Origin of the sequence: Vibrio sp. LaRot3, assembly GCF_027587025.1 — a bacterium.
GTDB lineage: Bacteria > Pseudomonadota > Gammaproteobacteria > Enterobacterales > Vibrionaceae > Vibrio.
Map to the genome: position 1 here is coordinate 1 of NZ_JAPPTI010000011.1, position 97,741 is coordinate 97,741.

82 protein-coding genes, 7 tRNA genes, 2 pseudogenes and 1 riboswitch are annotated in these 97,741 nt (G+C 45.1%); of the genes and pseudogenes, 31 read left to right on the top strand and 60 right to left on the bottom strand.

Annotation, left to right across the window (positions count from 1 at the left end; translation table 11 throughout):
• Window positions 1-447: 447 nt before the first annotated feature.
• The 7 genes and pseudogenes from fre to trxA all read right to left on the bottom strand — a co-directional run bounded on the left by fre (window position 448) and on the right by trxA (window position 6,283).
• Window positions 448-1,161: an NAD(P)H-flavin reductase gene (gene fre / locus OH461_RS16635; RefSeq protein ID WP_270021685.1), complete on the bottom strand. Its 714-nt coding sequence runs from the start codon at window positions 1,159-1,161 to the stop codon at window positions 448-450.
• Window positions 1,162-1,175: 14 nt separating this feature from the next.
• Window positions 1,176-1,442: a 2Fe-2S iron-sulfur cluster-binding protein gene (locus OH461_RS16640; RefSeq protein ID WP_270021686.1), complete on the bottom strand. Its 267-nt coding sequence runs from the start codon at window positions 1,440-1,442 to the stop codon at window positions 1,176-1,178.
• A complete protein-coding gene (locus OH461_RS20130) occupies window positions 1,442-1,885 on the bottom strand; it encodes a hypothetical protein (protein WP_443088473.1) in 444 nt (147 codons plus the stop codon). The genes OH461_RS16640 and OH461_RS20130 overlap by 1 nt, the downstream gene beginning before the upstream one ends.
• Before the next feature lie 29 nt (window positions 1,886-1,914).
• Window positions 1,915-3,298, bottom strand: a pseudogene (gene ubiD / locus OH461_RS16645) (4-hydroxy-3-polyprenylbenzoate decarboxylase); the annotation flags it as partial.
• Window positions 3,299-3,397: 99 nt separating this feature from the next.
• On the bottom strand, window positions 3,398-4,393 hold the full coding sequence (locus tag OH461_RS16650) for a hypothetical protein (protein WP_270021688.1): 996 nt from the start codon (window positions 4,391-4,393) through the stop codon (window positions 3,398-3,400).
• 100 nt (window positions 4,394-4,493) lie between these two features.
• Window positions 4,494-5,753 (bottom strand): transcription termination factor Rho, encoded by a 1,260-nt coding sequence (gene rho / locus OH461_RS16655; protein ID WP_005475035.1) that lies wholly within the window; start codon window positions 5,751-5,753, stop codon window positions 4,494-4,496.
• A 203-nt stretch (window positions 5,754-5,956) separates the two neighbouring features.
• Entirely contained in the window at window positions 5,957-6,283 is a 327-nt protein-coding gene (gene trxA, locus OH461_RS16660; RefSeq protein ID WP_260261392.1) for a thioredoxin TrxA, read from the bottom strand.
• Window positions 6,284-6,394: 111 nt separating this feature from the next.
• Between trxA and rhlB the strand changes: the two genes are divergently transcribed.
• Complete coding sequence (gene rhlB / locus OH461_RS16665; protein WP_270021689.1) at window positions 6,395-7,696, top strand: ATP-dependent RNA helicase RhlB; 1,302 nt, start codon at window positions 6,395-6,397, stop codon at window positions 7,694-7,696.
• A gap of 7 nt (window positions 7,697-7,703) precedes the next feature.
• Window positions 7,704-9,194, top strand: a complete 1,491-nt coding sequence (gppA, locus tag OH461_RS16670) for a guanosine-5'-triphosphate,3'-diphosphate diphosphatase (RefSeq protein WP_270021690.1) — start codon at window positions 7,704-7,706, stop codon at window positions 9,192-9,194.
• Window positions 9,195-9,284: 90 nt separating this feature from the next.
• Here gppA and OH461_RS16675 read toward each other — a convergent pair whose 3' ends face one another.
• The 3 genes from OH461_RS16675 to recQ form a co-directional block, all read right to left on the bottom strand.
• The gene (locus OH461_RS16675) at window positions 9,285-9,956 is read right to left on the bottom strand and encodes a 7-cyano-7-deazaguanine/7-aminomethyl-7-deazaguanine transporter (RefSeq protein ID WP_270021691.1); all 672 of its coding nucleotides are present in this window, start codon (window positions 9,954-9,956) and stop codon (window positions 9,285-9,287) included.
• A gap of 204 nt (window positions 9,957-10,160) precedes the next feature.
• The gene (locus OH461_RS16680) at window positions 10,161-10,469 is read right to left on the bottom strand and encodes a DUF3630 family protein (protein ID WP_270021692.1); all 309 of its coding nucleotides are present in this window, start codon (window positions 10,467-10,469) and stop codon (window positions 10,161-10,163) included.
• A 29-nt stretch (window positions 10,470-10,498) separates the two neighbouring features.
• Entirely contained in the window at window positions 10,499-12,337 is a 1,839-nt protein-coding gene (gene recQ, locus OH461_RS16685) for an ATP-dependent DNA helicase RecQ (RefSeq protein WP_270021693.1), read from the bottom strand.
• 156 nt (window positions 12,338-12,493) lie between these two features.
• On the opposite strand from recQ, the gene rarD reads away from it, so the two are divergent.
• Together rarD and OH461_RS16695 are read left to right on the top strand one after the other, a co-directional pair.
• Entirely contained in the window at window positions 12,494-13,405 is a 912-nt protein-coding gene (gene rarD, locus OH461_RS16690) for an EamA family transporter RarD (RefSeq protein ID WP_270021694.1), read from the top strand.
• 3 nt (window positions 13,406-13,408) lie between these two features.
• On the top strand, window positions 13,409-14,077 hold the full coding sequence (locus tag OH461_RS16695; protein WP_270021695.1) for a LysE family translocator: 669 nt from the start codon (window positions 13,409-13,411) through the stop codon (window positions 14,075-14,077).
• Window positions 14,078-14,701: 624 nt separating this feature from the next.
• Here OH461_RS16695 and OH461_RS16700 read toward each other — a convergent pair.
• Together OH461_RS16700 and uvrD are read right to left on the bottom strand one after the other, a co-directional pair.
• Window positions 14,702-15,157, bottom strand: coding sequence for a GAF domain-containing protein (locus OH461_RS16700; RefSeq protein ID WP_270021696.1), 456 nt, complete (start codon window positions 15,155-15,157; stop codon window positions 14,702-14,704).
• 108 nt (window positions 15,158-15,265) lie between these two features.
• Entirely contained in the window at window positions 15,266-17,440 is a 2,175-nt protein-coding gene (uvrD, locus tag OH461_RS16705) for a DNA helicase II (protein WP_270021697.1), read from the bottom strand.
• Window positions 17,441-17,697: 257 nt separating this feature from the next.
• Between uvrD and OH461_RS16710 the strand changes: the two genes are divergently transcribed.
• The 4 genes from OH461_RS16710 (at window position 17,698) to OH461_RS16725 (ending at window position 20,169) form a co-directional block, all read left to right on the top strand.
• Complete coding sequence (locus OH461_RS16710) at window positions 17,698-17,958, top strand: BufA1 family periplasmic bufferin-type metallophore (protein WP_260261382.1); 261 nt, start codon at window positions 17,698-17,700, stop codon at window positions 17,956-17,958.
• 87 nt (window positions 17,959-18,045) lie between these two features.
• Window positions 18,046-18,912: an MNIO family bufferin maturase gene (gene bufB, locus OH461_RS16715; protein WP_443088472.1), complete on the top strand. Its 867-nt coding sequence runs from the start codon at window positions 18,046-18,048 to the stop codon at window positions 18,910-18,912.
• The gene (locus OH461_RS16720; RefSeq protein ID WP_270021698.1) at window positions 18,909-19,700 is read left to right on the top strand and encodes an HvfC/BufC N-terminal domain-containing protein; all 792 of its coding nucleotides are present in this window, start codon (window positions 18,909-18,911) and stop codon (window positions 19,698-19,700) included. Before bufB ends, OH461_RS16720 begins: the two co-directional genes overlap by 4 nt.
• A gap of 10 nt (window positions 19,701-19,710) precedes the next feature.
• The gene (locus tag OH461_RS16725) at window positions 19,711-20,169 is read left to right on the top strand and encodes a DoxX family protein (RefSeq protein WP_270021699.1); all 459 of its coding nucleotides are present in this window, start codon (window positions 19,711-19,713) and stop codon (window positions 20,167-20,169) included.
• Window positions 20,170-20,269: 100 nt separating this feature from the next.
• Here the strand turns inward: OH461_RS16725 and prlC are convergent, their stop codons facing one another.
• Complete coding sequence (prlC, locus tag OH461_RS16730; protein ID WP_270021700.1) at window positions 20,270-22,312, bottom strand: oligopeptidase A; 2,043 nt, start codon at window positions 22,310-22,312, stop codon at window positions 20,270-20,272.
• Between the two features lie 228 nt (window positions 22,313-22,540).
• Here prlC and OH461_RS16735 point away from each other — a divergent pair, with 228 nt between their 5' ends.
• The 9 genes from OH461_RS16735 (at window position 22,541) to OH461_RS16775 (ending at window position 35,895) form a co-directional block, all read left to right on the top strand.
• Window positions 22,541-23,380 carry a 23S rRNA (adenine(2030)-N(6))-methyltransferase RlmJ gene (locus tag OH461_RS16735; protein ID WP_270021701.1) on the top strand — a complete coding sequence of 280 codons (840 nt, stop codon included), beginning with the start codon at window positions 22,541-22,543 and terminating at the stop codon, window positions 23,378-23,380.
• 204 nt (window positions 23,381-23,584) lie between these two features.
• Window positions 23,585-24,940 carry a glutathione-disulfide reductase gene (gorA, locus tag OH461_RS16740; RefSeq protein ID WP_270021702.1) on the top strand — a complete coding sequence of 452 codons (1,356 nt, stop codon included), beginning with the start codon at window positions 23,585-23,587 and terminating at the stop codon, window positions 24,938-24,940.
• 370 nt (window positions 24,941-25,310) lie between these two features.
• Window positions 25,311-27,257, top strand: coding sequence for a methyl-accepting chemotaxis protein (locus OH461_RS16745; RefSeq protein ID WP_270021703.1), 1,947 nt, complete (start codon window positions 25,311-25,313; stop codon window positions 27,255-27,257).
• Between the two features lie 301 nt (window positions 27,258-27,558).
• On the top strand, window positions 27,559-28,209 hold the full coding sequence (locus tag OH461_RS16750; RefSeq protein WP_270021704.1) for a hypothetical protein: 651 nt from the start codon (window positions 27,559-27,561) through the stop codon (window positions 28,207-28,209).
• Window positions 28,210-28,456: 247 nt separating this feature from the next.
• On the top strand, window positions 28,457-29,779 hold the full coding sequence (locus OH461_RS16755; protein ID WP_270021705.1) for a serine/threonine protein kinase: 1,323 nt from the start codon (window positions 28,457-28,459) through the stop codon (window positions 29,777-29,779).
• The gene (locus OH461_RS16760) at window positions 29,757-31,223 is read left to right on the top strand and encodes a chromosome partitioning protein ParA (protein WP_270021706.1); all 1,467 of its coding nucleotides are present in this window, start codon (window positions 29,757-29,759) and stop codon (window positions 31,221-31,223) included. Before OH461_RS16755 ends, OH461_RS16760 begins: the two co-directional genes overlap by 23 nt.
• On the top strand, window positions 31,224-31,790 hold the full coding sequence (locus OH461_RS16765; RefSeq protein WP_270021707.1) for an ECF-type sigma factor: 567 nt from the start codon (window positions 31,224-31,226) through the stop codon (window positions 31,788-31,790).
• Window positions 31,791-31,796: 6 nt separating this feature from the next.
• Window positions 31,797-33,377 carry a hypothetical protein gene (locus OH461_RS16770; protein ID WP_270021708.1) on the top strand — a complete coding sequence of 527 codons (1,581 nt, stop codon included), beginning with the start codon at window positions 31,797-31,799 and terminating at the stop codon, window positions 33,375-33,377.
• A 133-nt stretch (window positions 33,378-33,510) separates the two neighbouring features.
• Window positions 33,511-35,895, top strand: a complete 2,385-nt coding sequence (locus OH461_RS16775) for an acid phosphatase (RefSeq protein WP_270021709.1) — start codon at window positions 33,511-33,513, stop codon at window positions 35,893-35,895.
• A 59-nt stretch (window positions 35,896-35,954) separates the two neighbouring features.
• Here the strand turns inward: OH461_RS16775 and OH461_RS16780 are convergent, their stop codons facing one another.
• From OH461_RS16780 to OH461_RS16825, 10 genes and pseudogenes are all read right to left on the bottom strand, one after another.
• Entirely contained in the window at window positions 35,955-36,878 is a 924-nt protein-coding gene (locus tag OH461_RS16780) for an SPOR domain-containing protein (RefSeq protein ID WP_270021710.1), read from the bottom strand.
• 239 nt (window positions 36,879-37,117) lie between these two features.
• Window positions 37,118-38,068, bottom strand: a complete 951-nt coding sequence (locus tag OH461_RS16785; protein WP_270021711.1) for an ABC transporter permease — start codon at window positions 38,066-38,068, stop codon at window positions 37,118-37,120.
• Window positions 38,069-38,070: 2 nt separating this feature from the next.
• Complete coding sequence (locus OH461_RS16790) at window positions 38,071-39,048, bottom strand: ABC transporter permease (RefSeq protein WP_270021712.1); 978 nt, start codon at window positions 39,046-39,048, stop codon at window positions 38,071-38,073.
• A gap of 209 nt (window positions 39,049-39,257) precedes the next feature.
• Window positions 39,258-40,733: pseudogene (locus tag OH461_RS16795) on the bottom strand (ABC transporter substrate-binding protein); the annotation flags it as partial.
• Between the two features lie 233 nt (window positions 40,734-40,966).
• Window positions 40,967-42,682 (bottom strand): dipeptide ABC transporter ATP-binding protein, encoded by a 1,716-nt coding sequence (locus tag OH461_RS16800; RefSeq protein WP_270021714.1) that lies wholly within the window; start codon window positions 42,680-42,682, stop codon window positions 40,967-40,969.
• A gap of 971 nt (window positions 42,683-43,653) precedes the next feature.
• A tRNA-Pro gene (locus OH461_RS16805) sits at window positions 43,654-43,730 on the bottom strand.
• Between the two features lie 10 nt (window positions 43,731-43,740).
• Window positions 43,741-43,816, bottom strand: a tRNA-His gene (locus tag OH461_RS16810).
• Between the two features lie 44 nt (window positions 43,817-43,860).
• Window positions 43,861-43,937, bottom strand: a tRNA-Pro gene (locus tag OH461_RS16815).
• A gap of 72 nt (window positions 43,938-44,009) precedes the next feature.
• Window positions 44,010-44,085: transfer RNA gene (locus tag OH461_RS16820), tRNA-His, on the bottom strand.
• Window positions 44,086-44,119: 34 nt separating this feature from the next.
• A tRNA-Arg gene (locus tag OH461_RS16825) sits at window positions 44,120-44,196 on the bottom strand.
• Between the two features lie 339 nt (window positions 44,197-44,535).
• Between OH461_RS16825 and OH461_RS16830 the strand changes: the two genes are divergently transcribed.
• Entirely contained in the window at window positions 44,536-44,949 is a 414-nt protein-coding gene (locus tag OH461_RS16830) for a c-type cytochrome (RefSeq protein WP_270021715.1), read from the top strand.
• Window positions 44,950-45,091: 142 nt separating this feature from the next.
• Window positions 45,092-45,430 (top strand): hypothetical protein, encoded by a 339-nt coding sequence (locus OH461_RS16835; protein WP_270021716.1) that lies wholly within the window; start codon window positions 45,092-45,094, stop codon window positions 45,428-45,430.
• On the opposite strand, the gene rep is transcribed toward OH461_RS16835, so the two are convergent.
• Window positions 45,427-47,445 (bottom strand): DNA helicase Rep, encoded by a 2,019-nt coding sequence (rep, locus tag OH461_RS16840; protein ID WP_270021717.1) that lies wholly within the window; start codon window positions 47,443-47,445, stop codon window positions 45,427-45,429. The two genes, OH461_RS16835 and rep, sit on opposite strands and share 4 nt — an antisense overlap.
• 214 nt (window positions 47,446-47,659) lie before the next feature.
• Between rep and OH461_RS16845 the strand changes: the two genes are divergently transcribed.
• From OH461_RS16845 to ubiK, 4 genes are all read left to right on the top strand, one after another.
• Window positions 47,660-48,241 (top strand): TetR/AcrR family transcriptional regulator, encoded by a 582-nt coding sequence (locus OH461_RS16845; RefSeq protein WP_270021718.1) that lies wholly within the window; start codon window positions 47,660-47,662, stop codon window positions 48,239-48,241.
• A gap of 18 nt (window positions 48,242-48,259) precedes the next feature.
• A complete protein-coding gene (locus tag OH461_RS16850; RefSeq protein ID WP_270021719.1) occupies window positions 48,260-49,366 on the top strand; it encodes an efflux RND transporter periplasmic adaptor subunit in 1,107 nt (368 codons plus the stop codon).
• A gap of 11 nt (window positions 49,367-49,377) precedes the next feature.
• Window positions 49,378-52,503, top strand: coding sequence for a multidrug efflux RND transporter permease subunit (locus OH461_RS16855; protein WP_270021720.1), 3,126 nt, complete (start codon window positions 49,378-49,380; stop codon window positions 52,501-52,503).
• 137 nt (window positions 52,504-52,640) lie between these two features.
• Window positions 52,641-52,892, top strand: coding sequence for a ubiquinone biosynthesis accessory factor UbiK (ubiK, locus tag OH461_RS16860; protein WP_260261359.1), 252 nt, complete (start codon window positions 52,641-52,643; stop codon window positions 52,890-52,892).
• A 231-nt stretch (window positions 52,893-53,123) separates the two neighbouring features.
• Here the strand turns inward: ubiK and ilvC are convergent, their stop codons facing one another.
• Window positions 53,124-54,608, bottom strand: coding sequence for a ketol-acid reductoisomerase (gene ilvC / locus OH461_RS16865; protein WP_270021721.1), 1,485 nt, complete (start codon window positions 54,606-54,608; stop codon window positions 53,124-53,126).
• A gap of 169 nt (window positions 54,609-54,777) precedes the next feature.
• On the opposite strand from ilvC, the gene ilvY reads away from it, so the two are divergent.
• Window positions 54,778-55,668, top strand: coding sequence for an HTH-type transcriptional activator IlvY (gene ilvY, locus OH461_RS16870; protein ID WP_270021722.1), 891 nt, complete (start codon window positions 54,778-54,780; stop codon window positions 55,666-55,668).
• Window positions 55,669-55,730: 62 nt separating this feature from the next.
• Here ilvY and hemN read toward each other — a convergent pair whose 3' ends face one another.
• From hemN to OH461_RS16895, 5 genes are all read right to left on the bottom strand, one after another.
• The gene (gene hemN / locus OH461_RS16875) at window positions 55,731-57,119 is read right to left on the bottom strand and encodes an oxygen-independent coproporphyrinogen III oxidase (protein WP_270021723.1); all 1,389 of its coding nucleotides are present in this window, start codon (window positions 57,117-57,119) and stop codon (window positions 55,731-55,733) included.
• 175 nt (window positions 57,120-57,294) lie between these two features.
• Entirely contained in the window at window positions 57,295-57,783 is a 489-nt protein-coding gene (locus OH461_RS16880) for a DUF2489 domain-containing protein (protein WP_270021724.1), read from the bottom strand.
• Window positions 57,784-57,792: 9 nt separating this feature from the next.
• On the bottom strand, window positions 57,793-58,353 hold the full coding sequence (yihI, locus tag OH461_RS16885; protein ID WP_270021725.1) for a Der GTPase-activating protein YihI: 561 nt from the start codon (window positions 58,351-58,353) through the stop codon (window positions 57,793-57,795).
• Window positions 58,353-58,991 carry a class I SAM-dependent methyltransferase gene (locus OH461_RS16890; RefSeq protein WP_270021726.1) on the bottom strand — a complete coding sequence of 213 codons (639 nt, stop codon included), beginning with the start codon at window positions 58,989-58,991 and terminating at the stop codon, window positions 58,353-58,355. The genes yihI and OH461_RS16890 overlap by 1 nt, the downstream gene beginning before the upstream one ends.
• A gap of 740 nt (window positions 58,992-59,731) precedes the next feature.
• Window positions 59,732-60,349 carry a c-type cytochrome gene (locus tag OH461_RS16895; RefSeq protein ID WP_270021727.1) on the bottom strand — a complete coding sequence of 206 codons (618 nt, stop codon included), beginning with the start codon at window positions 60,347-60,349 and terminating at the stop codon, window positions 59,732-59,734.
• 148 nt (window positions 60,350-60,497) lie between these two features.
• Between OH461_RS16895 and yihA the strand changes: the two genes are divergently transcribed.
• A complete protein-coding gene (gene yihA / locus OH461_RS16900; protein ID WP_270021728.1) occupies window positions 60,498-61,175 on the top strand; it encodes a ribosome biogenesis GTP-binding protein YihA/YsxC in 678 nt (225 codons plus the stop codon).
• A gap of 515 nt (window positions 61,176-61,690) precedes the next feature.
• Here the strand turns inward: yihA and OH461_RS20135 are convergent.
• From OH461_RS20135 to hemB, 4 genes are all read right to left on the bottom strand, one after another.
• A complete protein-coding gene (locus OH461_RS20135) occupies window positions 61,691-61,738 on the bottom strand; it encodes a hypothetical protein (RefSeq protein ID WP_438356636.1) in 48 nt (15 codons plus the stop codon).
• A 193-nt stretch (window positions 61,739-61,931) separates the two neighbouring features.
• Window positions 61,932-64,721, bottom strand: a complete 2,790-nt coding sequence (gene polA / locus OH461_RS16905; protein ID WP_270021729.1) for a DNA polymerase I — start codon at window positions 64,719-64,721, stop codon at window positions 61,932-61,934.
• Between the two features lie 629 nt (window positions 64,722-65,350).
• Window positions 65,351-65,785: a GNAT family N-acetyltransferase gene (locus OH461_RS16910; RefSeq protein ID WP_270021730.1), complete on the bottom strand. Its 435-nt coding sequence runs from the start codon at window positions 65,783-65,785 to the stop codon at window positions 65,351-65,353.
• Window positions 65,786-65,865: 80 nt separating this feature from the next.
• Window positions 65,866-66,912, bottom strand: a complete 1,047-nt coding sequence (gene hemB / locus OH461_RS16915; protein WP_270021731.1) for a porphobilinogen synthase — start codon at window positions 66,910-66,912, stop codon at window positions 65,866-65,868.
• Window positions 66,913-67,060: 148 nt separating this feature from the next.
• On the opposite strand from hemB, the gene OH461_RS16920 reads away from it, so the two are divergent.
• Window positions 67,061-67,822 carry a TatD family hydrolase gene (locus OH461_RS16920; protein WP_270021732.1) on the top strand — a complete coding sequence of 254 codons (762 nt, stop codon included), beginning with the start codon at window positions 67,061-67,063 and terminating at the stop codon, window positions 67,820-67,822.
• A 75-nt stretch (window positions 67,823-67,897) separates the two neighbouring features.
• Here OH461_RS16920 and tatC read toward each other — a convergent pair whose 3' ends face one another.
• From tatC to rmuC, 7 genes are all read right to left on the bottom strand, one after another.
• Complete coding sequence (tatC, locus tag OH461_RS16925) at window positions 67,898-68,650, bottom strand: twin-arginine translocase subunit TatC (protein WP_270021733.1); 753 nt, start codon at window positions 68,648-68,650, stop codon at window positions 67,898-67,900.
• A gap of 130 nt (window positions 68,651-68,780) precedes the next feature.
• Window positions 68,781-69,167 carry a Sec-independent protein translocase protein TatB gene (gene tatB, locus OH461_RS16930; RefSeq protein ID WP_270021734.1) on the bottom strand — a complete coding sequence of 129 codons (387 nt, stop codon included), beginning with the start codon at window positions 69,165-69,167 and terminating at the stop codon, window positions 68,781-68,783.
• Window positions 69,168-69,170: 3 nt separating this feature from the next.
• The gene (tatA, locus tag OH461_RS16935; RefSeq protein WP_260261398.1) at window positions 69,171-69,419 is read right to left on the bottom strand and encodes a Sec-independent protein translocase subunit TatA; all 249 of its coding nucleotides are present in this window, start codon (window positions 69,417-69,419) and stop codon (window positions 69,171-69,173) included.
• 47 nt (window positions 69,420-69,466) lie between these two features.
• Window positions 69,467-71,101 carry a ubiquinone biosynthesis regulatory protein kinase UbiB gene (gene ubiB / locus OH461_RS16940; protein WP_270021735.1) on the bottom strand — a complete coding sequence of 545 codons (1,635 nt, stop codon included), beginning with the start codon at window positions 71,099-71,101 and terminating at the stop codon, window positions 69,467-69,469.
• Window positions 71,098-71,703, bottom strand: a complete 606-nt coding sequence (locus tag OH461_RS16945; RefSeq protein ID WP_270021736.1) for a ubiquinone biosynthesis accessory factor UbiJ — start codon at window positions 71,701-71,703, stop codon at window positions 71,098-71,100. The genes ubiB and OH461_RS16945 overlap by 4 nt, the downstream gene beginning before the upstream one ends.
• A 9-nt stretch (window positions 71,704-71,712) precedes the next feature.
• Window positions 71,713-72,495, bottom strand: coding sequence for a bifunctional demethylmenaquinone methyltransferase/2-methoxy-6-polyprenyl-1,4-benzoquinol methylase UbiE (gene ubiE / locus OH461_RS16950; RefSeq protein WP_270021737.1), 783 nt, complete (start codon window positions 72,493-72,495; stop codon window positions 71,713-71,715).
• 64 nt (window positions 72,496-72,559) lie between these two features.
• Window positions 72,560-74,110 carry a DNA recombination protein RmuC gene (gene rmuC, locus OH461_RS16955; protein ID WP_270021738.1) on the bottom strand — a complete coding sequence of 517 codons (1,551 nt, stop codon included), beginning with the start codon at window positions 74,108-74,110 and terminating at the stop codon, window positions 72,560-72,562.
• A 192-nt stretch (window positions 74,111-74,302) separates the two neighbouring features.
• Between rmuC and OH461_RS16960 the strand changes: the two genes are divergently transcribed.
• A complete protein-coding gene (locus OH461_RS16960) occupies window positions 74,303-75,190 on the top strand; it encodes a DMT family transporter (protein ID WP_270021739.1) in 888 nt (295 codons plus the stop codon).
• A 78-nt stretch (window positions 75,191-75,268) separates the two neighbouring features.
• Here OH461_RS16960 and OH461_RS16965 read toward each other — a convergent pair whose 3' ends face one another.
• From OH461_RS16965 to ftnA, 3 genes are all read right to left on the bottom strand, one after another.
• Window positions 75,269-76,462 (bottom strand): NAD(P)/FAD-dependent oxidoreductase, encoded by a 1,194-nt coding sequence (locus tag OH461_RS16965; protein ID WP_270021740.1) that lies wholly within the window; start codon window positions 76,460-76,462, stop codon window positions 75,269-75,271.
• A gap of 120 nt (window positions 76,463-76,582) precedes the next feature.
• Window positions 76,583-76,906: a universal stress protein UspB gene (gene uspB / locus OH461_RS16970; RefSeq protein ID WP_270021741.1), complete on the bottom strand. Its 324-nt coding sequence runs from the start codon at window positions 76,904-76,906 to the stop codon at window positions 76,583-76,585.
• A gap of 72 nt (window positions 76,907-76,978) precedes the next feature.
• The gene (gene ftnA, locus OH461_RS16975) at window positions 76,979-77,506 is read right to left on the bottom strand and encodes a non-heme ferritin (RefSeq protein ID WP_270021742.1); all 528 of its coding nucleotides are present in this window, start codon (window positions 77,504-77,506) and stop codon (window positions 76,979-76,981) included.
• A gap of 143 nt (window positions 77,507-77,649) precedes the next feature.
• Between ftnA and OH461_RS16980 the strand changes: the two genes are divergently transcribed.
• Window positions 77,650-78,075 carry a universal stress protein gene (locus OH461_RS16980; protein WP_260261337.1) on the top strand — a complete coding sequence of 142 codons (426 nt, stop codon included), beginning with the start codon at window positions 77,650-77,652 and terminating at the stop codon, window positions 78,073-78,075.
• An 88-nt stretch (window positions 78,076-78,163) separates the two neighbouring features.
• On the opposite strand, the gene OH461_RS16985 is transcribed toward OH461_RS16980, so the two are convergent.
• The 3 genes from OH461_RS16985 to OH461_RS16995 form a co-directional block, all read right to left on the bottom strand.
• Window positions 78,164-78,637, bottom strand: a complete 474-nt coding sequence (locus tag OH461_RS16985; RefSeq protein WP_270021743.1) for a hypothetical protein — start codon at window positions 78,635-78,637, stop codon at window positions 78,164-78,166.
• Window positions 78,638-78,733: 96 nt separating this feature from the next.
• Complete coding sequence (locus tag OH461_RS16990; protein ID WP_270021744.1) at window positions 78,734-79,513, bottom strand: class I SAM-dependent methyltransferase; 780 nt, start codon at window positions 79,511-79,513, stop codon at window positions 78,734-78,736.
• A gap of 47 nt (window positions 79,514-79,560) precedes the next feature.
• On the bottom strand, window positions 79,561-82,713 hold the full coding sequence (locus OH461_RS16995) for an EAL domain-containing protein (protein ID WP_270021745.1): 3,153 nt from the start codon (window positions 82,711-82,713) through the stop codon (window positions 79,561-79,563).
• Between the two features lie 103 nt (window positions 82,714-82,816).
• Between OH461_RS16995 and asnC the strand changes: the two genes are divergently transcribed.
• Complete coding sequence (asnC, locus tag OH461_RS17000; protein ID WP_260261333.1) at window positions 82,817-83,281, top strand: transcriptional regulator AsnC; 465 nt, start codon at window positions 82,817-82,819, stop codon at window positions 83,279-83,281.
• Between the two features lies 1 nt (window position 83,282).
• Here the strand turns inward: asnC and OH461_RS17005 are convergent, their stop codons facing one another.
• The 3 genes from OH461_RS17005 to OH461_RS17015 all read right to left on the bottom strand — a co-directional run bounded on the left by OH461_RS17005 (window position 83,283) and on the right by OH461_RS17015 (window position 85,554).
• Window positions 83,283-83,891 carry a hypothetical protein gene (locus OH461_RS17005; protein ID WP_270021746.1) on the bottom strand — a complete coding sequence of 203 codons (609 nt, stop codon included), beginning with the start codon at window positions 83,889-83,891 and terminating at the stop codon, window positions 83,283-83,285.
• Between the two features lie 152 nt (window positions 83,892-84,043).
• Window positions 84,044-84,325, bottom strand: a complete 282-nt coding sequence (tsrA, locus tag OH461_RS17010; RefSeq protein WP_270021747.1) for an H-NS-like global regulator TsrA — start codon at window positions 84,323-84,325, stop codon at window positions 84,044-84,046.
• A 74-nt stretch (window positions 84,326-84,399) separates the two neighbouring features.
• Window positions 84,400-85,554, bottom strand: a complete 1,155-nt coding sequence (locus tag OH461_RS17015; RefSeq protein WP_270021758.1) for a multidrug effflux MFS transporter — start codon at window positions 85,552-85,554, stop codon at window positions 84,400-84,402.
• A gap of 141 nt (window positions 85,555-85,695) precedes the next feature.
• On the opposite strand from OH461_RS17015, the gene OH461_RS17020 reads away from it, so the two are divergent.
• Together OH461_RS17020 and OH461_RS17025 are read left to right on the top strand one after the other, a co-directional pair.
• Window positions 85,696-86,637 (top strand): LysR family transcriptional regulator, encoded by a 942-nt coding sequence (locus tag OH461_RS17020; protein WP_270021748.1) that lies wholly within the window; start codon window positions 85,696-85,698, stop codon window positions 86,635-86,637.
• A 142-nt stretch (window positions 86,638-86,779) separates the two neighbouring features.
• Window positions 86,780-88,567, top strand: a complete 1,788-nt coding sequence (locus tag OH461_RS17025) for an aminopeptidase P family protein (protein WP_270021749.1) — start codon at window positions 86,780-86,782, stop codon at window positions 88,565-88,567.
• Window positions 88,568-88,693: 126 nt separating this feature from the next.
• On the opposite strand, the gene thiH is transcribed toward OH461_RS17025, so the two are convergent.
• From thiH to OH461_RS17075, 10 genes are all read right to left on the bottom strand, one after another.
• Complete coding sequence (thiH, locus tag OH461_RS17030; protein ID WP_270021750.1) at window positions 88,694-89,821, bottom strand: 2-iminoacetate synthase ThiH; 1,128 nt, start codon at window positions 89,819-89,821, stop codon at window positions 88,694-88,696.
• 11 nt (window positions 89,822-89,832) lie between these two features.
• Window positions 89,833-90,600, bottom strand: coding sequence for a thiazole synthase (locus OH461_RS17035; RefSeq protein WP_270021751.1), 768 nt, complete (start codon window positions 90,598-90,600; stop codon window positions 89,833-89,835).
• 5 nt (window positions 90,601-90,605) lie between these two features.
• Entirely contained in the window at window positions 90,606-90,815 is a 210-nt protein-coding gene (gene thiS, locus OH461_RS17040) for a sulfur carrier protein ThiS (RefSeq protein ID WP_270021759.1), read from the bottom strand.
• 64 nt (window positions 90,816-90,879) lie between these two features.
• Window positions 90,880-91,653 carry a HesA/MoeB/ThiF family protein gene (locus tag OH461_RS17045; RefSeq protein WP_270021752.1) on the bottom strand — a complete coding sequence of 258 codons (774 nt, stop codon included), beginning with the start codon at window positions 91,651-91,653 and terminating at the stop codon, window positions 90,880-90,882.
• The gene (locus OH461_RS17050; RefSeq protein WP_270021753.1) at window positions 91,640-92,914 is read right to left on the bottom strand and encodes a thiamine phosphate synthase; all 1,275 of its coding nucleotides are present in this window, start codon (window positions 92,912-92,914) and stop codon (window positions 91,640-91,642) included. The genes OH461_RS17045 and OH461_RS17050 overlap by 14 nt, the downstream gene beginning before the upstream one ends.
• Window positions 92,914-94,860 carry a phosphomethylpyrimidine synthase ThiC gene (gene thiC / locus OH461_RS17055; RefSeq protein ID WP_270021754.1) on the bottom strand — a complete coding sequence of 649 codons (1,947 nt, stop codon included), beginning with the start codon at window positions 94,858-94,860 and terminating at the stop codon, window positions 92,914-92,916. Before thiC ends, OH461_RS17050 begins: the two co-directional genes overlap by 1 nt.
• 162 nt (window positions 94,861-95,022) lie before the next feature.
• A riboswitch (TPP riboswitch) is annotated at window positions 95,023-95,121 on the bottom strand.
• Between the two features lie 62 nt (window positions 95,122-95,183).
• Window positions 95,184-95,567, bottom strand: a complete 384-nt coding sequence (gene crcB / locus OH461_RS17060) for a fluoride efflux transporter CrcB (RefSeq protein ID WP_270021755.1) — start codon at window positions 95,565-95,567, stop codon at window positions 95,184-95,186.
• 132 nt (window positions 95,568-95,699) lie between these two features.
• Window positions 95,700-97,082 carry a multicopper oxidase family protein gene (locus OH461_RS17065; RefSeq protein WP_270021756.1) on the bottom strand — a complete coding sequence of 461 codons (1,383 nt, stop codon included), beginning with the start codon at window positions 97,080-97,082 and terminating at the stop codon, window positions 95,700-95,702.
• A 295-nt stretch (window positions 97,083-97,377) separates the two neighbouring features.
• Window positions 97,378-97,454: transfer RNA gene (locus OH461_RS17070), tRNA-Trp, on the bottom strand.
• A 180-nt stretch (window positions 97,455-97,634) separates the two neighbouring features.
• A tRNA-Asp gene (locus OH461_RS17075) sits at window positions 97,635-97,711 on the bottom strand.
• Between the last annotated feature and the right edge of the window lie 30 nt (window positions 97,712-97,741).

Below are 97,741 nucleotides of genomic sequence, written 5' to 3' on the forward strand. Positions count from 1 at the left end.
CTCAATGGTCACTTCGTTTCATTGAAACCTAATTTGATACCGCTCTCTATAAAGAAAGAATATCTAATTGGATTATCATCAACGAGTGCCCACACAGATTGATAGGTTTATATTTTTAAAGAGCTTTGCTTTTCGAGAAGCTTTCTCTCAAAGCGGACGTGCATTTTAGCGATTCAGACTTCAGTGTCAAACACTTTTTTGAAGTTTTTTTGAATTTCTTTTTAATTCGAAACTCAATGCCAAATTGTTGCTTACGTCTTACTGACTCATCGCTGAAGCCTTGTGGCGTCTGCCGTGTCAGTGGAAGCGCATTATAGGGAGTTGGATTTCATTGGCAAGCCTTTTTGCAAAAAAAATTGAAAAAACTGCCCTTTCGTTGAAATTACCATCAAAGAGGCGAAAAAGAGGGCATTTTGCCCTCTTCTTTACCATTGAACTTCGCTATTGCTAGATAAAAGCATAGGCATCAGCGAACATTCTGTCACTTCTTGCTTGTTTATTTTGAGTAAATTGTTCGCGAGCAGCACCCGCCATTTCAAAACGGCCCGCGATGTAGATGTCGTATTGATCTAGAGAATCAAAGTCTCCTGATACTGCTTCTAATACGTTACCTACTTTACCCGTCCAGTTTTCCGGTGCTTCTTCTACTACTGGAATAAACTGTACATTGTCATACTTAGCTGCAATTTGCTCTAGTTCATCTTTTGCGTAAAGCTGGCAGTTGTCACGAGCGCCCCAATATAGATAGATTGGATTAGTTTTTTGCTGCGCAACACAATGATCTAGAATTGAGCGTACGTAACTAAAGCCTGTACCACCTGCAATTAATAATAGAGGGCGTTCGCTTTGTTCTTGTACCCAAGCATCACCGTGGGGTGCGTCAATCGTAATATCACCACCGTTTTCCAATGCGGCTTTCATTGCTTCAACAACTTCTAGTGCATACGCATTATGCTCAGCGGCACCGATATGAAGTTCTAACTCACCTTCATGGCGGCAAGGGCTACTTGCAATTGAAAATGGACGCTTATCTTTTTCACCCATGACGACCATTAGGTATTGGCCGGCTTTGAATGCCACTGGAGACTCAGGGTGAAGCAGGATACGGAATGTATTACAAGCTAAAGGCTCAATAGACTTTACTTTACATTGGATACTCATAGTGTTCCTCTCGCTTACTCTTCCAAGGTAAGCACTAAATTACTTTCTATATAAGCTAGACATGGAAACATCCAGCCTTGTTGTTGTTCTTTCTCTGTAAGCATTGGCTCTAAGTCATAAATGACATCACCCGATACTTTCTTACACATGCACATGGCACATGCGCCTACCTGACACCGATGCGGCAAGCCAATATTATTGTTGAGCGCGGCTTGCAGCACGGTTTGTCCCGATAGGACTTCAAACTCTAGATTGCTTGGTAATAACGTTACCTTGGGCATTAATCAATTCCAAGCTTTGACCATAATTGGTCAATTTTAGTCACTAGCTCTGGATCTTTCTTAATTGGTGTACCCCACTCACGTGTCACCTCTTGAGGCAACTTATTCGTCGCATCGAGACCAATTCTGCTACTTTGCTCTTGAGTTGCGTTGAGCATTATCGTGTCTCGACTCGGATCCATACGAGTGGTGATAGCCCAGATTACATCATTCCAATCTGTCACATCGACATCACCGTCGCAAACTATGATGAATTTCAGATCCGACTGTTCTGATAAATAAGACCAAATCGAGTGCATGATTTGCTCACCTTGACCAGCCGCCTGCTTATCGATATTGACGATCACCATTTGCCCTGCAACAGCACCTGCAGGGAAATGCAGCTGTTTAATCTCAGGGTGGCGTTGCTGGATGGCTTGCGCGTACTCATCAAGATTAAGCAATGGTGATTTCGAAGGCTGAGTTCCAGCTAGTTGCAGTTCTGCATCCCATTTTTTGGTGGCATCAAGCCCCATCTTAGAACCCAGCCCCGCCACTGGAGAAGCAAAGTCCAAAGAGTCGATTGGCGTGCTCTCGATCATCAACGTATCTTTAATTGGGTCCATATGGCGTGTCATTGCGCCAACCACTTCTCCCCAATCCCTTGCGTTGACGGTTTCATCACACACCACGACAAATTTGGTATACATAAACTGGCGCAAGAAAGACCATACCCCCATCATCACACGCTTAGCATGACCCGGGTATTGCTTCTTCATGGTGACGACCGCCATTCGATACGAACAGCCTTCAGGTGGTAAGTAGAAGTCTTCTATCTCTGGGAACTGTTTCTGCAAGATAGGCACAAATACTTCATTCAGAGCAACACCTAAAACCGCTGGTTCATCTGGCGGACGACCGGTATAAGTGCTGTGATAAATCGGGTCTTTGCGCATCGTAATATGAGTAATCGTAAAGACGTGATGTTTTTCTTTTTCGTTGTAGTACCCAGTATGATCCCCATATGGGCCTTCATCAGCGAATTCATTCGGGTCGATAAAGCCTTCCATCACAATCTCGGCGCTCGCTGGCACTTCTAAGTCGTTACTCACCGATTTGACGACTTGAGTTTTACTACCACGCAGTAAACCTGCAAATGCGTATTCAGATAAAGTATCAGGGACTGGCGTGACTGCACCCAAAATGGTCGCGGGGTCTGCACCAAAAGCGACTGAGACTGGGAATGGTTTTCCTGGGTGGGTTTCCATCCAATCACGTAAGTCGAGTGCGCCACCGCGATGAGCTAGCCAGCGCATAATGATTTTGTTTTTCGCTATCTTTTGCTGACGGTATATACCTAAGTTCTGACGCTTCTTGTTCGGCCCTTTAGTTACCGTTAGACCCCAAGTTAATAGCGGTGCGATATCATCTTGCCAGCAACTCATCACCGGGATTTTATCCAAGTCGACTTGGTCACCCTGCCAGATAATTTCCTGACATGGCGCTTTACGTAGGCGCTTCGCTGGCATGTTAAGCACTTGCTTAAACACCGGCAATTTATCAAGTGCGTCTTTAAAACCTTTTGGCGGCTCTGGCTCTTTTAAATATGCCAGTAACTTACCCACCTCACGCAGTTCTTTTACTTGCTGCCGTCCCATACCCATAGCAACACGCTCTGGCGTACCAAATAAGTTAGTTAGAACTGGATAGTCGTAACCAATCGGGTTTTCAAACAACAACGCAGGACCGCCCGCACGTAGGGTTCGGTCACTGATCTCTGTCATTTCATAATGAGGGTCAATGGGATGAGTAATGCGTTTTAACTTGCCTTGCTGTTCTAGCTGGCCGATAAAATCGCGCAGATCTTTAAAACTCATAGCACTCTATTCGTTGATTAATCTACGGGCAGTATATCAAACAAACAGGGATCTCCGATCCCTGTTTTGTGTGAGGATATTTAGGCAGGTCTGAATCGATTAATTACCTAAAACAGAGAGAATTGCCTGACGCTTAACACTTTTCTCGGTATTAGCAATTTCTCTTAACCAAGAGGAATAGCCTTGTTCTGCCAATTGACGAGCGATGAAGTCAACTTCCTCACTACTAGACATTCTCGCAACCAAAAACTCTCGTACTTCGGTGCTCATCGGCTTAATTCGAGTCAGCTCTTTTAATGCTGTCTGCTTTAAGTTCGGATTGGCTACAGCATCCATAAGTTGCTGTGCCGCGAACTCCCCGCCGACACTGGCTAAGCGGTTCAGTTCACGCTTACTGTGTTGATCCGCTTTCATGCGCCATAGTAGGTGGTACATCTCTGGGTCTTCACTTACTTGAGCAAGCCTAACCACAACCGCCTTACTGGGTAGCCAACTCACCACGCCTTGATTGGTAAATTGACCGGTCAAAAACTGCAAAGCTTCTGGAGATAAGCTATCTAGCTCTCTGATCAACAGTTTTTCTCGTGCTTGAACTTGATAGTCTGAGCCTTTCAACCAGTTCTTCAGTAATAACTCTTTCCTTTCCGCTTGCATGACAAAATCTAGTGTCGCTTGGTCTTGCTTCCAGCGTTTCAGCAATCGACTTGCAATAGCCGGGTAATCAAACGCAGGCACACTGAATTCGTAGCCATCACCACGTTCGAGTACTTGATAGGTAGGCACTTTGGCACGCTGCTCTTCAACGAACATCGCCATTTTAGGAGTAAGGATAACGTTTTGCTGTTCTAACTTTTGCAGCAATAGAAAGCGCACCACTTCTTGTTGTGGCAAAGCTAGGCGCTCTAGAGAGAAATTAAGAGAGTCGATATTGTCTTCGACGACATACTCAAGAAGCTCGGCCACTTTGCTGTGCATTGATTCACTTTGTAACCATTGCTCAGCGCGTTCGGGCTGCATCTCTGTTGCAAAGACACTTGGGGTTCCTAATACTAAAAACGCCGTTAGGAGAACCGACGACAACATTCCTTGTTGCATGTTAACCTCCTTGTAACATTTACATCCATTGTGAAGCGATAGCTTCGAGAATGCAAATAAAAACGCCACCGATATCGGTGGCGTTTTTAAGCTAATTCAATTACTGACGACGCATTGCATCAAAGAATTCATCGTTAGTCTTGGTCATTGCCAATTTATCGATTAGGAATTCCATCGCATCGATTTCGCCCATTGGGTGAACAATCTTACGTAGGATCCACATCTTCTGTAGCTCATCGTTCTTAGTAAGAAGTTCTTCACGACGAGTACCAGAGCGGTTGAAGTCGATAGCTGGGAATACACGTTTCTCAGCGATCTTACGGTTCAGGTGGATTTCCATGTTACCTGTACCTTTAAACTCTTCGTAGATAACTTCATCCATCTTAGAACCAGTATCAACCAGTGCTGTTGCTAGGATAGTTAGGCTACCGCCCTCTTCTACGTTACGAGCTGCACCGAAGAAACGCTTCGGACGATGTAGTGCGTTTGCGTCTACACCACCTGTTAGTACTTTACCTGATGAAGGCACTACGGTGTTGTATGCACGCGCTAGACGAGTGATCGAATCAAGCAGGATAACTACATCTTTCTTATGTTCTACTAGGCGCTTCGCTTTTTCGATTACCATTTCTGCTACTTGAACGTGGCGAGATGCTGGCTCATCAAATGTTGATGCAACTACTTCACCTTTAACTAGGCGTTGCATCTCAGTTACTTCTTCTGGACGTTCGTCGATTAGAAGTACCATCAGTTCACATTCTGGGTGGTTGTAAGCGATGCTTTGCGCGATGTTCTGTAGCAGCATTGTTTTACCCGCTTTTGGCGGAGCTACAATCAGACCACGTTGACCCTTACCAATTGGAGAAGCTAGGTCTAGTACACGCGCTGTAATATCTTCAGTCGAACCGTTACCACGCTCCATCACCATACGCTCATTTGCGTGTAGTGGCGTCAAGTTCTCAAATAAGATCTTGTTACGCGCGTTGTCTGGTTTGTCATCATTAACTGTATTGACTTTAAGTAGAGCAAAGTAACGTTCGCCGTCTTTAGGTGGGCGAATTTTACCAGCAATTGAGTCACCCGTGCGTAGGTTGAAACGACGGATTTGACTTGGAGATACATAAATATCGTCAGGGCCAGCAAGGTAAGAACTGTCTGCACTACGTAAGAAACCGAAGCCGTCTTGAAGAATTTCTAGAACACCGTCACCAAAAATGTCTTCACCGCTTTTCGCGTGAGCTTTAAGGATGGCGAAGATGATGTCTTGTTTTCTTAGACGAGCTAGGTTTTCAAGGCCCAAGCTTTCGCCAAGTTTAACAAGATCAGACACAGGTCTGTTCTTCAATTCTGTAAGATTCATGGTAGTAGATACTTGTTTAGTCAAAATAGGATCTGTTTTTTTAGTTAAGATGGATTTGGTCACAGGATCGACCAAGAAGAGAATACTGTTTAATTAACGTGCGATAAATTAGCACTAAATAGTAGCCTAGTCTATCTTTTGTTGCCGTTCAAAAACAAAACCGTGCATTGGTTAAAATGCACGGCTTTATCTGACAGCGAGTTTTACAGGTTGGCGTCCAAAAACTCTTTTAGTTGAGTTTTAGACAACGCACCAACTTTAGTTGCTGCTACGCTACCATCTTTAAATAGAAGCAGCGTTGGAATACCACGGATGCCAAACTTAGGTGGTGTACCTGCGTTTTGGTCGATATTCAGTTTACCGATAGTGAGCTTGCCTTCGTATTCTTCTGCGATTTCGTCAAGAATAGGAGCAATCATCTTACAAGGACCACACCACTCTGCCCAAAAATCAACAAGAACCGGGCCTGCAGCGTTGATTACATCGTTTTCAAAACCGTCATCAGTTAGCTGCAAAATCTTATCACTCATCTTCCACTCCACTGTGTTTTTCAGAACTGGTTGGATGATAACCAGTATTAAGATGCTCTATTGGAATGTATTTACTTTCGTATTGCAAGCCTAAGCTGATATTCTATAGCAATGAAAAAGACGCACATCACAGAGCAAAAGTTCGCCGATTTGGGGTTACACCCCCAAGTTACAAAGGGTTTGGAGCAAAAAGGGTTCGAATATTGTACCCCGATCCAAGCCAAGGCGCTGCCGGTTATGCTCACCGGCCGAGACATTGCAGGCCAGGCCCAAACGGGTACTGGTAAGACTTTAGCGTTCCTTACTGCTACTTTTAACCACTTATTGACGACACCTGAACACGAAGGCCGTCAGCCAACTCAACCGCGCGCTATTATTATGGCACCTACGCGTGAGTTAGCGATTCAGATTTATAATGATGCTGAGCCTTTAATTGCCAGCACGGGTCTGAAAGCGGCTTTAGCTTACGGTGGCGAAAGCTACGATAAGCAGCTAGCGAAGTTAGAAAAAGGCGTAGATATCTTGATTGGTACTACAGGCCGTATTATCGACTTCCACAAACAGAAGGTATTCAATCTTAACAACATTCAAGTTGTGGTTCTGGATGAAGCTGACCGTATGTTTGATCTTGGCTTTATTAAAGACATTCGTTTCTTGTTCCGTCGCATGCCAGCGCCAAACGAGCGTTTGAACATGTTGTTCTCTGCAACGCTTTCGTACCGCGTACAAGAGCTTGCGTTTGAGCACATGAACGAGCCAGAGCCAGTGGTTGTTGAACCAGAACAAAAAACAGGCCACCGAATTCAGGAAGAACTGTTCTACCCTTCTAACGATGACAAAATGGCGTTACTACAAACGCTTATCGAAGAAGATTGGCCAGATCGCGCCATCATTTTTGCTAACACTAAACATATGTGTGAATCGATTTGGGGTCATTTAGCAGCGGATAAACACCGCGTAGGTCTATTGACTGGTGACGTTCCTCAGAAGAAACGTGAGCGAATCCTAGACCAATTCACTCGTGGTGAAGTAGACATCCTTGTGGCAACGGACGTTGCGGCTCGTGGCCTGCACATCCCACAAGTAACACACGTATTTAACTACGACTTACCTGACGACTGTGAAGACTATGTACACCGTATTGGTCGTACAGGCCGTGCTGGCGCAAGTGGTCACTCCATCAGTTTTGCTTGTGAGCAATACGCGATTAACTTGCCAGGTATTGAAGAGTACATTGAGCATGCAATCCCAGTATCAGACTACGATGCTTCCGCTCTAATCCAAGATCTGCCTGCACCTGTTCGTCTGCGTTCTCGCAACAATCAGCAACGCCGCACGAATACTGGTGGTTCTCGCAATAACAACCGCAGACCACACAACCGTTCTCGTCAACGTCAACAAAAGGATTCTTAAGTCGTCTATGAGTCAAGCCGTTTCATCTCCGCTTTACGCTGCTATCGACCTCGGGTCGAACAGTTTTCACATGCTCGTTGTGCGTCACATTGATGGCAGCGTTCAAACCATGGCTAAAATCAAACGCAAGGTTCGACTTGCGGCGGGTTTAGACGAAAACAACGCGTTGAGCCAAGAAGCCATGCAACGGGGCTGGGACTGCTTGAGTCTATTTGCAGAGCGACTACAAGATATCCCGAAGGAAAACATTCGCATCGTCGGTACTGCTACCCTACGTACTGCGATCAATGTGGATGTTTTCCTAAACAAGGCGAACCAAATTCTTGGCCATGAGATTGAAGTCATTTCTGGTGAAGAAGAAGCTGCCGCTATCTATAAAGGTGTAGCTCACACTTCAGGTGGCAGTGGCCGTCGGCTGGTGGTGGATATTGGTGGAGCGAGCACTGAGCTAATTATTGGCGAAGGTTTTGAGTCTAAAGCTCTTACAAGCCTGAAAATGGGCTGTGTAACTTGGCTTGAGCGCCACTTTAAAGATCGCCAGCTGACCATCACCAATTTCAACAATGCGATTGAAGCGGCAAAGCAAACACTGCAACCGATTCTCAAGCAATACACTGATATTGGTTGGGATGTGTGTGTTGGTGCCTCAGGCACCGTTCAAGCACTGCAAGAAATCATGCTTGCGCAAGGTATGGATGAAGTCATTACCCATGCTAAGTTAAAGCGCCTGCAAAAACAGGCCATGCTTGCTGATCACCTTGAAGAGCTTGAAATTGAAGGCCTTACCCTTGAGCGCGCATTAGTGTTCCCAAGCGGCCTATCCATTCTGATTGCAATTTTTGAGTTGTTAGAAATCGACTCCATGACCTTAGCTGGCGGTGCGCTACGTGAAGGCTTGGTGTACGACATGGTCGATGATTTAAAGCAAAGCGACATTCGCGCTCGCACGATCACCAGTGTGCAAAACCGTTACCAACTTGATGTCGCTTACGCCAATCAAGTCGCAGCCCTTGCCCAGCGTCTTTTGTCTCAGTGTGAACAAGACTGGATAGCAGAAGCGCAAGGTGCAGTCATGCTCGATAGTGCCGCTAAACTGCACGAAATCGGTCTAACCATCGACTTCAAAAAAGGGGGCGAACACAGTGCTTACCTGCTTCAGCATCTCGATTTGCCGGGATTCACTCGAGCACAAAAGCATTTCTTAGGTGAGATTGCACGTCGCTACCGTGAGCAACTTAGCTCGTTACCAGAGCAACACGCTTTATCTGGAACAAGTGCCAAGCGCGTACTTCGCCTGCTACGTTTAGCGGTGCTACTAACCCACCGCCGTACCCCTGAGTTAGAGCCAAAGGTAAGTTTAAGCTCAAACGGTGACAAACTGACATTAGCGATGTCTGCTGATTGGTTAGCGAACAACCCTCTGACCGCTGCTGAGCTAGAAATTGAGGCGAACCGTCAAAGTGATATTGGTTGGCCATTAACGATTGAAGCGAATTAAAGCTGCAATACGTCATTGAGAACAAAACAACAAAAAGCCCGCTCAAATTTGAGCGGGCTTTCTTTTATTCACGATTAGGCCAAGCGCCAATCAGTTTGCTGCGCCAACCGCTTTAAAATCTGGGTTAACCGCTGTGATTTTCTTAATGATGTAGTTAAGAAGCACACCGTACATTGGGACAAACAGACCCAAACTGATCACCAATTTGAAACCGTAATCAACCAACGCAATTTCAGTCCAGTGCTCTGCCATAAACGGATCTGGGCTTTGGTAGAAAGCGATAGCAAAGAACGCCAGTGTATCTAATGCATTACCAAATAGCGTCGAACAGGTTGGGGCTACCCACCACTGCTTCATTTGACGCAGGCGGTTAAACACTTGCACATCAAGAATCTGACCGAGCAGATACGCCATGAAGCTTGCAATCGCAATACGCGCAACGAACAAGTTAAACTCGCCTAAGTGTGCGAAGCCTTGATATTGGCCTTCAAAGAAAATTACTGACAATAAGTACGAAACCGCCAGTGCTGGTAGCATCACCAAAAAGATGATTTTACGCGCCATCTGAGCACCGAAAATTCGCACGGTTAAGTCAGTCGCTAGAAAGATAAATGGGAAGGTAAATGCGCCCCAAGTGGTATGGAAACCCATGATGGTAAAGGGAAGTTGTACCAAGTAGTTGCTTGAAGCAATGATAATAAGGTGGAAAAGCACCAAATAGAAAAGGGCGTTGCGCTGCTGCGCAGGGGTAAAGTTACTCATGCGATACCTTTTTAGTTTGGTTTGGGGGTGAGGGAACCCAAATCGAATCAACTCAATAGCGCTAAGCTAGTTAAGTGAACTCTTACCAACAATGTTAAAAAATAGAATTTACGCTCTATAAAAGAGGTGGGCGATTATACATTAACCAATTGCCGCCGCAAGTGGTTCTAGAAAGAGGAATTGAAAAGTGTTCAACTCTGCGTTTTATGGCAGGTCGAAACCTTTTTCAAACACGCTAGCAAGGTAATCTAGCTCTTGATGGCTATCCGTACCGACAAGTGCTTCAAACCAAACACTCTCGCTATAGTGCTCCGCTTTAAGAAACAACTTACATTCTTCAAAATCGATCAACCACGAATGAATATCAGCATCACACTGTTTTTCAATCACTTGAGCTGGCAAGGCTTGTACTAAACGTTGGCCCAATTGGGGAAAATCATCAAAGTCACATTGTGGAGTGCGAATGATCAATCGCCCATGTGCTGCTTGATACTCAATTAAACCAAATTCCATTTACTTCACCTTTGTTTTGAATGTGCAGCCTAGCCGTGATGGGTAATGTGTTCTTGAATCAAGTCTAAGAATGGATCGGCATATTTCTCTAACTTACGTTGACCAACACCACTCACAGCCAACATTTCACCATAAGAAGTCGGCAAAATTTCGGCCATATCAATCAAGGTGGCATCACTAAACACCACGTAAGGCGGTAAGCCATCTTCATCAGCAATGGATTTACGCAGTTTGCGTAGCTTAGCAAACAACTTCTTATCGTAGTTTTTGCTTGATAGCTTATCTGATTTCGCGGCGCGAGCTGCGGTATCCAAACGCGGTACAGCCAACTCTAGTGACATTTCGCCACGCAGTAATGGTCTCGCTTCTTCAGTAAGCTGTAAGGTTGAGTTGCGCGTAATGTTTTGGAACAACATGCCTTTATGAATCAACTGACGGAAGATACTTACCCAGTAATCATGGCTATGATCACGGCCAATGCCGTAGGTTGATAATTTATCGTGGCCATTCTCTCGAACACGAATATTTTGCATGCCACGCATCACTTCCACTACATAACCAATACCAAAACCTTGGTTGACTCGATACACGCAGGACAATGCTTTTTGCGCTTCTTCGGTGGCATCAAAGTGCTTAGGCGGATCCAAACAAATATCGCAGTTACCACACTTCTCTTCACGATATTCACCAAAGTAATTCAACAATACTTGGCGACGACAAGTCTGCGCCTCAGCAAATGCACTCATCGCATTGAGCTTATGGCTTTCCACTTGCTTTTGTGGGCCATCGTCTTTTTCATCCAACATACGACGTAGCCAACTAATATCGGCTGGGTCATATAGCATTACGGCTTCTGCTGGTAAGCCATCTCGCCCTGCTCTGCCCGTCTCTTGGTAGTAAGATTCGATGTTGCGCGGAATATCAAAGTGCACCACAAAACGCACATTAGGCTTGTTAATTCCCATACCAAAAGCCACCGTCGCTACAACAATTTGTAGATCATCTCGTTGAAAAGCGTCTTGTACATAGGCACGTTCATCAGCGTCCATACCAGCATGATAACCCGCCGCTCGAATGTGGTTGTTACACAGCTTTTCAGTCAGCATCTCAACCTTCTTACGGCTACCACAATAGATAATGCCGCAGTTACCTTTTTGCGTATCAAGGTAACGGATGATTTGAGATACAGGCTTATGTTTTTCTAGCAAGGTATAGCGAATATTCGGGCGGTCAAAACTGCCCAAATAGATATGCGGCTCTGCTAATTGCAAACGACTGGTGATGTCTTTACGTGTTGCATCATCTGCGGTTGCCGTTAGCGCCATAAAAGGCACATGAGAGAATTGTTGCTTTAGCTGACCCAAGGCAGCATATTCAGGGCGAAAATCATGTCCCCACTGAGAAATACAGTGCGCTTCATCCACCGCAATCATAGTCAATGGCAAGCTATGTAGGCGCTCAATAAAGTCTCGCATTAACACTCGCTCTGGCGAGACGTACACCAACTTGAGTGCTCCCGAGTTCATACGGTTATACACCGAGATAAGCTCTTCACGCGACATGGTTGAGTTGATGCATTCCGCCGCCACGCCATTCGCTTTAAGCTGATCGACTTGGTCTTTCATTAAAGAAATCAGCGGTGAGATCACCAAGGTTAAGCCATCTCTAACCAATGCAGGAATTTGGTAACACAGTGACTTACCACCGCCTGTCGGCATAATAACTAAGCTATCTTGACCTTGGATCGCTGCATCAATCACTTCTTGTTGCCCACTACGGAATGTCTGGTAGCCGAAAACTTGCTCTAAAACACTTTGTGGGGTGTTTGTTGGCTGAGGTTCGGCTTGGGCTAAAAGTGTCGATGTCATGTAAGGCTCAATTACTCAATGCTTGCGGTGGTTAACCATAGAGAGGCACATTGTAGAGGGGAATGGTGGTGAATAAAACTGCAAATTACTAGGTGAATTCTCAGCCCGCTCGTATACTGACCAATCCTAATAAATTTATAAACACAGTGGTCTTGTATGTCTGATGAGCAACAAAGATCGCGCCAAGGTGTGCTGTTTGCAATTGGTGCATACACCATGTGGGGCATTGCCCCAATTTACTTTAAGTCGCTTGGTGCCGTTTCAGCACTAGAAATCCTAAGCCACAGGGTTGTCTGGTCATTCTTTCTGTTAGCGCTTTTAATCCACGTTGGTCGTCATTGGCGTAACGTGCGCGATGTGCTGCTCGATAAGCGAAAGTTAGCCTTTCTGCTGACAACCGCCGTATTGGTTGGTGCAAACTGGCTGACCTTTATCTGGGCGGTCAATTCTGATCATATGCTAGATGCCAGCTTAGGCTACTACATTAACCCTTTAGTTAACGTCTTACTCGGGATGATTTTCTTAGGGGAAAGATTAAGAAAGATGCAGTGGCTCGCTGTGGCCTTAGCGGCCGGCGGTGTATTGGTACAGCTGATTGCGTTTGGCTCTGTCCCTATTGTGGCTATCGCGCTCGCATCCACCTTTGGTATCTACGGTCTGATGCGAAAGAAAGTCAGCGTTGATGCACAAACCGGCTTGTTTGTAGAAACACTCACCTTGTTACCGGCCGCTGCCATTTACTTACTTTGGATTGCTGATTCGCCAACCGCGGACTTGAGCCAAAATCCAATGACTTTAAATCTGTTGTTGATTGCCGCTGGTGTGATTACCACTTTGCCACTGCTTTGCTTTACTGCCGCTGCTACCCGTTTGAAACTTTCTACTTTAGGCTTCTTCCAATACATAGGTCCAAGCTTGATGTTTTTGCTTGCGGTGCTGGTTTACGGTGAAGCGTTTACGACCGATAAAGCGATCACTTTCGCCTTTATCTGGGGCGCTTTGGTGATTTTCAGCGTCGATGGCCTCAACAATAATCGCAAAAATAAAAAGTTAAAAACACAGTCATAAACCATGAATGAACTAACCATATTACTCACTTTAGCGACCGTACACTGGGTCGCTCTCATGAGCCCGGGGCCCGATTTTGCTTTAGTGGTACAAAACGCTACTCGCTACGGCAGACAAACTGGGCTGTATATTGCGCTTGGTTTATCTTGCGGAATTCTGCTGCACTCAATACTCAGTCTTACCGGTGTTAGCTATCTAGTGCATCAACAGCCTGAGCTTTATTTAGCTTTGCAATTACTGGGGGGTAGCTACCTGTTCTATCTCGGGTCCATAGCTTTAATTAGCGTTTGGCGCAGCCGAAAAGGCGGATCGACAGCAGGGAAGAAAGCCAACTTATTACTGGCGAATAAGAGACAAGCTTTCTCACGCGGGTTTGCCACCAACATTCTCAACCCAAAGGCATTGGTGTTTTTCGTCAGCCTAATGTCGAGCCTAGTACCTTCTACGATGTCTCTTGCAGGCAAAGGGGCAGCGCTGTTTATTTTGTGGTTTCTTTCTTTTGTTTGGTTTGCTCTTTTAGCATGGTTATTGTCTAGCCAACGCTTACAAAGAAAGCTGCAACAAGCCTCCGTTTATATAGATGGGCTATGTGGACTGATGTTTATCTCTATCGGTAGCATCATCCTCTGGCAATCTATATCCGCAATTTATTTAATGCTATTTGCTGCATAGATCGCTGATCGCCCCAACCTCTTGTGAGAGATCTCTTACAAGAGAGTAAGGATATATCGTATTCTTGATCAGATTAAAGCAAATAATTTGATGTAAACTATTGATTTTTAATGACGAGGTGAATTTTTAGTCACTTTTTTAACCTAAAGAAATCGTTTACCTTAATTGTTCTGCGACGAGAAAACCGTAATATAAACCTTGTCGGAAGGATACTGACACGGAACAGGAAATTACCACGGATTAGGTAATCTTCAGGATGAAGATACGGTTATTCAGGATGAATGATCGGCACGGATAGCAAATTGGACATTGAACGGACGCAATAGTGACTAGGATGGTTGCTACTAAGGATGGGAAATGGACACCTCTGGACGAGGCAAGGACTTAGCATCAGGAAGATGCAATGGACACCGCTCAGGGAACAAGTGATGAGAGCTAACGAGGACTGTTAGCAGACCAGGATAAGGTCAAGGACACCGCTAGGACGGCGACGAAAGGAATACGCTGAAGGACTACAGCACACTATCATGGATTTGATGCATGGAGCACTTTTAGTAGCCGGATTGCTGCGAGTAAGACTATAACCCCGATGGGCGCAAGCCCTCGGGGTTTTTCTTTATTGGCTTACAGATACTGTTCAATGGTCTGTCTAAGCTCATCGATTCTTTCAATAGCACTTGGTTTGCCATGGGCAAAATCAAATGGCTTATCATTAAGCGCACATACTGTGCCTATCGGTTTACCACGGTGAATGATCGGCAATCCGTAATAAACGCCCAAACCAAATTTCACTAAGTCTTCATTACCGCGCCACTCTTCATCAATAGCTGCGTCTTCAACTAATAAAGGCCTCTCGGTATTTACCACCCGCTCACAATACAATTCATGACAACCTTGCTGAACACTTTTAGGACCAGAGTCGCCCGCAGAGTAAATCGGTTGTTGGTTAGCAGCGAATACAATCATGCTGTCTGGCGTCGACTGCATAATCAATAAAGAGTGAAGATGGTACTGCTGAGCAATCTCTTCAAGCTCAGCGGTGAGGGATTGTTGGTATTGATCTAACTGCTTAAATGGCATTGGGGATGCTCCTTGTTCAAACAATTCACATCCCCAATCTTGGTAACCAAACACTATGCACACAAGTGCATTTTATTCAGAGCGTGAGCACCGCACGAAAAAGTGTCATTAAATCTTCTCTAACTTAGCGTAAGCTGTGACAAGCCACTTGATGCCTTCACCATTAAATGCAACTTGAACACGGCTTTGCGGACCGCTGCCTTCAAAGTTAATGATGGTGCCTTCACCAAATTTAGGGTGCATCACGCGCGCGCCTAAACTAAAGCCTGTCTCATTGAAGCTCTCTTTCACAACCGTTTGGCTAAAGCGACCACTGCTTGCTGGGCGGCTCACTTGTGCTTTCATGCGCACTTCATCCAAGCAGCCTTCTGGCAATTCACGAATAAAGCGCGATGGCTTGTGGTACTTATCTTGGCCATACAAACGGCGCATTTCCGCATACGTGATATAAAGCTTTTCCATTGCGCGGGTCATGCCCACGTAGCAAAGGCGACGTTCTTCTTCTAAGCGCCCAGCTTCTTCCGCAGACATCTGGCTTGGGAACATGCCCTCTTCAACGCCTACCATGAATACCAGTGGGAACTCCAAACCTTTCGCACTATGCAGCGTCATAAGTTGCACCGCATCTTCAAACTCATCCGCTTGGCCTTCACCCGCTTCTAATGCCGCGTGGGTTAAGAATGCAGTCAGCTCAGTCAGCTCTTCAGCTTCTTCTGGCTTTTCAAATTGGCGCGTAGCGGTAACCAGTTCTTCCAAGTTCTCAATACGAGCCTTAGACTTTTCGCCTTTCTCTTGTTCATACATAGCAAACAAACCGGAATACTTAATCGTATGGTCAGTTTGCTCATGCAAAGACATTTCACAGGTGTCGTCTTCCAACGCATTAATCAGTTCGATAAAACGACTTAATGCCCCAGCCGCTCGGCCAGTCAGTACTTTTTCATCAATCAATGACACGCTGGCTTCCCATAGGGTGCAGCCACGATCACGAGCAGCAAAACGTACCGTTTCTAATGTTTTGTCACCAAGGCCACGCGTAGGGGTATTCACCACTCGTTCAAATGCAGCATCGTTATCTCGGTTGTTCATCAAACGCAGGTAACCAAGCGCATCACGGATTTCTTGGCGTTCGAAGAATCGCATACCGCCGTAAATTCGGTAGGGTAAACCCGCTTGCAATAACGCTTCTTCCAATACACGGGATTGGGCGTTATTACGATAAAGCATGGCCGCGTCATTCAATGCGCCGCCTTTTTCTTGCCACTCTTTAATTTTACCAACCGCAAAGCGCGCTTCATCTAACTCGTTATAAGCGGAGTAAATTGAAATCGGCTCACCTTCTGCGCCATCCGTCCAAAGCTCTTTACCCATACGCTCAGTGTTATTAGCGATCAAAGTGTTGGATGCTTCAAGAATGGTTTTGGTTGAGCGGTAGTTTTGCTCCAAACGAATCGTGTTTACGCTCGGAAACTCTTGAGTAAATTTCTCAATGTTCTCGATTTTAGCGCCGCGCCAACCATAGATAGATTGGTCATCATCACCCACGATCATCACATTGGATTGCGGACCAGCCATCATACGCAGCCATGCATATTGGATGTTGTTGGTATCTTGAAACTCGTCGACCAAAATGTGCTTAAAGCGCGCTTGGTAGTGCTCTCTAATAGCAGACTTATCACGCAGTAACTCATGCGCTCGCAGTAAGATTTCCGCAAAGTCGACCAAGCCAGCACGGTCACATGCTTCTTGATAGGCGCTATACAGCTGCAAGTAAGTTTTAGTCACTGGATCATGGTAAGCATCAATGTGATTTGGACGTAACCCTTCGTCTTTCTTACCATTAATCCACCAGCAAACCTGACGAGCAGGCCACTGCTTTTCATCTAAGTTTTGTGCTTTGATCAGACGCTTCAACAGGCGTTGTTGATCATCTGAATCAATGATTTGAAAATCTTCTGGTAGCTTAGCATCAAGGTAATGTGCGCGTAGAATACGGTGGCAAATGCCGTGGAAAGTACCATTCCACATGCCTGATGCACTGCCCATCATGAGCTCTTCAATACGACCACGCATCTCCGCCGCCGCTTTGTTAGTAAACGTCACCGACATAATAGAGAACGGTGATGCTTGTTCTACCGACATTAGCCACGCAATACGATGAACCAACACTCGAGTTTTACCACTACCTGCACCAGCAAGTACAAGTAAGTTTTCGAGTGGTGCTGCTACGGCTTCACGCTGTTTATCGTTCAAACCGTCAAGAAGTAAGGAGGGATCCATCATGGCTAAGCTACTGGTTATTTATACATAAAAGGTGATTATAACCTAAACAACCAACCGAAATCAGAAGAAAAAATAGAAAAATTTCTAACTTTTTTAGCACTTAAATATCAATCAATTAGATAACAATTTATTATCACTTTTGTACATTTCAGAAATTTCATGAAAGTTTTTCTGCGCCTTTCCTATCCTTTTATGTAAGCAAGTTGATGATTAGCTTGCGAATTTAAAACAAAGGAAATCAGCCAGAGGAAATTACTATGAAAAAGTCTAATCTTGCCGTTACTGCTGCTATTACAGGTCTTGTTGCTCTAGGTGGCACCATGCTCACAGCAGCTCCAGCTGTCGCTGCGGAAAAAGAGAAATGCTATGGCGTAGCAAAAGCCGGCAAAAATGACTGTGCGACTAAAACCAGCTCTTGTGCCGGTACTTCAAAAGAAGATAACCAATCAGATGCTTTCGTAGTCGTTCCTAAAGGACTATGTGGCAAGCTAACGGGTGGTAGCACGAGCTCTTCTTAATCTGCACCACAACCAATCGATAAAGAGAGGTGTGCTAACGCTCAACTAGCACACCTTAGTTTCTAAAACTACAACAAGGATTTTATCGTGACGTCAGCTGCCCAACACTCAATGGTTGGAGTAGGTTTACGCTCCCCGCATATGGACTTCTTTTTAACTGAGCCTGCGCAATTAACTTGGTTAGAAATTCACAGCGAAAACTACTTCCAGCCCAACGCACCCTCTCGACAACAACTGCACAAGATTCGCGAAGACTATCAGATCAGCTGTCATGGGATTGGTTTATCACTAGGCAGTGTTGATCCCATTAACCCAACACACATCCAACAGCTCAAGCAGTTGGTTGATGAAGTAGAACCGATATTGGTCTCGGATCATCTCAGTTGGAGTGAAAACGGTGGGCATCACTTTAATGACTTACTGCCACTGCCCTACACCGAAGAAGCACTAGAAGTATTTTGTCGTAACGTGGTTCAGGTACAAGACGCGCTCAAGCGCCCACTCCTGATTGAGAACCCATCCAGCTACGTGAAATACCAACACTCAACCATTTCTGAGTGGGATTTTTTAGCCGAAGTGCATCAACGCACTGAGTGCCGCTTACTGCTTGATTTTAATAATGTACATGTATCCGCATTTAATCATGGATTCAGTAGCGAAACCTTTTTAGCTGGCGTGCCTGCCAATGCAGTCGATGAAATTCATTTGGCAGGTTTTACTATCAAACATCTCGATAAAGGTGAAATCTGGATTGATACCCACAGCCGCCCCGTCAGTGATGACGTTTGGTTGCTGTATGAAAAATGGGTCGCTGAAAACGGTGTTAGACATACTTTGATTGAATGGGACTTAGACATCCCACAACCGGATGTATTGCTCACAGAAGCCAGTAAAGCCAGTCAACGATTGTTTGATTTAGAGCAGACCCAACCCAGTTTGAAGGTGGCGTTATGAGTCGTTCTGATGTGAATAACGCTGATGGTTCTATTTCCCTACGCCAACTGCAAAATCAATTTGCCAGAGCGTTGCATTATCAGGCAAAGGGGGAAGATTGCCATATTGTCAGTGACCAATTTAGCGCTGATGAACGCATGCAGATTTATCGCAACAACTTCATCATTAGCTTAAGCGAAGTATTAGAAGCCACCTACCCTATGCTGCAAGCATTGCTCGGTGAAGAATGCTTTACTCAAGTCGCTCGCCAACATGTATTGAGCCATCCACTCACTGAAGGCAATGTCACCTATTACGGCGAACACTTTGAACAAACTTTACAGCAGTTTGAAGCGGTGATTGAAGCGGCACCTTATTGCGTGGAAGTGGCCAAATTTGAATGGGCATGTGATGTCAGCCAACAGCAATTTTCGGTTCATAGTGCTGATGGACTGATTCCGTTAGCACACTTAGCCAACATTGAGCCATCTCGTCATGGGGAAATACGCTTTCATTTACGCCCCGATGTACTGTTGTTTAGCAGCCACTACGCTGTGTACTCACTGCAAACTGCCATCTCGAACGGCGATTTTGATGGTCTAGATATCCATCAGCCCGAACAAGGGTTAGTCGCTTGCCATATCGATGGCAGCCCATGGAGCCTCGCGCTTTCAAATGAGGCCTTTCAACTCATCCAACAACTACAACAAAAAACATTAGCGGAAATCCCACCAGACTTACTCTCTGAACGCAACCAAGTGATTGAGCTGAACATAGTCTCGGGATTAACCATTGATGAACACCACTAAGGAGAACGTTATGCCTGAATCTCACACATCACACCCATTGGTTCAAAGCTACGATACCCTAGTGGGTAAACTACAATGTGGTTTTGTCCCTTTATTACTGCTGTTTTGCCGCCTTTGGGTCGCATGGGTCTTCTTTAACTCTGGACTAGTTAAGATTGCCTCTTGGGATAGCACACTTTATCTTTTTGAACTGGAATACCAAGTACCGCTATTGCCATGGGAGCTTGCCGCTTACATGGGTACTGCCGCTGAGCTGATCTTACCGGTGTTCTTAGCACTTGGATTATTGACTCGCCCGATGGCCGCCATCTTATTCGTATTCAATATTATCGCTGTAGTCTCTTACCCTGTGCTTTGGGAGCAAGGTTTCTATGACCACCAGCTGTGGGGATTGATGATTTTGATTGTCGTGGTATGGGGGGCAGGGCCTATCTCAGCCGATAAGCTGATTCGCTCCAAATTATCTTAAACTACTGCCTTAATTAATTGCCATCAACAGATTAACATCCAAAAGAAACATAAAAATAAAGCCTTCCAATGGAAGGCTTTATTTATTCATTTACGATCAATTAAGCACTAATGCCCGCATGACGCAGCAATGCATCAATTTGTGGCTCACGACCACGGAAGCGTTTGAACAGCTCCATCGGCTCTTCGCTGCCGCCCATCTCAAGGATGTTATTCAGGAAGCTTTGACCAGTCTCTTTATTGAAGATACCTTCCTCTTCAAAGCGAGAGTAAGCATCAGCCGAAAGCACTTCTGCCCATAGGTAGCTGTAGTAGCCAGCACTGTAACCACCCGCAAAAATATGGCTAAAGCTGTGGGAGAAACGGTTCCACTCCAGGCTTGGTAGCACGGCTACTTTTGACTTCACTTCCGCTAGCGTTTCTAGCACACGAGGGCCGACTTCTGGGTCGTATTCCGAGTGTAGGGTGAAATCAAACAAACCGAACTCTAACTGACGCAGAATAAACATCGCAGATTGGAAGTTCTTCGCCGCCAACATCTTATCTAGCATCTCTTTTGGTAGCGTTTCTCCCGTCTCATAATGACCAGAAATAAACGCTAGCGCTTGCTCTTCCCAACACCAGTTTTCTAGGAACTGGCTTGGTAATTCAACGGCATCCCAAGGCACACCACTGATACCCGCAACCGCACCGGCGTCTACTTGGGTCAGCATGTGGTGAATACCATGGCCAAACTCGTGGAATAACGTTACAACTTCATCATGAGTGAATAACGCTGGCTTATCACCGACAGGTTTATTGAAGTTACAAGTTAAGTAAGCCACTGGTGTTTGCAGATCGCCAGACAGTGTAATACGACGACCACGACAATCATCCATCCATGCGCCGCCACGTTTGTGCTCACGAGCGTATAGATCTAAATAGAAGCTGCCACGTAATGTGTTATTGCCATCGAAGATATCAAAGAAGCGCACTGACTCATGCCATGTATCCACACCTTGACGCTCTTCAACACGCATACCAAATACACGGTTTAGCACTTCAAATAGGCCACTTACCGCTTTTGACTCTGGGAAGTAAGGACGCAGCTCTTCATCCGATATTTGGAACAGGTGCTGTTTTTGCTTTTCGCTGTAATAAGCAATATCCCAAAGATTAAGTTCGCTTACGCCAAACTCTTGGTTGGCAAACTGACGTAGCTCTTCAACTTCACGCTCACCTTGAGGCTTGGCTTTGGTCGCTAAGTCATTTAGGAAGCCAAGCACTTGAGCTGGGTTTTCTGCCATCTTAGTTGCCAGCGACTTTTCGCTGTAAGTATTGAAACCAAGCATACGGGCGATTTCATGACGTAGCTTTAGCTTCTCTGCGATAAGTTCTGAGTTATCCCATTTACCCGCATTTGGGCCACGATCTGACGCGCGTGTTACATACGCTTCATACAACTCTTTGCGCAGCTCTTGGTTATCACAGTAAGTCATGACCGGTAAGTAAGATGGAATATCGAGCGTTAACAGGTAACCATCAAGTTCCTTCGCTTCTGCAGCCGCTTTCGCCGCAGCAAGTGCTGACTCTGGCATGCCCGCAAGCTGCGCTTCGTCAGTAATGTGCTTAGTCCAACCCATGGTGGCATCTAACACATTGTTTGAGAACTGCGAGCTTAGCTCAGACATGCGCTTGCTGATTTCGCCATAACGACGCTGATCTTCTGCTGGTAGACCAATGCCTGACAATTCAAAATCACGCAAAGCATCCGTGATGGTTTTCTGCTGAGCTTGGTTTAACTGTGCAAACTCGTCACTGGCTTTAATCGCTTTGTAAGCATCAAATAAGCCTTTGTGCTGACCAACCCAAGTGCCGTACTCAGAAAGCAACGGTAGGCAGCTTTCATACGCTTCACGCAATTCATCACTGTTCACTACCGAGTTCATATGACCGATAGGTGACCAAATTCGGCTTAAGCGATCATCCACCTCTTCAATTGGCGCAACCAAATTATCCCAACTTGGTTGAGTGTTACCTTCTAGCACTTGCTCAATTTTGTCCCGGCACTCATTAATCGCTTGCTCGACTGCAGGCTTAATGTGCTCTGGTTTAATTTGCGAAAACGGTGGTAAGTCCGTAAAGCTAAGAAGTGGATTAGACATAAAGCATTCCTTTTTTTGAGGTCAGCAAACTGACGAGTTCGTCTTTTATTTATTTGTCACGTCTTTACTAAATATAGGTAAGCCAAGCGATTTTCAATAGCAGGCTTGTAATCAAACATGAATTATCCATAACAAATTGGCATCAACCGAAAGCCGTTTGGGTATATAATCACCCTTATCTGTTTTTGATTTGATTATGGCTAATAAAGCCATTTCGAGAGAGTTCCCTTGCTTAGTTACCGCCACAGTTTTCACGCCGGCAACCATGCCGATGTATTAAAGCATATTGTTCAAAGCCTTATCCTTGATTCACTCAAGCAAAAAGATAAGCCTTTTGTCTATCACGATACCCATTCAGGTGTTGGTCGTTACGACTTAACTCACGAATGGTCTGAAAAAACTGGCGAATATAAGCAAGGCATTGAGCGCATTTGGAACCATGCTGATTTACCAGAAGAAATCAGCAGTTACATTGAATCGGTCAAAGCCTTAAATAACGGTGAGAAACTGCGTTACTACCCAGGTTCTCCGCGTGTAGCGCGTGCGCAAATCCGCCCACAAGACCGTATGGTTCTGACAGAGCTGCACCCAAGTGACCACCCGCTACTAGAACAAGAGTTCCACCGCGACCGCCAAGTCAGCATTTACCAAGAAGATGGTTTTAAACGACTCAAAGCGAGCTTACCTCCGCAAGAACGTCGCGGCTTAGTGTTGATTGACCCTCCGTATGAACTGGCTAAAGAGTACCGTGATGTTGTCCAAGCCATTTGGCAAAGCCATAAGCGCTGGGCGACGGGTATTTATGCGATTTGGTACCCAGTGGTTAACCGCTGTGATATCGAAGATATGATCGAAGGCTTAGAAGGCCTTGGCATTCGCAAGATTCTGCAAATTGAACTTGGCGTATCGGCTGATACCAATGAGCGTGGCATGACGGCATCAGGCATGATTGTGATTAACCCGCCTTGGAAGCTAGAAAGCCAAATGAACGAAATTCTCCCTTTCTTAAAAGAAGCGATTGCACCTGCAACCGGTCACTTCAAAGTAGAGTGGATTGTTCCTGAGTAAAAATCAGAACGGACTAAAACCAATTTTTAGGGTTAGCTGAATAGATCAATCATAAAGCGAGAGCTGACCCAGAAATTTAGTAAGGATGGATTGAGTTCAACCTTTCCATCCTCCATATAGGATATTAACCAAACAAATTAAGCAGGGAGCTTGAGGAAAAGAGAAAAAGCTCTTTACCTCCCCTAACAATAATTGGAGAAAGTAATGGCGACTCATTTTGATTACATCTGTATCGGTGGCGGTTCAGGCGGCATCGCATCAGCAAACCGCGCAGCGATGTACGGCGCAAAAGTAGCGCTAATTGAAGCTCAAGATCTTGGCGGCACCTGTGTAAACGTAGGTTGTGTGCCTAAGAAAGTGATGTGGCATGGCGCGCAAGTAGCAGAAGCGATGAACCTTTACGCAGAAGACTATGGCTTCGATGTCGACGTAAAAGGCTTTGATTGGGCGAAGCTGGTTGAAAGTCGTCAAGCGTACATTGGCCGTATCCACCAATCTTATGACCGCGTACTTGGCAACAACAAAGTAAATGTCATTAAAGGCTTTGCTAAGTTCGTTGACGAAAAAACTGTTGAAGTAAATGGCGAGCATTACACCGCCGATCACATTCTAATTGCAGTTGGCGGACGCCCGACGATTCCAAACATTCAGGGTGCTGAATACGGTATCGATTCAAACGGCTTCTTCGAGCTAAATGAGCAACCAAAACGCGTTGCGGTTATTGGTGCAGGTTACATTGCGGTTGAGATCGCCGGTGTACTTCACGCACTAGGTACAGAAACGCACCTATTCTGCCGTAAAGAGTCACCACTACGTAGCTTTGACCCAATGATCATTGAGACGCTAGTCGAAGTAATGAATGCCGAAGGCCCAACACTGCATACTCACTCTGTACCAAAAGAAGTAGTAAAAGAAGCGGATGGTAGCCTAACCCTTCACCTAGAAAACGGTGAAAGCCAAAACGTTGATACCCTAATTTGGGCTATCGGTCGTCACCCAGCAACGGATGCAATCAACCTTGCATCAACAGGTGTTGAGACTAACGATCGTGGCTACATCAAAGTAGATGAGTACCAACAGACTAACGTGAAAGGCATCTACTGTGTTGGCGACATCATGGAAGGTGGTATCGAGCTTACACCAGTCGCGGTTAAAGCGGGTCGTCAGCTTTCTGAGCGCCTATTCAACGGCAAGACCAATGCGAAGATGGACTACGATCTGGTTCCTACTGTTGTATTCAGCCACCCACCAATTGGTACTATCGGACTAACGACGCAAGAAGCAGAAGAGAAATACGGTAAAGAGAACGTGAAAGTGTACACATCTGGCTTTACGGCTATGTACACCGCGGTAACTAAGCACCGTCAACCATGTAAGATGAAACTCGTTTGTGCCGGTGAAGAAGAAACAGTGGTTGGCCTACACGGTATTGGCTTCACGGTTGATGAAATGATTCAAGGCTTCGGCGTCGCAATGAAGATGGGCGCAACAAAAGCAGACTTCGACTCTGTAGTTGCCATTCACCCAACAGGCAGCGAAGAATTCGTTACCATGCGCTAAGCCACTCATTCGAAGTACCCCTAGTGATGGAAGTATTCTTGTCTTTCACCACAGTTGAGTACTGACGAGTCATCGAAAAAACCACGCTGAAACTTTCATTAGTTCTAGCGTGGCTTTTCATTAATGGAGCATTAACTCTATCATCACGTTTATCAACAACAAATACAACACCTTAGAGAATCAAACACCAACTATGTAACACAATGTAAAAGCAGCACTTTCGTGTGACAACACTCCCTGAACGCTTCATCCAACCGCGTTTGTCATATTTTGTTCAAGCTCAGATCTTTAAAATAGTTATGCATACAATTCCACATAACAAATCAGTAACACTGATGCGGTGGGGTTGATCTATTTAGGGAGAACCTCGATGAGCAAATGGACTCATTTATCAATTCGAACCAGAATTTACGTCACTTTTTCGCTGCTGACGTTACTGAGTATTTCTAGTGTCGCACTTTATCTCGGCTTTCATGACTACGATTTGCAAAAGCGCACCTTGGTTGAAGACACCATTCCTAAGCAACTCGATAGCTTGGGCGCGAAAATAAACAACTCATTGTTACCGTCGATTAACTACGCGATGGTGCTTACTGAATCACTACGAGTAGCTGAGTGGCTAAACCAACCAGAGCTAGCTGCAGATACCAGCAGTATTCAAACTAGCTTTAGTGAAATCAAAGCCCTGTCTGACGCAGACATCCTATTTTTAACTGCGCAAAGTGCCTACGGCCAAGAGTACTACAGCGAAGCTTTTGGTGGCTTCAAACGCCAGCTATTGGCTGATTATGTGAACGGCAATTTCTATGGTGACTTTCTCAATACAGGCAAGAAGTACGAGCTGACTCTTGATGAAGTTAACGGCGAAAACTTCTTATTCATAAACTATCGCAGTAATGCCTTAAAACATGATTCTAACGAGCCGCTTGTTGTGGCAGGGCTTGGCGTCAATGTGAATAACATGGTTACGCTAGTGCAAACTCATAACGTAGGTCAACACGGCAATGCCTTGTTGGTCGATGAATTTGGCCATGTGGATGTTCGCCCAGATCAGAGTGTCATTACTGCCGACAACAGTGAAGAAGCACTCGCTGGTTTGCTTGATAAGAGTCAAGCTTACCAAGTAGAAACACGCACCATTAATGGCAAAAGCTACTTCGTAGCCACACATTGGGTTGAAACCGTGCAGCGCTTTGCAGTACTGGAAATTCCAACCTCTCAGCTGATGGCGCCAATGGTCACCATGGCATGGAAGACCTTGTTTGTCGCCCTGATTGTTGGTGGCATTGCCATGGCGATTATGTTCTTGCTTGTGCGCGCTCTAGTGCAGCCTTTACAACAGCTAACTCAAGGCATTGAAAAAGTCGCTTCACAACTGGATCTCAGTCAACGCATTGAAGTCGATGACGAAGCAGAGATTGGTGATGTCGCAAAACAATTCAACCAACTGCTAGACACCTTGCGCCAAGCGCTATGCCAAGTAAAATTCGCCACCAATCATTCGGCCCAATCTGCCGATACACTCAAAGCGAACTCAGACCAAGTCAATTATGCCGCCGAGCAACAGCAAAGCTCATTGGATAATATCGCCGCAACCACTCAGCAAATTAACGTTGCACTGGATGGCTTAGCCCACTTCTGCGCTGAAATTAAAAACGTATCGCAAAGCGGACAACAATCGCTCATCAGTACTCAATCGGTGATGAACAGCAGCGTCAATAGCACGCAAGAGCTACAAGCCAACATGGAAAAAAGTCAGCATGATTTGCACGAGCTCAATATCCATACTGACCGCATCCTAAAAGTCTTGGAAGTGATCAGTGCCATTTCAGAGCAGACTAACCTACTCGCACTCAATGCCGCGATTGAGGCGGCACGCGCAGGTGAACATGGTCGAGGTTTCGCCGTCGTTGCTGATGAAGTTCGCAGCTTATCGCAGCGCACTCATACTTCCACCACCGAGATACAAGAAATCATCAATAGCTTAATGGCAGCAGCGGCTAATGTTACTGAGCAGATGAAAGCGATTCATGACAGTAGTGAAAGCAGCTTAACCGAGCAGCAACAAGCTGCTGACTCTTTGGGTGAACTGCATACGAACCTCAGTAAGTTATTCAACATGAACACGAAAATTGCAGAAGAGACCAGCGCATGCAGTAGCAGCCTGAATGCGATAAGTGGTGATATCGATAATATCGTTGCTCAAGGTCATCAAAGTGAAAACCTACTTCTAGAAAGCAAATCAGCAAGCAATAAAATTGTCGCTGCGATGCAAGGCCTTAGCAAAGAGGTTGATAACTTCAAAGGGGTTGCATAAACCAATCAAAAGCAGGCGGAGCGTTCAAACCGCCTGCTTTTAAAACATTAAGAACTAAACATTCGCTCAATACCTCATTCACGTCTTGCAGCCATCGACAACACCACATAAAGAACGACAGACTGCAAAAATAGTGACTTTTGATAATATTCAATGCCCTACATTGTGTGGTTTTTATCACTTTGCGATAAATTGCGCGTTTTTTTTCTGTTTACGTCCGTTTACTTTTCCTAACTTAAATATAAAATTCATTCCAAATCATAGAGTTGAACAACTCATTTTATAAATAAAGGTTATCTACATGGACACGGTAAAAAATCAGATCAAATCTGCACCAGCAGTAATGAATAAATTTGGCACTTTAACTTACGCATTGATTGCTATTGGCTCATTCTTGCCTGCGGTAACCATCAAGGTATGGGGATCAACCTCATCTGTGACGGGTGCTGACTTTTATGGTCTGTTTGTTGTATTGGTGATGTTGGCAGGTGCCGTATCGTGTGCGATGGGCCTACCTAAAATTATTTCTAAAGGTATCGGTGCTCTTTCTCTTGCTTACCTTTACTACAACCTTTACCAAGCATATCGTGAGCTTGCTCAGTTTGCAGACATGATGGGTAGTTTCGGTGGCAGCTCTAGCCGTGATTTTGTTGGCATTCCTCCTGAAGTATTCAACGTGATCGATATCGGTTTCCCTGTTCTACTGATTGGGTTTGTTTTCTTAAATATTCTTATGTTTAAAGGCTACAAACTGCACCCTCGCTTTGAAGCACTGGACGTGGTTTTACAAGACTACAGCAACAAAGCTTCTCAAGTAGCGAAAGAAAAAACAGAGCAAGCAAAGCAAGTAAGTGCAGAAAAAGCGGCTCAAATCCAAGAAAAGGCAAACGAAATTAAGCAAGAGCGCGCAGAAAAGCAACGCGCTGAAGAAAGCAAAGAGAACGAAAAGTAACCTTAAGGGATTCGAACTCGACACCCAATGCCAAGCTAGGTCTTAGCAGAAAGGGTGGCAACCAATAGTGGAGCATAAACCACTAAAATAAGTGAGAAAAAGCCGCTATATGCGGCTTTTCTTTTGTGCACTAAGATCACATTTCTACTTGTAGCACAAAAAAACATATTAATGATTCTAACAATAAATATTTCCTATACACTATGCGATATGGAAATATTCAACAACGTACAGTGAAGTTAGTACAGTGAAGTTGTGTGCTACTAAAACCGAGGTCTATTACTCACTTTTAGACTTAGAAGAACCGCAAAAACAAGCCTATTTACAACAACTACAACAAGATAACCCTGAGCTTTATAAAGAGGTTATGCCGTTAGTTGCGGCAGAGTCTGCGCAAGGCTTAACGGCGTTACTTGGCTTTCATCTTACTCACTCAACTTCAAACTCCATCGATTACTCAAATCAGCAAGTCGATAAATACCTAGTGACTAATGAGCTAGGCCGAGGTGGCATGGGTGTCGTGTATGCTGCAAACCGCGCCGACAAAAGCTTTGAACAGCAACTGGCGATTAAGTTTTTGCATGGCGATTTGGCTCAAGTCTTTAGCCAAGGATCTTTATTTGCCGAAGCACAACTCTTGGCGCGGCTCAATCACCCACATATCGCAAAAGTGTTTGATGGCGGCATCCACCAGCAGCATGTTTTCATTGTGATGGAGCAAGTCGAAGGCGTAAATCTGGAGCAATACATACAGCAGCATTCCCTTTCTCGCCAAGAGAAAATCATGTTACTCATGCAAGTATGTAGCGCGATTGAACACACTCATGGTCAAGGCTTAGTACATGGTGATTTAAAGCCAGAAAATATCCTGATTGATCACGGCCAACATGCCAAACTCATTGACTTCAACCTCACACAAAGTCTCAGCCTTGAAGGTAATCCTATTTTGGCTTTTAGTGAGCACTACGCAAGCCCAGAGCAGCAGCAAGGCAAGACTCTCACCCCGAGTAGTGACATTTATTCGTTAGGTCGATTATTAGAATGGCTTTTCCCAGCTGAGCCAAGCCACTCTGACATTAGAGCAATCTACCAGCATGCCACTCACAATGAGCCAAAAAAGCGCTATACTTCAGCAGCGCTCTTACGATTAGATCTGAACAATATTTTGGCTTCGCGCCCTATTTCACTCAAACAAAAACAGGTGTTTTATACCAGCAGACGCTTGTTTCAACGTCATCCTATCTCTTGCTCGTTAGCGCTTATTCTCATTGTATCGGGGTGTATTTTCACCTCTGTACTGATGGCGAAAAATCAGCAACTCAAGCAAGAAAAGCTCATCGCAGAAAACATGATGTTTGAAGTGACCAGTATGATGTTTCACTCAAAAAGCGAAGCGGTGAGAGAAATGCCAATGAGCGCGGTTCTCGATCTTACTCGACGTAGAATTCTCTCTAACCCCGACATTCCCAAGCACATCAAACAAAAGATGTTGCTCGCAATGATGACGCCAAGCAAAAGCAAACCGAGCCTGAACCAACAACCACAAAATGACAACAATGATACGCAGTAACCCCCTCTTACTACTTTGCTCGTTGATAGCACTGTTTAGCCACATAAGTAATGCTTCTGACCAAACCATCCGTACGGGCTATTTTATCGATGCTCCCGTTACCGGATTGTTTTACAAAACCAGTTCAGATCTTAGTGGCATTACCCACAAGGGCGCGTTTTCATTTAAGCAAGGGGACGTGGTGAGCTTTTACTTAGGTGATAGCGAAAAGAGCTACTTACTGAGCCAACTCTCAAGCCAAGAAGTGATCACTCCAACTCTTGCGACGACTAAGCCTAGCCGTAGTATCAACATGACGCGTCTCTTGCTCTCATTAGATGCCACACCGCAAGATCAGCAAGAGATTCTATTACTTAGCGATTTGCTCTCAGACCAAGCTTTTCAACGCCAACTGCAACGCATCGATCTCAACACCCTTGATGAGGAAGATGCCAAGAGCCTCAATATCGATCTTGTCTCAGCAAAAAAGGCCGTCGAGCACTTAAACCAAAGCCAAAAATACATTGAACAACACTTTGCTTCCGATGAAGTCATCTTCTCACCGCTCAATCTCAAGCTAAAAAACATCATTATTAAAAAGCGTGATTATGCAGGCCGTGTGTGCGCTTACGATTTAAGGCTAAAAAACCACCCGAAGTACCAGCCGCCGATTGGTAAGCTAAGCTATAAAATCACCAAAGATGAAATCATCGAATACCCTGATTTGGGCGACCACTTTAATGGTTGCCAACTAAAACCGAGCAACGAAACCAATATCGTATCCTCTCCGCTGGATGACATAAGTGATTATTACGGTGTGGTTGGCTGCGCTGTTGAAGGCTGCAAACGCAATGACCTCAATGGCTTTGCCATCGACGATTTTAACGATGATGGCGACTGGAAGTATCGTTCACTGTCCATCAACTTCGATCCGACCACCAAGCTATTGATGGAAAAAACTCAAGGCTTAGGCAAAACAGAACACATTCATCATCAAAATAAATCGGAAGCCATTTGGTTCACCTATCCTGCAAGTCTTCATACCCAGCTCAATTATGAAGGGGTATGGCAGCAAACCCGCTACCTTGCTAGCGGGGTAGAAGAAACCTGTTTGCTGATCCATAAAGGCGAAATCAAAGCCCGAAAACCAGCTCAAGATGGCTGCTCGACTCAACCAAGCGACTACCAACAGCGTGTAACCGATCTGTACGCAGACATGTGGTGGGTGGGCAATCAAACGAGTACCGCAGCCATCGAGCAACTTAACATCGCGGTACGCTGGTATCCCAAACAAAGTGGCAAACCACAACTGACCACTTGGGAGTATTTACCAACTGGAACTAGCTGGGATAAAGGTATTCTTTATCGCTATCAGCAGACCATCTCTAAGAATTCAGACGGTTCAGATAAATTGGCCACTCACGCCATTTCTGAATACGTCAAAGTCAGTGGAGTTCAAATTTAGATGTCATCCCCTTTAACTCACATTATTCATCAGTGGCAATCTGGCGATAAGCAAGCCGAAGACAAACTGTATCAGTTTGCTTACTTACAACTGCGTAAGGTCGCCCAACAAGAGCGCGAGCGCAGCGCTCGTAAACACGGCAATGACAACAAAGTATTGCTCGATAGTGTCAACAGCACGACCGCTTTGATTCACGATGCATACTTAAAGCTTGCGCAATCCAAGATGAATGACATCAGCAATCAACGTGAGTTTTATCTTATGGCCGCCAAAGTAATGCGCCAGATCTTGATCGATAATGCACGTTCTCACTTGGCTCAGAAACGCCAATCCGACGACTTAAACAGCGAAGACGTTGAACAGCAAGCATTTGAAGAGTTATTCATCGTCGACCAAGCACTCGATAGCTTTAGCGTTCGTTACCCTCGTCAATCTAAGGCCATGAAGCTCAAGTATCTAATGGGGTTAAAAAACACCGAGATCGGAAGATTACTTGAATGCAGCTCGAGCTTAGTCGAAAAAGACCTAAAATTTTCCCGTAGTTGGCTACAAGCAAAAATGGCCTAACCCGTAATGAACAAGAAGTACATTCTCGCCAGCCTTAGCGGTTTAGCGTTGGCTTGCTGGTACCTATTCTCTAGCGCCCAGCAAACTGTTGATACCACGGTAGAAAACAGTCATCAGACAACGCAAAGTCCGTCACTAAAAGTAAATTCACTAACGGCTGAGGCGACGATAGCTGGCTCAACGTCCGCTGCACCCAATAATGAATTAGCCACAGACCAACCTGACGACAGCATAGAGCTAGCAGCGAAGGTAGAGCCAAACGCTCGAGATGAAAACGAAACACAGCCTGATTTAAGACAAGCATCAGCTCTGGGTGGTACTTACACCATCAACAACCGTCAACCATTAAGCTTAGACAGTGAGCAAAACAGCAAGCCTGAAGTGAATCACCCCGTGCTACAGCAACTCCAATACATTGCTAATCAATGGGTGTTCGTCGCCGGTTCACCGACTCGCTATCAGCTAAATATTGGGGAACTGTTTATTGACCCTGATAATGACTTACTATCGTTAAAAGCGAGCCTATCCAATTCTGATTTCACGTTATCTAGCTCAGGCTCTACCTTAACTTTATCAGGCCAACCGCAAGCAGAATCTCAACCTGCCATTCTTTCTATTTCGGCCAAAGACAGTTATCACGGCGAAGACGATGATGCTTGGGTTACCGCAAAACTTTATCTACCCGCGAATGGCTTGCCGATTTTAGCGAGCCACCCGCTGGAAGGGACGACTCTGTATAGACTTGAAACCACGCACAATCTAGCAGGACAAAATACCCTCTATGAAGTGGTGTATTGCGAGGCATTCAAGCTAACCAATCACAATGTCTACTTTGCCGCCGCAACCAACAAAACCCAATGCCCTAGCGATGAACAATTGGAACTGATCGGAGAATATGAAGTGGAGGGGAATAACATCATCCTTACCAGTACTCAATCTCATTTCGACGCAAAGCAGACGTGGACACTCAATAAACAATACCCCTCAGAGCAACACCACGAGGTGGAAAACTATTTCGTTTCGGTTGACTCTGGTAGCCACCTCGAAAGCTACACCATGCAAAAAAGCAAAGCGGCCATGGAGATGCGCATCAATGGCGTGACTGGCCAGCACCAATTTCAATTTGAATGGTTTGATTATTTACTGCCGACCAACCAAGAAGAGTATCTCATCACTCAAGTTGGCAATTATATTTATGACAAGAAATCCTCTGTCTCAGGGCCGAATGGCGAAACCACTGATTCAGACCTCAATATTCAAAACGTTAATGGCCTTAACCTGAGCTGCAATCAGATAGCTCGCTATTACACCAATGGCGTACTAGCAGGTCCTGGACGCTATGGTATCGATATCATCTCGACTAACGAGCCAAGCAATCCTAACTTCAGCGTGGATTGCTTGGAGTACACCAGTAATGGCGTGACTGGTCAGCAGTCTTTAGCCTTCGACTTGAACTACTTGCCGTATGATGAGTTTCTTGCCGGTGAAGTTTATAGCTACGTGCTGAAACCTAAACCGCAATATGCCAGCCAAGTGGAAGAGCTAAAACTTAACCTTATTTACTCCGAACCGATAGGCCAAAAATAGCCGGTTTATTCATATTTTCTCTGCCTTGGGCTTAGCAGTAAACGCACAAGGCATTCCAAAACATCAAACCAACATAAAAACAAAATCATCTAGGGTTTTTCCTAGTCATGACATCCTTAAAGGACTCTCCAGAATGAAAAAAAGCAATTTGCTAGCAATGTCAGTTGCGATGGCTCTAACCGGTTGTGGTGGCGGTGATGGCGGCTCAGGTACCGATAATCCCACACCCCCGACTAACCCAAATTCACACATTATTACTGGCTTTGATGGATACTTTGAAAATGCCGTCGTCTTTGTTGATAGTAATGACAATGGCGCATGGGATATCAACGAACCTGCACTCGGTCTCACCAATACCCGAGGTGAACTGAATCTTGGCGATTCAAAACCTCAAGGCACACTCGCGCTGCAAATCTTGTCAACCTCAAAAACTCCGCAGCTGATTGATAACCTCAATGCAAATGGTCTCGATGAGAACTTATACACGGTTGATTCTGACCTACCAGGCCAAGCTGTTGCATCTAATGTGGTTTTCCGCGCACCAAACTCTTCAGACGTTATTTCACCGATTACCGACCTCGTAGTAATTGAATCAAAAGACGTCACAAATGACATCGATGGTGACGGCAGCGTTTCCGAGCAAGAAGCGATTCAAGCAGTTCAAACTAGCCTTGGTGATATTGACCCATATTCTGACTTTGTTTCAGGCGAGGACGCCGATCCGATTTTGCACAAAACCGCGCAAATTCTTACGGCAACAAAAGCAGAAAAAGGTGACGCCTATGAACAAGAGATCACGGATGGTACGAGTGACTTCGCTCAAGATGCAAAAGCCGTTGCGGATAGCATCAAAGATGATGAGAGCAAACTAAACGACCCTACCTATGTTACTCCCGTTGATGGTAATCCCAACAACGTTGAGACCCCTACCTATAAAACCAGCGTTGATGGCAAGGTGTACGACGCCATTCAAGCGGCCTTTGATAGTGTGGAGCTCACTCTGGGTGATGTGGGTAACAGTAATTACCTATTCGAAGTGCCTATTGACGGATTATTTTATGATGGCGATTTACCCAATGGTATTGAGCTTACAGCTTATGACGGTTCATCTGGTAATACCGAACTAGATATATCTGAGTTATCCAATTCCAATATTCACGTTGCGATATACGATAACTACAACGGTCTAGGAAAAGATATTATCGCGCTTGGTATTCAAGATACTAACTCGATAGCCAAAGCCGGTGATTTCGAAGTTACTTTAAAACTACGAGCTCAAGACTCTGATAACTACTCAAAGACCGAAGCGACATTCTCCTTTAGTGTCGACCAAGGCGAAGCAACCGCACCAGAAGCGACGTCGGTACTAGAGGATATCGAAGATCAAGTTTCTCAATGGCAACTTGTAGAGCGTAAAGAAGTGCCAGACACCTATCGTGTGTCCTACTCTGGCCTATTTGATAGTGAAAACACCGTAAACGTAACAGCAAAAACGAACCTTTCCATTGCTGGACTCATGCTGACAAATACAAGTGATACTCAAGAGCTTGTCCTTTCTGGTACGCCGACTCTTTCAAGTAACGATGCTAACTTAGAGTTTGAGATTTGGATTACGGGTACCGACTCAACGACAGGTCTCTCAACCCAAGTCACCGTAGAAGTGCCTGACATTGCCGATGTCCGTCCGCTGCATCCATTAGAAGCCAAAGAACTGTTCTATATTGAAACACCTGAAGACGATGAGATTCTTAACTCCTGTCAGACTTTCTATCTCGCAGACGGTGAAGTTTATTTTGGCGATGAGGGCTATAACGGAGACCTCACCAGCAGCTGCGCACCAGTCTCCCCAACCCCATCCGCTACTTATACGGTAGAGGGCGATATCATCACCATCTATGAAGGTGATTATGACCCAATGACTTTTGAAGTGATGTACACAGCTAAAGAATCTAATGGAATTGAGCGATTTACCGTTACGAGCACCGAGCTGAACAACGATGGAAACTATTCCGCAACCTTTGAAGCATTCGCTGCAAAAGAGGCTGCAGAAAAACGTATCAACTTAACATCGACCGATGACTGGGATAGCGCCGCTCTTCCTACGACTCTGCATCTACCTAACAACCGCGATGGTAGCCATAAACCTCGCTTCGTTGAAGTCTATATTACCGCGCAAATGCAAAATAGTGGTGATGGTGATGAAGGAAACCTTAATGAGAAAGCCGATGCCGATTTGTTCTTTGATACTGTTGATGGCAGCGACATTACTTGTGCCGACTTGCGAAACAACTTAGAGACCATTTCTTTTGCCTCTATAGAAAGCACCGAATGTTACGATGGACAGGATCAAGACGAAAGCGGCAATCCGAAAGGCCCTGCATACGCAATCATTGACTTCGATTACGATACCGAGTTTGTCGACAATAGCGTACATGCTATCTATCTCAACGGTTTTACGGACAACGATGTTCGCTTGATGCGTAATATTCGCTTCACAGGAAATAGTCATTACGACTAACGCCGATACGAAAAAAGCAGACCTACTTAGGTCTGCTTTTCAACTTATACGCGAGTTAATTACTTAGCACACATAATATTCAGTAGTGATGAACCTTTAATCTGCGTCACTTTACCATTAGTAAATAGACCGCGGCGCTTATTGCCCCAGTAAGGTAAGTGCATCGGCCATTTGTTGGCTTTCATGATATTGGCTTCTAGCAATAGCTGCCACTGCTCTTCCGTCGGCAAGCCCATTCCTAACTGGCGACATACTTTCAGTGCACCATCGTAATCAAAACGATTCCAAGGTAAACCATATTCCATATAGAACTGGTCATCGCTAAACATGATGTATGGCACTTTGAACTGCACATCACCCACCATAGCTTCACGGCGGATTGATATCTCGCTATCGCGCGCGGTTGACTTCACTGGCGGCTCAATGGCTTTTAATGGCGCAGGTTCAACGACAGGCTTTGGCGGAGTGATCACTGTAGCCGCTTGCGCAGCTGGTGTCGCGTTACGAACTTGGGGTTGTGCCACAGGCTTTTTCGCCACAGCGCCTTTAACGACTTCACGAATAAAGGCTTCTTTATAGCGAGTGATGGTTTTCACCTTAGCCAAATCTTGCTTCGCGTCAGTAAAATCTGTGTATGGCCCAATCAAGCAGCGAGCGTTGCGACCTTCAATTTTCGCCCAAACATCAGTAGTGATCTTTGGGTAAATGACTTTCGCTTCTTTCACTGTCAATGGCTTGGCAAATACACCACACTGAATCCAAAAGTTTGATTGTTCACCTTTTGGTTGCTGCTTACCCCATAGTCCTTTACCTATCGGGCAAGATTTATCTAAAAGCGGTAAGTCCTGTGTCGATGCCTGAGTCGCATCACATAAAAAATCCTGAGCTTGCGAAGGCGCAGCGAAAGCAGCCAAACAAAGTAAAGAGGCTGAAAATACTTTAGCGAGTGGCTTAAATGGCTTCATTGCCATGTTTGTTTTCATATTGTCCAATAAACCTATTCTATTCTTTGCCTGATCACGGGCCACATTGCGAAATATCGCTATGTTAGATAACAAGGCTCTACCAGAGTTCCTTTGAAACTTCATAGTTCAACTCCACTCATTCGCGATAGCATAATTATTGACGTCGTGCCGTATACAAAATGTCGATGCAAAAAAAGAGCCGTAATCTCTTACGGCTCTCAGTTTAAGTCAATTTTCGATACAAACCCTAGATTGGATCACCCTTTATAGATTTTCGGGTTAAATACATCACGCAGCCAGTCACCTAATAGGTTGATTACCAAGACTAAAGTTATCAGAACAATGCCAGGGAAAGCAGTAATCCACCAAGCACCAGAGAAAATGTAGTTAAATCCAGTACTGATTAACGCCCCTAATGATGGCTGATCAACCGGTAAACCTAACCCAAGGAAGGAAAGTGCCGCTTCTGACATGATGGCATTTGCCACCTGCACCGTTGAAATAACCAAGATAGGTGACAGACAGTTCGGCAGAATATGACGGAACATGATACGTGGAGCTTTAAAGCCCATTACTCGCGCCGCTTCTACGTACTCTTTCTTCTTCTCGGCCAATACCGAAGCTCGAATGGTTCGGGCATATTGAGGCCACTCAGCCACACCGATAATCACCACCAGCATCACCACCGCATATTGGCTATAAAAATCACTGCCAAAGCTGGCTTTAAATATCGCCGATACGATGATTGCCACCATCATAGTTGAGAATGACAACTGAACATCAGCAAATCGCATCAAGAAACTATCAATACGGCCACCAAAGTAACCTGCTGACAAACCAATAACGATACCTAACACCAACTGCAATCCGACCGCTAAAAAGCCAATGGTGAGAGAAAGGCGTGAGCCATACAAAATGGTCGAAAGAATATCGCGCCCTTGCTCATCTGTCCCCAATAGAAAACGCTCATCACTGCCTTCCATCCATGCAGGAGGCAGCTCTGAATCTAAAATATCAATCGAGCTTAAATCGTAGGGGTCGGTCGGCGCAAAAATGGGCGCTGCCAACGCCATGACCAAGAACATCATAAACACGGTAAAGCTCGCCATAGCGACCTTATCGCGCTTGAAGTAATACAAGAAATCCGACTGCTTAAATCGATCCCAACGAGAAGGAGCAGACGTTTGAGTTGCTACATTGTTAGCCATCACTATGCTCCTTTACCTGTTAGGTTCACCGTTGGGTTAATTAACCCGTACAACAAGTCGACAATAGTATTAGTCACGACGAATATAAGCCCAACGAAAATAACGTAAGCCGTAATCAATGGCGTATCGACTCGGTTAATCGCTTCAAGGAAAAGGAAACCAGTACCCGGCCACTGGAACACCGTCTCAGTCAGAATTGTGTAAGCCACCATAGTACCGATCTGCACCCCGCCAACCGTCAAAACAGGCAACATGGTGTTTTTCAAGGCATGTTGATAGTAGATTTTGTTCAGTGCGAGGCCTTTCGCCTTACCAAACTTAATGTATTCAGAGCTGAGTACTTCGAGCATCTCAGAGCGAACCAAACGAATAAACAGCGGCAGCATAATCGACGCGAGCGCAACACAAGGCAAAATCAAATGCGCTAAGCCATCGAGTGTAAAGAAGCCCGACTCCCAGCCGAGAACATTGGCGGTTTCCCCCCGCCCATAAGATGGCAGCCAGCCCAATTCAATCGAGAAGACATACATCAACATGATCGCGGTTAAGAACACCGGAATTGAAATACCAATACTACTTAGCGCCATCACCACTTTAGTAAAGAAGCTCTTAGGATGGATTGCGGAATAAACACCAAGCGGAATCGACAATACGATGATGATAATTGACGCGCCAAAGACCAGCTCAAGTGTCGCGACCAACTTATCTAGAATCACTTCAACCGCAGGGCGCTTGAAGAAGTAAGACGTACCAAGATCACCCTGTAGCGCAGCGCCTACAAAGCGAGTGTATTTTGTAATGAAGGGATCATTTAAGCCGAGCTCATCACGCAGCGCTTGACGCTCTGACTCTGAAACCGACTGACCGACAAGCTCACGTAGCGGGTCACCCAGATTATCCTGAATGGCGAACGCCACTAAACTGATCACAAACATCACTATCAGTGCCTGAAACAGGCGCTTGACCAGAAACGAAAACATTCCTTGCCCCTTTCTTTCCTTAGAGAGTCATTGACCGTCATCCTTGACCACAAGGCCGAGTTAATTGGTCAATCTGCTCAACCAGTCTTAACAAAGGTGCTCACCCCGACTGAGATAAAGATGAGCACCTAAACAAGCAAATTTCTCGACAAAGTGACCATTAACTACACGTAGCTTAGTAAGCGGTCACTTCGCAATTGCCCCTTCTCTTACTTAACCACTAGGTCGCCAAAGTAAGGGAAGTTCATCGCGTTGACGATAGGTTCAATCTCAACGTTCGCTTTGGCACCCCAAGCAAGGTTCTGCCAGTGTAGAGGAACGAATGCCGCATCGTTGTATAACGTTGCTTCCACTGTTTTCAGCATTTCAGCACGCTTAGCCGGATCCGTTTCAACGTTTGACGCTTCCACTAGCTTGTCGACTTCTGGGTTTGAGTAGTAACCACAGTTGTATTGGCCTTTACCTGTTGCTTCGTCGCGCGTCATCGTTAAGAACTCAGAGAAGTTCGCTGAATCTTCCGTATCTGAGTGCCAACCAATCATCAGCATGTCCGCTGCACATTTATCAAACTCAGGCCAGTACTGCGCTTTAGGCATAGTCTTTAGATCAACCTTAATACCAATCTTAGATAGCATCGCTGCTGCAGATTGTGCAATCTTGGCATCATTTACGTAGCGGTTGTTTGGCGCCATCATGGTTAAGCTAAAGCCATCTGGGTAGCCTGCTTCAACCATTAGCTGCTTGGCTTTTTCTAGATCAAAACGAGGCACAAGCGCTTCATCATAACCAGCGTAACCTGATGGGCCTTGCTGACCAGCGACCGTCGCGAAACCTTTCATTACTTTCTCAACGATACCTTCGTTGTTAATCGCATGAACAATCGCCTGACGAACACGAACATCTTTCAGTGCTTCATTGCTGTTTTGATTCATTTGGAAAGTGATGATTCGCGTACCTGAAAGGGTCACAAGATCGATATCTGATGCGCTTTGAACACGCTTGTGGTCGTTAGGTGCAACGGGCGCAATCATGTCTACGTCACCAGAAAGCAGCGCAGCTACGCGAGTCGCATCTTCTTTGATTGGTACAAGCGTGAGTTTGTCTACGTTACCTGTATCTTTATCCCAGTAACCATCAAAGCGTTCAAACTCTACTTTTACGCCTTGCTCACGAGCCGTTACGATGAATGGGCCGGTACCAGACACATTGGTCGATGCGAACGAGTTACCGTGCTTCACAACTTCTGCTTTGTCTTTGCCATCAGCAGTCGAGCCCGTGTAGAACTTGCTGTCCATCGGGAAGATGTAAGTGGCTGTTTGCAGTACTAATGGGTAAGCACCTTTGGATACTAGCTCAACTGTGTAGTCGTCCACTTTAGTCATCTTCTCGTATGGTTCAAAGATGGCTTTAAAGTCTGGCGAATTTTTCAAACGCTCAAATGTCCATACGACATCATCTGCGGTTAGCTCATTACCAGAGTGGAATTTCACACCTTTGCGCAGAACAAAGCGGAAAGTGGTGTCATCCACACGCTCCCAGCTTTCTGCAAGGCGAGATTCAAAATCAAGAGATTGGGTGTAACGCACTAGAGGGTCAAATACCATGTGCGACATCTGCAGCGTACCACCAGAAAGCTGCTCATGTGGGTCTAGTGATACTGGGTCAGCATCATAAGCCACTTTAATCGCTACTTCTTGTGCCGCTGGCTGCTCTACTTTTGCAGCCTCTTGCTCTGCAACTTTCTCTTCTTTTGGTTGCATCGCAAAATAGATACCACCGGCAGCCACTACTGCGACGGCGACTGCAATCTTGGTTTTCATACTCATCTGCATAACTCCTTATGCGGGATAGCTATCCCTAGTTTATGTTGTGTTTGCATCTTAGCTATTCGTAGGCCCCTGCCCTTGAATAGGTCGGCTTAAGCCGTTTTTACCTCTTCTCTTAAGCCAGTAAATTCCGGCATTAAGGAAATAAGTTGTTTGCTGTATTCGTGTTGAGGATCGGTGTAGAGCTGCTCAGTAGGAGCTACCTCCAACAACGTACCCATTTGCATCACGCCGACCCGATCGCACATCTGACGAATCACTGGTAAGTCATGACTAATGAATAGCATGGTGAGGTTTAACTCATCTTGCAGGTCTTTAAGTAGATTGAGAATTTGCGCCTGTACCGATACATCCAGCGCTGAGGTTGGTTCATCACAAATCAACAACCTTGGACGCGTTGCCAAAGCGCGAGCGATTGAAATACGTTGGCGCTGACCACCCGAAAACTCATGGGGATACTTCACACCCGCCATTTTTCCTAGGCCGACGTGATCCAATAGATCGTTAACGATCTGTCTCGTTTCTGTTTCATTGCGAGTCAGTTTGTGGAATCGAATCGGTTCGGCAATGATGTCGAAAATTTTCATTCTCGGGTTCATTGACGTATATGGATTCTGGAACACCATCTGCATTTGACGACGCAGCGGGCGGCGTTCTTTCTCTGATTTCAGGCTAGTAAGGTCGATACCTTCAAATGTCACTCTGCCTGAGTTTGGTTGATACAAACCGGCAATGACGCGGGCAATGGTCGATTTACCCGAACCCGATTCACCCACTAAGCCAAATGTCTCACCTTCATGGACTTCAAAGCTGACATTATTTGAAGCTTGGACGTATTCACGGCGACTTTCAAACAACGAGTCCTTGGTAATAAAGCGAAGGTTTACATTCTCAACTTGTAATAGCGGGCCAGTATAATCTCGATGATCTTGGCTTTGACCTAACCAGTGATTCTTTACATCAAGTTGCTCCATCTCGTGGGCTTCTTCGATATAGCTCACTAGCGGGAAACGGTCCAACTTGATATCTGAACGAGGCACAGCAGAAATCAAACTGCGTGTATAAGCGTGGTCTGGGTCGCCAAGCACTTTCGCGGTTGGCCCAAATTCAACCAAATCACCACGGTACATCACCGCCACTCGGTCAGTTACATTGGATACCACACCCATATCATGGGTGACCAACATACAGCCGACGTTTTTCTTAATACAAAGCTCTCGAATCAAATTAAGGATCTGATCTTGAATGGATACATCAAGAGCCGTAGTCGGTTCGTCTGCGATAATAAGATCAGGCTCACCAGCCAGTGCGATCGCAATAACCACGCGCTGACGCATACCACCAGAGAACTGATGCGGGAATTGTTTAAGACGGTTTTCTGGTTGTGGGATACCCACCTGTTGCATCAAAGAGAGGGCGCGTTGATACGCTTCTTCATCTGATACCTGCATATTGGCATGGATGGTTTCTTTAAGCTGATGCTCTACCGTGAAAAGAGGGTTTAAGGAAGTCATCGGGTCTTGGAAGATAAATCCAATTTTTGAACCACGAACTTTGCGCATCTGCTGGGGTGTTAGACCCGAGATCTTCTCACCATCTAAAAATACTTCGCCATCAGCAATGACCCCTGGAGGGCTTAATAAGTCGATTACCGCATTACCAACGGTGGATTTACCTGCACCCGACTCACCAACCACGCCAACAATTTCTCCACGTTCAATATTGAACGATAGAGACTTAACGGCGGCGTGAACACCATGGCGAGATGGGTATTCAATACGAAGATCTTTTACTTCTAAAAGTGACATTACCAGACCTCTACTGCTATGGCAGTTTTCTGCCCTGTCTGATACCTGTCATCAGAACAATTACGTGCTTCAGAGAAGAAATAGCTGAACGTCTCAACAACTACCTTCTATCAATACTCTGAAAAACCGCGAACTAAACAACAGGTATTAAAGTGAATCCATTCTTTGTCAGTACATCATTCTGACAGTTACAAGTTGAACAATTTGGCAAAAAATTCACAGAAAAGCAACAAATACAGTGAAAAAAGTCGAATTTGCGCATATTTTAAGCAGCTCATAAACGAATATTTGCATAAGCAATCATGCTAACTTATCGAAAAATCTCGTTAAAACCACGTAATAGTAGGCTTTATAAGGGCTTCTTATTTAAATCATGTAAAACCGCAGGAATATTTATCCAAAAGCACGAATATAAATTCATTAACAAAAACAAAACAAGATTTTATTAAGAAACAAAAAATCAACACGCAAAACTAGATTAAAAACCACAAACCAGACCAATCGACTAGATAATCCAAATAAAACAGTTAATTTAACAATAGTTGATATTTCGGGGTGGCATGGGTTATTTGTTGAAATTACAACCCCCAAAACGACATGAAAAAAGTGGGAAGATGAGTTCGCTAAGCAGAAAAGGGCTTCTATAGAGATCGGTGAAGAGACATTTTTTGAATATCAGGCAAACCCCACTCTACTCGAAGTTCAGATCTCCAAACGTAAAAAAGCCCCAATCTTTCGACTAGGGCTTCTATGGAGATCGGTGAAGAGACATTCTTTGAACATCAGGCGAACCCCACTCTATTCGAAGTTCAGATCTTCAAATGTAAAAAAGCCCCGTCATTTCTGACGAGGCTTTCTATAGAGATCGGTGAAGAGACATACTTTGAACATCAAGCGAACCCCACTCTATTCGAAGTTCAGATCTTCAAATGTAAAAAAGCCCCGTCATTTCTGACGAGGCTTTCTTATAGTGGTCGGTGAAGAGGGATTCGAACCCCCGACCCTCTGGTCCCAAACCAGATGCGCTACCAAGCTGCGCTATTCACCGACAAAATTAATGGGGTGGCTAACGAGATTCGAACTCGCGACCACCGGAATCACAATCCAGGGCTCTACCAACTGAGCTATAGCCACCACTAATTTTTTTGTATAACCGCCTTAGCGATTATTGAATATAGTGGTCGGTGAAGAGGGATTCGAACCCCCGACCCTCTGGTCCCAAACCAGATGCGCTACCAAGCTGCGCTATTCACCGACTTATGTTTTGTCCCGATAAAATCGAAACTGGAAACCTCTATCTACTAAGTAAACTGGGTTACCGAAATAATGGGGTGGCTAACGAGATTCGAACTCGCGACCACCGGAATCACAATCCAGGGCTCTACCAACTGAGCTATAGCCACCACTATCTGTTTTACCGATATTCCTCCAGGCAAATGGCGCGCCCGAAAGGATTCGAACCTTCGACCTTTGGCTCCGGAGGCCAACGCTCTATCCAGCTGAGCTACGGGCGCATGCCCCATCGGCGGAGTGGAATAATACGTATATCACACTATGTCGTCTAGTACTTTTTCAAGTTTTTTTATCGTTTGACGCCTTTTTGGGCGATTGATAGCGAATAAAACCCTACAAATGGTGTGACATACCCCTTGCCATGGACAAGTTGTTGTTTATTGCAACATCTGGTCGATATATAATCACCTAGTATTTACATTGATTTAACCACGTTAAACCTTGTAGAACATCTTATACTCTAATATCAGTGCGAATAAAAACATCAGCCAACAATGATAACGCATTGGAATAATAATAGGTGAGTCAGAGCTCATCTTCTGGAATGTACAGTGAGTTAAATGGATATGTCTCGAAAAATCTTTACCGCTTTTATAGCGGCAGCGACGTTTTCTTCTGCTGCGTTTGCCTTAAACGTCAGCCCTGAAGAGCACGATGCGATTGCAGAAAGAATCAAACCCGTCGGTGATGTTTATCTAGCTGGTGCTGAGCCTGTTGTCGTAGAGAGAAGCGGCCCAAGAGATGGCGCGACTGTTTACGGAACATTTTGTACCGCATGCCATAGCACAGGCGTCAGTGGCGCACCTATCACAGGTGATGCAGGTGATTGGGCTCCTCGTATCGCAAAAGGTAAAGATGTCCTGACCGATCATGCCATCAATGGTTTCAATGCAATGCCTGCCAAAGGGTCGTGTATGGACTGCTCTGATGAAGAGATTATTGCCGCCATTGACCACATGATCGAAGGTCTGTGATTAGCAAAACAGTATCAAAAGGCTTGGCAAATAGAGTTAAGCCTTTGAATATTCTGTTTTATAAAAATAGATTCAAGAGAAGCGTTTTTGTGACGATACAATAAATAGGCAGTACGATTTTCGAACACTTTCGGAGATGCTTATGAAAATCACATCCAATGCATACCTCCCTCAACCTATGGAGAATCACATTCATGAGCAACAAGTTAAGCCTTCACGCCGTGCCGATGACAATTCTAAAATTGATACGCACGACATCCAATCCAAACAGCAACTCCGTCAGATTGTTGAGCATCTCAATTCCGCACTGCCTGAACTGAGTAATAGTTTGAGTGCCAATATTGTCCATCATGGCGGTCAAGCAATGATCGAGATACGTAATGGGGATACCGTGGTGAAGCGTATTTCTGATGGTGAAATACTCGCGTTTGTTGAGTCCCGAAAAAGCGGAACGCCTCACCTAATTGATCAGTACATCTAGTCTTTCTTAAACATCGCTCTTAGGTTGGCAATATGTGCCTGCCCTTTTGCCATGCGCTCTTCTTGAGTAACCGGCTTTTTAGTCGCCTCCCATTCCACATCGTCAAAAGGAAGCTCATCCAAAAAGCGACTTTGTGTTGGTTTAATTAACTCACCAAACTGGCGACGTTCACGACACATCGTAAAGGTCAGTTCTTTCTGAGCGCGGGTAATGCCCACATACATAAGACGTCGCTCTTCTTCGACATTCTCTTCATCAATACTGGTTTGGTGAGGAAGGATGCCTTCTTCAGTACCAATCAAATAGACATAAGGGAACTCTAGACCTTTTGAGGCGTGTAGCGTCATTAACTGTACTGCATCGCTGTCATCATCTTCTTCACCGCGCTCCATCATGTCACGCAGTGTCAAACGCTGAACCACTTCTTTAAGCGTTTTCTCTTCTTGGTCATAGTTGTCACCTTCGAGGTCGGCGACAATCCAAGAGTACAGGTCAGACACGTTCTTCATGCGCATTTCAGCGGCTTTCGGGCTTGAAGAAGTTTCGTATAACCAATCTTCGTAATTGATATCACGCACCAATGAACGTACCGCTTCAACGGTATCACCACGCTCCGCTTGATCGGCAATCTTCACCAGCCAAGCAGTAAAACGACGTAGGTTTTCTAAACCTCGACCAGAAAGATGCTGCTCAAGCCCCATCTCAAAACTGGCTTCAAACAAACTTTTACCACGCATATTGGCGTAACTGCCTAGCTTCTCTAGCGTCACAGGACCAATTTCGCGCTTTGGCGTGTTCACAATACGGATGAAAGCGTTGTCATCATCCGGGTTCACCAGCACTTTGAGGTAAGCCATGATGTCTTTGATTTCTGCTCGCGCGAAGAAAGACGTACCGCCTGAGAGTTTGTATGGCACTCGGTTTTGCATCAGAGATTTTTCAATCAAGCGCGATTGATGATTACCACGATACAAAATGGCGTAATCACGATACTCGGTTCGATTTAAAAACTTATGGGCAATGATTTCACCGGTGACACGCTCTGCTTCATGCTCTTCGTTTTTCGCTAACAATACCTTTAGCTTTTCGCCGTCTGGTAACTCAGAGAACAGAGACTTTTCATACACGTGCGGGTTATTGGCAATCAAAATGTTAGCACTGCGCAAGATGCGGTTGGTCGAGCGGTAATTCTGCTCAAGCTTAATCAGCTTAAGATTTGGATAGTCTTCACCAAGCAACACCAAGTTTTGCGGCTTAGCACCACGCCATGAATAGATAGACTGATCGTCATCGCCTACTACGGTCAAGCGCGCTCGCTCACCAACGATGAGTCTCACCAACTCATATTGGCTGGTGTTGGTATCTTGATATTCATCCACCAGCAAGTAGCGAATGCGGTTTTGCCAGCGCTGACGAACCTCTTCGTTGGTTCTGAGTAACCAAACAGGTAGTGCAATCAAATCATCAAAATCGAGTGCGTTATATGCCTTCATCTGCTTTTGGTACATTTCAAAGCAGAAAGCAAACAGCTGTTGCTGCTCACCCTTCGCGCGCGCTTTGGCTTGCTCAGGTGTCAGCATGTCGTTTTTCCAGTTTGAAATGGTACTTAACAGGCTACGCAGTAGGTCTTTGTCCCCATCGATCTGCTTTTCGGTCAGCTCTTTCAGCAGCGCCATTTGGTCTTGGTCATCAAACAGAGAGAAGCCGGCTTTCAAACCTAGATGTTTGTACTCTCGCTTAAGAATGGTCAAACCTAAGGTATGAAAAGTAGAGACCATCAACCCTTTCGCTTCTTGCTTACCCAATGTTTGGCCGACACGCTCTTTCATTTCACGCGCCGCTTTATTAGTAAAGGTTACCGCCGCGATGTTGCGCGCCTTATAGCCACACTGCTGAACCAAGTACGCAATCTTATTGGTAATAACGCGCGTTTTACCTGACCCTGCGCCAGCTAGTACTAGGCATGGGCCCGATACATACTTAACCGCTTGGTCTTGTCCGGGATTCAGCTTCATGGTGTTCTCATTGGGTAAAAATAATGGCGCTTATAATAATGGCGCAATAGTTCAATTGCTATTATTAATACATCGCCCTTTTGAGCCATATCATCAGGCAAAAATAGAGTAATTACTCAACTAAATTTACTGATATTTGCACAATTTTTATTGCACTACTGGGCAGTAATTGATCTATAATGAATGAACGTTCATTCATTGGTGGTTTCATATAATGGCCAACAACACTAACGTAGATAAGCAACAGCAGATACTCGATGCCGCAGAAAAGCTAATTGCAGAGACAGGCTTTCATGGACTGTCGATGCATAAAGTAGCGAAAGAAGCTGGCGTTGCAGCGGGTACCATCTACTGTTACTTCTCCGACAAAGAAGATTTACTCAATGAGGTGCGTTTGCGCGTCGCTCAACGAATCGCTACCGCAGTTCAGGCAGACGTTGATGATTCTGAACCATTAAAAGTGCGCTATCGTACTATGTGGTTGAACATTTGGAACTTAGCGGCGTCAAACATCAATGCATTGAGTAACCGGGTTCAATACGAATCGCTTCCTTGTTCTTCTGAGAAATCAATCCGACTATTAGAAAAGAAGATGTTCTTTAAGGTAGACCGATTATTTGAAGAAGGCAAAGAGCAAGGCGTATTTAAACCTCTAGCTAACGAAGTACTATCGGGGCTAACTTTTGAAGCTTGTGTTGCGCTTGCTCGAAAACACGCTTTGGGATTTTACCACCTTGACGACGAAGCGCTTGAAGCGGCTATCGACGCAAGCTGGGATGCAATAATTAATCACTAACTTGGAGTTCTGATTAGAATGAAAAAGTGGACTTTCTTTATGATTGTAATCGCCGTACTACTGTTTGGTAGTGTGATTGGTTTCAATCTATTTAAGCAACAAAAAATTGCCGAGTATATGGCAAACCTACCAGAACCTGAGTTTCCGGTTACGGTCACTGAAGTACAGGCAACGGACTGGGTGCCAGTGATTGAAGCGATCGGCTTCATTGAACCAAACCAAGGCGTAACAGTAGCGAACGAAACCAGTGGTGTGATTGACGTAATCAGCTTTGAGTCAGGTACTCAAGTTGAAGAAGGTCAGCCTCTTATCACTCTGGACTCTCAAGTTGAAAAAGCCAACCTAAAGAGTGCTCAAGCTAAGCTGCCTGCAGCAAAAGCGAAGTACAAGCGCTACCAAGGCCTATACAAAAAAGGCTCTATTTCAAAAGAAGCGTATGACGAAGCAGGTGCAAACTACTTCTCACTACAAGCGGAAATTGAAAGCCTTAAAGCGTCTATCGACCGCCGTGAAATCAAAGCACCATTTGCAGGTGTTGTTGGTATTCGTAACGTTTACTTAGGTCAATACCTACAAGCGGGCAGCGATATTGTTCGTCTAGAAGATACGACGGTAATGCGCCTTCGCTTTACGGTTCCTCAGTCTGATATTTCTCGTATCAAACTCGATCAACAAGTGGATATTTTCGTCGACGCATACCCAGAGAAAACATTCAAAGGCTCAATCTCTGCTATTGAACCAGCGGTTAACGTTCAAAGTGGTCTAATCCAAGTTCAAGCGGATATTCCAAACAGTGATGGCCAACTGCGTAGCGGTATGTTCGCACGCGCTAACATCATTCTTCCTAAGATCGAAAACCAAGTAGCACTTCAGCAAACAGCGATTACTTATACGCTTTACGGTGACAGTGTGTACATCGTAACTGAAGAAGAAGGCGCTAAACGCGTTAAGCAGCATGTGATTAAAGTGGGTGAGCGTGCCGCAGATGTTGCTCACGTACTTGAAGGTGTGAAACCGGGTGATGTGGTCGTAACGTCTGGTCAGGTTCGTCTAAGCAACCATGCGAAAGTTCGCATCGTAGAAAGTGATGCAACTACCCCACCTGCTGAAACACCAATGCTGTAATTGGAGGAATCATGCGCTTTACTGATGTTTTTATTAAACGTCCAGTTCTGGCGATTTCGATCAGCTTCTTGATAGCTCTGCTTGGTTTCCAAGCCATCTTCAAGATGCAGGTGCGTGAATACCCAGAAATGACAAACACGGTAATTACCGTGTCTACTGGCTACTATGGTGCCAGTGCCGACCTTATCCAAGGCTTTATTACTCAGCCTTTAGAACAAGCGGTCGCGCAGGCCGATAACATCGACTACATGACGTCTTCGTCTGTATTGGGCACGTCTACGATCACCGTAAACATGAAGCTCAATACGGACCCGAATGCGGCATTGGCTGATGTATTGGCAAAGACTAACTCGGTTCGTTCTCAACTTCCAAAAGAAGCAGAAGATCCAACGGTAACCATGTCGACCGGTTCAACAACCGCGGTACTTTACATCGGTTTCACTAGTGAAGAGTTATCTTCAAGCCAGATCACTGACTACCTTGAACGTGTAATCAACCCTCAGCTATTCACCGTAAGCGGTGTCTCTAAGGTTGACCTATACGGCGGTATGAAATACGCACTTCGCGTATGGCTAGACCCAGCCAAGATGGCTGCACTTAACCTAACCGCTTCTGATGTTATGGGCGTGCTCAATGCCAACAACTATCAGTCAGCAACAGGTCAAGCTATTGGTGAGATGGTGCTATACAACGGCAGTGCTGACACCCAAGTTTCTAACACTGAAGAGCTTGAAGCTTTAGTCGTTAAAACAGATGAAGGTGAAGTCATTCGTCTAGGCGACATCGCCAAGGTAACGCTAGAGAAAAGCCACGACGTCTACCGTGCAAGTGCTAACGGTCAAGAAGCAGTGGTTGCTGCAATCAACGCAGCGCCGAGTGCTAACCCAATCAACATCGCAGCAGATGTACTTGAACTACTTCCACAATTGGAACGTAACCTACCAAGTAACATCAGCATGAACGTGATGTACGACTCAACGGTCGCGATCAACGAATCTATCCAAGAAGTAATTAAAACAATCTTGGAAGCAGCACTGATTGTACTGGTGGTGATTACGCTATTCCTCGGTTCTTTCCGTGCGGTATTGATCCCGATTGTCACTATTCCACTGTCGCTCATTGGTGTGGCAATGGTAATGCAATCTATCGGCTTCTCATGGAACTTGATGACACTACTGGCGATGGTACTTGCTATCGGTCTGGTGGTGGATGACGCGATCGTTGTACTCGAAAACGTCGACCGTCATATCAAGCTAGGTGAGTCTCCATTTAGAGCAGCCATCATTGGTACGCGCGAGATTGCGGTTCCTGTAATCGCGATGACTCTGACGCTAGGTGCGGTATATGCGCCAATCGCAATGATGGGTGGTATCACCGGCTCGCTATTTAAAGAGTTTGCTTTAACCCTTGCCGGCTCGGTATTTGTTTCCGGTATTGTGGCACTGACTCTATCACCTATGATGTGTTCAAAAATGCTTAAGGCGAATGAAGAGCCAAGCAAATTTGAACAAAAAGTGCATTCCGTTTTAGACAGCATGACAAACCGCTATGCCGGTATGTTGAAAGCGGTAATGGACCATCGTCCAGTGGTTTTAGCGTTCGGTATCATCGTATTTGCCAGCCTGCCAATTCTGTTCAAGTTCATCCCAAGTGAACTTGCACCATCAGAAGATAAAGGCGCGGTCATGTTGATGGGTACAGGCCCATCGAATGCGAACTTAGATTACCTACAAAACACCATGAACCACGTAAACCAAATTCTGTCTGATCAGCCAGAAGTTGAGTTCGCGCAGGTGTTTACGGGTGTACCAAGCTCTAACCAAGCGTTTGGTATTGCATCAATGGTACCTTGGAGTGAGCGTGAAGCGTCTCAATCTGAAGTAGCAAACCGTGTAGGCCAATTAGTGGGTGACGTACCAGGAATGGCAGTAACTGCATTCCAGATGCCTGAACTTCCGGGTGCGGGTTCTGGTCTACCAATCCAGTTCGTTATCACTACGCCTAACAGCTTTGAAAGCCTATTCACTATCGCGACAGAAGTTCTGACCGAAGTGAAAAACAGCCCGATGTTCGTCTACTCTGACTTGGATCTAAACTACGATTCAGCGACGATGAAAATCAACATCGACAAAGACAAAGCAGGTGCATACGGCGTAACCATGCAAGACATCGGTATCACTCTAGGTACTATGATGGCGGATGGCTACGTAAACCGTATCGACTTAAACGGTCGTTCTTACGAGGTTATTCCTCAAGTAGAGCGTAAGTGGCGCCTAAACCCAGAATCGATGAAAAACTACTATGTGCGTGCCGCAGATGGTAATGCGATTCCTCTGGGTAGCTTGATCAGCATTGATGTTGTGGCTGAGCCTCGCTCACTACCACACTTCAACCAGCTAAACTCTGCAAGTGTGGGTGCGGTACCTGCGCCGGGCACTGCAATGGGTGATGCAATTACATGGTTTGAAGATATTGCTGCAAGCAAACTTCCAGCAGGTTACAACCACGACTACATGGGTGAAGCTCGTCAATACGTAACAGAAGGTAGCGCACTATACGCCACCTTTGGTTTGGCACTGGCGATCATCTTCTTGGTTCTAGCGATTCAATTCGAATCTCTAAAAGACCCAATGGTTATCATGGTATCTGTACCGCTCGCAATCTGTGGTGCTTTGATTGCCCTCGCTTGGGGCGCAGCGACCATGAACATCTACTCGCAGGTTGGTCTGATTACCCTCGTCGGTTTGATTACCAAACACGGTATCTTGATTTGTGAGGTTGCGAAAGAAGAGCAGCTACACCATAAGAAGAGCCGTATCGATGCAGTGATGGAAGCGGCGAAAGTACGTCTGCGCCCTATCCTAATGACAACTGCCGCGATGATTGCGGGTCTTATCCCACTGATGTACGCAACAGGTGCAGGTGCCGCTCAGCGCTTCAGTATCGGTATTGTTATCGTTGCTGGTCTAGCGATTGGTACTCTGTTTACCCTATTCGTACTACCAGTGATCTACAGCTACCTAGCAGAGAAACATAAACCTCTGCCAGTATTTGTAGAGGACAAAGATCTGGAAAAGCTAGCGCGAGTTGACGAAGCGAAAGCGGCTTGTCGCGAACTCGCGAAAAACAACCAATAAGTTGTTAAGTCGCTAAAGGCCACCTCGGTGGCCTTTTTTATACCTCACAACTTGAATCGCTTTTTTACTCTCTAATGGGCGACTTTCTAGATTGAATTACTTAAAATGTCGTCAACGATACAGGAGTGATAACCACTATGTTTGATCCAAAAAAATTAGAGCAGATCGCTAAACAGATTCATGATTCAATGCCTCAGCCAGTGAAAGACTTAGGTTCAGACGTTGACCAAAAAGTTCGCCAAGTAATCCAAGGCCAACTCAACAAGCTTGACGTTGTAAGCCGCGAAGAGTTTGACGTACAAACTCAAGTGCTGCTGCGCACTCGTCAAAAGCTCACTGAAATGGAAAAGAAACTGGCTGACCTAGAAGAAAAACTAGCAGACAAGTAATCCAATACGTTCAATGAACACAAAAGAAAAGGGCTTGGTCAGTGACCAAGCCCTTTGTTTTTAGATGTTGTGTTTTTTGTATTTATCACCCCAGTCTGCCTGGAGTTCTTACTGCTTTGCTATTTGTTTGCAATTACGCAGTACTAAGGTTTTATTTCTAGGTGAAGGCGCGCAGTTTGCAATCGCAAATGAGCACCTTCGACAACGAAATAAAACATTAAGGCAAGTAATTTAGCCGCCCACCGCGATGTTCTTCATATCGGTCATGTAACCACGCAGCTCTTCACCGATGTATTCTACTGGGTGGTTACGAATCGCTTCATTTACCGCGATTAGCGTTGCGTTATCTACTTGGTTCGATGTCTCACCTAGGCCTTTACCGATAACATCCGTTGATACTGATGGCATGAACTTCTCACGCAGTAGCGGTGTTGCTACGTTAGCGAATAGATAGTTACCGTATTCGGCTGTATCTGAAATTACTACGTTCATCTCGTATAGACGCTTACGTGCAATAGTATTCGCGATTAGTGGCAGCTCGTGCAGTGATTCGTAGTAAGCCGACTCATCAATGATGCCTGATGCCGTCATTGCTTCGAATGCTAGCTCAACACCTGCGCGTACCATAGCAATCATTAGAATACCGTTATCAAAGTACTCTTGCTCTGAGATTTCTACATCCGTTGCTGGGTAGTTTTCGAATGCGGTTTCACCTGTCTCTGCACGCCAGCCTAGTAGGTTCGCATCATCATTTGCCCAGTCAGCCATCATAGTGCTAGAGAAATGACCTGTGATTACGTCATCCATGTGCTTGTTGTACAGCGGACGCATGAGATCTTTCAGTTCTTCTGACAGCTCAAATGCTTTGATTTTTGCTGGGTTTGATAGACGGTCCATCATGTGGGTGATGCCACCAAATTTCAGTGCTTCTGTGATGGTTTCCCAACCGTATTGAAGCAGCTTACCTGCGTAGCCTGGGTCGATACCGTCAGCAATCATCTTCTCGTAACATACGATAGAACCCGCTTGCAGCATGCCACATAGGATAGTTTGCTCACCCATTAGGTCAGATTTTACTTCCGCTACGAAAGATGACTCTAGACAGCCCGCGCGGTGACCACCCGTTGCTGCCGCCCATGCTTTAGCGATATCCCAACCTTCACCTTGTGGATCGTTCTCTGGGTGAACAGCGATAAGCGTTGGAACACCAAAGCCACGTTTGTATTCTTCACGTACTTCTGTACCCGGACACTTAGGAGCAACCATCACTACCGTTAGGTCTTTACGGATTTGCATGCCCTCTTCAACCACGTTGAAGCCGTGCGAGTAACCCAATGCAGCGCCTTGTTTCATTAGTGGCATTACTGTCTCAACAACGTTGGTGTGCTGTTTGTCTGGGGTAAGGTTTACCACTAGATCTGCTTGAGGGATTAGCGTTTCGTAGCTACCTACTTCAAAACCGTTTTCTTGAGCATTCTTGAACGACTGACGCTTCTCGTCGATAGCCGCTTGACGTAGTGCATAAGATACATCTAGGCCAGAGTCACGCATGTTCAGGCCTTGGTTAAGACCTTGAGCACCACAACCGACAATCACCACTTTCTTACCTTTTAGGTAGTCTGCTTCTGTTGCAAACTCACTACGGTCCATAAAACGACAGCGACCTAGTTGGTCTAGCTGCTCACGCAAGTTTAATGTATTGAAATAGTTAGCCATTGCTGGGCGCTCCTTTAAGAATTATGTCCATTCGGTCAGTAGGTTTCACTACTGAATAACTCGATACTAATGCAGACATTAAATTGCTTAAAGTGATATATTCACAATTAGTTATTGCAAAAAATGCAACATAGAATTAATCATCGGCTATCTAAGGGACTGCCATTTAATGAACATCAAATGTTTACAGCTCTTCATTCACTTGTGTGAAACCAAAAGCTTCGCCAAAACAGCTTCGGCCATGCACATCAGTCCTTCTGCCCTCAGTCGACAAATACAAAAGCTCGAAGCAGAAACAGGTCAAGCTTTGCTGCTACGCGACAACCGCAGCGTAGAGCTAACTCCATCAGGGAAAAAGCTGCTCCCAGTGGCTTTAAACATCCTCGGAGAATGGCAAAATTATCACGCTCAATTTGCCGAGCTAGACCAAGAGCTTAAAGGCGAAATTCGCCTGTTTTGCTCAGTGACGGCCAGCTATAGCCATTTACCTGAGCTGCTGTCTGAGTTTAGGCTCCGTCACCCATTTATCGAGTTCAAACTATCAACAGGCGACCCAGCACAGGCTATCGATAAGGTATTGAATGATGAAGCGGACATCGCGATTTCAGCCATGCCAGACCAATTGCCATCACGTATTGAATTCGAGCCGATCAGTGAAATTCCACTCTCCGTCATTGCTCCTGCGGGTATCAGTAATTTCGCGCAGCATTTGCAGCAAGAGCAACCCGATTGGAGCCAAATCCCTTTTATTGTGCCGGAAGCAGGCACAGCAAGAGAGCGAGCGAATACTTGGTTTAAGACAATGAAAATCAAACCCAATATTTATGCTCAAGTGGCCGGCCATGAAGCCATTGTCAGTATGGTGGCACTCGGATGTGGAGTGGGTATTGCCCCTGATGTGGTGATCAACAACAGCCCAGTAAGAGATAAGATCGAAAGGCTTAAAGTCGCCTCTATTGCGCCATTTGAACTCGGCGTCTGCTGTAAGCGTTCTCAATTGGATAATCCTTTAGTGAAAGCACTATGGAAGGTTGCCCAAGAGAAGTACATTGCACTCTAGATGTTCTAGCCTAAATACAACAAAGCCACGCAAATGCGTGGCTTTCTATTATTAGTGACAAGCTAGATAACTCGCGAGAACTGCTGTTGACGCGCTTTATCACGTAAGTATTTATCAAAACACATACAGATATTACGAATCAGTAAACGACCACGCAGCGTAACGCGAATTTCATTGTCATCGACTTCCACCAGCTCATCATTGATGAAGGTTTGCAGCAGATCTAAATCTTGCTTGAAGTATTGATTGAAGGTTAAGCCAAACTCTTTTTCAATGAAGGTCTTATCCAGCTTGAAGTTACAAATCAGCTGCTTGATGACTTCGCGACGAATCAAATCGTCTTGGTCTAGCACCACACCCTTCCACAATGCATGACGCTGCTCGTTCACCTGTGCGTAGTATTTCTTCAGCTCTTTTTGGTTTTGACCGTAAGCATCTCCAACCATAGAAATCGCCGACACACCAAAGCCAATCAAGTCACACTCACCTTGAGTGGTGTAACCTTGGAAGTTACGGTGAAGAATGCCATTACGCTGAGCGACTGCTAGCTCATCATCTGGCAGTGCAAAGTGGTCCATACCGATAAACTGGTAACCAGCTCCAGTAAGTGTTGAGATAGTATCTTGCAAGATAGCCATCTTCTCTTTGGCTTGCGGTAAATCTTCATCTTTGATTTTACGCTGCGCAGCAAACAGTTGTGGCATGTGAGCATAGTTAAACACAGACAAGCGACCCGGCTGCATTTCTAGAACTTGCTTTAGTGTTTCCGCAAAAGACTCTTTAGTCTGCTTTGGCAAACCGTAGATAAGGTCTAAGTTGGTTGAGCGGAAACCAAGCTCTTTCGCGCGCTTAACCATTTCAATGATGAAGGCTTCATCTTGCTCACGGTTAACCAATTGCTGCACTTCTTTGTTGAAGTCCTGCACGCCGATACTTAAACGGTTAAAGCCTTCACCACGTAGATGATCCAGCACATCCATCTCGATCTCACGCGGGTCAACTTCGATACTGATCTCAGCAGTCTCTTCAAAGTAAAACTCACCACGCAGAATCGCCATTAAACGGCTGATTTGCGATTTAGTTAAGAAGGTTGGCGTACCACCACCAAAATGAAGCTGTGTAACACGGCGACCTTGTAATAGCGCTGCTCGAGTACGGATCTCTAGCTCAATCACATCTAGATACTCATCCGCTTTGTGGGCATGACGAGTAATCACCTTGTTACAGCCACAGTAGTAGCAAAGCTTGTGGCAAAACGGGATATGGATATATAACGAAATTGGCCTTTCAGGATATGCCGTGCACGCCATGTCGTAATCTGCGATGGTAAACGCTTCATGAAACTCTAACGCGGTTGGGTAAGACGTATAACGAGGGCCAGAATAATTGTATTTATCGAGAACCGATTGGTCCCATACAATTTGTTGGCTTGCGACGACTTGCTGCGACATATTGATATTTCCAATTTGTGACTGAAAAGTCATGGTTATGTGAACGGTCTATTTTGCCATACGTCATCGATTCGATTGGTAAAGCGGGCCGTTTTTTGAGTACCAATACTCAGAATTGATAGTTCGATCACCTCTATTAAGAATAAGCGATCGAACTGTATTTAAGCGAGTTTACTTAAAGCATCTGAATATTGATTTGATTGTTTAAGGGTTGCACCTGTTTTTGTAGCTGCTTTAGCTCTTCAACAATCGATTCTTGCAGGCGAGATTCGGCTTTATGTCGCGCGAGGTTTTGTTGCATACGTTCTTTCTTGGCTAAGTTCTGACGGTTTTCACCACGCGCCATGTCTTTCACCACATGATACAACTCAGAGATCGCAGGATACTCAGCATCAAAATCAACGCGATCTTCACCTTGGACATAATCCATAATGCAGTAAACGCGAATGCTGATTTCTGATAAATCGCACTGACCTTGAATGCCAGCAAGGCACAAGGTGTTCACGTTTTCAAAAATGTTCGCGTTACGTTTATCTATTGCAAGCTTCTGATGTTTAAGCTGCAATTCCTTTTGCTTCTTCAGCTGGAGCAGAAGGTAACCCGCGTATGAAGCTAAGCCAGCAATGATGACTCCACCAGCAATGGCTAATAAGGTTACATTCATGATGCGCTGTTACCCTTTAAATTGGTTCAAATCTAGGCCTTCGAACTGAGAAAGCAGATCATCATCAGTATGCACTTTCTTCTTCGCTGGCTTACTTTCTTGTGGTGCTGGTTCTTGTTCCAATTCCACTTCTTCTTGCTCTTCTTCGTAAAGACCAAGTTGCTTCATTAGAACTTCAATGCGATCAAGTTTCTCATCAACATATTTCTGCAGTCCAGCGCCTAGGCTTTCACCGTTGTCTAAACGATCAAGCAATACGTTTAGTTGCGCGTCATTTTCAAGCATATCTAGCTCTTTCTCAGCAGACACGCGACGCTCAGCTTTAGTTGGCTTTTTAACAGTCTCGACCACTAGAGCAATTTTTTTCTTGCTGCCTAAACGCGGATCGCGCGCTTGACCAGCAGCATGCTCTCTCTGCGCTTTCGCTTCAGAGTTACGTGTACCTGTTTTTAAACCTTTGCGCTTTTTATCTCTTTTGCGTAAGCGACCTTCCACATCAGATTGGGTACGGTTGCGAACAACAATCAGGTCACCGTTGCCACCTGATTTGGCTTTTTTATTACGGCTCATTACTGGGGTTTCCTCAGTAAAATTACATCATTTCCAATAAATTCTAGTTCGAGCTTATCCCGCTCTGCCAAGTACTCAAACGTTTTACGGCTAAAAAAGATGACGTGAGTAACGTCATTTTTATAGTGCCAAGTTGCAAACGCTTCAACATCGATCACCATCTTGGTCATTATACCAAGCCAGCCACCGGGCTTAACTAAATTCAACCATTGCTGCCACACTTGATCGGGCGTATATAAATGCTCAATCACCTCAGTGGCAGTAACAAAATCATATTGTTGTTTGAGGACTGACGTTTCAGGGTGATAGTAAATATCGTACAACGCCATGTTGTAACCCTGCTCTTGTAACATCAAGGATAACGTTGGTCCGGGGCCACAGCCAAAATCTAACCCTTGGCTATTTGCTGGCACTCGCGCCATGATCGGATCTGCCATTCGAGACAAAAATCGTCGATAACCCTCATCTTGTGGGTCATTTTGGTGCAAATCGTACTGTGATTTCTCTGCATCAGAGTCCAACCGCTGCTCAGGATTCACAAACACCAACTCACATACACCGCACTGTAAATACTCGCGACGTTTATCTGAATGGTAATGGTTTGATTGTGAGCCTTGGCAAAGTGGGCAGTTGTGCATCAGTACATCCTCAAACGGGGATGCGAAACATACCAGAAACTGCGGTTAGAGTGGAGCACTATTGTGCAATTAATCGTCAAATTGATAAAAATAGGTATAAAAAAAGCGATAGTGAACTATCGCTTCCTAATGCCTCAAGGGCGAAACTGTGTGGTACGAAAATTTCGTACACCAACTATCCTTTTGTTTTTAGCGCTTTCCTTGCTAATTCCTAACAATTTAGGTGTCGTTTTTCATCGTCCTGATGAATTTTGGCTTTCCTTTTCAACATCCTGTTTCTGGGCTAATCCCTAGCCTGGTTCCGTTTCCCTGTCTAAACCATTAGACGAGTTAACCATCCTTATTGAGTAAGCATCCCGCCTACCTAAAATCCGTTCTCCCACTTCCAAGCGTCCCTCGCTTGCATCCTTGGAGACCATCCTAGTCTGTTTTCCTCGATCTGCTCCGTGCAGATGCAATCACTTTACTCTGATCATCTTTCGAAACAACAACAACAAAGAAAAAATCACATAAACATTCTTCCCCAATTTTTAAAGCAAATAATTTCAAAAACTTAAAACAAGCTTCTTCCATTTCATCGCAGCAAAAATAGCAAATGTCTTACACAGAAAGCAGAAGATTGAGCCTTGGCATCGACCGGTGTCCGTGACGTAACGCCGCTTTTTCTCCGCGCCAATAAAAAAGAGCGACAACTTAAGTTATCGCTCTTTTATTGATTGATTTGAGGTAGAGAAAAATTACTAATGCAAACCACCTACATATTTAGATAAGGTATCAATATCTTCATCAGTTAACTTCTTGGCAATATCACGCATCATGGCGTTCATATCATTACCACGGTTACCATCACGGAATTTCATTAACTGGGATTTAACATAGTCGGCCTGCTGGCCAGAGATTTTCGGGAAGCCAGACAGCTCTGTTCCGTTACCTCGCGGACCGTGACAGGCAATACAAGCGGTTAAGCCTCGCTCTGCATCACCCGCGGTATACAGCACCTTGCCCTGCTCGACGACATTTTCTGGGGTTGTACTGTGTGCAATAGGTAAAGATGCATAGTACGCAGCCAGATCTGCCATGTCTTGCTCAGTCAAAGGCAAAGCCATACCGCTCATTACTGGATCGTAGCGACCTTTGTCCCCATTACTTGTCATACCTAATTTTAGGTCTTTCAGCTGTTTTTCTATATACTTCGCATGCTGACCAGCAAGTGATGGGTACATTCCGAGTAAACTGTTGCCGTCAGCTCCATGACATGCAATACAAGTTTGTGATTTGCTTTTACCAGCTTCTATGTCGCCTTGGGCCCATAGGGAGCTACTGGCTAAAAGGCTCACAATTAGCACTAATTTATTCATGACATTCCATTATAATTATTAATCTTCCAGTACCACTCTCAAAAGTCACTCATGATATAATCAGTGACCTTATGCCGAGTACGGATATTTTACACAATTTCACAAAAAAGTAATCAATTGACTACACAAAGTCGAGATGGAGTTAACAGTGAACGTAAAAATTAGTTACCAAAACACCCATTTCATCACAAGTGCACCTGACATCCGTCATTTGCCAGAAGATGAGGGCATCGAAATTGCGTTTGCCGGACGCTCCAACGCAGGTAAGTCGAGCTCATTAAACCGCCTTACCAACCAGAAAAGCCTAGCAAAAACCAGTAAAACTCCCGGCCGTACACAGCTCATTAACCTTTTTAAGGTAGCTGAAGGTTGCCATATCGTCGACCTACCGGGCTACGGCTTTGCCCAAGTTCCACTAGAAATGAAGAAAAAGTGGCAGAAATCGCTAGGTGAATACTTGCAGCAACGCCAGTGTCTAAAGGGCTTAGTGGTATTGATGGATATTCGCCACCCAATGAAAGATCTCGACCAACAGTTAATCTACTGGGCTGTGGACAGTGGCATTCCAGTACAAGTGCTATTAACGAAAGCAGACAAGCTGAAAAGTGGCGCTCGAAAAGCACAAGTATTAAAGATTCGCGAATCTTCACTTGGCTTTGGCGGTGATGTCAAAGTAGATGCTTTCTCGTCATTGAAAGGGCTCGGTGTCGATGTACTACGTAAAAAGCTTGATGAGTGGTTCGCGCCTGCTTTAGAGCAGTTAATCGAACAAGCGGATGAGATTGAAGCGGACGAACCGGCTGAGCAACAAAGCGACGCTGAATAATCGCTTTTAAACCAATATATGATTCCAAAGCCTCGTATTCACGAGGCTTTTTTATTACCTATAAAATCGACAGCAGGCAATAAAAAACCCCGCCATAAAGACGGGGCAACGGGAGAGAATTAATCTTGATTTATTATTATGTTGCCTAGCATTTCTTATTGCAGCGTCGTTTGCAACACTCTGCCGGTCGCTTGAAATTCCAACATCGTAGTAAGGTAATCTTGCTACACACCTCGTCAATACAGGTCAAACATCCACCACCACCATGCAAATAGGTTAATTAATTGGCTTTAATTTTTTAGCAAAAATAACAAAAGTGTGAATGGAGGAATATTACAAAACTTTGCTAAATTACAAATTTTGTTGCTGAAGAAGAGATTTACGAGAACTTGGTCGAGAAGCCGACGATTTAAGCACAATTTCTATGCGGATAATGACAAGGCATTCAATTGATTGGGATTTTTCTTTGGCACAATAAAAAACGCCCCAGTCAAACACTGACTGGGGCGGCTGAATCAGCCTAATCCAATAACGTGAAACAAAAGGTCTGAAAGATAGAACATCTTACCTCTGTACCCTACGCGTTTTAATGTACAACAATTGGTCAGATTTGCAAAGTGCTTTCGTAAGTTTTTTTCAAATGTATTTTATTTAACTACACATAACCCTTGTCACTACAGGCTTTTTTAGCGACAAAAAAAAGCCAGCGTTTGTGCGCTGGCTCATGTTATTTCACTCAATTAGGTCATTTTTTGTCTAGTGCGCCTGATCCCAGTTGTCACCGTGACCTGCTTCAGCAATTAGCGGCACTTCAAGTTGAGCGGCAGATTCCATCAATTCTTGTACTTTTGTTTCAATTTCGGCTAAAGCTGACTCTTGAACCTCAAACACCAATTCATCGTGCACTTGCATCAGTAGTTTAACGCGACCATCGCCTTCTTTTTCAATCCACTCGTCCACCAACAGCATCGCTTTCTTGATGATATCCGCGGCTGTACCTTGCATCGGCGCATTAATCGCTGCACGCTCCGCCGCTTTACGACGCATACCGTTACGCGATTTGATTTCTGGTAGGTGCAAACGACGACCAAAAATGGTTTCAACATAGCCCTGCTCTGCCGCTGCGCTTCGTGTATCTTCCATATATTGCATTACACCTGGGTAACGCTCGAAATAAGTATCCATGTACTGCTGAGCTTCACCACGCGGAATACCTAACTGCTTAGCAAGACCAAATGCGCTCATACCGTAGATAAGACCGAAGTTAACCGCTTTCGCGCGGCGGCGTTGCTCTGAAGAGACTTGATCGATATCGACACCGATAATTTCAGCCGCCGTTGCAGCGTGGATGTCTTTACCTTGACGGAACGCATCAAGCAACGCTTTGTCACCTGATAGGTGAGCCATAATACGCAGTTCAATTTGCGAATAATCGACAGCCATGATCTTATAGCCATGTGGCGCAATGAATGCCTGACGAATACGACGTCCTTCTTCGTTACGAATTGGAATGTTCTGTAAGTTAGGATCGGTTGAAGAAAGACGGCCTGTTGCGGTTACCGCTTGGTGGTAAGAAGTATGCACACGCCCTGTCTCTGCGTTAATCATCTTCGGTAGCTTATCGGTGTAAGTCGATTTCAACTTCGCTAAGCCACGGTACTCTAGGATTAACTTAGGTAATGGGTAATCTAAAGCCAGTTCTTGCAACACTTCTTCATTAGTTGAAGGTGTACCTGATGGCGTCTTCTTAATAACCGGAAGTCCCATCTTTTCAAACAAAATCGCTTGTAGCTGCTTAGGTGAGTTCATGTTGAACTCTTGCTCTGCAAGTTCATAGGCTTTCTGTTCAAGTTCATCTAAGCGAACAGCAATCTCTTGCGATTGCGCTGAAAGCTTCATGTCATCAATCAAGACACCGGTACGTTCGATACGCGATAGTACTGGCACTAATGGCATTTCTACCTCATGGTAGATCCCATTTAGTTTGTCATCTTGCTCTAGGTTTTCATTTAAACGCTGATGCAAACGTAACGTCACATCGGCATCTTCCGCTGCGTATGGCGATGCTTGATCCAGTTCGATTTGGTTAAAGGTAAGTTGCTTTTTACCCTTACCTGCAATCTGCTCAAACGAAATGCAGCTATGTTGTAGAAAGCGCAGCGCTAGGCTGTCCATATCATGCTTACCACCTACGCTGTTGTACACGTATGAAGCCAACATGGTGTCGAACTTAATGCCACGCATTTCAATGCCGTAACGAGCAAGCACGCTCGCATCGTATTTTAAGTTTTGACCGACTTTTGCTTGGCTGTCATCTTCTAAAATAGGTTTCAGCTGATCGAGTACCCAGTCGCGATCTAGCTGTTCTGGTGCATCGAGGTAATCATGAGCGACTGGCACGTAAGCAGCCACGCCAGCTTCTGTCGCAAAGGAAAGGCCAACTAGGTTAGCAACCATGTAGTCTAGGCTGTCTGTCTCAGTATCAAAGGCAAATACCTCAGATGCCTTTAGCTTTTCTAACCATTCAGCAAAAGACTCTTTCGTTAATACTGTTTCGTATTGGCTACGGTCGATGGTGACTGCTGAAGTGTCCATATCGATTTGAGAAGTCGCCGCACCGGTTGAGCCGCCACTCTTCTCATCTGCTACAACTACCCCAGTGCCGCCATCAAGCAGCTCGTTCAACCAAGATTTGAACACCAATTTACCGTAGAGGCTGATTAGCTCATCGGTATTAGGTTCTGATTTAACTAAAGACTCTGGCGTCTCTTCCAGTTCAACATCCAGTTTGATTGTTGCTAGTTGATAAGAAAGCTGTGCGTTCTCTTTGTTCTCTTCAAGCTTCTTCGCCATGGTCTTAGAACCACGGAAGCCTAGAGGCGCAATATCATCAAGGTTTTCGTACAGTGCATCTAAGCCACCAATACCTTGTAGTAATGCTGTCGCGGTCTTATCACCAACACCCGGAACACCTGGAATGTTATCGACCTTGTCCCCCATCAACGCAAGGTAGTCAATGATCAACTCAGGCGGGATGCCAAACTTCTCGATCACCCCTTCGCGATCCATCACTACGTTGGTCATGGTGTTGATCAACGTAACATTATCGTCCACCAGCTGAGCCATATCTTTATCACCCGTACTGATAAGTACTGGCATGCCTTTTTGAGAGGCTTGGTATGCAAGCGTACCGATGACGTCGTCTGCTTCAACACCCGGAATCGATATTAACGGTAAACCCATTGCACGAATGACATTGTGTAACGGTTCGATCTGACAACGAAGATCGTCAGGCATTGGGGGACGATTCGCTTTGTACTCTGGATACATATCATCACGGAAAGTTTTGCCTTTCGCATCAAAGATGACTGCAATACGATCTGAAGCGAATTGACGCATCATGCTACGTAGCATGTTTACTACGCCATACACCGCGTTGGTAGGTATATCACCGTTACTCATGGTGCCCGGGTAAGCGTGGAAAGCGCGGTAAAGGTAAGAAGAGCCGTCGATCAGAATCAACGGATTATCAGGAATGCGTGCCATAGTCTTTCAGTATCCAGAGAGAATGAAATTTTAGATCTGCTTAGAATGCCACGACTGAGGAAGTGATGCTACGTAATCTCTGTGATATGGATTACGACAATTGGTGATTATTCCCACAAGCCGACCTGCCACCTGTGGATAACTCTGTTTATAATATTTAACCACTGACTATATTTTTGTGGGTTAAATGGAAAAAACACCAATTAAACAATTGAAAATAAAGGAATACAACAAAGATCGATCATTTCATTTGCGATCAACAAACGATCCTCAACTGTGGAAAAGACTACTGGTGTCCTTTTGTTCAAGAAGAATTTCAGGCAGAAAAAAAGCGACATCTTACGATGTCGCCTAGCAAAAAGGGGTCAAAGCTAATTCATGTGGAACATGTCGCTTTGCCATAAAGCTATAAATTACACTGGAAGCAATGTGAGCAATGTCGTGTCAAAAAGAACTTGTGCAAGTTCGGTAAGTTCTGTGTCATCACTTAATCCAATGAATTGAATTTCGTAATTCAACGTCCTTGTGAACTTTTCCTCATTCCCTAAGACGAGGTTAATAATAATTATTCTCATTTAAGTCGTCAACACCTAAATGAGAAAAAATCTCATTTATTTTTTATCGCACTCTCACAAAGCTTTGAAAAAGTGGATTCTCGCTTCCAATAAAGATTCTTTTTGTTCATGATTTTCAATCAGATAGCCGTTTTTAATTAGCAACCTCAGCATAGAAGGAAACTGGTTTCTCGATTTAACTCTGATCGCTTTATAACCATTTTTTTTGACCCAGATCTCTTGATCCTCTAGCAAACTCTGCGCGATCCCGGCTCCTCTAGCCGCCGAATCAACCCCACCAAACCAGCTATAAAAGGTATTTTCGTCCAATTGGTAACCGATTTTGAAACCTAAGATCTGCCCTTCTCGCTCAGCAACCAAGATCAAATGACGCTTACCATCCAAACGTTCACTTAATGAGTCCACTGTTTCTTTATGTGCAAATTCATTAATTCTCTGCACTACCTGCACACACTCTTGCAACGATCCTTCACGATATACAATTGTCATCTACAGCTCCTCATCTCAAAAATCAAAACAACCAAAAAAGGCTGACACAATGTCAGCCTTAATCATAACGACTATTCGCGTTAGTCCGCTTTATTCAAATACTCAGCCGCTTTGGCGTTGTCTTCTGCTAACCACTCAGCAACGTCTTTAGCGAAGTAAGTCAAAATGCCATCAGCACCAGCACGCTTAAAGCATAGGAGTGATTCCAGCACGGTATCACGCTCGCTCAACCAACCATTTTGAATTGCCGCTTTATGCATCGCGTATTCACCCGATACTTGGTATGCGAACGTCGGCACTTGTAGCTCTGACTTCACGCGGCGAACAATATCTAGGTAAGGCATACCCGGTTTAACCATCACCATATCTGCGCCTTCATTGATGTCCATTGCCACTTCGTGCAAGGCTTCATCAGAGTTAGCAGGATCCATTTGATAGTTTTTCTTATTGCCGCCTTTTAGGTTCGACGCCGAACCGACTGCATCGCGGAATGGGCCATAGTAGCAAGACGCATATTTCGCTGAGTAAGCCATAATTTGAGTATTAATATGGCCTGCTTCTTCTAGCGCTTCACGAATCGCACCGATACGACCATCCATCATATCTGATGGAGCAACCACATCTGCGCCCGCTTCTGCGTGAGACAGCGCCTGCTTAATAAGCACTTCTGTCGTTCGGTCATTCAGTACGTAGCCGTCATCATCAATGATGCCGTCTTGGCCATGGGTAGTGAAAGGATCAAGGGCGACATCGGTAATCACACCAATCTCTGGCACATGCTCTTTTAAAGCGCGAACAGTTCGCTGAACCAAACCTTCAGGGTTATACGCTTCAGCAGCACATAAACTTTTCACATCTTGGTTTACCACTGGGAATAGAGCAATTGCAGGAACACCCAACTGCGCTAGGTATTGTGCCTCTTCCAATAGCAAATCAATCGATAGTCGCTCAATGCCCGGCATTGATTCTACTTGTTCACGACGATCTTTCCCCATCAATACAAACATTGGGTAGATAAGATCGCTCACTGACAATTGATTTTCAGCCATTAAACGACGGCTGAAGTCATGTTTGCGCAAACGGCGCATGCGACGACCAGGGAACTGGCCTTGAATGGAAACGGACACTCTATTCTCCTTTATCTGGTGAAAGTGCTTAATGGCATCATATCACTCTGACCTAATCACGCTAGTTTCTCACGTCAAATATCGCGAGAAATGACCTAAGCTTCACACTGCCGTATACTGGCAAAATCAAAAGAAAGAGAGACATACCATGATCGACACCCATGCTCATATCTATGCGAGTGAATTTGATAATGACCGTGACCAAGTGGTTGAACGCGCCCTTGCCCAAGGTGTCGAACAGATTCTGCTACCCAATATCGACCTCGACTCAATTCAACCCATGCTAGACACCGAACGAGCCTACCCAAACGTATGCCGCTCAATGATGGGATTGCACCCATGCTATGTTGATGGCAACGTTGATGAAACACTTAAGCAAGTTCACCAATGGTTTGATAAACATAACTTCATTGCAGTGGGTGAAATCGGCATCGACTTATACTGGGATAAAACCTATAAAGCAGAGCAAGAAAAGGCGTTTGTCACCCAATTGAATTGGGCGAAAGAGATGCACTTACCGGTAGTCATCCATACTCGTGATTCTATTGATGAAACCCTTGCCCTGCTTGGTCAGGAGCAAGATGGTTCACTGCGCGGTGTATTCCACTGTTTTGGCGGCTCAGTTGAGCAAGCAAAGGCCATCAATGGTTTAGGTTTCCACTTAGGCTTAGGCGGTGTTTCAACCTTTAAGAACGGCGGAATGGATAAGGTGATTCCACACCTAGATTTGGACTTTGTTATTTTAGAGACAGACTGCCCATACCTCGCACCCGTCCCTCACCGTGGCAAACGTAATGAGCCAGCTTACACGCAGTTAGTCGCTCAGCGCGTGGCGGATTTACGCGAATTATCTTTACAACAAATGGACAACATCACCACTCACAACGCAAAGACGCTCTTTAAGTTGTAAGTCGTGAGCACCAAAATCGAGATATAAAAAAGGTTGGCACTCGCCAACCTTTTTCAATTCGTTCCATCAGAGTATCTACTCTTCGTCTTGCACTTCTGCCGCATCCTCTCTGCGCGTATAGAAACGGGCAAAGAACAAACCAACTTCAAACAATAAACACATCGGCACGGCGAGGAGTGTCTGTGAAATCATGTCTGGCGGAGTCAGCAACATACCGACAATAAACGCAATCACAATGATGTAAGGGCGCTTCTCACGCAGAGTTTCTGGTGTTGTTGCCCCTGTCCAACATAACAAGATGATGGCTACAGGTACTTCAAATGCAATACCAAACGCTAAGAAAAGCGCTAGCACAAAATCCAAATAGCTGGAGATGTCAGTGGCAAACTCTACCCCACCTAAAGAGATAGCAGTAAAGAAACCAAACACCAGTGGGAACACCACGAAATAAGCAAAAGCAACGCCACAGTAGAACAACAGCGAGCTAGAGAACATAAGCGGCATGATCAGCTTGCGCTCATGCTTATACAATCCCGGCGCGACAAAAGCCCATACCTGATAAAGGATAAATGGCACTGCCAAGAATACCGCTGCAATTAAAGTCAGTTTCAATGGCGTAAAGAAGGGAGATGCAACATCCGTTGCAATCATTGTTGCCCCTTCCGGCAACTTATCGACTAGCGGTTTAGAAACAAACTCATAAATATCGTTAGAGAAGTAGAGCAACCCAACAAACACAACTAAAACCGCCGCAATCGCGCGTAATAAGCGATCACGAAGTTCAAGCAAGTGACTGATTAAAGGTTGTGTCTGCTCAACAGAGGACATATCAAACCTCGTTTTATATACCAATCAACATAAGTACTTGGTTATGGGTTTGAGCCAAAGCCACGGACTTATCTTGATTGATATGAGATCAAAAAGGAGCCGCATCGTAATGCAGCTCCTCCCTAAGAGACTATTCGGCTTTCTTATCTGCCGGTGCTGGCACAGGTTCAGTCGCTTCGCTCTTTTCAGAGACCACTGACTCTTGCCCTGCCTTTTCAGTCTGGTTAGCGTATGGACGTTGCACGTCTTGCGCAGCTTGCTTTAATTCTTCCACTGAAGATTTCAGCTCTGGAGAGAGATCTTCCATCCCCATTTTTTCAGCTTTGCGCAGATTTTCTTGCAACTCTTGTACCTTAAGCTCATGTGAAATTTCGTCTTTCACATTATTTGCCATGCTCTTAGCGGACGCGATAAAACGAGACACGCTACGAATTGCATGAGGCAAACGCTCTGGCCCAAGAACCACCAGCCCGACGACAGATATTAATACCAGTTCCCAAAAACCGATATCAAACACGGGTTATGCCTGCTCTTTGTCTTTCTTAGTTTCAGCAGACGCATCCGTCTTCTGCTGCTCTAGATTTTTAGGTTCGAAATCAGCATCTGCTTCTTTCTTCTCTTGCTGTGCTTCATCGTCGTTCATTGCTTTCTTGAAGCCTTTTACTGCACTGCCTAAATCCCCGCCAATGTTACGCAGTTTCTTTGTTCCGAATAACAGGAGTACGATGACAGCAATAATCAGTAGTTGTGGCCAGCTAATACCCATAATTTTTACCTCGGGTTTTATTTAAAAATAGTTTTATAAGAGCTTACCCTTTATTGACGATAAGCTCGCCAACTGAGCAACCAAAATGTGATACCCGCTACTGCGCTTATCGGTGATAGTTGCTCATAAGTGCTGTTGACCAGTATTGCCGAGCATACGACTAATGTGGCACCAACACCAAATAAAAATTTACCTGTCGCCTGCTGACGTTTGCTAGCGTGGTAACCTTGGTACAACTGATCCATTCTTTGGTTAAGCGCTTTTCCTTGACGCAAGCTGTCATACAACAGCTCCGGAAGTTCTGGTAATTTTTCTGCCCAAAACGGTGCTCGGTCTTTAACCGCATTGATTACCGCTTGAGGGCCGACTTGATTCATCATCCATTCTTCTAAGAATGGTTTGGCTGTTGCCCACAAATCTAATTGCGGGTATAGCTGACGACCTAAGCCTTCCACATAGAGCAATGTTTTTTGCAGAAGAACCAATTGAGGCTGCACTTCCATTTCAAAGCGGCGCGCCGTATTGAACAGGTTAAGCAGTACATGACCAAAGGAAATTTCACATAGCGGTTTAGCAAAAATAGGCTCACACACAATGCGAATTGCAAATTCAAATTCATCGATATTGGTTTCACGTGGAACCCACCCCGATTCCACATGCAGCTCAGCCACTCGACGGTAATCTCGATTAAAGAACGCCAAGAAGTTTTCCGCCAAGTAACGCTTATCTTCACTGTTTAGCGTACCGACGATACCGCAATCTAAACCAATCCAACGTGGGTTCTCTGGATGCTCTGGTTCAACAAATACATTGCCCGGGTGCATATCCGCATGAAAAAAGCTATCGCGGAACACCTGAGTAAAGAACACGCTCACGCCACGTTCAGCCAACAACTTCATGTTGGTACCGTTGGCTTTTAAACCTTCAATATCTGAAACCTGAATACCATAGATACGCTCAGAGACCATTAAGCTTTCGCTGCTAAAGTCAGTCAGAACTTCTGGTACATAAAGCTCTTCACTGCCTTCAAAGTTGCGGCGTAGCTGTATCGCATTCGCAGCTTCTCTTCTTAAGTCTAGCTCATCCAATAAGGTTTTTTCGTATTCACGAACTACCTCAACAGGTTTCAAACGACGTGCTTCAGGCAAGGTTTTCGCGACTATACGCGCCATGCGATACATCAGTTTTAGATCTGCATCAATCACTGGGCGAATATCTGGTCGAATGACCTTTAATACCACTTCTTGGTTAGTCTCTTTCACCCGCGCTGTATGCACCTGAGCTATCGACGCCGAAGCCAGTGGTTCTATCTGAAAATCATCAAACCATTGTTCGATTGGCCCACCTAATGCTTGCTCCATCTGCTGCTTTGCTAACTCACCATCAAAGGGAGCGACTTTATCTTGCAATAACGCAAGAGGATCAGCGATTTGCGGTGGAAACAAGTCACGACGGGTCGACATCATCTGGCCAAACTTAATCCAAACCGGACCAAGCTCTTGCAGTGCTAAACGTAAGCGATCACCCAGCTCTTTATCTTGGTGTTGATTCTTAATCCAGAACAGGGCTTTTCGCGCCAGTAGTGGCGCTTTGGTAAGTTGATGGGTCGGTAACAACTCATCAAGGCCGTACTCAAGCTGAACTTTAATGATGCGGTAAAGGCGTCGTAGTTCCAAAGGCGTCATGCACGCTCCAATAATTGGTTTAGTTTGGCTTCAATACGAGCCGCATGGCTTTTGACATCATCAACTTGATCACAAAAATGAGCAATTTCTAAAGGGGCTGGAGTGAGTTGCCACTCCTCTGTGATCACTTGACCCAGATGATTTTGCTTCTTCAATGCCTGAGTTTTAATAAACCCACCGATGCTATTTACACCTTGCACGACATTGTGAGCAACGACATCACCAGTGACGCGTGATAGCCACTCTTCAATATCTGGCTTACAGTCTGTCATCAGTTGGGAGAACTTCTGCGCCAACTGAATATCACCTTCCAATACCAACTTATCTTGCTTAATCAGCTTAGTAATATTGGCTTGGTCACGTAGCTCAGGTAATACAGATAGGTTTAAAGAGAGGTAGCAATCCGGCTGCCCTTCATAGTTAGCTAAAACATCAATTTGTTGGCTAAATACGAAAGTCAGGGTTTTGTTGATTTCTTTAAGGTTAACTTGAATCACTTGCCCTTTGAGACGGGCAAGACGACGACCCAATTCAGGGTCGTCTTTAATCAGGGTGTTCAAGCCGGTTTCAATAACCGCTGTTACTAATGGCTCAAATGGCATAATAACCCTTTAGAATTTGTAACCGCGGTGCAGCGCGACAATACCACCGGTTAGGTTGTAGTAGTTGGTTTGCTCGAAACCCGCCTCTTCCATCATGCCTTTCAGCGTATCTTGATCTGGATGCATGCGGATTGATTCGGCTAAGTAACGGTAGCTGTCTGCGTCGTTTGCCACTAGCTCACCCATTTTTGGTAGCAAGTGGAATGAATACGCGTCATACACTTTAGACAGAGGTTCAAATACCGGTTTAGAGAACTCAAGTACCAATAAACGGCCACCCGGCTTAAGTACACGGAACATTGAACGCAGTGCTTTGTCTTTGTCGGTTACGTTACGTAGACAGAAACTGATGGTGATAACATCAAAATAGTCATCTGGGAAAGGCAGTTCTTCAGCATTAGCTTGAACGTAATTTACGTTACCAACGATACCGCTATCGCGCAGCTTATCGCGACCAACATTCAACATTGAGTTGTTGATGTCTGCTAGGATGACATGACCTTTCTCACCGACAATACGTGAGAATTTAGCCGTAAGATCACCCGTACCGCCACCTAAATCTAATACTCGATGGCCTGGACGCGCACCACTGCAATCAATTGTGAATCGCTTCCACAAACGGTGTACACCACCAGACATTAAGTCATTCATAATGTCGTATTTTGCTGCTACAGAGTGGAAAACTTGAGCAACCTTAGCCACTTTCTCTTCTTTGGCTACCGTTGTAAAACCAAAGTGTGTGGTGTCATCTGATTGTATAGCCATGTTTGACTGTACGCTTGTATCCGTCATGGTGATTCCTCTTCAAGCAGCACAGTATTTCTCTTAACTTTGATGGGCTCAGTGCTGCGGAGGATTAGTTTACTTTATCCTCAGCCGGATGTCTTTCTAGCAGAGGTGCATTTTCCGCCAAATTTTCATTTTCTGACATATCTGCATGCAGTGCCATTTCTCTAATGTCGTTAGAGATGGGTCTTTTTACCTCAACACCAAGCTGTTTGAAGCTTTCTGCTTGGCGAATAACATTACCTCGCCCTGTCGCCAATTTGTTCATTGCCCCTTGGTAATTCTGGTTCGCTTTATCTAACGCGCCGCCAAGGCTTTCCATATCATCAACAAACAAGCGCAGCTTGTCATACAGCTTGCTGGCACGCTCTGCGATGATTTGAGCATTCTGGTTTTGTCTATCATTGCGCCACAAGTTATCAATGGTTCGTAAGGCCACCAACAATGTCGTCGGACTCACTAAGATGATGTTTTGCTCCATCGCCTCTTTCACCAGACTTGGGTCTGCTTGAATCGCCACTTGGAAAGCTGGCTCTACCGGAATAAACATCAGGACATAATCTAGGCTTTGAATGCCCTTAAGTTGATGATAATCCTTGTTACTTAACCCTTTAATATGGGCTCTTAACGCAAGTAAGTGGTCACTTAGAGCTTGTGCTCTTTCTTGTTCTGTTTCGGCATTAAAGTAACGCTCGTAAGCCACTAACGCCATTTTTGAATCCACCACCACTTGCTTGTCTTGTGGCAAATGAACGATGACATCCGGTTGGTAACGCTTACCTGCTTCGTTTTGTAAGCTCACTTGCGTTTGGTATTCATGCCCTTCACGAAGGCCAGATTCAGCCAATACTCTTGCCAAGACCACTTCACCCCAGTTGCCTTGCTGTTTGTTATCCCCTTTTAAGGCTTGGGTCAGATTCACGGCTTCTTTGGTCATCTGCTCATTCAAGCGTTGTAGGTTTTTCAGCTCGTGAACTAATGTGTGGCGCTCTTTGGCTTCCACGGTAAAGCTGTCATTCACTTGCCTTTTGAAACCTTCTAACTGCTCTTTTAATGGGCTTAATAAGCCTTCTAAGCTCTGCTTGTTTTGCTGATCCACTTTCGCGGTTTTCACTTCAAACAGTTGGTTAGCTAGCTGTTCAAACTGCTGCTTTAAGCGCTCTTCCGCTTGTTCAAGAATTTGCAGCTTTTCTTGGCTGGCGATCTGCGCTTGCTCATGTCGCGCTTCTTGCTCACGCAATTGAGCTTCGAGCTGAGATTTTTGCTCTCGAATGAGATTAAGATCATCCGCGTATTGCTGGCGCTCTTGTTTTACCGCGTCGAAATAACGCAACTTTTCCATTACTGCCATCAATTTGCCGTGAGACTGCTTCAACTCATACGCAGCTTTATCACGTTCTTGGTCTAGCTCTTCTAACTCTTGCTGAGAGTCCTGTAGCGTTTGACGTAACTGATCAATTTGGCTTTGGGCAAGCTGTTGATTGGACTCTAACTGCTGCTCTAACAGCTGATTGTCGAGACGCATTTTCTGTTTAACCCACCAGCCGACCGCTAAGCCACTGACAGTTGCGCTACCAATAGCGCTAAACAAGAGGGTTTGGTTCTCGATAATCCATTGCATAGTAAGGGGTTAACTCATTTTAAAAGCGTAAATTTAATGGTATTTCACCACTGGATAAATGTCCAGTTTGTAGAGCAGATAATCAACAGATAGACTTAGCCTCCGTACAATGTTCGAACGGTTCGACTGTACGTATTTTTGCTTGCATTTATTTTGCATGAATTGACTTAGGTTGCTTTGAGAAGGATAACTATGAACGAGCGCCGTGCCTTAGGTTTTGGTTTGTCTGCGGTATTACTTTGGTCCACCGTTGCCACTGCATTCAAACTGACTCTTGCTGAATTTACTCCCATTCAAATGCTGACCATCGCCAGCATCGTTTCCTCAATCGCATTAGCCATTATTTGTGGTGTACAAGGAAAGCTCTCTTCACTCACAAGTGTGTTTACTGCGAACCCTTGGTATTACTTACTGCTTGGGCTAATCAATCCGTTGGCTTACTACATCATTTTGTTTAAAGCCTACGATTTACTGCCCGCTTCACAGGCTCAGGCAATTAACTACAGCTGGGCGATTACGTTGACCTTAATGGCAGCGGTATTTCTGGGGCAAAAAATTCGCAAGCAAGATTGGCTTGCGTGCTGCCTAAGTTATTTCGGTGTGGTGGTCATTGCGACCAAAGGTGATTTGCTCGGCCTTAATTTTGAAAGCCCTACAGGCGTAGGCTTGGCGTTATTGTCTACTCTGCTTTGGGCTGGCTATTGGATTCTGAACACCAAGAATAAGGCTGATCCAGTAATTGGTGTATTACTTGGGTTTCTTGTCGCGATCCCGTTTGCGGTTGGGCTAAGCATCTGGGAAGGAGCTCCTTGGCAACAGATTAGCGTTAAGGGCTGGCTTGCAGTGACTTACGTGGGCTTATTCGAAATGGGCGTAACATTTGTTTTATGGCTTAGTGCGCTGAAACTCACTGAGAATACCGCTCGCATCAGTAACCTAATTTTCGCCTCGCCGTTTATTTCACTGATCTTGCTTGCCACCATTATTGGCGAAGACATTCACCCAACCACGCTCATTGGCTTAGTGTTAATCATTACGGGTTTGGTGATCCAACAGCTGAAATTCAAGCCAGCGAAGTAGCTGGTGTTAGCACTAATGACCAACAATAAGGGCGCTTTACTAAGCGCCCTTAATCTATCTCTATTTGTTTAGGTACATTTAAGCGTATTGGCCAGCTACGTAGCCTGAGCTCCAGCACCATTGGAAGTTATACCCGCCAAGCCAGCCCGTCACATCCATCACCTCACCGATGAAATACAAACCTTTGACCTTTTTGCACTCCATAGTTTTTGAGGACAGTTGGTCAGTATCGACACCACCTAACGTTACCTCTGCGGTTCGGTAACCTTCAGTGCCATTTGGCACGATTTGCCAATTCTCAAGATACTCTGTGATGCCTTTTAACTGCTTGTCGTTGAACTGCTTCAGAGGCTTATCTTGCAGCTCTTTACGTTCAATTAGCACTTCCACCAAACGCTTTGGCAATACGCGCGCGAGGGTGTTCTTCAAACTCTGATTTGGGTGCTTTTCACGTGAAACTGTCAGAAACTGATCCACATCCGCATCAGGGACTAAGTTAATCGTCACTTTTTGCCCAGCTTTCCAGAAAGATGAGATCTGCAATACCGAAGGGCCAGATAGACCGCGGTGAGTAAACAGCAAAGCTTCTTTAAATAGCGTGCCATCTTCGGCGGTAATCTCGGCAGGAATAGCAATGCCCGACAATTCAGCAAAGTCTTCTTTGTCTTGTTTGTGCAATGTAAATGGAACTAAGCCAGCGGTGGTTGAGATAACTGGCAGATCAAACTGTTCCGCGATTTTGTAACCGAATGGCGTTGCACCCAGTTTTGGCATCGATAAACCACCAGTCGCAACCACAAGCGAGTCACACTCAATCACATCGGTATTGGAGTGCAGAACGAAGCCTGTTTCGGTTTGTTCGATTTGATGTACGTCTTGTTGATAACGTTGTTTTACCGTCGGTAAATCGCATTCCGCTAGCAACATCTTCACGATGTCTTTTGAGTCGTAATCCCCCACACAGAATAACTGGCCATGATCGCGCTCTTCAAACTCGATGCCATGCTTGCTCACCATAGAGATGAAATCCCAATTGGTGTATTGCGATAATGCCGATTTCACGAAATGAGGGTTACGGCAAAGGTAATGATTTGCTATCACGTCGTAGTTGGTGAAGTTACAACGACCACCACCAGCAATCAGAATTTTTCGTCCAGGTTTTTTGGCATGATCAAGCACCAGTACTTTACGACCGCGCTTACCCGCCTCTGCTGCACACATTAATCCGGCAGCACCAGCACCTATAATGACGACATCAAACTTCTCACTCATGCTTACTCACTCAAACTACTTTGCTTTTAAGACAGCAATAAAAAAGGATGTGCGAATTGCACATCCTTGCTATTTAGTCGTTATTTTAACTTTTATTGCTCTGCTTGCCAATTCACCAATTTATAGCATGAAGGCAGCCAACAAGGTGACACCAAGCAATGCGGTAGACAGAATAAACAACTGCCTCACTCGGTCACATTTTCCGGTAAAAATTTCATCATGGTGATGGTGATACTCTTTACTCCTCAAATACGAAAACAGTTTGACCTGTTTCGTCATGTTGCCATGAGTGGTAAAGAATCCCCGACCATCGACTTGCTGATAGAGCAAGGGGTGAGCTTCCCGCATGATAAAAATTAACGAACGTAGCGCAGTTAAGTATCTTGCCATATTAACCAAAGTGACAAGCATTAGCGCAAATAGAATGGTGTCTCCACTGATCATCTTTTCCTCCCTACATCTTCCCCGATGCCCAAGAGAAAAAGACGAACTTAAAAGTGTGTCTCTTGCTGAAAACTATTCAGCTGGGGCATCCATGATAGAAGATGAACCTTCTTTTGCTAAAGCCGCCAGATCTTTGTCGATGAAGAACAACGCTTTACCATCTTCTCCAACAAGGTCTAACTTATCTAATATCCCTTTAAATAACTTCTCTTCCTCGTGCTGTTCCGCTACGTACCACTGTAAGAAGTTGAATGTAGAGTAATCTTGAGAAGTGAAGGCTACGTGCGCGAGCTTGTTGATTTTCTGTGTAATCATCTGCTCGTGTTCGTAGGTTTCTCTAAATACTTCACCTAAACTCTCAAACTCATGTTTTGGTGCTTCAATCGCGCCTAAAATTGGCATTGCACCGGTTTCACTCACGTAAGTGAATAAACGCTGCATGTGCTCCATTTCTTCTACGGCGTGTGCGCGTAAAAATTCAGCCGCGCCATCAAATCCTTTGTCTTCACACCAAGCACTCATTTGTAAGTATAGATTGGATGAGAAAAATTCTAGGTTAATTTGCTCATTGAGTTGATCGACCATTGCTTGAGACAGCATTTACGACTCCTATTTTTAGACTGACTATTATTTGTACCCACCATAACACTTTGTATGCTGAATGTGGATATGAGATCACTTCGGCATAATTATCAATAATCTAGTGCTAATCTAAATTTAGGGATATCACAGGAGATAGCACCATGAGTTATCAACATATCTTAGTCGCCATTGACCTTTCAGAAGACAGTAAATATTTAGTGGAAAAAGCCGTCGCGCTGGCTAAACCTTTAGAAGCAGACGTTTCTTTTATCCATATCGATGTGAATTATGCCGAGTTGTACACTGGCTTAATTGATATCAACCTCGCCGAAACCCAACATCAAGCGTTAGTTGCCTCTCAAGAGCAATTACAGCAGTTAGCGGATCATGCTAATTACCCAATCAAGCACACCTTGATTGGTAGTGGCGATTTGAGCAATGAGTTGTGTGAGAACATCGCCGAGTATCAAGTAGACCTAGTGGTATGTGGTCACCATCAAGATTTCTGGAGCAAGCTGCTCTCTTCCACTCGTCAGCTCATCAACTGCTCGCCAGTGGATATGTTGGTTGTACCAATCAAAGATTAGCGACACGACTCTGACTGCACGATATTTTCGTAAATACTAAAAAGCCCGCTGTTCTCAGCGGGCTTTTTTGTGTTCATTCAAACGTTGATTAGTGGACAGCTTCCGCGCCTTGATTGGCCGAATGTTCAAACGGTTCTAACCTTTGGTTAATTGCAGCAAACTTACCTTCTAACTTACGGTGCTTCTTAAGCAACTTCTGCTGCTTCTTCAGCACTTTTTTCAGCTTCTTATATTGTTTCTTTTGCTGCTTAGCTTGTTTCTTCACGCGCTTGATATCGGCTTTAGAAACGCTTTCCACCTCTGTAAATGGTTCTATTAAGGTACTTAGTGAGGCCTTATCTGACAATGCTTCAGCCAGTAAGCCACACTGCTTTTGTTCTGTAATTGGCTTATTTTGGCAACTCTGAGGAGGAATCGCCGTTGGCTTACACAGCGCTTCTTTATCAGCAGAAGAGCGAGCACACGAACGACACAAAAACTTAGGAGCACTAACTAAACGATGGATATCACCGAGCTGGTCAGCAATATCACGACGATTTAATTTACACAGACGTTTAGCCACACAACACCTCAGCTAAGAATACGAATAATTCTTAGTAATACCGTTAGAAGTATCAATTGGCAAGCAGTAAATATCGATGTTCCACTACCCAAAGAGCTAAGTCATTGATGCCTTTACATACACATCAAAACGATTTTTTTTGGTTTCAATCGCCATGGCCGGTTTTTGTTGATTCAGCCATTCAGCGTAATCGGGTCTTTTTACTACCACACGTTTCGTTGCAAGGGCTAAAGCGGGTTCTAGTAGCCCATCCGCATCCAAATCTGCACCAACCAACGATTGGAAAACACGCATCTCTTTTTTCACTAAGGCGGATTTCTTTTTGTTCTCTGGATGTGGGTACATAGGATCAAGATAAACCACATCTGGTGCAACAAAGTCTGGGTCTTCTGCTAACGCTTGTAGAGCATTGTGGCTTGATGCATGAATCAACGACATACGCTCGGCTACCCATGAACCAATGTCAGGGTCGCATTTAGCACGCGATAAGCCATCATCAAGTAACGCGGCAACCACTGGGTTACGTTCAACCATTTGTACTTTACAACCAAGAGAAGCCAATACAAACGCATCTCGGCCGAGCCCCGCCGTACCATCTAACACGGTTGGCGTTGCGCCTTTGTTTAGACCTGCCGCTTTAGCGATCGCTTGGCCTTTACCACCACCAAACTTACGACGATGGCCGACCGCGCCACCCACTAGATCGACATAAATAGCGCCAAGTTTAGGCTCATCTAACTTACGTAGCTCTAAACGTTGCTCTGTAAGAACCAAGGCAAACTCACTGCTTGCGTCATGATTCAGCCCCCAGCGCTGTGAAAGCATGGCTAGGTGTTCTGATTGCGTTTGGTCTTCACAAATCAATTGTAACTGCACGTAGGGCTCCAGAAAGGTGCAAAAAAGTCGCAGAAGTGTAGCGAAATTTAGTTCACGGTACTATGGCTAGATTGCTCTTCAAGTAACTCTTCCACCAATTCAGGTAACGGCTTCGGCTTACCAATCACATAGCCCTGAGCATAATCAACACCGAGCTCAAACAATAAATCAATAATTTGGGTGTTTTCAACAAACTCCGCCACCGTTTTCTTACCCATTTGGCGCGCTAAATCATTGATAGAGCGAACCATAAGATGGTCCATCTCGTTGACGTCCATATCACGCACAAACAAGCCATCAATCTTAACAATATCAACTGGTAGTTTTTTCAGATAACCGAATGAAGAAAGCCCTGAACCAAAATCATCCAACGCAATTAAACAACCTAGCTGTTTTAGTTGGCTAAACAACTCAATCGCTTGGTTCATGTTACTCATTGCTGCGGTCTCGGTGATTTCTAAGCAAATCTTATCGCAAGGCACACTGCTGGTTTGCAGTTCGTTAATGAGAAATTCAATAAACTCATTATTGCCCATCGAGTGGCCGGACAGGTTAATGGAACACATTGATAAGTTCTCAACCACATCAGGTTGTGAAGCGAGCCATTGCAGAGTTTGCGATACCACCTGCTTATCCAACAAGTGAGCAATATTGTAGCGCTCAGAGGCTGGCATAAAGATGCCTGGTGAAATGTACTCGCCATCTCGATTGCGAATACGGATAAGAATCTCAAAGTGCATGCGCTCATCCTCTTGGCTTAAGCCAAGAATACGCTGGGCAAATAATTCGATACGATCATTTGCCAGTGCGTTATGCACTAAGTTCACGCACTCCATCTCTAGCTCACGACGCTGCAAATCCTTATCGTCTATCGCATACAAGTTAAAGCGATTACGCCCTTCTTCTTTTGCTGCATGACAGGCTGTATCCGCCTGAGCGTGCACCATTTGTGGTGATGTCGCGGTGTGGTCAATAAGGCGGATACCGATAGAGCAAGTTAGGTTTAGTTTGATGTCATACCAAACAAACGGCTGCTCACTTAAAGTTGAGATGATTGAGTTAGCGACGTTTTTCGCGTCTCGCTCAGTACAGTCTTTGAGTAACACGGCAAACTCATCGCCACCCATGCGCGCTAATATCGCATTGTATGGCAACACTTCTTCAAGCATGCTAGCGCAGAACTGAATCGCTGCGTCACCGGCTTCATGACCTGCGGTGTCATTCAGTACTTTCAACTGGTCCATATCAAGGTACAACATGGCGTGAGTTCGGGTATAACTTTCTACCTCACGCAGCGCTTTTTCTAATTCAAGTTCAAAGTGGTTACGGTTGAAGGTATCGGTTAATAAATCATGCTGTGCTTGATACGCCAGTTGATCCGCCAAGGTGCGCATTTCAGTCACATCCTCACCAACAATGAGTAAGTGCCCACTTTCGACTAATGGCCTGATATTCTCTCTTATGCATAAGATGCGACCATCTGAGTGACGGTAATCGATCTCTCTTCGCCATACCCCTTTCATCGCCTGTTTCGGCTGCAACAATACTTGGCGTGGGATGACCGCATCAATATCTCGATAAAACTCTCTGAGACGATGGCCTAACACTTGATCGGCGGGATAGCCCAGTAACTGCTCCGCAAATTGATTCACCTGTTGAATGCGATTTTGCTCATCCAACGTAATCATCATCACGGGCTGCTGATCATAGTAATGGCTTAGGTTGGCTTCACGCTGGAACAACCGCTCTTCGGTTAACTTACGCGAGGTAATGTCTCGCGCTTCAAGCAGAATCTGTAGTTCTTTGTTCTCATGTTCTGGTAGATGCTTGAGTGATAGCTCGAGTACCATCGCGCCTTGTTCTGGGTCCCAAATCTCCGCCTCAAACTGACAAGCACCATCACAGTTGCCGTTAGCAAAGTAGCTCTTAAATCTTTCGGCCGCGCTTGATTCCCAATGACGATGTTGCCAAATAGGCTTCTCCATCACCATTTCTTTGTGATACATCAGCGCTTGCAGTTTGCTGTTGCTCGACACCAAGCGCCCATGTACATCCAATATCCCGATGTAGTGGTAGCTTTGGTCAAACACCATTTCAATCAATGTTTGGTTATCGCGAGCAAGCTGCTCACTCTTCTTCAAACGACTGAGGTAGTAAACCAAGAACATAATAATGATCGACAGCAAGGCGATAACACTGACAACAATGCGCAGCTCTTTGCTATAACGTTCAGTGAAGCTCTGAGGCTTATTGAAAAATACCGATGGTGACTCGGCATCGGTGCCTAGTCCCCAGCGAGTGACCGCTTGGTAATCAAGTTTAATTTCGGGAGAGCCAATTTGTATTCGAGGCAGGCTACCATTGGGCTGATTAAGTACCTTAAGTAAATGACCCGCCGTTTGTTGTCCTTGAATTCGACCACTTTGAATAACGCCACCGACGGCACCATAGCCCATACCGAGATCGTGCACCATGAAGATAGGTGCACCTGACATTTCGTTCAGTGATTTCCAATCCTCTAAACCGCTAATCCAACCGTTTTCATCTCGGTAATAAACCCAAAACAGCACACTCGACGTGGTATCTAGTTCGGAGACAAACTCAAGTAACTGTGCATAGGTTTCTGGCACGACTTGCTGAACGATATTCTTGTAGTCTGGGTATTGATTTAAGAAGCCATTAACTTGAGCGCGAACCGCTTCGCCGGTAATAGAGTGATCACTTATAACGTAAATATTCTCTACTTTCGGTTGGATGCGCTCTATCAAGCTGATGTTACTGAGAATATCAATATCCTCAGTAATACCGGTCGCTCGCAGGCCTAAATGCATTTGAGGGCTGTAGTTGTTAATACCACCAAAAATTATCGGTGTATCGCCGAGCTCTGGGGCTAGACGCCTCATCAGATCCAGCGCATTATTGTCACTGACCAATACAGCTTTGAAAGACTCTTGTGAGAACTTGGTTTTGTAGAGCAAATACAGTTGTTCTAAGTACTCTTCGCTTTGCAACCTCTTAGTGTCGAGGTAGACCACGCGAGTATTCACACGGGTATGGCTTAAGACATCTTCTAAGCCTTGCTGGAAGGAGTCAGTCCAAAAGAAGCCTTGATGGTAAGAGTGAATGATCAATACGTCTTTATCTTTCGCCGCACTAAAGCAGCTAAAAAATGAAACAACGAGAATCAGATAAAAACGCACGCGATAAGCTCTCAAATGAATGAAAAAGTTAAATTAATAGTACCATTATTGGTGTTAAATTGTACTCTTTCCACCCTACGTCTAATCCCTACAAGGTGCATTCATGCAAGCTCATGTAAACAAACTCGATGACCTCGACAAAGCGATTCTAAAAACCTTAATGGCAGACGCTCGGAAACCTTATGCTGAAATGGCTAAGCAGTTCGATGTTAGCCCTGCAACTATCCACGTACGAATTGAAAAGATGAAAGCGGCTGAGGTGATTCAAGGCACCGAGGTGATTGTTGATACTAAGAAGCTCGGATACGACGTGTGCTGTTTTATTGGTATTAACTTAAATGCCGCGCGCGACTATCACTCAGCACTGGAAAAACTCAATGCTTTAGAAGAAGTGGTCGAAGCTTACTACACCACCGGCGCCTATAATATTTTCGTCAAGTTGATGTGTCGCTCAATCGAAGAGCTGCAATATGTCTTGATTGATAAGCTACAAGCGATTGATGAAGTGCAATCAACCGAGACATTGATATCACTGCAAAACCCTATCAATCGCAACGTGAATCCATAAATTATTTGTTCGAGTGGCACGTTACATACAATGGGTCATTGCCACCTTGGAAGAAGCAGCTACCTGCATGCCCTATATCAATCGCATAGTGAGTGTTGTTTTTCCCATCATTGTCGATTTCAGTTGATGAGCGATAACATTCACGAGCACCAGGCCAACCATATTCATTAGTTACGCTCGAAAGTTCGTAATCGAAGTCATTGAGAGTTACAACATCTGGCACTTGCCAATTAGTTCGTCCAGCAAAAGCAATATTGTTGAGTGTACTGCACCAAGATTTGGCTTGAGAAAGCTTAACGAATATAAAGTTAGGGCCATGTACGACGTCATGTTTACTCTCTACCCAACTAGTGAACCCCATCTCAGAAGCAAAATTGGTACTTGGACTGCTAGTGAACCAATCACCAGTGCTGCTCTCAAGAGTCTTTAAACATTTACCGCCGGCACTCGTATTCTTATCGTTGAGTTTTTTCCCACACACATAATCCGTTGGGAACGTTGGCTCCGCAGGTGGACTTGGCTCAGAACTACTTTCTTCTTCTGAAGAACATCCCGCTAAAGCGAATTGAAGACAAAGCACACTTAAAACAATGGTCGCTGGTTTAATCATTTTTCCACCTCAGAACAGCAATTACAGAACATCATACTATGCGTTGTTTTTTATACAATATGAAAGACCGTACTGGGCTTAAATTTTAGGCAACAAAAAAGCTCGCTGATTAGCGAGCTTTTATCAATTTATTATGTAAACATCTAGCTTCGTTACCGAGCCAAAAATGCCTTCAACTCTTCGGCTGAGATGCCTTGTTCTGAAATCTGTTTAGCTAAAATGTCCACTTGCTCATCTTTACGAGCTTCAATCACTTGCTGGAACTGATAAACAATGTCGCGTAGCTTTTCGAGTGGTATTTGTTTCGCAGCGCTCTGAATACGCTCGCCACTTTGATCGCCTAAAGCGTTTAGCAATTTGCCAAACATCACCTTTTCAGGGGCGTCCTCTAGCTGCTCCATTAAACGAGCCATTTCATATGTCGTCAATGACATGCTTATTTGCTTTCCAACTTGTTTTGAATGAGCGGACAAATATACAACGTTTTTCTATTCAAGCCTAGCTAGGATTAAGCTAATAAATGATGCCATTGCTTACCTGACTTGCTGTATAGAACAAACAATCCCGGCAGCACGATCAGCATTTGAATCGCAATCAGCATTTGTGGCTCAAGACCAAGACGCTGAACAATCGCAATCACCAAACCCGAACCACTCATTTGGAACAAACCTAGCAACGCCGCAGCAGTACCTGCTTTATCACCAAATGGTGCCAGTGCTTTACCAGCAGCAGCTCCTAGAATCCAAGCAAAACCAACCGAAGACAAGAAAATCGGCGCCATGAAGGCTAACGCACTTTGTACTTCAGCAAGCACTAACATCATTGCCCCCGCGACTAACAAGGTGACGATACCGATAGTCAGTGTTTTATGTGTACCTAGCTTATCCATGCACTTTGGTGCCGTCATACACGCAACAATGTTAATTGCTGCGTTGACGCCAAACCAGAAGGTAAACTCATTCATCGACAAGCCTAAGCCTTCCATCAATACCACAGGTGCTGAGGTCACATAAGCTAAGATGACAGCCATAGCCAACATACACAGTGTCGCGTGGAACAAGAACGAAGGCGTTTTTACAATATCGAGGTAGCGTTGCAAACGAAACACAGGTTCAGTGCTGGGTGCTGGGTTAGTCTCTTTCATGCGGATGATCATCATAACCAACACTGTTACAGCAAAAATAGCCATAAAGCTAAAATTACTACGCCAGCCAAACTGTTGAGTTAACCAACTACCAAGAATTGGCGCTAAAGCAGGAATAAAACAAATCGCACCATTAAGGTAACTGATCATCTTGCCGCTTTTTTCAGGGCCAAAGATATCGCGAACTGTTGCAAAGGCTGCTACCGATGTCGCACACGCACCTAAGCCTTGTAGCAAACGCGCCATCAACATCCACTCTATACTTTGTGCGCCCCACGCCAATAAGGCACTCAATCCGTAGATGGTGATACCACTCAATGCAACAGTTCGACGTCCGAGTTTATCTGCCAATGGGCCTGCAAATAGCTGACCAATACCCATAGCAAACAAAAACCAAGTGATGGTGTCTTGCGCCAATGCGTGTTCCACGTGAAACGCTGCCGAAATCTGAGGTAGTGCTGGTAGATAGATATCAATAGCAAGTGGACTAAATAACACCAGCAACGTCAGTAGAACCATCTGAGTTTTTGCTGGTGACGCAAAGTTAGAATTGTGCACAAGGTAACCATAATTCAGTGAAATTTGGCCCAGTGTAAGTTAACCTAGATATGACATCCAATGACAAAAAATCATCCCTGATATTCCGAGAAGTAAAATCATATGAATGTGGAAAGATTAGCCCGAATCGACCTAAATCTATTGGTCTGTTTAAAGGTTCTGAGTGAAGAACTTAACGTCACTCGCACTGCCAACCGCCTTTGCTTATCACAATCGGCCGTTAGTAAAAACTTAGCCAAGCTCAGAACTCAGTTCGACGATCCGCTTTTTGTTCGTCAATCTCATGGCTTAACGCCAACACCAAAGACGCTTTTTTTAAAGCCCAAGCTTGATGTGCTACTTAACCAGTTGGAGCAACTGACTCTACCAGAACAGTTTGACCCAGCGACCAGCAATCAGCGCTTTCAAATTGCGGCGGTGGAAAGTGTCTACCCATTAATTTTGCCCCACTTCTTACCCCAAGTTTTCCATCAAGCACCGAATGTCACTATTAGTACCCATCCTTGGAGCGATCAGACCTTTACTCAGCTGCAGCGCGGTGAACTTGATATCGGTATTACTGGCAAAGACATTGATATCAACGATGCCAAGCTAACCATGCTTCCGCCCAATGATATCTGTTGGCAAGAAGTGTATCGCGATAACCAAATGTGCTTAATGCGTAACGATCACCCCGCTTTAACTCAACCTTGGACTCTCGATAACTATCTACGCCAACGCCACGTACAAGTGCGTTGCGATGGTAACGACCGTTGGTTACTTGATTATCGCCTCGCCGATATTGGCAAAGAGCGAGATATCGCTATCACAGTGCCGGACTTTAACAGTGCTGCGAGTCTAAGTAGCTATACCGACTTTATCTTTACTGCGCCTAGTCACTTCGTCAATTTAGCGGCACAACAGCTTAACCTGACCGTGATGCCATTACCGATGGAATTCCCTCCTATGGCCTACACGTTATTTTGGCATCGAGAGCGAGAAAATGACCCGGCACTTTCTTGGCTGCGTAATATGATTCAAGAGAAAACGCTCGCACTAAGATAGCGCAGATTAGGCGATAGCCAGACGTATCGACTGGTCAAGTGAGCAAGGCACTCGGTATCGTTTGCAGCCAAGCGGTAAAAGGAGTAGCTTATTCGCCATTGACCGTTTGCAACGGCACAACACAATATGAAGGATTAGATAGATGCTTACGACAACTGAACAACGTTTAGCTGCTATTAAAGAGTGGCTCGTTCAGCAAAACTTGGATGCTTTGCTTGTACCTCATGAAGATGAATACCTTGGCGAATACGTCCCGGCACACAACGAACGCCTACATTGGCTAACAGGTTTCACTGGTTCTGCTGGTGCAGCCGTCATCACTCGTGAAAAAGCGGCAATCTTTGTTGATGGTCGTTACACAGTACAAGTCACTAAGCAGGTGCCTGCTGAGTTGTTTGAATACCGTCATCTAATTGAAGAACCTGCGCTTGATTGGGTTGTCGACCAACTACCAACCGGCGCAAAAGTGGCGATCGACCCACGTATGCATAACTCAGGTTGGCTTGAAGGCGCACAGGAAAAACTCGCTAAACATGAACTAGTAATTCTAAGTGAAAACCCAATTGATCTACTTTGGAGTGATCGCCCTGAGCCTTTAGTTACCGATGTGCGCCTAATGTCTACTGAGGCTGTTGGTCAATCCAGTCAAAGTAAACGTGAAGAAATTGGTAAGCTTGTCGACAAAGCCGGGGCTGATTGTGCCATTATTACCGCTTTAGACTCTGTCTGCTGGCTACTGAACGTGCGCGGTTTAGATGTCGCTTGTTTACCTGTCTTACTCTCACACGCAATCGTAACCAAAGAAGGCAAGGTTGAGTACTTCTTAGATCCAGCTCGTTTACCAACAGACTTTACTCAACACGTTGGTGAAGGCGTTGATGTTTTCCATCCAGACCAACTTCAAGCGCGACTAGAAACACTCAATGGCCAACGAGTGATGGTTGACCCTGCCACAAGTAATGCATGGTTCAAACTGGTACTGCAAAACAGTGGTGCTACAGTTATCAGTAAAGCCGACCCTTGCCTATTGCCAAAAGCAGCTAAAAACGAAGTAGAAGTTTCGGGCATGCGCTCATGTCACCTTCGTGATGGTGCAAAAATGGTTGAATTTCTAGCTTGGTTAGATGCTGAAGTAGCCGCGGGTCGTCTACACGATGAAGCTGTGCTTGCAGACAAGCTTTACGCGATTCGCAAGCAAGATCCTACTCTTATGGACTTGAGCTTCGATACTATTTCTGCTGCTGGCGGTAATGCCGCAATGTGTCACTACAACCACGAAAATCAACCTCAGCCGGGTAAGCTAGAAATGAATACGCTATACCTTGTTGATTCAGGCGGTCAGTATTTAGATGGCACGACAGATATCACTCGTACAATTGCGATTGGCCAACCAAGCGATGAAATGATTAAGCAGTTCACGTTGGTATTGAAAGGCCATATTGGTGTCGCACGAGCTCGCTTCCCTAAAGCCACTCGCGGCTACCAAATCGATACATTAGCGCGTCAGCACCTATGGGCTGAAGGCTACGATTATGACCATGGTACTGGACATGGTGTTGGTCACTTCCTAAGTGTTCACGAAGGTCCTGCAAGTATTTCGAAGAAGCAAATTGACGTTCCTCTACTTAAAGGCATGGTGCTGTCGAACGAGCCGGGTTACTACCGCGCAGATGCGTTTGGTATCCGTATCGAAAACTTGGAACTTGTTGTAGAGCAAGCAACTCAAGGCGACTTCCCTGTACTCGCTTTTGAATCGCTAACTCGTTGCCCTATCGACATACGCAACATTAACGTTGATATGCTAACACGCCCAGAGCTTGCATGGCTGAACGACTACCACCAAAAAGTATGGGATGAGATTAGCCCATTAGTCGACGGCGACATTAAGCAATGGCTAGAACAAGCAACTCAGCCGCTTAGTCACTCGTAATTAAATAGTGAGAGCATATCGTTACGATTAACGATACGCTCAAGCTAATACAAAACCAAAAAAAAGGCTCTTCAAATGAAGAGCCTTTTTAATGTTTCACGTGAAACATATCTGTCGGTAAGCGATTTATCCAGAATATGCTGAGTGCCAATCACGCCAAACCGGATCAAAACCACGCTGTCGAATCATCGCCTCGACCGACGCCGCACTGCGCTCATCACTAATAGCAAACTGCTCTAATTCAACATCATCCATCGCATAGCCACCTGGCTGAGTTTTCGATGCAGCTGACATACTGGTAATTCCCAAAGGTAAAACACTGTCTCGGAATTTGGCTGATTCTCGCGTAGACAGGGACAGTTCCACTTCTGGATTGAACAAGCGATATGCACAGATCAACTGTACCAGCTGTTTGTCATTCATGACCGATTTAGGTTGTAAGGTATTCGCCGAGCCACCTCCCTCGCAAGGACGTAAGCGCGGAAATGAAATCGAGTATCGAGTCTGCCAATACGTTCTTTCAAGATACTCCAAATGAGCAGCGACGTAGAAACAATCGGTGCGCCACTCTTCCAAACCTATCAACGCGCCGATACCTATTTTATCGATACCCGCCTTTGCTAAACGATCCGGAGTTTCCAATCTAAACTCAAAATCGGTTTTATTACCGCGTAAATGATGAAGGCCATAAGTCGCAGGATGATAGGTTTCTTGGTAAACCATCACCGCGTCCAAACCTAATGTTTTCAACTCCGCGTATTGGTCCTGCTCTAACGGCTGAACTTCCATCGCTAAATAGTTAAAGCGTTGCTTTATTTCCGGCACTACTTGGCGAAAGTAGTTCATACCGACTTTGGTTTCATGCTCTCCCGTCACTAGCAACACGCTATCGAACTTCATCTTTTTGATTGCATCAATCTCAGCACCAATCTCTTCAACGCTCAAAGTTCTACGTTTAATTCGGTTCTCCATAGAGAAGCCGCAATAAGTACAAGCATTGGCACACAAGTTTGATAAATAGAGCGGGATATACAACGACATCGTATTGCCAAAACGCTTGCGCGTAAGGGCAAAAGATCGTTGTGCCATAAGCTCTAAGTAAGGTTCCGCAGCAGGAGAGATCAGCGCTTTGAAATCTTCCAAATCTAACTTTGATTTACTCAGCGCTCGCTCTACGTCACGCGCAGTCTTCGAGTAAATCGACATAGAGATGTCATCCCAATCGAGCTGATTAAAACGCTCAACAAAACTCATACGATGCCCTTTTATAACTCGTCTAGGAACGAAGTCAGTGGGCTAGAAGCAATCGCATGATTCACTTTTCCAGCCAAACCCGATTCGTAAGCGATACGTCCAGATTCAACGGCCAACTTAAACGCCTTCGCCATCGCAATAGGATCTGCCGCTGCAGCAATGGCAGTATTAACCAATACCGCATCAGCCCCCATTTCCATCGCTCTTGCTGCATGAGAAGGCGCACCAATTCCAGCATCAACAATTACCGGTACCGTTGCTTGGTCGATGATAATTTCCAAAAAATCAGCTGAGGCGATACCTTTGTTCGAGCCAATAGGAGCACCTAGCGGCATCACTGCCGCACAACCCACTTCTTCAAGGCGTTTACATAAAACAGGGTCAGCATGGCAATAAGGCAACACAATGTACCCTTCTCGAACAAGCTGCTCAGCAGCCGCTAGTGTTTCAATTGGGTCTGGCATTAGGTATTTAGGGTCTGGATGGATCTCTAATTTCAGCCAATTTGTTCCCAAAGCTTCACGTGCTAACTGGGCAGCAAACACAGCATCTTTGGCATTTTTTGCACCAGAGGTATTCGGCAGTAAATTTACACCGGCCTCAACAATCGGCTTTAAAATGTCATCATGCTTGTCGTTAACATCAACACGCTTAAGCGCCATGGTAGCTAACTGAGAACCCGATGCTTTAATGGCTTCCGCCATAATTTGACTGTTTGCAAACTTACCTGTGCCAGTAAATAGACGTGAATCAAACTGTTTATCAGCAATAGTTAACATAGCCATCACCCCCCTGCTATGGCTTGAAATAGTGAGATAGCATCGCCCTCACTGAGTACTGTTGACTGCCACTCACTACGTGGCACAACTTGGTTGTTTATCGCAAATACACATCCCAACTCGGGTAATGCGCACTGCGTGATTATCTGCTCTAGGCTGCTGCTCTCAGCCACCTGATGGGGTTGTTCGTTAATGATGATGTTTATTGAACCCATTACTTCGACCTTAATATTCGTCACTTACATCACTTGGATATAAGTTGGTATCTCTATGCAATGCTCACTCGCTAGCACATACTGCGCAGTGTTTGTCCTTACCTATCTTCATGGTTTGCCACTTAAGACTTAAACCATCAAAAATGTGCAGTTGACTGGTTTGGAATTGAAACTGACCTATCGCTAATTTCTGAATTGCAGCAAGTGCTTGGTAGTTACCTAACGTTCCTACCACCGGGCCAACCACACCTGAATCGCTACATTTTGTAGAGTTAGGCAGCTCATCAAATGGCACTAAGCATCGATAGCACGATAAGTCTGATGGTTGGTGTTTATCCTGCTTGGCAAAATCAAACACGGCGAACTGGCCTTGCCAGCCAATGGCAGCTGCGGAAACAAGTGGGGTTTGCTTTTCATAACAAAGCTGATTAACCAAATGTCTGGTTGACAAGTTATCGCTACAATCGAGAACTAAATCTGCCAACATGATTTCCAAACCTAATTGGCTGCTTTCCAAACGCTTGTCGACCGTGCGAACACTCACATCCCTATTCAGTTCTGTCAGTTGCTCAGCCATTGCTTTCACTTTGGATGTACCCACATCTGATTGGCGATACACTACTTGGCGCTGCATATTGCTGAGATCGACACTGTCATCATCAATAACAACCAATTTACCGACACCTGCTGCTGCTAAATACAAACACGCAGCGCTGCCTAGCCCGCCACAGCCAATAACAAGAACATGGGATCCAAGTAGCCGTTGCTGACCTTCCTCACCAATTTGTGGCAACGAGATTTGCCTTTGATAACGAAGGAACTGGCTATCCTGCAACACAGCTTTCTCCTTGCGGTTCCGACAACGACATGATCTGCCTAAAGCTATCGATCACTTGTTTTGGATTGTCCGCCAGAGTGATGGCTCTCACCACAGCCAAGCAAGATACTCCGCAGTGCCAGACTTGCTGCGCATTGGACAAATCAATGCCACCAATCGCAACCGTCGGATAACCTTTCACATCACCGTATGGAATAGAATCAATGAGCTTTTGATACAAAGCCAAACGCACTAATCCTTGAGGTTTAGAAGGCATCTGTTTAGTCGTGGTTGGGAATATATGACCGAGTGCTATGTAGCTAGGTTGAATCTGAACAATTCTGAGTAACTCATAATAACCATGGGTAGATAACCCAAGGCTGATATTCGCGTTACTGAGTTGGCTTAAGTTCGACTCTTCAATGTCTTCTTGGCCAAGATGAACGCCAAAAGCACCATGTTTCAATGCCAGTTGCCAATAGTCGTTAATGTAAACTTGAGCGTTGTATTTGCGCCCGAGTTCAATGGCTCGAACAACTTGCTGTTCCAAATCAGCTTGATGAGTATCTTTGATTCGTAGCTGAATAGTATTGATGCCTAAAGGCAGTAGTTTCTCAATCCAAGCAACATCATCCACTACTGGGTACAAACCTAGGCTCTGTTTACTCAAGGTCGGAAACGCTACAGATTTGTTGGCCACCTTCCACCCAACCTGAATACCTAAACGCTGGTCTTCAATCACCGGAATCGGAAATTGGCTAAACTCACTTGGCCATGTTTCACGTGAAACATTGGTCAATGCTCTTGCTAGCGTAAGGCTATCTTCGATAGGAAAATCGAGCGCGAGTAAAGCAAGCAACCAACAAAAGTGGCGCTCCTTCTCAAACTCAACTTCAGTCTGAGAAACATACGATGACAGTGCCCGATTTTCTCCTGTTATCGGATGACGCCAAATGTCTAGACGTTGCTCGACGTCTGAAACACCCAGCAATACGGTTCGAGGTTTCAAAGCACTTAACTCAGTTATCGAGGTTGGATCAGAGTGATAGACCATTACCCACTCATCCTCACCTACCGCTGTTTGCTCCAAAAGCTCAAAACAATCCGTTTGAAAACGAGTTGCTGAACGATCGTTCTCTAAAATGAAGCCATCAGTTGGGCTAATGCCCAACTGAATATGCTCAATCGCTAACCCTTGCTGCTCTGCCATCAACAGACACTGTTGCAGTATTTGCGTGGTAGATTTATTAGCAACAGGAACAAGCAACTTCACTTTTTCCATCAAGGCTGCTCCTCCACTTCTGGTTTTGCCGCAGGATGATAAAGCTCAGCCCCTGTTGCCAAGAATTCAGCCGACTTCTGACGCATTCCCTCTAGTGGGTCATCCAACATCTTGATCTCAATAGCTTGGTCAGCAGCAACTTGCTTAGTGTCTTTCGCGTATTCACGAACTTCTTGAGAGATTTTCATTGAACAGAATTTAGGACCACACATAGAACAGAAGTGAGCGACTTTACCCGACTCTTGCGGCAAAGTTTCATCATGGAATGAACGAGCAGTTTCAGGGTCTAGTGACAGGTTAAACTGGTCTTCCCAGCGGAACTCAAAACGTGCTTTTGATAGCGCATTATCTCGAACTTGAGCGCCCGGATGACCTTTCGCTAAGTCTGCTGCGTGCGCAGCGAGCTTATAAGTGATTAAGCCGGTTTTTACGTCTTCTTTATTCGGTAAGCCAAGGTGTTCTTTAGGTGTTACGTAGCAAAGCATAGCACAGCCATACCAACCAATCATCGCAGCGCCAATACCTGAAGTAATATGATCGTAACCAGGAGCAACATCCGTTGTTAGTGGACCAAGGGTATAGAAAGGCGCTTCGTGACAATGCTTAAGTTGCTCATCCATGTTTTCCTTAATCATATGCATCGGCACATGACCTGGGCCTTCAATGATTACTTGAACATCGTATTCCCAAGCAACTTTGGTCAGTTCGCCTAGAGTGCGGAGCTCAGCAAATTGAGCTTCGTCATTTGCGTCAGCAATAGAGCCAGGGCGCAAACCATCCCCTAAAGACAGGGCAACGTCGTACTTAGCGCAGATTTCACAGATCTCACGGAAGTGAGTGTAAAGGAAGCTCTCTTGGTGATGAGCAAGACACCATTTAGCGATAATAGAACCACCACGAGAAACTATGCCGGTGACTCGTTTTGCTGTCATTGGTACATAGCGCAGTAATAAACCCGCATGGATAGTGAAGTAATCTACGCCCTGCTCTGCTTGTTCAATTAGCGTATCGCGCATCACTTCCCAATTTAGGTTTTCTGCAACTCCATTTACTTTTTCAAGTGCTTGATACATTGGAACAGTACCAATCGGCACCGGACTGTTACGCAGAATCCACTCTCGCGTTTCATGGATATTACGACCGGTCGATAAATCCATAACCGTATCGCCCCCCCATCGCGTTGACCAAACTAGCTTCTCAACTTCTTCTTCAATAGAAGAACTCACTGAAGAGTTACCGATGTTAGCGTTCACTTTCACTAAGAAGTTACGACCAATAATCATCGGCTCAGATTCTGGGTGGTTAATATTAGAAGGGATGATGGCGCGACCTTCAGCAACTTCTTTGCGCACAAACTCAGGCGTAATATCTTTCGGAAGGTTAGCTCCAAAGCTTTGCCCTGCATGTTGCTGATTAAGCATCTCGTCGCGAAATTTTGCACGCCCCATATTTTCGCGAATGGCGATGTATTCCATCTCTGGGGTAATCATGCCTTTACGAGCGTAATGGAGCTGGGTAACACGCTGGCCTGTTTTAGCACGTCTAATACGTGGCAGATTGCCGTATCTTAAGTCATCCAGTGTTTCATCTTCCAAGCGCTGCTTGGTATAAACCGAACTCACATCATCAAGGAGTTCTGTATCGCTACGTTCTTCAATCCATTGTTCACGTAGCTTTGGTAAGCCGTTGTATAGGTCAATTTGGTAATTAGGGTCTGTGTATAACCCAGAGGTATCATAGACGTGTATAGGCTCATTAGGCTCAAATATAGGCGCCTCTTTAGTACCGCCAATTAGGCTATCGGCCAAAGAGATCTCACGCATGGGCACGCGAATATCAGATCGCGAGCCTTCAATATAAACTTTTTGGGAATTTGGGTACGGTTGTACCGAAAGAGTATCAATAAACTGTTTTGCTTCCAGTCTCGCTTGCTTGCGACTCGACATAGCATTTTTCCTTGCTTTGTTATTCTAGATAAAAAGATTTTGGATAAAAATGCTTGGCGGAAAGATGCGACAAGAGGAATCGAGTGCGAAAAACCGAGAATGGGTAATAAGACCGCAAACGATTAGATGATAGATCTACCCATGAAAGTGAGCTTATGGGTATGAGTATCTTCTCTTGTTCCCTTCGCAGGTGTTAGCCTGATCAGGTTCAACGGATCCCGAATTAACGGTCTCAGCCTTATGGCACTCCGACAAGTAGAACGATTATAAGCAATCGAGTGGTTGAAACCAAGCTGACTGCTTATAAAATAACAAACTAATTTTTAACTCTTCATTAGCAATTGGAAACCCAACCACGCCGCAGAGATGCTTAAAACTACGTTTAAAATGATGTTCAAGCCCATCTTGAAAAACGCCCCTTGCTGCATCAAAAGAACGTTATCCATCGAAAATGTAGAGAAAGTAGTTAGTGCGCCTAAAAATCCTAAACCGATAATTTGACGCCAAGGCTCAGTTGCAAGCAACTCACTTTCAAATGCAGCAATTAGCAACCCCATCGCAAATGAACCGATTACGTTAACCGTTAGCGTGCCATATGGAAAACCTCGTCCCAATAATAGTACGCACAATTCAGAAACCAGATAGCGCGAACACGCACCAAATGCTCCGCCCAAAGCGATGAAGCCCAAAATGGAAAGCTGTCCCATATTACCCCCTAAAAACTAATGACGATATTGTAGCCATAAAACGTCATTAATCGAACTAAGCAAGCTATATTTGCACAAAACTCTCCGTACTTAGTCACTGAAAACAGCTCTACTTTAAAAAAGTTACAGGAGTCACTTTACTTCGATGTAACCCATCAAACCTGTCTTCATATGTTCGATGACATGACAATGGTACATCCAACGTCCGGGATTATCGGCAACAAAGGCGGCTTTAGCTCGTCCATTCTTACCTAGTAATACGGTATCGGTATGAAAGGGGTTCTCAAGTTTTTTACCATTCATTTCAAGAACCGTAAATGTGTGTCCATGCAAATGAATCGGGTGATGGTATTGGGTGACATTACGCAGATCAAAAATATAAGTCTTACCCAACTCTAAAGTAGCGAGTGGAGCGGGAATATTATCTTTGCTCATTCCTTCCCAAGCTCTTTTGTTCATTAACCAAAACTTCGGCATCGCTTTACCTGATTTATCCGCCGGAGTTACAGCCCCCTCCCACTCGAACACAAAATCGATCTCCTCTGCATTCGCGAGATCGAGATTAGGGACGGGATTAAGCGGTAGAGAAGGCAGCGACTGATCTTGAGCAAGATTAGATTGAATCACTTCAAATTCGCATAGTGGAAAAGGGAAACGCCCTTTCATGTAACGAACGTACACGCGCTCTCCAGCCTTTGGAGCGATAAAACCAATATCGACCCTCATTCCTGGGCTAACCTTATGTTCTGCAAGCTTATAGGGCTTCTCTATCGGATTCCCGTCAATAGCAATAACCCAAGCCTCTGCACCTTCGACTGCGATCGGGTAAGTAATCGTGTTATCGACATTCGCAATCCTTAAACGTGTGGTCGCATTCTCTTTCAATTGATAAATAGGCTCATGGGTACCATTAACGCTACTGTATTCTCCGGGTGTCCCCATCCGAGCACTTAGCCTTGGCACCATCAATTTCTTCCAGTTGCCCTGCTTATCAATATGCCAATGTTTGACCATCAGATCATGCTCTTCATCGAACACCACAGGAACCGACTCTTCAACAATGATGAGCCCAACAAGCCCCATTCCTAACTTAACGACGCTATTCATATGTGGGTGATACCAAAACGTACCCGCATCTGGTGGCGTAAAAGTATAAACAAAGGTTTCACCCGGCATGATTGGAGGCTGACTTAAGAATGGAACACCATCCATCTCTATCGGTATCCGTAAACCATGCCAGTGAATGGTGGTGGGTTCATCAAGCAAATTAGTAAAGCGAATCGTCACAGGCTCACCCTGACGGCAACGGATTATGGGTGCTGGTATCTCACCATTAAAGCCTAATACCGGTGTCTGATGACCTTTAACCAGCTCTGCCGTTGCAGGTTGAGCAGTCAAGTCGTAAACATAACGGCCATCTTTCTGCTTTCCTCCGGTTAATGAGCAAGCAGGAAGCGCGCTTAAAGCACTAATCGCGACAGAGGATTGTAAAAATTGGCGGCGGGTCATATCCATAACACTATCCCTTGTTAGTTGAGCTCGCCCAGTCTAACTAATTGATGAGATTAATTCTCAACAATGTAAAGAAAATGTGGTTATGAAGGATGAATTTAGATTCGGAAAGGTTCAGCGTTGCTGCTAAGCAGTTCAGATATGACAGAGGAGGACAGGGCTGGCGATCCAGAGATTCGAAAGCTTCGCCCCAACACGCGCTATTTGGGAAGTTCGGGGAATCCGCTGCTCTGCCAATTAAAGTTTATCTGGAAGCTAAATGAAAAAGGCTCCAGTCTTTCGACTAGAGCCTTAAATATGGCAGGGGTGGAGAGATTCGAACTCCCAACACGCGGATTTGGAATCCGCTGCTCTGCCAATTGGAGCTACACCCCTAAATTTTATCTACAATCAGGTTCGAATAGATTCGAACTCCCAACACGCCCTATCACAAGGTATTTGGGGAATCCGCTGCTCTTTGTTCTTTCGAATTGGAGCTACACCCCTGTAGAAACTACAGTTTATCATATTGTAGATTCAAAAAAACCTCGCCATTAGCGAGGTTCTTGAAATAAGTGGCGGAGCGGACGGGACTCGAACCCGCGACCCCCGGCGTGACAGGCCGGTATTCTAACCAACTGAACTACCGCTCCGCACTGGTTAGACATTTAAGTCTAAATTTG

Coding starts and splice junctions, on each gene's coding strand:
- fre (WP_270021685.1), bottom strand. CDS start 1,161: ATGAGTATCCAATGTAAAGTAAAGTCTATTGAGCCTTTAGCTTGTAAT.
- OH461_RS16640 (WP_270021686.1), bottom strand. CDS start 1,442: ATGCCCAAGGTAACGTTATTACCAAGCAATCTAGAGTTTGAAGTCCTA.
- OH461_RS16650 (WP_270021688.1), bottom strand. CDS start 4,393: ATGCAACAAGGAATGTTGTCGTCGGTTCTCCTAACGGCGTTTTTAGTA.
- rho (WP_005475035.1), bottom strand. CDS start 5,753: ATGAATCTTACAGAATTGAAGAACAGACCTGTGTCTGATCTTGTTAAA.
- trxA (WP_260261392.1), bottom strand. CDS start 6,283: ATGAGTGATAAGATTTTGCAGCTAACTGATGACGGTTTTGAAAACGAT.
- rhlB (WP_270021689.1), top strand. CDS start 6,395: ATGAAAAAGACGCACATCACAGAGCAAAAGTTCGCCGATTTGGGGTTA.
- gppA (WP_270021690.1), top strand. CDS start 7,704: ATGAGTCAAGCCGTTTCATCTCCGCTTTACGCTGCTATCGACCTCGGG.
- OH461_RS16675 (WP_270021691.1), bottom strand. CDS start 9,956: ATGAGTAACTTTACCCCTGCGCAGCAGCGCAACGCCCTTTTCTATTTG.
- OH461_RS16680 (WP_270021692.1), bottom strand. CDS start 10,469: ATGGAATTTGGTTTAATTGAGTATCAAGCAGCACATGGGCGATTGATC.
- recQ (WP_270021693.1), bottom strand. CDS start 12,337: ATGACATCGACACTTTTAGCCCAAGCCGAACCTCAGCCAACAAACACC.
- rarD (WP_270021694.1), top strand. CDS start 12,494: ATGTCTGATGAGCAACAAAGATCGCGCCAAGGTGTGCTGTTTGCAATT.
- OH461_RS16695 (WP_270021695.1), top strand. CDS start 13,409: ATGAATGAACTAACCATATTACTCACTTTAGCGACCGTACACTGGGTC.
- OH461_RS16700 (WP_270021696.1), bottom strand. CDS start 15,157: ATGCCATTTAAGCAGTTAGATCAATACCAACAATCCCTCACCGCTGAG.
- uvrD (WP_270021697.1), bottom strand. CDS start 17,440: ATGATGGATCCCTCCTTACTTCTTGACGGTTTGAACGATAAACAGCGT.
- OH461_RS16710 (WP_260261382.1), top strand. CDS start 17,698: ATGAAAAAGTCTAATCTTGCCGTTACTGCTGCTATTACAGGTCTTGTT.
- OH461_RS16720 (WP_270021698.1), top strand. CDS start 18,909: ATGAGTCGTTCTGATGTGAATAACGCTGATGGTTCTATTTCCCTACGC.
- OH461_RS16725 (WP_270021699.1), top strand. CDS start 19,711: ATGCCTGAATCTCACACATCACACCCATTGGTTCAAAGCTACGATACC.
- prlC (WP_270021700.1), bottom strand. CDS start 22,312: ATGTCTAATCCACTTCTTAGCTTTACGGACTTACCACCGTTTTCGCAA.
- gorA (WP_270021702.1), top strand. CDS start 23,585: ATGGCGACTCATTTTGATTACATCTGTATCGGTGGCGGTTCAGGCGGC.
- OH461_RS16745 (WP_270021703.1), top strand. CDS start 25,311: ATGAGCAAATGGACTCATTTATCAATTCGAACCAGAATTTACGTCACT.
- OH461_RS16750 (WP_270021704.1), top strand. CDS start 27,559: ATGGACACGGTAAAAAATCAGATCAAATCTGCACCAGCAGTAATGAAT.
- OH461_RS16760 (WP_270021706.1), top strand. CDS start 29,757: ATGACAACAATGATACGCAGTAACCCCCTCTTACTACTTTGCTCGTTG.
- OH461_RS16765 (WP_270021707.1), top strand. CDS start 31,224: ATGTCATCCCCTTTAACTCACATTATTCATCAGTGGCAATCTGGCGAT.
- OH461_RS16770 (WP_270021708.1), top strand. CDS start 31,797: ATGAACAAGAAGTACATTCTCGCCAGCCTTAGCGGTTTAGCGTTGGCT.
- OH461_RS16775 (WP_270021709.1), top strand. CDS start 33,511: ATGAAAAAAAGCAATTTGCTAGCAATGTCAGTTGCGATGGCTCTAACC.
- OH461_RS16780 (WP_270021710.1), bottom strand. CDS start 36,878: ATGAAAACAAACATGGCAATGAAGCCATTTAAGCCACTCGCTAAAGTA.
- OH461_RS16785 (WP_270021711.1), bottom strand. CDS start 38,068: ATGGCTAACAATGTAGCAACTCAAACGTCTGCTCCTTCTCGTTGGGAT.
- OH461_RS16790 (WP_270021712.1), bottom strand. CDS start 39,048: ATGTTTTCGTTTCTGGTCAAGCGCCTGTTTCAGGCACTGATAGTGATG.
- OH461_RS16800 (WP_270021714.1), bottom strand. CDS start 42,682: ATGTCACTTTTAGAAGTAAAAGATCTTCGTATTGAATACCCATCTCGC.
- OH461_RS16830 (WP_270021715.1), top strand. CDS start 44,536: ATGGATATGTCTCGAAAAATCTTTACCGCTTTTATAGCGGCAGCGACG.
- OH461_RS16835 (WP_270021716.1), top strand. CDS start 45,092: ATGAAAATCACATCCAATGCATACCTCCCTCAACCTATGGAGAATCAC.
- rep (WP_270021717.1), bottom strand. CDS start 47,445: ATGAAGCTGAATCCCGGACAAGACCAAGCGGTTAAGTATGTATCGGGC.
- OH461_RS16845 (WP_270021718.1), top strand. CDS start 47,660: ATGGCCAACAACACTAACGTAGATAAGCAACAGCAGATACTCGATGCC.
- OH461_RS16850 (WP_270021719.1), top strand. CDS start 48,260: ATGAAAAAGTGGACTTTCTTTATGATTGTAATCGCCGTACTACTGTTT.
- OH461_RS16855 (WP_270021720.1), top strand. CDS start 49,378: ATGCGCTTTACTGATGTTTTTATTAAACGTCCAGTTCTGGCGATTTCG.
- ubiK (WP_260261359.1), top strand. CDS start 52,641: ATGTTTGATCCAAAAAAATTAGAGCAGATCGCTAAACAGATTCATGAT.
- ilvC (WP_270021721.1), bottom strand. CDS start 54,608: ATGGCTAACTATTTCAATACATTAAACTTGCGTGAGCAGCTAGACCAA.
- ilvY (WP_270021722.1), top strand. CDS start 54,778: ATGAACATCAAATGTTTACAGCTCTTCATTCACTTGTGTGAAACCAAA.
- hemN (WP_270021723.1), bottom strand. CDS start 57,119: ATGTCGCAGCAAGTCGTCGCAAGCCAACAAATTGTATGGGACCAATCG.
- OH461_RS16880 (WP_270021724.1), bottom strand. CDS start 57,783: ATGAATGTAACCTTATTAGCCATTGCTGGTGGAGTCATCATTGCTGGC.
- yihI (WP_270021725.1), bottom strand. CDS start 58,353: ATGAGCCGTAATAAAAAAGCCAAATCAGGTGGCAACGGTGACCTGATT.
- OH461_RS16890 (WP_270021726.1), bottom strand. CDS start 58,991: ATGCACAACTGCCCACTTTGCCAAGGCTCACAATCAAACCATTACCAT.
- OH461_RS16895 (WP_270021727.1), bottom strand. CDS start 60,349: ATGAATAAATTAGTGCTAATTGTGAGCCTTTTAGCCAGTAGCTCCCTA.
- polA (WP_270021729.1), bottom strand. CDS start 64,721: ATGGCACGCATTCCTGATAATCCGTTGATTCTGATCGACGGCTCTTCT.
- OH461_RS16910 (WP_270021730.1), bottom strand. CDS start 65,785: ATGACAATTGTATATCGTGAAGGATCGTTGCAAGAGTGTGTGCAGGTA.
- OH461_RS16920 (WP_270021732.1), top strand. CDS start 67,061: ATGATCGACACCCATGCTCATATCTATGCGAGTGAATTTGATAATGAC.
- tatC (WP_270021733.1), bottom strand. CDS start 68,650: ATGTCCTCTGTTGAGCAGACACAACCTTTAATCAGTCACTTGCTTGAA.
- ubiB (WP_270021735.1), bottom strand. CDS start 71,101: ATGACGCCTTTGGAACTACGACGCCTTTACCGCATCATTAAAGTTCAG.
- OH461_RS16945 (WP_270021736.1), bottom strand. CDS start 71,703: ATGCCATTTGAGCCATTAGTAACAGCGGTTATTGAAACCGGCTTGAAC.
- ubiE (WP_270021737.1), bottom strand. CDS start 72,495: ATGACGGATACAAGCGTACAGTCAAACATGGCTATACAATCAGATGAC.
- rmuC (WP_270021738.1), bottom strand. CDS start 74,110: ATGCAATGGATTATCGAGAACCAAACCCTCTTGTTTAGCGCTATTGGT.
- OH461_RS16960 (WP_270021739.1), top strand. CDS start 74,303: ATGAACGAGCGCCGTGCCTTAGGTTTTGGTTTGTCTGCGGTATTACTT.
- OH461_RS16965 (WP_270021740.1), bottom strand. CDS start 76,462: ATGAGTGAGAAGTTTGATGTCGTCATTATAGGTGCTGGTGCTGCCGGA.
- uspB (WP_270021741.1), bottom strand. CDS start 76,906: ATGATCAGTGGAGACACCATTCTATTTGCGCTAATGCTTGTCACTTTG.
- ftnA (WP_270021742.1), bottom strand. CDS start 77,506: ATGCTGTCTCAAGCAATGGTCGATCAACTCAATGAGCAAATTAACCTA.
- OH461_RS16980 (WP_260261337.1), top strand. CDS start 77,650: ATGAGTTATCAACATATCTTAGTCGCCATTGACCTTTCAGAAGACAGT.
- asnC (WP_260261333.1), top strand. CDS start 82,817: ATGCAAGCTCATGTAAACAAACTCGATGACCTCGACAAAGCGATTCTA.
- OH461_RS17005 (WP_270021746.1), bottom strand. CDS start 83,891: ATGATTAAACCAGCGACCATTGTTTTAAGTGTGCTTTGTCTTCAATTC.
- tsrA (WP_270021747.1), bottom strand. CDS start 84,325: ATGTCATTGACGACATATGAAATGGCTCGTTTAATGGAGCAGCTAGAG.
- OH461_RS17015 (WP_270021758.1), bottom strand. CDS start 85,554: ATGGTTCTACTGACGTTGCTGGTGTTATTTAGTCCACTTGCTATTGAT.
- OH461_RS17020 (WP_270021748.1), top strand. CDS start 85,696: ATGAATGTGGAAAGATTAGCCCGAATCGACCTAAATCTATTGGTCTGT.
- OH461_RS17025 (WP_270021749.1), top strand. CDS start 86,780: ATGCTTACGACAACTGAACAACGTTTAGCTGCTATTAAAGAGTGGCTC.
- thiH (WP_270021750.1), bottom strand. CDS start 89,821: ATGAGTTTTGTTGAGCGTTTTAATCAGCTCGATTGGGATGACATCTCT.
- OH461_RS17035 (WP_270021751.1), bottom strand. CDS start 90,600: ATGTTAACTATTGCTGATAAACAGTTTGATTCACGTCTATTTACTGGC.
- thiS (WP_270021759.1), bottom strand. CDS start 90,815: ATGGGTTCAATAAACATCATCATTAACGAACAACCCCATCAGGTGGCT.
- OH461_RS17050 (WP_270021753.1), bottom strand. CDS start 92,914: ATGGAAAAAGTGAAGTTGCTTGTTCCTGTTGCTAATAAATCTACCACG.
- thiC (WP_270021754.1), bottom strand. CDS start 94,860: ATGTCGAGTCGCAAGCAAGCGAGACTGGAAGCAAAACAGTTTATTGAT.
- crcB (WP_270021755.1), bottom strand. CDS start 95,567: ATGGGACAGCTTTCCATTTTGGGCTTCATCGCTTTGGGCGGAGCATTT.
- OH461_RS17065 (WP_270021756.1), bottom strand. CDS start 97,082: ATGGATATGACCCGCCGCCAATTTTTACAATCCTCTGTCGCGATTAGT.